92 protein-coding genes and 1 tRNA gene (1 of these 93 running past the window's edge) are annotated in these 115343 nt (G+C 36.5%); 33 read left to right on the plus strand and 60 right to left on the minus strand.

Translation table 11 applies throughout. The annotated features are described in order from the left end of the window. Together ABDJ41_RS05190 and ABDJ41_RS05195 are read right to left on the minus strand one after the other, a co-directional pair. Positions 1 to 1676: protein-disulfide reductase DsbD family protein (locus tag ABDJ41_RS05190; RefSeq protein ID WP_349784738.1), on the minus strand; the 1676-nt coding region annotated here is incomplete at its 3' end. A gap of 7 nt (positions 1677 to 1683) precedes the next feature. Next, the gene (locus ABDJ41_RS05195) at positions 1684 to 2130 is read right to left on the minus strand and encodes a protein-disulfide reductase DsbD N-terminal domain-containing protein (RefSeq protein ID WP_349784739.1); all 447 of its coding nucleotides are present in this window, start codon (positions 2128 to 2130) and stop codon (positions 1684 to 1686) included. A 213-nt stretch (positions 2131 to 2343) separates the two neighbouring features. Here ABDJ41_RS05195 and ABDJ41_RS05200 point away from each other — a divergent pair, with 213 nt between their 5' ends. Next, positions 2344 to 3384, plus strand: a complete 1041-nt coding sequence (locus ABDJ41_RS05200) for a LacI family DNA-binding transcriptional regulator (protein ID WP_349784740.1) — start codon at positions 2344 to 2346, stop codon at positions 3382 to 3384. A 55-nt stretch (positions 3385 to 3439) separates the two neighbouring features. Here ABDJ41_RS05200 and uxuA read toward each other — a convergent pair whose 3' ends face one another. Both uxuA and ABDJ41_RS05210 read right to left on the minus strand, forming a co-directional pair. After that, a complete protein-coding gene (uxuA, locus tag ABDJ41_RS05205) occupies positions 3440 to 4615 on the minus strand; it encodes a mannonate dehydratase (protein WP_349784741.1) in 1176 nt (391 codons plus the stop codon). Between the two features lie 26 nt (positions 4616 to 4641). Next, positions 4642 to 5463, minus strand: a complete 822-nt coding sequence (locus ABDJ41_RS05210; protein WP_349784742.1) for an SDR family oxidoreductase — start codon at positions 5461 to 5463, stop codon at positions 4642 to 4644. A gap of 175 nt (positions 5464 to 5638) precedes the next feature. On the opposite strand from ABDJ41_RS05210, the gene ABDJ41_RS05215 reads away from it, so the two are divergent. Further along, entirely contained in the window at positions 5639 to 6634 is a 996-nt protein-coding gene (locus ABDJ41_RS05215; RefSeq protein WP_349784743.1) for a PfkB family carbohydrate kinase, read from the plus strand. A 21-nt stretch (positions 6635 to 6655) separates the two neighbouring features. Then, entirely contained in the window at positions 6656 to 7306 is a 651-nt protein-coding gene (locus tag ABDJ41_RS05220; protein WP_349784744.1) for a beta/alpha barrel domain-containing protein, read from the plus strand. 74 nt (positions 7307 to 7380) lie between these two features. On the opposite strand, the gene ABDJ41_RS05225 is transcribed toward ABDJ41_RS05220, so the two are convergent. Next, positions 7381 to 7710: a helix-turn-helix domain-containing protein gene (locus ABDJ41_RS05225; protein WP_349784745.1), complete on the minus strand. Its 330-nt coding sequence runs from the start codon at positions 7708 to 7710 to the stop codon at positions 7381 to 7383. A gap of 491 nt (positions 7711 to 8201) precedes the next feature. Further along, a complete protein-coding gene (locus ABDJ41_RS05230; RefSeq protein ID WP_349784746.1) occupies positions 8202 to 9554 on the minus strand; it encodes a Gfo/Idh/MocA family protein in 1353 nt (450 codons plus the stop codon). A gap of 377 nt (positions 9555 to 9931) precedes the next feature. On the opposite strand from ABDJ41_RS05230, the gene ABDJ41_RS05235 reads away from it, so the two are divergent. Both ABDJ41_RS05235 and ABDJ41_RS05240 read left to right on the plus strand, forming a co-directional pair. Beyond that, positions 9932 to 10957 carry a LacI family DNA-binding transcriptional regulator gene (locus ABDJ41_RS05235; RefSeq protein WP_349784748.1) on the plus strand — a complete coding sequence of 342 codons (1026 nt, stop codon included), beginning with the start codon at positions 9932 to 9934 and terminating at the stop codon, positions 10955 to 10957. A 76-nt stretch (positions 10958 to 11033) separates the two neighbouring features. Next, entirely contained in the window at positions 11034 to 12071 is a 1038-nt protein-coding gene (locus tag ABDJ41_RS05240) for a phosphotransferase enzyme family protein (protein WP_349784749.1), read from the plus strand. Positions 12072 to 12148: 77 nt separating this feature from the next. On the opposite strand, the gene ABDJ41_RS05245 is transcribed toward ABDJ41_RS05240, so the two are convergent. From ABDJ41_RS05245 to ABDJ41_RS05260, 4 genes are all read right to left on the minus strand, one after another. Continuing rightward, positions 12149 to 13750 carry a SusD/RagB family nutrient-binding outer membrane lipoprotein gene (locus tag ABDJ41_RS05245; RefSeq protein WP_349784750.1) on the minus strand — a complete coding sequence of 534 codons (1602 nt, stop codon included), beginning with the start codon at positions 13748 to 13750 and terminating at the stop codon, positions 12149 to 12151. A gap of 19 nt (positions 13751 to 13769) precedes the next feature. After that, positions 13770 to 17048, minus strand: coding sequence for a SusC/RagA family TonB-linked outer membrane protein (locus ABDJ41_RS05250; protein WP_349784751.1), 3279 nt, complete (start codon positions 17046 to 17048; stop codon positions 13770 to 13772). Positions 17049 to 17225: 177 nt separating this feature from the next. Continuing rightward, positions 17226 to 18293 carry a FecR family protein gene (locus ABDJ41_RS05255; protein ID WP_349784752.1) on the minus strand — a complete coding sequence of 356 codons (1068 nt, stop codon included), beginning with the start codon at positions 18291 to 18293 and terminating at the stop codon, positions 17226 to 17228. An 86-nt stretch (positions 18294 to 18379) separates the two neighbouring features. After that, positions 18380 to 18934 (minus strand): RNA polymerase sigma factor, encoded by a 555-nt coding sequence (locus tag ABDJ41_RS05260; RefSeq protein WP_349784754.1) that lies wholly within the window; start codon positions 18932 to 18934, stop codon positions 18380 to 18382. 171 nt (positions 18935 to 19105) lie between these two features. Between ABDJ41_RS05260 and ABDJ41_RS05265 the strand changes: the two genes are divergently transcribed. Continuing rightward, positions 19106 to 19546 carry a hypothetical protein gene (locus ABDJ41_RS05265; RefSeq protein ID WP_349784756.1) on the plus strand — a complete coding sequence of 147 codons (441 nt, stop codon included), beginning with the start codon at positions 19106 to 19108 and terminating at the stop codon, positions 19544 to 19546. Between the two features lie 90 nt (positions 19547 to 19636). Here the strand turns inward: ABDJ41_RS05265 and ABDJ41_RS05270 are convergent, their stop codons facing one another. The 10 genes from ABDJ41_RS05270 to ABDJ41_RS05315 form a co-directional block, all read right to left on the minus strand. Next, positions 19637 to 21262, minus strand: coding sequence for an NADP-dependent glyceraldehyde-3-phosphate dehydrogenase (locus tag ABDJ41_RS05270; RefSeq protein ID WP_349784757.1), 1626 nt, complete (start codon positions 21260 to 21262; stop codon positions 19637 to 19639). Between the two features lie 35 nt (positions 21263 to 21297). Next, positions 21298 to 22737, minus strand: a complete 1440-nt coding sequence (locus tag ABDJ41_RS05275; RefSeq protein WP_349784758.1) for an MFS transporter — start codon at positions 22735 to 22737, stop codon at positions 21298 to 21300. Positions 22738 to 23008: 271 nt separating this feature from the next. After that, on the minus strand, positions 23009 to 26452 hold the full coding sequence (locus tag ABDJ41_RS05280; RefSeq protein WP_349784759.1) for a pyruvate carboxylase: 3444 nt from the start codon (positions 26450 to 26452) through the stop codon (positions 23009 to 23011). A 186-nt stretch (positions 26453 to 26638) separates the two neighbouring features. Next, positions 26639 to 26917 (minus strand): hypothetical protein, encoded by a 279-nt coding sequence (locus tag ABDJ41_RS05285; RefSeq protein WP_349784760.1) that lies wholly within the window; start codon positions 26915 to 26917, stop codon positions 26639 to 26641. Positions 26918 to 27092: 175 nt separating this feature from the next. After that, complete coding sequence (locus ABDJ41_RS05290) at positions 27093 to 27311, minus strand: hypothetical protein (protein ID WP_349784761.1); 219 nt, start codon at positions 27309 to 27311, stop codon at positions 27093 to 27095. A gap of 724 nt (positions 27312 to 28035) precedes the next feature. Continuing rightward, a complete protein-coding gene (gene fabV / locus ABDJ41_RS05295) occupies positions 28036 to 29229 on the minus strand; it encodes an enoyl-ACP reductase FabV (RefSeq protein ID WP_349784762.1) in 1194 nt (397 codons plus the stop codon). Positions 29230 to 29281: 52 nt separating this feature from the next. Further along, on the minus strand, positions 29282 to 29806 hold the full coding sequence (gene idi, locus ABDJ41_RS05300; protein ID WP_349784764.1) for an isopentenyl-diphosphate Delta-isomerase: 525 nt from the start codon (positions 29804 to 29806) through the stop codon (positions 29282 to 29284). 12 nt (positions 29807 to 29818) lie between these two features. Further along, complete coding sequence (locus ABDJ41_RS05305) at positions 29819 to 30202, minus strand: DUF3037 domain-containing protein (RefSeq protein ID WP_349784765.1); 384 nt, start codon at positions 30200 to 30202, stop codon at positions 29819 to 29821. Next, a complete protein-coding gene (locus ABDJ41_RS05310; RefSeq protein WP_349784766.1) occupies positions 30180 to 30977 on the minus strand; it encodes a HipA family kinase in 798 nt (265 codons plus the stop codon). Before ABDJ41_RS05310 ends, ABDJ41_RS05305 begins: the two co-directional genes overlap by 23 nt. Before the next feature lie 10 nt (positions 30978 to 30987). Further along, positions 30988 to 31851, minus strand: coding sequence for a 3-keto-disaccharide hydrolase (locus ABDJ41_RS05315; RefSeq protein WP_349784767.1), 864 nt, complete (start codon positions 31849 to 31851; stop codon positions 30988 to 30990). 91 nt (positions 31852 to 31942) lie between these two features. Between ABDJ41_RS05315 and efp the strand changes: the two genes are divergently transcribed. Further along, on the plus strand, positions 31943 to 32503 hold the full coding sequence (gene efp / locus ABDJ41_RS05320; protein WP_349784768.1) for an elongation factor P: 561 nt from the start codon (positions 31943 to 31945) through the stop codon (positions 32501 to 32503). A 1-nt stretch (position 32504) separates the two neighbouring features. On the opposite strand, the gene ABDJ41_RS05325 is transcribed toward efp, so the two are convergent. The 4 genes from ABDJ41_RS05325 to ABDJ41_RS05340 form a co-directional block, all read right to left on the minus strand. Further along, positions 32505 to 33449, minus strand: coding sequence for an NADP-dependent oxidoreductase (locus tag ABDJ41_RS05325; protein ID WP_349784769.1), 945 nt, complete (start codon positions 33447 to 33449; stop codon positions 32505 to 32507). A gap of 39 nt (positions 33450 to 33488) precedes the next feature. Further along, positions 33489 to 33695, minus strand: coding sequence for a ParB N-terminal domain-containing protein (locus tag ABDJ41_RS05330; protein ID WP_349784770.1), 207 nt, complete (start codon positions 33693 to 33695; stop codon positions 33489 to 33491). A 113-nt stretch (positions 33696 to 33808) separates the two neighbouring features. Next, a complete protein-coding gene (locus tag ABDJ41_RS05335; RefSeq protein ID WP_349784771.1) occupies positions 33809 to 34531 on the minus strand; it encodes a sterol desaturase family protein in 723 nt (240 codons plus the stop codon). 12 nt (positions 34532 to 34543) lie between these two features. Beyond that, complete coding sequence (locus ABDJ41_RS05340) at positions 34544 to 34996, minus strand: META domain-containing protein (protein ID WP_349784772.1); 453 nt, start codon at positions 34994 to 34996, stop codon at positions 34544 to 34546. Positions 34997 to 35155: 159 nt separating this feature from the next. Here ABDJ41_RS05340 and ABDJ41_RS05345 point away from each other — a divergent pair, with 159 nt between their 5' ends. Next, the gene (locus ABDJ41_RS05345; protein ID WP_349784774.1) at positions 35156 to 36175 is read left to right on the plus strand and encodes a LacI family DNA-binding transcriptional regulator; all 1020 of its coding nucleotides are present in this window, start codon (positions 35156 to 35158) and stop codon (positions 36173 to 36175) included. Here ABDJ41_RS05345 and nagA read toward each other — a convergent pair. From nagA to ABDJ41_RS05360, 3 genes are read right to left on the minus strand one after another with little or no spacing between them, the layout of a single operon-like run. Beyond that, positions 36172 to 37362, minus strand: a complete 1191-nt coding sequence (nagA, locus tag ABDJ41_RS05350) for an N-acetylglucosamine-6-phosphate deacetylase (RefSeq protein ID WP_349784775.1) — start codon at positions 37360 to 37362, stop codon at positions 36172 to 36174. The two genes, ABDJ41_RS05345 and nagA, sit on opposite strands and share 4 nt — an antisense overlap. A 7-nt stretch (positions 37363 to 37369) precedes the next feature. Further along, a complete protein-coding gene (locus ABDJ41_RS05355; RefSeq protein ID WP_349784776.1) occupies positions 37370 to 38587 on the minus strand; it encodes a Gfo/Idh/MocA family protein in 1218 nt (405 codons plus the stop codon). Positions 38588 to 38624: 37 nt separating this feature from the next. Continuing rightward, the gene (locus ABDJ41_RS05360) at positions 38625 to 39965 is read right to left on the minus strand and encodes a sugar MFS transporter (protein ID WP_349784778.1); all 1341 of its coding nucleotides are present in this window, start codon (positions 39963 to 39965) and stop codon (positions 38625 to 38627) included. Positions 39966 to 40151: 186 nt separating this feature from the next. Between ABDJ41_RS05360 and ABDJ41_RS05365 the strand changes: the two genes are divergently transcribed. Both ABDJ41_RS05365 and ABDJ41_RS05370 read left to right on the plus strand, forming a co-directional pair. Then, entirely contained in the window at positions 40152 to 41576 is a 1425-nt protein-coding gene (locus ABDJ41_RS05365) for a Gfo/Idh/MocA family protein (RefSeq protein WP_349784779.1), read from the plus strand. Between the two features lie 117 nt (positions 41577 to 41693). Beyond that, complete coding sequence (locus tag ABDJ41_RS05370) at positions 41694 to 42431, plus strand: glucosamine-6-phosphate deaminase (protein WP_349784780.1); 738 nt, start codon at positions 41694 to 41696, stop codon at positions 42429 to 42431. Between the two features lie 47 nt (positions 42432 to 42478). Here ABDJ41_RS05370 and ABDJ41_RS05375 read toward each other — a convergent pair whose 3' ends face one another. The 3 genes from ABDJ41_RS05375 to ABDJ41_RS05385 are packed head-to-tail and all read right to left on the minus strand — an operon-like array spanning position 42479 to position 49294. Then, positions 42479 to 44275, minus strand: a complete 1797-nt coding sequence (locus ABDJ41_RS05375; protein WP_349784781.1) for a pectate lyase family protein — start codon at positions 44273 to 44275, stop codon at positions 42479 to 42481. After that, the gene (locus ABDJ41_RS05380) at positions 44265 to 46034 is read right to left on the minus strand and encodes a RagB/SusD family nutrient uptake outer membrane protein (protein WP_349784782.1); all 1770 of its coding nucleotides are present in this window, start codon (positions 46032 to 46034) and stop codon (positions 44265 to 44267) included. The genes ABDJ41_RS05375 and ABDJ41_RS05380 overlap by 11 nt, the downstream gene beginning before the upstream one ends. 17 nt (positions 46035 to 46051) lie before the next feature. Then, entirely contained in the window at positions 46052 to 49294 is a 3243-nt protein-coding gene (locus tag ABDJ41_RS05385; RefSeq protein WP_349784783.1) for a SusC/RagA family TonB-linked outer membrane protein, read from the minus strand. 173 nt (positions 49295 to 49467) lie between these two features. Here ABDJ41_RS05385 and ABDJ41_RS05390 point away from each other — a divergent pair, with 173 nt between their 5' ends. Continuing rightward, positions 49468 to 50283: a rhamnogalacturonan acetylesterase gene (locus tag ABDJ41_RS05390; protein ID WP_349784784.1), complete on the plus strand. Its 816-nt coding sequence runs from the start codon at positions 49468 to 49470 to the stop codon at positions 50281 to 50283. Between the two features lie 17 nt (positions 50284 to 50300). On the opposite strand, the gene ABDJ41_RS05395 is transcribed toward ABDJ41_RS05390, so the two are convergent. The 11 genes from ABDJ41_RS05395 to ABDJ41_RS05445 form a co-directional block, all read right to left on the minus strand. Next, positions 50301 to 50741 carry an SRPBCC family protein gene (locus ABDJ41_RS05395; RefSeq protein ID WP_349784785.1) on the minus strand — a complete coding sequence of 147 codons (441 nt, stop codon included), beginning with the start codon at positions 50739 to 50741 and terminating at the stop codon, positions 50301 to 50303. 132 nt (positions 50742 to 50873) lie between these two features. Then, a complete protein-coding gene (locus ABDJ41_RS05400) occupies positions 50874 to 51782 on the minus strand; it encodes an NAD(P)/FAD-dependent oxidoreductase (RefSeq protein ID WP_349784786.1) in 909 nt (302 codons plus the stop codon). Positions 51783 to 51920: 138 nt separating this feature from the next. After that, the gene (locus ABDJ41_RS05405) at positions 51921 to 53012 is read right to left on the minus strand and encodes a hypothetical protein (protein ID WP_349784787.1); all 1092 of its coding nucleotides are present in this window, start codon (positions 53010 to 53012) and stop codon (positions 51921 to 51923) included. A 75-nt stretch (positions 53013 to 53087) separates the two neighbouring features. Next, a complete protein-coding gene (locus ABDJ41_RS05410) occupies positions 53088 to 55094 on the minus strand; it encodes an SUMF1/EgtB/PvdO family nonheme iron enzyme (protein WP_349784788.1) in 2007 nt (668 codons plus the stop codon). Between the two features lie 3 nt (positions 55095 to 55097). After that, positions 55098 to 56027, minus strand: coding sequence for a DUF5017 domain-containing protein (locus tag ABDJ41_RS05415; protein WP_349784789.1), 930 nt, complete (start codon positions 56025 to 56027; stop codon positions 55098 to 55100). A 17-nt stretch (positions 56028 to 56044) separates the two neighbouring features. After that, entirely contained in the window at positions 56045 to 57880 is a 1836-nt protein-coding gene (locus tag ABDJ41_RS05420) for a RagB/SusD family nutrient uptake outer membrane protein (RefSeq protein ID WP_349784791.1), read from the minus strand. Positions 57881 to 57930: 50 nt separating this feature from the next. Beyond that, positions 57931 to 61326 carry a TonB-dependent receptor gene (locus ABDJ41_RS05425; RefSeq protein WP_349784792.1) on the minus strand — a complete coding sequence of 1132 codons (3396 nt, stop codon included), beginning with the start codon at positions 61324 to 61326 and terminating at the stop codon, positions 57931 to 57933. A 182-nt stretch (positions 61327 to 61508) separates the two neighbouring features. Then, entirely contained in the window at positions 61509 to 62708 is a 1200-nt protein-coding gene (locus tag ABDJ41_RS05430; protein WP_349784793.1) for a FecR family protein, read from the minus strand. A 73-nt stretch (positions 62709 to 62781) separates the two neighbouring features. Next, positions 62782 to 64059: an acetylxylan esterase gene (locus ABDJ41_RS05435; protein WP_349784794.1), complete on the minus strand. Its 1278-nt coding sequence runs from the start codon at positions 64057 to 64059 to the stop codon at positions 62782 to 62784. Between the two features lie 49 nt (positions 64060 to 64108). Beyond that, complete coding sequence (locus ABDJ41_RS05440) at positions 64109 to 65359, minus strand: exo-alpha-sialidase (protein WP_349784795.1); 1251 nt, start codon at positions 65357 to 65359, stop codon at positions 64109 to 64111. A gap of 95 nt (positions 65360 to 65454) precedes the next feature. Beyond that, positions 65455 to 66033, minus strand: a complete 579-nt coding sequence (locus ABDJ41_RS05445) for an RNA polymerase sigma-70 factor (protein WP_349784796.1) — start codon at positions 66031 to 66033, stop codon at positions 65455 to 65457. A 253-nt stretch (positions 66034 to 66286) separates the two neighbouring features. On the opposite strand from ABDJ41_RS05445, the gene ABDJ41_RS05450 reads away from it, so the two are divergent. Further along, positions 66287 to 66493: a hypothetical protein gene (locus ABDJ41_RS05450; RefSeq protein WP_349784797.1), complete on the plus strand. Its 207-nt coding sequence runs from the start codon at positions 66287 to 66289 to the stop codon at positions 66491 to 66493. 9 nt (positions 66494 to 66502) lie between these two features. On the opposite strand, the gene ABDJ41_RS05455 is transcribed toward ABDJ41_RS05450, so the two are convergent. Beyond that, positions 66503 to 67672 carry a hypothetical protein gene (locus ABDJ41_RS05455; protein ID WP_349784798.1) on the minus strand — a complete coding sequence of 390 codons (1170 nt, stop codon included), beginning with the start codon at positions 67670 to 67672 and terminating at the stop codon, positions 66503 to 66505. Positions 67673 to 67944: 272 nt separating this feature from the next. Here ABDJ41_RS05455 and ABDJ41_RS05460 point away from each other — a divergent pair, with 272 nt between their 5' ends. The 4 genes from ABDJ41_RS05460 to ABDJ41_RS05475 all read left to right on the plus strand — a co-directional run bounded on the left by ABDJ41_RS05460 (position 67945) and on the right by ABDJ41_RS05475 (position 71850). Continuing rightward, positions 67945 to 68118, plus strand: a complete 174-nt coding sequence (locus tag ABDJ41_RS05460; protein WP_349784799.1) for a hypothetical protein — start codon at positions 67945 to 67947, stop codon at positions 68116 to 68118. 80 nt (positions 68119 to 68198) lie between these two features. Next, positions 68199 to 68621: an N-acetyltransferase gene (locus tag ABDJ41_RS05465; protein WP_349784800.1), complete on the plus strand. Its 423-nt coding sequence runs from the start codon at positions 68199 to 68201 to the stop codon at positions 68619 to 68621. A gap of 61 nt (positions 68622 to 68682) precedes the next feature. Next, the gene (locus tag ABDJ41_RS05470; protein ID WP_349784801.1) at positions 68683 to 69210 is read left to right on the plus strand and encodes a Crp/Fnr family transcriptional regulator; all 528 of its coding nucleotides are present in this window, start codon (positions 68683 to 68685) and stop codon (positions 69208 to 69210) included. A gap of 30 nt (positions 69211 to 69240) precedes the next feature. Beyond that, positions 69241 to 71850, plus strand: coding sequence for an ATP-binding protein (locus ABDJ41_RS05475; RefSeq protein WP_349784802.1), 2610 nt, complete (start codon positions 69241 to 69243; stop codon positions 71848 to 71850). On the opposite strand, the gene ABDJ41_RS05480 is transcribed toward ABDJ41_RS05475, so the two are convergent. From ABDJ41_RS05480 to ABDJ41_RS05500, 5 genes are all read right to left on the minus strand, one after another. Next, a complete protein-coding gene (locus ABDJ41_RS05480) occupies positions 71847 to 72335 on the minus strand; it encodes a hypothetical protein (RefSeq protein WP_349784803.1) in 489 nt (162 codons plus the stop codon). The two genes, ABDJ41_RS05475 and ABDJ41_RS05480, sit on opposite strands and share 4 nt — an antisense overlap. 12 nt (positions 72336 to 72347) lie before the next feature. Further along, complete coding sequence (locus ABDJ41_RS05485; protein WP_349784804.1) at positions 72348 to 72512, minus strand: hypothetical protein; 165 nt, start codon at positions 72510 to 72512, stop codon at positions 72348 to 72350. Between the two features lie 81 nt (positions 72513 to 72593). Next, the gene (gene map, locus ABDJ41_RS05490; protein ID WP_349784805.1) at positions 72594 to 73397 is read right to left on the minus strand and encodes a type I methionyl aminopeptidase; all 804 of its coding nucleotides are present in this window, start codon (positions 73395 to 73397) and stop codon (positions 72594 to 72596) included. Positions 73398 to 73475: 78 nt separating this feature from the next. After that, entirely contained in the window at positions 73476 to 74582 is a 1107-nt protein-coding gene (locus tag ABDJ41_RS05495; protein WP_349784806.1) for an NADH:flavin oxidoreductase, read from the minus strand. A gap of 17 nt (positions 74583 to 74599) precedes the next feature. After that, entirely contained in the window at positions 74600 to 74899 is a 300-nt protein-coding gene (locus ABDJ41_RS05500; protein WP_349784807.1) for an ArsR/SmtB family transcription factor, read from the minus strand. Positions 74900 to 75183: 284 nt separating this feature from the next. On the opposite strand from ABDJ41_RS05500, the gene hepB reads away from it, so the two are divergent. Beyond that, positions 75184 to 77493, plus strand: coding sequence for a heparin/heparin-sulfate lyase HepB (gene hepB / locus ABDJ41_RS05505; protein WP_349784808.1), 2310 nt, complete (start codon positions 75184 to 75186; stop codon positions 77491 to 77493). A gap of 81 nt (positions 77494 to 77574) precedes the next feature. On the opposite strand, the gene ABDJ41_RS05510 is transcribed toward hepB, so the two are convergent. Then, positions 77575 to 77961 (minus strand): DUF1801 domain-containing protein, encoded by a 387-nt coding sequence (locus ABDJ41_RS05510; protein ID WP_349784809.1) that lies wholly within the window; start codon positions 77959 to 77961, stop codon positions 77575 to 77577. 20 nt (positions 77962 to 77981) lie between these two features. After that, positions 77982 to 78974: a 2-hydroxyacid dehydrogenase gene (locus ABDJ41_RS05515; protein ID WP_349784810.1), complete on the minus strand. Its 993-nt coding sequence runs from the start codon at positions 78972 to 78974 to the stop codon at positions 77982 to 77984. Between the two features lie 269 nt (positions 78975 to 79243). Between ABDJ41_RS05515 and ABDJ41_RS05520 the strand changes: the two genes are divergently transcribed. From ABDJ41_RS05520 to ABDJ41_RS05555, 8 genes are all read left to right on the plus strand, one after another. Continuing rightward, positions 79244 to 82645: a cytochrome c biogenesis protein gene (locus ABDJ41_RS05520; RefSeq protein WP_349784811.1), complete on the plus strand. Its 3402-nt coding sequence runs from the start codon at positions 79244 to 79246 to the stop codon at positions 82643 to 82645. Between the two features lie 227 nt (positions 82646 to 82872). Continuing rightward, positions 82873 to 83430 (plus strand): NADPH-dependent FMN reductase, encoded by a 558-nt coding sequence (locus ABDJ41_RS05525; protein WP_349784812.1) that lies wholly within the window; start codon positions 82873 to 82875, stop codon positions 83428 to 83430. 38 nt (positions 83431 to 83468) lie between these two features. After that, a complete protein-coding gene (locus ABDJ41_RS05530; RefSeq protein ID WP_349784813.1) occupies positions 83469 to 83798 on the plus strand; it encodes a DMT family transporter in 330 nt (109 codons plus the stop codon). Positions 83799 to 83964: 166 nt separating this feature from the next. Then, positions 83965 to 84915, plus strand: coding sequence for a hypothetical protein (locus ABDJ41_RS05535; RefSeq protein ID WP_349784814.1), 951 nt, complete (start codon positions 83965 to 83967; stop codon positions 84913 to 84915). Positions 84916 to 85009: 94 nt separating this feature from the next. Continuing rightward, positions 85010 to 86374, plus strand: a complete 1365-nt coding sequence (locus ABDJ41_RS05540; RefSeq protein WP_349784815.1) for a PP2C family protein-serine/threonine phosphatase — start codon at positions 85010 to 85012, stop codon at positions 86372 to 86374. Positions 86375 to 86428: 54 nt separating this feature from the next. Continuing rightward, positions 86429 to 90412: an FtsW/RodA/SpoVE family cell cycle protein gene (locus ABDJ41_RS05545; RefSeq protein WP_349784816.1), complete on the plus strand. Its 3984-nt coding sequence runs from the start codon at positions 86429 to 86431 to the stop codon at positions 90410 to 90412. A gap of 10 nt (positions 90413 to 90422) precedes the next feature. Beyond that, positions 90423 to 91217, plus strand: coding sequence for an FHA domain-containing protein (locus tag ABDJ41_RS05550; protein ID WP_349784817.1), 795 nt, complete (start codon positions 90423 to 90425; stop codon positions 91215 to 91217). 9 nt (positions 91218 to 91226) lie between these two features. Next, positions 91227 to 92768, plus strand: coding sequence for a serine/threonine protein kinase (locus tag ABDJ41_RS05555; RefSeq protein WP_349784818.1), 1542 nt, complete (start codon positions 91227 to 91229; stop codon positions 92766 to 92768). 74 nt (positions 92769 to 92842) lie between these two features. On the opposite strand, the gene ABDJ41_RS05560 is transcribed toward ABDJ41_RS05555, so the two are convergent. After that, the gene (locus ABDJ41_RS05560; protein ID WP_349784819.1) at positions 92843 to 93277 is read right to left on the minus strand and encodes an Hsp20/alpha crystallin family protein; all 435 of its coding nucleotides are present in this window, start codon (positions 93275 to 93277) and stop codon (positions 92843 to 92845) included. Positions 93278 to 93375: 98 nt separating this feature from the next. Between ABDJ41_RS05560 and ABDJ41_RS05565 the strand changes: the two genes are divergently transcribed. Further along, complete coding sequence (locus tag ABDJ41_RS05565) at positions 93376 to 93864, plus strand: acyl-CoA thioesterase (protein WP_349784820.1); 489 nt, start codon at positions 93376 to 93378, stop codon at positions 93862 to 93864. On the opposite strand, the gene ABDJ41_RS05570 is transcribed toward ABDJ41_RS05565, so the two are convergent. Beyond that, positions 93861 to 94235 carry a dihydroneopterin aldolase gene (locus tag ABDJ41_RS05570; protein ID WP_349784821.1) on the minus strand — a complete coding sequence of 125 codons (375 nt, stop codon included), beginning with the start codon at positions 94233 to 94235 and terminating at the stop codon, positions 93861 to 93863. The genes ABDJ41_RS05565 and ABDJ41_RS05570 overlap by 4 nt on opposite strands. Before the next feature lie 97 nt (positions 94236 to 94332). Here ABDJ41_RS05570 and ABDJ41_RS05575 point away from each other — a divergent pair, with 97 nt between their 5' ends. The 4 genes from ABDJ41_RS05575 to ABDJ41_RS05590 are packed head-to-tail and all read left to right on the plus strand — an operon-like array spanning position 94333 to position 99471. Beyond that, complete coding sequence (locus tag ABDJ41_RS05575; RefSeq protein WP_349784822.1) at positions 94333 to 95523, plus strand: acyl-CoA dehydrogenase family protein; 1191 nt, start codon at positions 94333 to 94335, stop codon at positions 95521 to 95523. 38 nt (positions 95524 to 95561) lie between these two features. Beyond that, positions 95562 to 98237: a DUF3857 domain-containing protein gene (locus ABDJ41_RS05580; protein WP_349784823.1), complete on the plus strand. Its 2676-nt coding sequence runs from the start codon at positions 95562 to 95564 to the stop codon at positions 98235 to 98237. A gap of 4 nt (positions 98238 to 98241) precedes the next feature. Next, positions 98242 to 98625, plus strand: coding sequence for an SRPBCC domain-containing protein (locus ABDJ41_RS05585; protein ID WP_349784824.1), 384 nt, complete (start codon positions 98242 to 98244; stop codon positions 98623 to 98625). 45 nt (positions 98626 to 98670) lie between these two features. Beyond that, on the plus strand, positions 98671 to 99471 hold the full coding sequence (locus ABDJ41_RS05590; protein WP_349784825.1) for a hypothetical protein: 801 nt from the start codon (positions 98671 to 98673) through the stop codon (positions 99469 to 99471). A gap of 73 nt (positions 99472 to 99544) precedes the next feature. Here the strand turns inward: ABDJ41_RS05590 and lysA are convergent, their stop codons facing one another. Both lysA and ABDJ41_RS05600 read right to left on the minus strand, forming a co-directional pair. Further along, positions 99545 to 100699 carry a diaminopimelate decarboxylase gene (lysA, locus tag ABDJ41_RS05595; RefSeq protein WP_349784827.1) on the minus strand — a complete coding sequence of 385 codons (1155 nt, stop codon included), beginning with the start codon at positions 100697 to 100699 and terminating at the stop codon, positions 99545 to 99547. 191 nt (positions 100700 to 100890) lie between these two features. Next, positions 100891 to 102204 carry an aspartate kinase gene (locus tag ABDJ41_RS05600; protein ID WP_349784828.1) on the minus strand — a complete coding sequence of 438 codons (1314 nt, stop codon included), beginning with the start codon at positions 102202 to 102204 and terminating at the stop codon, positions 100891 to 100893. Between the two features lie 250 nt (positions 102205 to 102454). On the opposite strand from ABDJ41_RS05600, the gene ABDJ41_RS05605 reads away from it, so the two are divergent. After that, a complete protein-coding gene (locus tag ABDJ41_RS05605) occupies positions 102455 to 104188 on the plus strand; it encodes a phospho-sugar mutase (protein WP_349784829.1) in 1734 nt (577 codons plus the stop codon). 8 nt (positions 104189 to 104196) lie between these two features. Here the strand turns inward: ABDJ41_RS05605 and ABDJ41_RS05610 are convergent, their stop codons facing one another. From ABDJ41_RS05610 to ABDJ41_RS05635, 6 genes are all read right to left on the minus strand, one after another. Next, on the minus strand, positions 104197 to 104637 hold the full coding sequence (locus ABDJ41_RS05610) for a response regulator (RefSeq protein ID WP_349784830.1): 441 nt from the start codon (positions 104635 to 104637) through the stop codon (positions 104197 to 104199). A 20-nt stretch (positions 104638 to 104657) separates the two neighbouring features. After that, positions 104658 to 105734: a sensor histidine kinase gene (locus ABDJ41_RS05615; RefSeq protein ID WP_349784831.1), complete on the minus strand. Its 1077-nt coding sequence runs from the start codon at positions 105732 to 105734 to the stop codon at positions 104658 to 104660. Positions 105735 to 105915: 181 nt separating this feature from the next. Then, a complete protein-coding gene (locus ABDJ41_RS05620) occupies positions 105916 to 107163 on the minus strand; it encodes a glutamate-5-semialdehyde dehydrogenase (RefSeq protein ID WP_349784832.1) in 1248 nt (415 codons plus the stop codon). Between the two features lie 3 nt (positions 107164 to 107166). Further along, the gene (proB, locus tag ABDJ41_RS05625; RefSeq protein ID WP_349784833.1) at positions 107167 to 108201 is read right to left on the minus strand and encodes a glutamate 5-kinase; all 1035 of its coding nucleotides are present in this window, start codon (positions 108199 to 108201) and stop codon (positions 107167 to 107169) included. A 104-nt stretch (positions 108202 to 108305) separates the two neighbouring features. Continuing rightward, positions 108306 to 110744, minus strand: a complete 2439-nt coding sequence (locus tag ABDJ41_RS05630; protein WP_349784834.1) for an AsmA family protein — start codon at positions 110742 to 110744, stop codon at positions 108306 to 108308. Positions 110745 to 110920: 176 nt separating this feature from the next. Further along, positions 110921 to 112414 (minus strand): malate:quinone oxidoreductase, encoded by a 1494-nt coding sequence (locus ABDJ41_RS05635; RefSeq protein ID WP_349784835.1) that lies wholly within the window; start codon positions 112412 to 112414, stop codon positions 110921 to 110923. 416 nt (positions 112415 to 112830) lie between these two features. Between ABDJ41_RS05635 and ABDJ41_RS05640 the strand changes: the two genes are divergently transcribed. Continuing rightward, positions 112831 to 112903 (plus strand) — tRNA-Thr (locus tag ABDJ41_RS05640). A 16-nt stretch (positions 112904 to 112919) separates the two neighbouring features. Here ABDJ41_RS05640 and ABDJ41_RS05645 read toward each other — a convergent pair. Further along, a complete protein-coding gene (locus ABDJ41_RS05645) occupies positions 112920 to 113702 on the minus strand; it encodes a leucyl/phenylalanyl-tRNA--protein transferase (RefSeq protein ID WP_349784836.1) in 783 nt (260 codons plus the stop codon). A 255-nt stretch (positions 113703 to 113957) separates the two neighbouring features. Here ABDJ41_RS05645 and ABDJ41_RS05650 point away from each other — a divergent pair, with 255 nt between their 5' ends. Next, positions 113958 to 115343 carry the 5' portion of a S8 family serine peptidase gene (locus ABDJ41_RS05650; protein ID WP_349784837.1) on the plus strand. The gene runs 225 nt beyond the window's last position, so 1386 of the gene's 1611 nt are visible here — the first part of the coding sequence; the start codon lies at positions 113958 to 113960; the stop codon falls past the right edge of the window.

Here is a 115343-nt window from a genome sequence, read left to right on the forward strand (position 1 = left end):
ACACCGCTTCTTAAATAATCTGCGTATTCTTTTGCGTTAAAATTAGCACCCTGTGGGGCCACTAAAGGATTAAGATCTTGTCCGGCCAGTACGTATAAAGGTTGTGCATTGGAAGCATATCTTGTAGCCTGAAAGTCCAGGTTCCAATAACCCAGGTCATCGGTATTGCGTTTCAGGATCTTAGAATAATGAACTTTCTCTGCAGGCATCTTAATGTTACGGTCATCAACATATAATTGAATAAGTACATATTCCTCTTTAATCAGTCGTCCAACCTCCTGGTCAATCCATACCAGATCTTCCATTCTGCGACAATTTACACAGGTATGTCCGGTAAAGTCTAACAAAACAGGTTTGTTCACTTTCTTGGCATATTCAACTCCCTCATCCAGATCGAAGAATACATTGAAGCCTACAGGTGCTTTTAATGATTCGCTATGTTTCACCTTAGTTGGGAAATCTGCTGATCCAGCTGAAGCTGCAGATCCATGTGCATTTAAAATGAAGTCCTGAGTGTTCATTGGAGGTGCAAGTCCGCTTAGTACACTTACAGGAGCTCCCCATAATCCGGGAACCATGTATACAGCGAATGAGAACGACAGGATAGCGAAGAACAACCTCGGTACAGAAACATATTTCAGCTCGCTATCGTGTGCAAACTTGAGTTTGCCCAATAGGTAGATCCCCATCAGGATAAAGATCACAATCCACAGTACCAGGAAAATTTCTCTGTCGAACCATTCCCAATGCCAGGCCAGATCTGCCGATGAAAGGAATTTTAAAGCTAAAGCCAGTTCCAGGAAACCCAGACATACTTTTACACTGTTTAACCATCCACCTGATTTAGGCATGCTGCTTAAAAAGCCTGGAAAGATTGCAGATAAAGTAAATGGTAAAGCTAAAGCCAATGCAAATCCGAACATACCTATTGCCGGAGCTAACAACTCCCCTTTAGAGCTGGCCTGCACTAATAAAGTACCGATGATTGGACCTGTACAAGAGAAAGATACCAAAGCTAAAGAAGCGGCCATAAAGAAAATACCGCCTAAACCTTTACTGTTGTCGGCCTTACTATCTATCTTGTTAACAATAGAGCTTGGTAAAGTAATCTCAAAGGCACCAAAAAAGGAAACCGCAAATACCACCAGCAAGATAAAGAACAGGAAGTTAAATAATCCACTGGCACTTAAAGCGTTTAACCCTGCAGAACCAAAGATCACAGTGATCAGCAAGCCGAAAGCTACATAAATCACAATAATAGAAAGTCCATAAATTAAAGCCTGACCAACCCCCTTACTTTTGCTCCCGGCCCTGTTTGTAAAGTAACTAATGGTTAAAGGTACCATTGGGAATATACAAGGCATCAGGAAAGCCAGAAAGCCTCCGATAAGACCAGCTATAAAGGTTTCCCAAAGGGTTTTTTCTGCTTCAGAGTTACTTTGATTTACACCCGCAGTTGTTGCTGCTGCATTTTTTGCGCTATCAATATTTTTAAGGCTATCAGCATTTACAGCAGCAACGGCTGCTGTATCTGTTTCAGAACCCATCTCGGTAAACACTAGATCATCTATGGAAGTATCTGCTTCCTGAGCAAAAGTAAAAGTTGCAGAACCTAAGAATAGAAAGAGATAAATGACAAGCATTTTCATGCTTGTCAAATAGTTTTTTAAAATCATTATTGGCTTATTTTACAGAAATAGAAAAGTCAACAGTTTCTGGAGGAAGACATTGAGCGTCATCACATACCATGTATTCAAGTGTTCCTTTTACAATTGCATTTGCACCAGTAAGTTTTACTTTTTGTTGAAATACAGCAGTTTTTTCAAAATAACTAACGTTCATGTCAAATGATTTCTCAAATTTCACAATCGCTTTTGGTTCAGTAGTTTTACCTACGGGCTTATAGGCTTTAGATGGAGTAAATTTAAAGCTTGTTTTCACAGGACCACCATCAGCCATATTCTGAGAATAAATATGCCACCCTTCATCAATTGTAGCCTTAAAGTACAAAGTAGCTTCTGTTTTTGAAGTTTTCTTTGCAGCATAACTCCATTTTACTGGTTTTAAAATTTGACTACTCGCAGATAAGCTAAATAGTATTCCAACGGTTAACAAGATTAGGTTTTTCATTTTTAATTGTTTTTTTATGTGTTAGCAAACTTATGTATTTCCCGTAATATGAAAGTCATCTGAATTTAGAAATCAGAATTTATACTAAAAATATTACGTTAAAGGTACAAGTACGACTCTTTTTGAACAGCTAGGTTTAAAATTAATTGAATTAATTTGAGCTTATCATCTTATAAGTTGCAATTTAGCGTTTATATTTACAGCAGGATGAGAATGAATCACAGCGTCACATTAAAAGATATTGCCAAAGCGCTTAATTTATCTATTTCTACAATTTCGAAAGCCTTAAATGACAGTCATGAAATTGGTGCTGATACGAAGCAGAGAGTTTTAGATTATGCGAAGGAACATAACTATTTGCCTAATAGAATGGCTAAAGGCTTGAAAGAAGGTAAAAGCAGATCTATTGGTGTAGTAGTCTGCTCTTTGGATAATAACGTTATTGCACAAATGTTAGATGGTATACATAAGGTATGTACTGATAAGTCTTACCAGATTATTATCATGCAAAGTAAAGAATCCGAAAAGTTAGAGAGTGCCTGTATTGAACTTTTGTATGCTGGTGGTATTGATGGTATCCTTATTTCTCCGGCTTATGAAACAATAAATTTCAATTATCTGCTCTCTTTACAGGAATCAGGTTTGCCGGTAGTGCTTTTTGATCGCCTGATCGATAAGATTCATACGCATAAGGTTGGTGCTGATAACTTTAAAGGTGCATATGAGGCTACGAAACACCTGATTAATAATGGCTATCGTAATATAGCACATCTTAATACCAATACAATTCTGAGTATTGCCACTGAAAGGCTTAATGGTTATAAACAAGCTCTTGCTGATCATGGTATTCCTTGCAGAGAGGAATTAATGGTTTCTTGCAATTATACTGGTGCTACTTCATTAAATGAAAACCTGGAAGAAGCCATTAAGTCTTACATGAGTCTGGAAAATAAACCAGATGCTATTTTTACTGCAACAGATCAGATCAGTACCAGATGTTTGGTTATCCTTAACAAACTAGGGTACCGTATTCCTGAAGATATAGCTTTGATTGGATTTACAAATACAGAATTAGCTGATGCTATGAATCCTCCATTGAGTACTGTACACCAGCCTGCCTTTGAAATAGGTAAGCTTGCTGCAGAAAAACTCTTCTCATTAATAGAAAAAAAGAATATTGATGAGGATTTTGAAACGGTTTTATTGCCTATAGATGTTCAGGTTAGAGCTTCCTCACAACCTTCTAATAAATAAAGCCACCTGACTATTAATCAGATGGCTTCTATGATTATAGAAAATTAACTACTTACTAGTAGTTTCCTGTTATTCCAAGTTCTAATCCACGAAGTTCTGCAAGTCCGCGTAAACGTCCTATAGCTGAGTAACCAGGGTTTGTTACCTTGTTTAAGTCATCCAGCATTTGATGTCCGTGATCTGGTCTGAATGGAATTGGTGATTTTCTACGTGCATTTTCTGCTACAACAGCTTTCATTACTTCATACATATTTACATCACCACCTAAGTGATCTGCTTCGTAGAAGTTACCTTCTTCGTCTTTTGTTACATTACGCAGGTGTAGGAAATATACACGTTCTTTTACTGCATCAAATATATCGGTCAGGTTATTTGATATTCCTGCTCCTAAAGAACCGGTACAGAAACAAATTCCATTAAATGGTTTATCCACACTTCTCAATATATCTACAAGATCTTCTTTGGTGCTCGCAACACGTGGTAAACCAAGTATAGCATAAGGAGGATCGTCTGGGTGGATCGTCATATTGATTCCGGTTTCTTCGCATACCTCAGCAATTTCATTAAGGAAATAAGCGAGATTTTTCTTTAAACCATCTCTACCTATATGTTTGTATTCCTCTATACTGTTACGTAACGCTTCCAGCTCTATCTCTTTTTCATTTGGAATTCCCATAAGAACGTTGATCCTTAATTCGTTTAACTCATCAGCAGTTAAAGATTCAAAGCGCTCTTTAGCGCGGCTCAGTATACTATCAGAATAGTCCGCCTCTGCGCCTTCTCTTTTTAAAATAAAAAGATCAAAAGCTGCCAGGTCTATCCAATTGAAATATAATGCTTTTGCACCATTTGGCATGGTTTTGTCTAATTGAGTACGTGTCCAGTCTAACACTGGCATAAAGTTGTAGCATATCGTTTTTATTCCACATTCAGCAAGGTTTCTAAGGCTTGTTTTGTAGTTTTCAATGTACTTCCCTGCATCACTTCTACGTGTTTTAATAGCTTCATGTACAGGAACACTTTCAACTACAGACCATTTAAGCCCTGCTGCTTCAATAATTGATTTGCGCTCTATGATGTCTTCAATTGGCCAGATTTCGCCATGTGGAATATGATGTAAAGCCGTAACGATTCCGCTGGCGCCTGCTTGTTTTACATCTTGTAAAGTTACCGGGTCAGACGGTCCATACCAACGCCAGGTTTGTAATAATTTATGATTTGTGGTATTCATGATATCTAATGTTTTTATATTTAATTCTAAACGCCGCTATAAGCATTAAAACCTCCGTCAACAAGAATTGTTTCACCGTTTACAAAAGCTGATGCATCACTTAATAAATAGATCAATGTGCCATTTAATTCTTCCGGGCTGCCTAATCTGCCAAATGGAGTATGGTTTACGAAACGCTGTGCACGATCTGTATAGGTTCCATCTGGATTTGTTAATAATGAGCGGTTTTGTTCTGTTAAAAACACACCTGGTGCCAATGCGTTAACCCTTACTTTATCACCATAACGTTGAGCAAGTTCTATTGCCATCCATTTGGTATATCCTTCTATTGCATTTTTTCCCATTGTATAACCCAATACCCTGGTTAAAGGACGTTGAGCTGCTAATGAAGAAATGTTTACAATCGAACCTTTACCTTTTTCAGCAATAACACGACCAAATACATGTGTCGGATAAACGGTACCAAATAAATTAAGTTCAACTGCTTTTTGCGTATCTGCAATATCAATATCAAATAAATTCTTATCAGGTGCTATGGTCGCGCCAGGAATATTTCCTCCTGCAGCATTAACTAATCCATCTATGGTACCCCAGGTACTTAAAATTTGATTTTTTGCATCTATTAAGGAGGTTTCGTTCAAAACGTCTGTGATGACAGCGATGGCTTCACCACCGTTTGCTGTGATCGCTTTTACACGTTCATTTGCTTTTTGTTCGTTTCTACCTAAAATTGCTACTTTGGCACCTGCAGCAGCTACAGCCAATGCAAATGATTCTCCCAAAACGCCGGTAGCACCTGTAATTACGACTACCTTATTTTCAAGTGAAAACAGATTTTTGCTATTCATATTATATTATTAAAAGAGGTTCATTAATTATATCAATGTTAATGAAATTTAATTGCTGAAGTCACTATTGTGTCTTAAAAATTTACGAAATCGTTTGAAATTTATTAAATAAATTACTTTACTTCTATTTAATACTGATAACCTGTATTATTGCAATCTGAAATCATTAAAACTTATGCTAAATCAAGAAAACATATTGGTGTTTGGTGAATTATTACTACGGTTCAGTTCATCGGAAGATCAATTTATTTCTAAGAACCACACTGTATCTTTATTTCCAGGAGGCTCTGAGGCAAATGTCTCAGCTTCATTAGGGCAATGGAAAATACCATGCTCCTATGTAAGCTGTGTACCAGATAATGCTTTGGCCTCAAATGCACTTCAATCATTAGAAGAATTAGGAGTGAATACAAACAAGACTTTACGTCAAGGTAATCGATTAGGATTGTATTTTTTGCTATCTGCTAATGGACTAACAAGTGGAGAGGTTGTTTACGATCGTAAATTCTCTTCTTTCAGTGACCTTAGACCTGGCATTATTGATTGGGATAAGGTGCTTGACGGTCATACTTGGTTTCATTGGACGGCTCTTACTCCTGCATTGAATGAAAATATGGCTGCTGTATGTAAAGAGGCTTTGGTTGCTGCCAGAGCTAAAGGCTTAAAAATATCAGTAGATTTGAATTACAGAAGCAGATTATGGGATTATGGCAAACAGCCTATTGAGGTGATGCCGGAGTTGGTAGCTTATTGTGATGTGATTATGGGGAATATCTGGGCAGCAAATAAAATGCTTGGAATTCCAGTAGATGACAGCTTAAATCGTGAGACTTCTGTTGAGGATTATAAGCAACATGCTAATGCTTCTGCTAAAATTGTATTTGAGCAATTCCCTCAGTGTAAACATATTGCGAATACGTACAGATTTATGGATAATCCGAAACATAACTTGTTTTATGGAACTTATCATACACCAAATGGCAATTATATTTCTGAAGTTCAGGAAACCAATGATGTTATAGATAGGATTGGTAGTGGTGATGCATTCATGGCAGGTTTAATTTATGGGATACTAAGCAGTACAGATGGTACTGAGATTATAAGAATGGCTACCTCGTCTGGTTACAATAAGCTTTTTGTAAAGGGCGATTTCGGTAATGGTAATATTTAAGATAAAAACAAAAATATACAGATGACAAAAGAAAAAAATCCTTTAAAAGTGATTCAGGCATATCCAGTGATTCCTGTTTATTATAATGAAGATGCAGATACCTGTATAGAAGTATTGAAAGCTAGTTATGCTGGTGGGATTCGTGTGTTTGAATTTACAAATCGCGGTAGTAATGCAACTGAAAACTTTAAAGCATTATTGGCCTATAGAAATGAACATTTTGCGGATATGCAACTTGGTATTGGTACAATAAAGACTGTTGATCAGGCTGAAGCATACATCAAAATTGGTGCTGATTTCATTGTTAGTCCGATTGTAAGAGCTGATCTTGCAAAGGTATGTGCTGATCATGGAGTAATGTGGATTCCAGGTTGCATGACACCAACAGAGATTAATTTTGCTGAAGAACTTGGAGCTCCCCTTGTTAAGCTTTTTCCAGGTGATACTTTAGGTATTGGATTTTTAAAGGCGATTAAACCATTATTCCCTAATCTTAAGTTTATGCCAACTGGTGGTGTTGATGTAAACAAAGAGAATATTGATAATTGGTTGAATGCTGGTGTTACAGCTTTGGGCTTTGGTTCTAAATTGTTTCAGCAACCTGAGGGCGCAGTTAATTACAATTGGTTAACAGAACGTTGTCAATTATTAATAAAACTCGTTAACCAATAGTAGTTGAGAATATTTAAAACTATAAAAGGGTGTCTAAAATTTTTATCTTTTGGACACCCTTTGTTTTAATTTAACTATTTTCTTCTTTCTTCTTTGTCGTAAAGGTCAATCACCTTTCCTTGTAAGCGAATCACTGATGATTCTAGCTCGCGCACTTTTTCTTTTAATTCTGCAACCAATTGTTCTTGCTCACTACCACCCTCTTCACCAATATCAAGAAACTGTCGTAGCGTTAATTCATGTACTTCAGCAATTTGATTTATCCTGCTGAAATTCGGATCAGTAATTCCTGTTTCCAGTTTAGAATACGCCGGAATTGAAATACCTAATGATTCTGCCATCGTCTTTTGGTTTACCCCTTTTTTCTGACGTAGGATTTTAAATTTTTCACCTAAAGTTTTCATAATTTACAGATTAAAGTTTTGTGAACTTTATTACCAGTTAAAATTAAGAAATATTTAAACAATATTATATTATTCTTATTAGAAACTAGAAATAAATTAACGTTTACTTTATCTGTAATTAAAATTGTTATGTTAAAGATAATCAGACACCTTCTATTTCTTGTTCTGTCTGAAAATGAATGCTCCCAACATAATTGCTACTGATAATCCAGAAAGCCCCGGGAAGGAAATAAATAAATAAAATAGACCCGCAACAAGGCAAAGTACCACTATAAAAAGAAAACCTTGTAAAAATGAATCCATTTTAAGTGCGGCTATAAGCGCACAAACAAGGAATGAAATCGCAAGAATATTTATAAACATACACAAAGATGCGTATTCAATGTTAAGTTAATGTTAACACGAATATTTTTTTGTATTTTGTAGCTAAATGTTACAAAAAAGCCCTAACTGTTACCAGTCAGGGCTTTTTTTGATTATTCAACTTAATATTAATATTCGTCGTTTAATGCAAAAACAGGTTTTCTACTCATCCACTTTCCGCTTGTAAAGTCTGGGAAGTCAATTGTTTCATTTCCCATTTCTATAGATTGTTCACTAAGTGGTGTAATTACACTCCATGCTGCTGCATCATAAACATCCATTGGAGTTGGTTCATTTCTTTTTGTTGCCTCAATAAATGCATGGATTACAAAGAAGTCCATTCCACCATGTCCTGCTCCTTCTGCATCGTTGCCATATTTTTTCCATAGTGGGTGATCATATTTCTCAAACCATTTGTCCTGATTGTCCCATGCATGAGCCTTGGTAATTCCTTCAACATGAATCCCCTTATTAAGATCCATCCATAGCCCTTTTGTGCCTTGGACTCTAAAGCCTAATGAATATGGCCTTGGCAGGTTTGTATCGTGTTGCAGAATGATTGTCTCACCGTTAGCACAATCAATAGTTGTAGTAACAATATCGCCTAAACGGAAATTAACCTTTGCGTTTGGATGATTTTCGCCTCCATTTGCGACAATATAATTATGTAAGCCTCTTGATTTAGTGGCAAACGAGTTTAATTTCAAGAATTTATTCCCTCGATTGATATTTATACAATGTGCAACTGGTCCGATACCATGTGTTGGATAAAGATCTCCATTGCGATGTACAGAATGATTGGTTCTCCATCTGGCTTCAGAGAATGCCTTTTCACCAAATTCTACACCACCACCTATTGCTTTAACGCCATCATTAAATTTAACTGCTCTTAAATCATGCTGATATCCACCTTGTAAATGTAGTATTTCTCCAAACACACCTTGTCTGACCATATTTAAGGCGGCCATAACATCTCTGCGGTAACAAACATTTTCAAGCATCATTACATGAGCATTATGTTTTTCTGCTGCTTGTACAACATCCCAATGATCTTGTATAGTGGTGCCAATCATTACTTCAGAGGCAACGTATTTTAATCCGGATTCCATGGATTTAATGATCATTTCTTTATGCCATTCCCATGGAGTTGAGATTACAATAGCCTGAAGACCTTTTGTTTCCAGCATTTTTTTCCAGGCATAATCATCACCAGTATATATTTTAGGCATAGGCTTACCACTTTTGGTAATCATCGCTTTAGCAGAAGTAAGCATACGATTGTCTACGTCGCATATTGCAACCAGATCTACATCGTTTCTTTTAAGTAGCAAATTCAAATGATTCTGTCCACGTAGTCCTACCCCTATCATGGCTACCTTAACTTTATCTGCTTTGGTTGATGCGAATAAAGAACCTCCAGGTAAAACAGTAGCAGCCGCTGCAGTAATGCTTCCGTTTTTAACAAATTCTCGTCTGTTCATATTGTTTACTTCATTTTATGTGTTTAGTCTGGTTAATACATTATTCAATAAAAAATAATCTAACCAAGTTAGAGAACTATACAACTAACTCAGTTAATAAATATGCAAAAAAAACACGCAAACGTTTGATATTTCTAGAAATGGCTGGTTCTGTTGCTGTTGACAGATATTTGCGGATATTGTAACTGATCAGGAAACTCCATCTGCCAAGACAATAGGATAAAGGATTGTTTTTTTTATTAACACTTTAGTAATGTTATTCTTTACTGATCCGGCTGAAACAAACGTTTGCGTTGTTTTTGGTATTATTTAGGAGAAAAAATCAAATTGCAATTGAATTGTGATCAAAATGTTAAAGTTTATTTCAATATTTGAGGATGAAGCCTGATAAACCAACAACGATTAAGGAAATAGCAAAACTACTCAAGGTTTCAGTTTCTACCGTATCCAGAGCATTAAATGATCATCCGAGTATCGGTTTAACTACCAAAATGAGGGTCAAAAAGCTAGCTTCTGAAATGAATTACGAGCCCAATCAGAAAGCTATTCAATTTCTGCATGGTAAGTCCTTTATAATTGGAGTCGTTTTACCCGAACTATCAGAATCTTTTTTTTCAGCAGCGATTAGTGGTATTGAGGATGTTGCTTATAAACGGAACTATACTGTTTTGTTGGCGCAGTCTCATGATGATGCAGAAAAGGAAAAACTATTGGTTACCAAGATGAAATCCCAGCGTGTGGATGGCTTACTGGTCTCAGTATCAAAAACAACTAGTTCTTATGAGCATTTTGAAGTCTTCAGGAGATTAAACATTCCAGTAGTGTTTTTTGATCGCATCCCTCCTATTAAGGACATACATTATGTGCGATCTAACCTGGAAAGCGGAACTTTTGAAGCTGTTAATTATCTATTGAAAAAGGGGCATCGTACTATTGGTTTAGTAAATGGTCCTGACACTTTAGTAGCAAGTCATGAACGAAAAGAGGGATACATACGGGCAATGACTTCTAACAGGTTGAAGTTTGATCCTTCTCTAATGGTAGAATGTGACCTGTCTGAAGAAGGAACAGTTAAAGCAATGGATACCATGTTGAACCACCGTCGCAAACCAACTGCTATTGTTACTTTTAACGATTATGTAGCCCTATTTGCTATGCGGTATGCTAAGTCTCTTGGTTTAAAGGATATAGATTTTGTGAGTTATGCCAATCTTCCTATTATAAATTATATGGACCATACGCCTATTGCCTCTGTGGAACAGTTTCCTTATAAACAAGGTAAAAAGGCTGCTGATATCCTTATAGATCTAATTAATAAGCCCAGAAATGAGGTCGGCACTACAGAACAAGCTTATTTTAATGTTGTGGTAGAATCAGAATTGATTATTAGTGAACCGAAATAATATCGCGCAAACGTTTGCACGAGGTTTTAGCAGCTTAAATATTTAAGTTTGAGCTATCAACCACTATACTTTACACATGTTCGAAAATATATTACGTATCTACGGTCTTGATCCTGTAACAGCAAATGTTCAGCAATTTGGTGATGGCTTGATCAATCATACCTGGAAAGTTAATACGCCTGAGCAAAATTACATTTTACAAAAAGTAAATAGCGATGTATTTAAACGTCCTTCAGATATAGATCAGAATTTTTCATTACTAAGAACTTACTTAAATAAGGAATGTCCTGATTATCTATTTGTATCACCAGTAGTAGCAACAAATGGTGAATCTTTACTTCATATTGATAATGGATATTACCGATTGTTTCCATTTATTGAGGGTTCTGTTTCGGTAAATGTGTTAACTAAAAAAGAAGAAGCTTTTGAGGCTGCAAAGCAGTTTGGAAAATTTACAAAGCTTCTGAATGGTTTTAACGTTAAGGAATTGAATATTACTATACCTGATTTCCATAACCTGGCTTTGAGGTATGATCAATTTACGATCGCTTGTAATGAGGCATCTGCTGAAAGACTTGAAAAAGCCGCTGAAAGCATACAGTTTATTAAGGAACATCATGGGCTTGTGCAGACTTATAATGAGATTTTAAATAATACTGCTATTCCACTGCGTGTAATTCATCACGATACTAAAATTAGTAATGTACTTTTTGACGATCAATACAAAGGTTTATGTGTAATTGATCTGGACACAGTAATGCCTGGCTACTTTATCAGTGATGTTGGCGATATGATGAGAACGTATTTAAGTGCAGTGAGTGAGGAAGAAACTGATTTTAGTAAAATTGCTATCAGAAAGGAGTTCTTTAAAGCCATTTACGATGGTTATATGGGGGAAATGCAAGATGTATTAACAGATGCCGAAAAACCTTATTTTGTTTATGCTGGTAAATTTATTATCTATATGCAGGCCATTCGTTTTCTGGCTGATTACCTGCAGAATGATATTTATTATGGGGCGAAATACGAAAATCATAATTTTAACAGAGCCATTACTCAGATCACTTTGTTAAAGCAATATATTAAGCTTGAGCCTGAATTGTTAAGTTTATAGTATTGTCTTAAACAAAGAAAAAAGACTGATCATTTTGAATGACCAGTCTTTTTTTTTTGCAGCGTGTAAATAAAAAGCTATGGTTTGTCCCACCAAACTCTTCCTGTTAAATTATCTCCACCAGGAACTGCTGCTGATGCAGCTCTATAGTTAACTCCGTTTTCTGCGCCTTCCTGTAATGGGTAAGGGAACCTGCGTGGAATAGTGCCATTAGTTGCATTTCCGGGATATACTACAGGGACTAATACCGGGAATCCACTTCTGCGCCAGTTACACCAGGTCTCATAAAAATCAAGCATGGTACAGGTATGTAGCCAGTATTGTGTATTAATCATCTGTAATCCAGTTGCAGCATTGTAAGGATTGGCATTTGCAAATGCTTCAGCGGTGGGTTCTGATATAGCCAAAGATTCATCATATTGACTTAAATATGTGATGGCAGATTTCAGACCTGATTTATAATGTTCTGCCGCAGTGCCACCAATATTCCACCTTTGTGCTGCCTCAGCCAATAGAAACTCTGTTTCAGCATAAGTCAGAATAAAGGTAGCTCCATTTTGTTTGATCATTGCCGGACTAATAGACGAATAAGCCGGAAAGGTGGTAAATGTAGGGTCCTGTCTCACATCACGACCAGCAATACCACTAAGATCCTTTCCATTGGGCATTCCTTTTTGAACTGCCGGATTGGTAATAAAAGCATTGTTTTGGCTTTTATCTGTGTCGTCCAGATATAACTGTGTAACTGCAACCTTTCCTAAACGTGGGTCATTATTAACTTTTAAAAGGTCTATGAAGGTTTTAGACCATTTTGTATAATAATGCTCCTGACCACCATCGCCACGTAAAACCTGGCTATTTCTGTTTTGTGTAACTCTGGCTCCTGCTACATCATGAAGTATAAAGGCGTTATCTTTATTATCGATCATGGTTTTGCCAATCGTCTTTTGAGCATACTCTTTAGCTTTGGTCTCATCAATTTTTGTTAACCTCATGGCTATACGCAAGAGTAAGGAGCTTCCAAAACGTTTCCAGTTTCCAATATTTCCATTGTAAATGGCATCTCCAGTCACCTTATCTCCAGCAGACTCATTCAATGCATTAGTTGCTTCGTCTACTTCTTTTAACAGGTTGATGTAGATGTCTTGTTGTTTATCGTATTTAGGTGTTAGATTCCCTGTATAAACTCCTAATCCTGCTTCCGAATACGGGACATCTCCATAAAGATCTGTTATACGTTCAAATATCAGTGCTTTCCATAATCTCGCTACCTGATGTATGTTATTATATTTTGGGTCAGATTTGGTATACTCTACAACATCTACAATTGGTCTTACCTGTTCAATGTATGCACCAACTGCACCGGTTCCCCAGTATGCAGCAGTATAACCTGGATTTAAGAGATATTTATCGCCTGCCCAATAACTCACTACTGTAGATAAGCCCTGCATCATAGTGGCCGAGTAAATCAAGTTTCCTCTCCAGGTATCATAAGCAAAATCTATACTACCTGTATAACTAAGCTGAGCAGTCGTCAGGGTATAATTTGGATCAAAAGTACCTGGGCCATAAGCAACAGGGTTAGTATTGATATCTTTAAAATCCTTTGTGCAGCTTAGACTAAATAACATGCCAATCGTGATTAACAAGCTATATTTAATGGATATATTCGTTCTCATTGTTCTTCTCTTTAAATAGTTATAATTTAACACTTACATTCAAACCGAATGTTCTAACTGGCGGGACTCCTCCTAATTCTAAACCCGGAAAAGTGGCATTGTAACTAGATTCAGGATCTATATTATCCGTCTTCTTCATGAGGATGAATAAGTTGCGCCCTACCAGACTTACGTTTAACCCTTTGATTTTGTTGTTAAACATTTTCGCTGGGAAATTATAACCCAGTGTTAATTGTCTAAATTTGATAAAACTCGCATCCTGAACAAATTTATGAGAAGCATTATTTGCTGTGTTTTCATAAAACTTAGCAGCTGTAGTACCTAGCTCATCACGATTTTCAAGCGTAGCTTTATGTAATCCGAAAAAGTATCCATAATAATCAGTTGCAGAAAAGACTTTACCACCCCATTTACCATCAATTAGGAATGATAATGTTGCACCTTTATAATTAAACTCGTTGTTCCATCCGGCGAACCACTTGTTGTAAGCAGAGCCGTAAGATTCCAATTTTCCCTGATCAGGTGAACCATCTGCAAGTTTTACTATCTCACCGTTTGCATCATATTTAAAATCATATGCCATTACCTGAGCTGCTGCTACTCCTGGAAGATTTTGTAAAAAGCCTACTCCTGTACGTGAGGTTGCTAATAATTGAGATGGTAAGCCATCTGCTAGTGATAACACAGTGTTATCGTTATAAGTACCATTTAGTGATGAGGTCCATGTAAAGTTATCGCTTTTTAAAACTACACCGGAAATCAATGCTTCAACCCCTTTGTTCTCTATTTCGCCAGAGTTTAAGACTGCTCCTGAATATCCAGTAGTACTTGATGTGGTTACTATAGATATCTCATCTTTAGAGTGTTTTTTATAAAAAGTAAGATCTAAATTTAAGCGGTTATTTAGAAATCTTAGTTCTGTACCAATTTCAAGTTCTGTTGCTTTAGAAGCTCTTAACCCTGGATTAGGTATAGCAAGATTGTTAATTATTCCCAGGGGTTTACCATTTAAGGTTTCACTTTTAAAACCGTAAGTAAGTAATGTTTGATAAGGATCTGTTGCTTGCCCAACTACAGCATAACCGGCTCTTAATTTACCAAAACTAAGTATTGAGGGCTTCCAAAGTTCTGAGAATACAAATGATCCGCTAATGGAAGGATAAAAGACACTTAGTTTATTATCTTTTCCAGGTGTTGCAAGTGTCGAAAACCAGTCTGTACGGCCACTACCAGTTAGATATAAAATATCTCTGTAAGAAAATTCTAAAGTACCATATACGGATTGGGTCTCTGATTCTGTAACAACATGTCCAACAGATTTATTTTTAGCATTCAGAATATTGTATATACCAAATACTGCAAAATCATCTCCATTATTAGTTGTCTGATTGATTTTGGTATTTCTATAGCTGGCTCCTAGGTTTGGAGTAAGTGTAAAATCGTCAGATAAATCAAATGTTTTACCTAGCAAAAAGTCTGCATTTATATCAGAAAATTTGGTCTTTTGCTCTGCTATCTTACCTATTTCGTAATAGGCTGTCCCTGAAGGCACTACATTTTTATACGTATCAGCATATGCATCCATTCCTGCACGTCCCTGAAGAAACAATCCGTTATCAAAGGTGTAGCGGGCATTAAAAGAACTGATTAACCGATCGCGATTCGTATTATTTATGAATTCATTTGCAGCAAACCATGGATTGGTAGCGTAAGTATTACCTGTATTATATTGAATTTCCTTGCCATTTTCATTTTTCCATGGTTTAAGATCGTTCACGTTTATACTTGTTGGTAAAAAGACCACATTGTAATTGGCATTTCCTGCACCATCCGAAAGCATTGGTCTGTTCTTAGCTTGTTCTAAGATATAGTTTGCCCTGACATCTATAGTTAGACGTTTTAAAGGCTCAAATGTTCCAACCAGGTTAAAAGATTGTCTGTTTAGTCCGGAATTGGGAACCACCGATTTATTGGTTAAATCATTTGCAGAAAAACGAATAGCACCACCATCAAATGATTTATTTAAGGCAAGTGTATTTGACCAGGTTCTTCCATTGCGATAAAAGTTTTCAATATTATCCTTTTGCGCAGTGTATGGTCTGGAATTACCATCAAACTGAACTACATTACTCCCATCTAGTTTTGCACCCCAGCTGGAACCTCCGACTTGTGCTGCCGCTGCTCCATCTGCGGGTTTTGTACCATTTGCACCCTGACCGTAAACATATTGCCAGTCTGTACGATCCATCACCTGCTCTACGACAAAATTAGAGTTAAAGTCTATGCTATTACCCTTTCCACTCTTTGTGGTAATCAATATCACACCAGCTTTAGCCCTGGAGCCATATAAAGCTGATGCAGCTGCACCTTTAAGTACTGAGATACTTTCAATATCATCAGGATTTAAATTACCTACTGCGTCTCCAAGATCCGGAGCATTGTCCCACTGACTACCTTTGTTTCCATTTGGGTTTAAGTTATTAAGTCCGGTTGGTTTATTTTCCATTGGTACGCCATTAATGACATACAATGGCTGGTTACTTTGACTTAAGCTGGATACCCCCCTAATGGTTACACTAGTAGCGGAGCCTACACCACCGGCGGTAGAACTTATATCTAAACCGGCAACTTTACCTACCAGTGAATTGGCGACATTGTTTTCTCTTGCCTGGGTTAATGTTTCTCCATCTACCTGTGAAACAGAATAACCCAGTGCCCTGCGTTCCTTTTTAATACCAAGGGCAGTAACTACTACTTCACTTAACAGTTTGGCATCTTCAGTCAATACAATATCGAAGTTTGTTTTATTGGATACAGGAATTTCTACACTATGAAATCCAGCATAAGAGATAACAAGAACAGCATTTGGTTGTACTGAAAGGCTAAACCGCCCATTCAGATCTGTTGATGTACCGCTTGCACTTCCCTTTATTCGTACAGAGGCACCAGGTAAGGGTATTCCGTTGTTGTCTTTAACGATACCCCTGACAGTAATATCCTGAATACGACTGATGATAATTAAGCCATTTTCGGATATTACAAATTTGAGTTTAGTACTGCTAAAAATCGTTTCCAGAATTTCTGAAACATGAGTGTTTTTAACAGACATCGTTACGTCTTTATTTACAGGGACATTTGCTGAACTGTAAACAAAATGATAACCGCTCTGTTCTTCGATGATCTTTAACACCTTGCTTAACTTGGTTTTCTTGACATCCATAGAAATCTTGCCCTGCGAAAAGACAGACGCAGAAACGTTAAGACAGGTTATGAAAATGAAGAAACACGTTAATTTCATTATGACAATGAATTTTAAGAGCACTTTATAATTAAAGAACTCTTGCAGTAAGTAAGAATTAATCATATTTTTGTTTTTTTGGTTGCTTGAGTAATTGGCAGCGATTTGTTTGCGCATTAACTGCCATTGCTTATATCAAAAAAAATAAAGGGGATGGTGCGTCAACACCTCCCCTTATTATTTCGATATGATCACTTGATTTCCTTTTATTTCATATTTAAAATGTTCTGCACTTTGCAGTGCGTTTAAAACTTCTGATAATGTTTCGTTTTTAAATGTTGCTGTGAAATGATATTTCTCTATTTCGTTGTCGGTAAATTTAATTTCTACGTTATACCATCTTTCCAATGTCTTTTTCAGATCTGCAAAACTCTGATCTTGTATCTCAAGCTGATTTTGAATCCAGGCCATCTCTACAATGGTGCTATCACTTTTCTTTGTATAACTGTTGATAGTGATTTCGGGATACTTAGCAGGTGCTTTTTGCTGTCTTGTGGTCGTTAATGCTTCCTTTAATTTGTAAAAAGTTACTTTCTGACTTGGTTTAAGAGTGATTGAATTGCCTCTATTTTTATTTCCTTCCATTACAATAACACCTTTAATCAATACAGCCTCTGAAGTTGGCTCATCAGGATATGCTTTTACATTAAAGGTTGTACCCAATACATTAATGTCAAAATCAGTAGTCAGCACTTTAAAAGGTTTGTTTTTATCATGGGTAACGTCGAAAAAAGCTTCTCCAATAAGGGTGACTTCCCTGTTATCGATATTGAAGTCTTTGTTGATTTCCAGAGAGCTCCTCGCGTTTAACATAATCACAGTACCATCGGGAAGCTCAATTTTTTTACGTTCAGCTCCAATTGTTTTGTAACTGGTAACTAAATTCTGGATTTGCTTAGTTTGTCTCTCACTATTTTTATACCATACTATAGCACCTGAGATAAGGACAAAAATTGCTGCAATTTTTAACCAACTGTTATAACGTTTTATAGGAATAATTTGAGGTGGTTCCTGTTCCTGAAGCTCTTTTTTCAAGAGTTCCAGTTGACTGTTCAATGGCTTTTTATGTCCGCTCAAAATAGCATACAGGCGTTTGGCATCTTTTATTGTAGATTCTTGTTCCGGATGTGCCTTAATGTAATTTTCCCAGTAGGTAACACATAATTTATCTTTACCGGCACAATATTCCTGAAAGGTGTTGTCTACAAGAAAGTCTTCAATATGGAAAAGACTACGATCAATCATAATATCTGGCTTTTATAATACCAGTGCCTGAAAAGATGATCTTTTCCTAAAAATATTTTTATTTTTTTACTAAAAGAGCTTTATTGCTAGTCTTTTAGCTCCTTTCTAAGGATTTTTATAGCATCGTAAACTGTGTTGTAAGCCGTTTTGATGGTTTGTGTAGTCTGTTCTGCAATTTGCTCGTAACTCAATCCGTCAAAGAATTTAAGGTGAATCAATTGCTTCTGTCTGTAGGTTAGTTTTTGTAATGCTGCTTTTAGTTTAAACTTTACAAGTTCATCTGTTTGCACTTTTACAATAAACTCTTCATATGACATTTCCATCCATTCACCTTCAGCACCAGCATTAGTAAGTGCATCATTGATCTTGCGTTTACGTTCCAATATCCTCAGTACTTTTCTTTTTAAGAAGGTACGCAAGTAGGAATGCACATTGTCAACCCTGATAAGTTGCTCATGTTTTTCCCATATTGATATAAATACCTGATCAGCAGCTTCACTGGAAGTCTCCGCATCTCCGCATACGCGAATACCGAAATTTACAAGATCATAATAGAGCGCTTTATAAAGGTCAAAAAATGCGTTTTGATCGCCAACCCTTAAACGCTCCCATAACAGATGATGTACAAGTTTATTATCCATTTGGTTAGTTTAGATAATAACAATGTTATGTTATTTTTTCAATAATTTGATAATAATTATTGAAAATAAAATCGACGATTATTTAAACTCTAAATCTTAAGCAGGTTTTTCAAGTGATGTGTTTGCAAATCTGATTTCAAATGTTTAATTTTCAAACATATGTAATCCATTATGTATACATCTAAGTTAAAACTCACTCTTCATTGGCTACTTATTGTTGTAGCTTTTTACATTATCTGGGCGCTTGCTTATCTTATTTTTGTGAAATTTGCCATATCGGAGATTTCTAATTTCAGTAATGCTAACGGAAGCATCTGGTCTCAAATCACTGGAGCTGATGTCTTTTGGTTCCTTATGTTTATTTTTGGTATCGTTGTGACCTGTTTTCTTTTTAAAAAAGCAGTGCAGTATTCTCCCCATCCAAAAATTGCTGCAGCTATATATATACTATTAGTCGTCTTATCTGTAGGTACATTAGTAGTTAAATTATTGGAAACAAGTACTATGATAGGGATTTTGCCACATCTGATAATTAATGGTGTATTTTTGATCCCAATGTTCAACACAATCCTTAAAAATGATAAACCTAGTGATGGAGAAGATGAGGTGTAAGAAGATAATCACAACAAAAAAAGCGCTGTTTTAACTCATCTAAAGAAATAAGCTAAAACAACGCTGAAGTATATGTTATTACCTGTGCTATTAAAACAAGTATTTAGTACTTAAGAAGTTAGAACTATTGCTGTCAACAATTTCATTAATTAAGTGTTTGTTACTTTCGTTCAATTTTGTAGCTACTAATGATCTGATTGAGAATGATCTCAATGCATCTACTACTGATAAAGTACCCTCTGCGCTATCCTTTCTACCTGTAAAAGGGAAAACATCCGGTCCACGCTGACACTGACAGTTAATATTCACTCTGCTCACCTGGTTTACCAATGGATCAATTAAAGATGCTACCTCTTCATTATCATCACTAAAAATACTTACTTGTTGTCCGTGAGTAGAATCAATAAGATATTGAATAGGCTCCTCTAAATCATCAAATGGTACTACAGGTATAACAGGGCCGAATTGCTCTTCTGTATACAGTTTCATATCCCTTGTAACCGGATAGACAATGGCTGGATAAACGAAAGATTCAGCTGTATCACCACCGTTTTCATTGATAACATTAGCACCATTGGCTATTGCATCATCAATGCATTCTTTCAGATAAGCTGGTTTGTGAGGTTCAGGAAGTGGTGTTAAAGACACTCCCGGCTCCCATGGCATACCAAATTTTAATTTAGCTACGGCCTCCGAAAGTTCTTTTAAGAATGCGTCAGCAAGGCTACGGTGAATGAATATAATTTTAAGTGCTGTACACCTTTGTCCATTGAATGATAATGAACCCAGTACCGTTTCCTGTACCGCTAAACTAATATCAGCTTTTGCGGTTATGATGGCCGCATTTTTAGCATCAAGACCTAATATTGCACGCAACCTGTTAACTTTAGGATGCAGTTTTTTAAGCTCATTGGCTACTTTACTCGATCCGATTAAGGTTAGTACATTAATCTGACCCGACTTCATCAGATCAGGAATGATCTTGTTTCCACGACCATAAATGGTATTTACTACACCTTTAGGGAAACAATCTCTAAAGGCTTCCAATAATGGATAATGTAATAGTGTACCATGTTTAGGCGGTTTAAACAACATTGTATTCCCCATAATCAATGCAGGAATTAAAGTTGTAAAGGTTTCATTTAATGGGTAGTTAAATGGTCCCATACAAAGTACTACTCCAAGAGGAGAACGCCTGATCTGCGCTACAATACCTTGTTCAATGCTAAATCTGGAAGACTGTCTGTCTAAATCCTTTAAAGCATCAATAGTCGCATAGATATATTCTACAGTACGATCAAACTCTTTTACTGAATCACCGTAAGACTTTCCAATTTCCCACATCAGGAGTTTTACAACTTCTGTCTTCTTCTCAAGAATCTTATGTGTGAACTGTTCAACACACTTAATGCGGGTTTCCACACTCATGGTTGGCCATTCACCACGCCCATTGTCATAAGCAGCTACGGCAGCACCAAGCGCTTCCTTAGCCTCTTTTTCACTACATAAGGGGTAAGTGCCAATTACTTTACGATGAAGGCCCTTATCGCTTCTTATACATATCGGAGACAATACTTCGTGTACTTCTCCATTCCATGTGCGCATTTCACCATTGCTTAGGTATTCACGCTGGTGAAGCTCTTCTGAGAGTTTAAACTCTTCAGGGATCTGATTTTCTTCAATGAAAATCGAATCGAGCTGATTTTTTAGAAACATTTAGGTAATATTAGTTTTAGGTATTATTAAGGTTTTTATAAGGTTGTGATTGGTTTATATTGAGGCACAAGTGTCTTCATGATAATCCAGCCTATCAGATAACAAACTGCACAAACTGAGAATATGATGAAATATCCTGCTTCTTCTCCTTTAAAGCCCATGAAGACCATTTGGTTCTGACCTGCATAATCAAATAATACACCCGAACCTTTATTAATAATAGTAGCGCCTACTCCACCTGCCATACCTCCAATACCAGTAATGGTTGCGATAGCTTTTTTAGGGAACATATCACCCACGGTTGAGAAAATATTTGCTGACCAGGCCTGGTGAGCTGCTCCAGCAATACCAATAATGATAACAGGAATCCAATAAGTAATGTGTCCTAATGGTTGGGCCAATAATGCTAATAATGGGAAAAATGCAAAAATTAACATTGATTTCATTCGACCTGCATATGGGTTCATTCCTTTTTTATCTACAAAATATGTAGGTAACCATCCGCCAATAATTGATAGTAAGGTAATAGAATAAAGAACAAATAAAGGCAAGGCACTTTCTGTTGAATCCATACTATAAACAGAACTCAAGTAAGCTGGTGTCCAGAATAGGAAGAACCACCATACCCCGTCTGTCATAAATTTACCAAAAGCAAAAGCCCAGGTTTGTTTATATTTAAAACAATCTATAAAAGATACCTTGGTAGTTGTTTCTTCTACATAATCTACAAGTTTTCTATCAGCGATAATATCTTGTTGTATATATTCCAATTCCGCCTTGCTTACCTTGGGGTGTACTTCAGGTTTATGATACATAAAAATCCAGAATCCCATCCAGACGAAACCTAGTGCGCCAATGATGATGAACGACATTTCCCAGCCATAAGCTGCTGCTATAAAAGGGATCGATAGTGGTGCTGCAAGCGCTCCAACAGTCGCTCCTGCATTAAAGATACTTGTTGCAAAAGCCCTATCCTTTTTAGGGAAAAACTCGGCCGTAGCTTTAATTGCAGCAGGAAAGTTTCCAGCTTCACCAACGGCCAGTACAAAACGTGCAAAAATGAATAAGGTAACACTTGTTGAAATGATTAATGCTGTGTCTCCCACCGTAGAAATTACTTCTTTAGAACCCTCAAAACCTAAGAACCATTCGCCAGTAAGTAAACCTGCTGTAGCAATACCACAATATGCATGTATTATTGCACCTACAGACCATACACCTATAGCCCATAAAAAGCCTTTCTTAGTATCCATACGGTCAACAAATCGTCCTGCAAATAACATGGATGCAGAATAAAAAATAGAAAAAAGAGCGGTAATATTACCATAATCATTATTTGTCCAATGAAACTCAGGAGCAATAAAATCTTTCCAGGTTAAAGAAAGAACTTGACGGTCCATATAATTTATTGTAGTGGCAAAAAATAACATGGCGCATATCGTCCATCTGTACTTTCCAATTTTTTGTTGGCTCATTATATCTGGTTTTATTAATATTTATATAATTATTTTCTAGTAACTCTGCTCGTTTATTTCTCAAGATTTCATGTGAAGTCCCAAGATATGTAATTCCTTGTAATTACGTATTTCAAAAATGCTCGTAAATAGCAATTCTACGCAATATTAATAAGGAAAAGCAGTCTTGATTGGAAAATATTTACGCAATCGTTATCGTGTCCTATCTTAATTATGGAACTTTTAATAAGTCTGGTAACCTTGATATGCTGGATATCAAGGTTGAATGAGATTAATCTGTCAATTCAAGTACAAGGTCATCTGTGTTCACCATAGTACCAGCAGCAAGTGTAACTGATTTTACTACCCCATCAGCTATTGCCGAAATATTGGATTCCATTTTCATGGCTTCAATCATAAAAAGTGGCTGGTTCTTTTTCACCTTATCTCCTGGCTTAATAAATACTTTAGATAAGAGACCTTGTAATGGTGAGCCTATATGATTTGCATTGTCTTTGTCTACTTTACGATTCTCCAGTTTCACCACAGTTACTGACTTATCCTGAATTTCAATATTACGGGTTTGGCCGTTTAATTTAAAGAATACCGTACGCATTCCTTTATCATCTGGCGGGCCTATTGACAACAGTCGTACCAGTAGTGTTTTTCCTTTAGCTATTTCAATGGTAGTCTCCTCACCTGGTTTCATACCATAAAAGAAATACCTCGTTGGGATCACAGATACATCTCCATATAATCTGAATACTTTTATGGCTTCGGCAGTTACTTTTGGATAGAACTTATAAGCCAGGTACATGGTATAGTTTAGGTCATCCCCAAATTCCTTTTTAAATACTTCATACTCCTGTTCTAAATTCAGTGGTGCAAGATGCTTGTTTGGACGATCTGTAAATGGGGTTTTACCCTTTAAAAGAATACGTTGGAGTACTTCAGGGAAACCACCTTCAGGCTGTCCTATTTCGCCCATAAAGAACGAAACAACAGATTCGGGAAAAGCGAGCTGCTCACCTCTTGTAAATATATCTTCAGGAGTGATCTGATTGGCCACCATAAATTGAGCCATATCCCCCACTACCTTAGAGCTCGGTGTTACTTTTACAATATCACCAAAAAGTTCGTTTACATCTGCATAACGCTGTTTAATCAGTTCAAACTGATCACCAAGTCCTAATGCGATTGCCTGAGGCTTTAAGTTTGAATATTGTCCACCCGGTATCTCGTGTTCAAATACTTCAGCTGAACTTGCTTTTAAGCCTGCTTCAAAGGGGTAATAATACTCTCTTATGGTTTCCCAATAATTGGAATATGCATTTAGAGATTTCTGATCATAAGGATTCTCTCTCTCATGGAAACGCATCATTTCTACAATAGAATTGAAGTTTGGCTGAGCTGTAGTACCTGACAAGGCACCTAATGCACAATCTATCACATCTACTCCTGCTTCTATAGCCATTAAATAAGTTGCAGGCTGTAGCGATGAGGTATCATGTGTATGTAGGTGGATTGGGATTTTTACTGTGTCTTTAAGGGCTTCAATCAGTATTTTTGCTGCATAAGGTTTTAGTAGTCCTGACATATCCTTAACACCAAGGATATGGCTTCCTGCATCCTCAAGGTTTTTAGCAAGTTTTAAGTAATAATCGAGGCTATATTTTGTACGCTTAGGATCAAGAATGTCTCCGGTATAACATAAAGAACCTTCAGCTAATCCGCCTGTCTTTTTACGTACCATTTCAATACATGGCGCAATATTCTCCATCCAGTTCAAAGAATCAAATATTCTGAAAATATCAACTCCCTTTTCCCAGCTTTTCTCTACAAATGATTCGATCAGGTTATCCGGATACGCTGCATAACCTACACCATTACATCCTCTGATGAGCATTTGTATCAATATATTTGGCATTGCTGCTCTCAGTTTTTCCAGTCTTCTCCATGGATCTTCATGTAAAAACCTTAAACAAACGTCGAATGTTGCTCCACCCCAAGCTTCCATACTAAAGGTTTGCGGATGGTTTTTTGCAAAACCTTCTGCTACTTTCAGCATATCATAAGTACGCATCCTTGTTGCCAGTAATGACTGATGGGCATCCCTGAAAGTAGTATCTGTATAGTGTATTTTTTTCTCTGCTTTCAGCCACTTTGAAAAACCATCAGGCCCTAGTTCTGTTAACAGATCTTTTGTACCCTTAGCATATGGTCCATAATGATCGTAAGCCGGTATCTCTGGCTTTTCCAATCTTTTGTTTTCATCAACAATCCTGACGTCAGGATTGCCATTTACAGAAACCTCTCCCAGATAAGTCAGTATTCTTGTTCCTCTGTCCAGACGTTTCTTAGATTCGAATAATGCGGGGTTTTCCTGTATAAAATTAACTGTAGCTTTTCCCTGAATAAAAACCGGGTGGCTGATCAGATTCTCAAGGAACTGCACATTGTTTTTAACACCTCTGATTCTAAATTCACGTAAGGCGCGGTTCATTTTTCTGGAAGCATCCTCTAATGTAGCCCCGCTGGTACTCACTTTTACCAGCATAGAATCAAAGAATGGGCTGATTTTCATGCCAGGATAAGTACTTCCCTCATCCAGACGTATGCCAAATCCTGTAGCATTTCTATAGGTAATCAGCGTGCCATAATCTGGTTTAAAGTTGTTCCCCGGATCTTCAGTTGTGATGCGGCATTGCATGGCAAAACCATTGCACATAATATGTTCCTGATCCTTCAGGCCAATAACATCGTCAGACAGATGATAACCGTCTGCAATATACAGCTGAGTTTTGATCAGGTCTATACCGGTAATCATTTCCGTTACTGTATGTTCTACCTGTATACGTGGGTTTACTTCAATAAAGTAGATGTTTTCCTGCTGATCGATTAAGAACTCTACAGTTCCAACATTGTTATATTTAACAGCTTTTGCAATTGATGTTGCATAGTTGTAAAGCTGTTTACGTGTTTTTTCTGTTAAATTTAAAGAAGGAGCTACTTCAACTACTTTTTGGAAACGGCGCTGTACAGAACAATCACGTTCATAAAGGTGGACTACCTCTCCGTGGTTGTCTGCTACAATCTGTACCTCGATATGACGAGGCCTGTCAATAAATTTCTCCAGAAATACCGTGTCATCACCAAAAGCATTTTTAGCCTCACTCCTTGCTTCAAAAAATCCCTTTTCCAATTGCTCGTCATTTCTAACGATCCGCATGCCACGACCTCCACCTCCTGATGCTGCTTTGATCATTAATGGATAACCAATACGTTTTGCTTCTGTAAGGGCTATTTCAATTGTATTAAGCTCCTCTTCATTACTTTCAATAATAGGTAGTCCGGCAGCTTTAGCAACAGTTTTTGCAGTAACTTTATCACCCAATGCCAGCATTACATCTGGTCTGGGGCCTATAAAGATGATGCCATTTTCTGCACATTGCTTTGCAAACTCTTCATTTTCAGAAAGAAATCCGTATCCCGGATGGATGGCATCTGCCTCACTATGTTTGGCCATTTCAATAATTCCGGCAATGTCAAGATAAGGTTTGAGTGGTTCATGATCTTCTCCTATCTGATAAGCTTCGTCAGCTTTGTAACGATGTAAAGAATAACGGTCCTCATAAGTATATACGGCTACTGTCTGGATGTCGAGTTCACTACAGGCACGCTCTATACGAATGGCAATTTCGCCCCGGTTGGCAATTAGAACTTTCTTAATATTCATGGGTTTTAGTGTTATGCCGCAAAAATATCAGATTACTTCGAATCTGCAACATCTAAAATCATTTATTATCAAGTATTTACGGTGTAAAAAGTACACTTATTGATGCTGAAAGATCCTACCACATTCCACCTTGCCGTCACTGGATCTTAGAACTTAGCACCCATAATCCTACTGATGGTTTAAGCATTACTTTATCCAACCATGTTTTATCGCTACATTTAAATAGAATCTTATATTAACAGAGTCTGGTTTATATGTCGTTTTATTAGGAGGTAAAATCCCTGTCATCTCTTTCATTGCAGCCATTTTAATCTGATATACCGACATCCCTTTATGCGTTATTATATGAGTAATCCTTGGATCAAATGTATGTTCTAACATATCTCCAATCATACTCATATCTTTATTATAGGATATATAATCGGTAGCTTCAATTATTTGGTTTACATCACCACTTTTCAACATTTTTTTTAGTGTAGATTTGTCGTTTTGTTTTGAACAACCTACAATACACAAGCTAATAAAAAATGAAATTATACATCTTATTTTCATTTTGGGATATTAAAAGTTTTGATATTGCTAACGATATCTTTATTTACATAATTCTTCTATATAATTGCTAAACCCGCTGTACCAAATCTTATTCCATTCTTGTAATCATTAGGGTCGAATCTTTTAAGGTTAATTTAGGATTCTTTTTCGCAAATGGTAAAAACAATATAAATACAGAACCAGTTTCTGGCTTTTCATAATACAATATCCCATCAACATCTTTAAAACTATTTGACGTGATTTTATCTTCATTAATACATGAACTCAAAAAAAAGATACCTATTAGATAAATAAATAAGTTTTTCATGGATGTATATTAGTAAAACCCTTAAATGAACCGTTTGGATTGACATCAACCCGTTGACTATTGAGTCTAATTTACCATGTTAGAACCAAATATCCCACTTTTTATTCTTGCCATAATTGATATGATTTAATTATTTAATTGATTTTTTTAGTTCCGTTACGCAACGATTAGCCCATCATTAATAAGCCTATACATTGCTTATGTTTTCATTCATTTTTAATTGTATTTTTATCGAACAAACCCGAACGAGATACGAACGATGTTCCTCTTAATTTCGACTTTGTTATTAAGCTGAATACTGCGATCCTATAAGCCCGACATTCATCCAAAAAAATGTTAAAAAAAGTTTTTCTAATGTTATGTTTTTGATTCATAACCCCAAAGTAGATGGAATAAAAAACGGCTTGTCGCAGGATGTCAGGATATGACGGTTTATGTCGTAATTGTCGTTATAAAAGCAAATAACCATTGCTTTTATCTCATTTCTGTTTGCTTGTATATTTCCGTATCATTTAGACGTCCCAAAAACGAGCTAGGAAGGGCTATTCGACGATTCCCTAGTCGAACGCAAGTCATCTTACACTCAAAGGAGAGTCATGCCAATGTCCTTTGAGTCATAGACCAACCCTAAACAAAGATCGGACTTACTACCTCCAAATCAAATGCAAAAAGAAAAGGCAGCCTAATTGCTGCCTTTGTCAAAGAATATAATCTGAATTAATTATTAAACTAATCCTGGTATTTCAACTATTTCATTTACGTCCTCAGTATAATTAACACCCGGAACATCAAATCCAAATAAGTTTAAAAAGTCTTTCTTATAACCAGCAAGATCACCAATCTGAGGTAGGTTTTCTGCGGTTGCTTCAGGCCATAATTGAGCTACTTTATCCTGTACGTCTTCACGCATTTCCCAATCATCAATACGAATACGTCCTTTGTCATCTGTTGGGATTTCCTGACCATTATATAGTCTATTTGCAAATAAACGCTGGATTTGCTCAATACATCCTTCATGAATGCCATTCTCTTTCATTACTTTATACAGTAAAGAGATGTACAATGGAATAACCGGAATTGCTGAACTGGCTTGTGTAACTAAAGCTTTATTCACAGAAACGTAAGCATGTCCGCCAATTGATTTCAGTTTATCAGCGATAGTAAAGGCTGTTGCTTCTAAATGATCTTTTGCACGACCAATAGTACCTTTTCTGTATACAGCCTCTGTTAAAGATGGGCCGATATAAGAATAAGCAACTGTTGTTGCTCCAGGAGCAAGCAGGTTGGCCTGAGTCAATGCATCAATCCACATTTCCCAGTCTTCCCCTCCCATTACTGCTACAGTATTTTCAATTTCATCCTCATTTGCTGGTGATATAGAAATTTCCGAAACTACACCAGTATGGAAATCTACTGTTTTATTGGTAAAAGCCTGTTCGCCGATTGGTTTTAATACAGAACTATGTACTACTCCGGTTTTAGGGTGTACCCTTTTTGGTGAAGCTAAACTATAGATGACAAGATCAATTTGTCCAAGGTCTTGTTTGATCAGATCTAATGTTTTTTCCTTGATTTCATCTGAAAAAGCATCTCCATTGATACTTTTTGCATAAAGACCTGCTTTAATAGCTTGCTGTTCAAAAGCAGCACTGTTATACCATCCTGGTGAAGCTGGTTTTCCGGCAACCGGAGGTTTTTCAAAGAAAACGCCTATTGTAGCTGCATCAGATCCAAAAGCACTGGTAATTCTTGATGCCAGACCAAATCCTGTGGAAGCTCCAATAACCAATACTTTCTTTGGGCCGGAGATACTTCCTTTTGATTTTACATAGTTAATCTGATTGATTACATTTTGTTCACAACCAATTGGGTGTGCGGTAAGGCATATAAACCCGCGCATTTTAGGTTCAATAATCATATAATATTTTTCTTTAAGTTAGCACTTGCGTGATGGGTAACAGGGAACAAAGTTAATAAAGTCCTGAATATTGTTCCATTACCCGATCAAAACAGATTTTTAACCATTCTGTATAATGATCGGGATTTATTTTTATATCATGGGACAGGTCAGCCATTTTTACATATTTATATGCAGATACTTCAGCAGGATTAATTGCCGGTACCTGGTCTGATTCACCAAAGAAAACATGGTCATATTCATTTTCAATAAGCCCTTGTGCAGTAACTTCTGCCAGATATTGAAAACTGAAAACATGTTTAATATTGCAGTGGATCCCCATTTCTTCGATTAATCTTCTGTTCGCTGCTTTCAGGGTTTCCTCACCTGGCCGGGGGTGACTACAGCAGGTATTGGTCCATTTTCCAGCAGAATGGTATTTATCATCTGCCCTTTGCTGCAACAACAATTCACCTGTTGAATTGAAAATGAAAACAGAAAATGCACGATGAAGCTTTCCTTCCAGATGTGCTTCCATCTTTCCCATTTCCCCAATCTCACGATCATTCACATCTACAAGTATTACTTTTTCAATCATTCTATAATAAATTTAAAGTACCATTTCGGCGAATAATCGCTCCATAGTTTCTCTGGCATTGATACTAAGGCCAGCATGTGCTCTTGAAGTTTGTATCACCGTACTCCGCATAGCGGTTAACCAGCGAAATCTGGAGGCCATGTCTAATTGTCCAATTGTTCCGGACTGATCACCTCCTATACATATACGTTCAAAAGCACAAAGGTTGTCTTTCAAAATGGAAATATCAATTTCTTTGCAAAAAGCATTTAATTTACCGGTGTTCAGTTCGTACATCATACCTAGGAACTTCTGTTTCCTGCAATACACCACAATACCTGTATTTATAAATTCTTCACGTTCTACCCTGGGCACAACACGAATAACTGCATACTCAAATAAGTCCTTCTCTTGCATTTTCTGCTGCTTTTACAAAAGTATCTGAATGAGCTATCCTGGTTGTCAGGAAATGAACATAGGCTTGTCTGTGTTCTTCCGGACTTTCAAAAGAATCTTCATCTTTTAGCCATTCGTCTGGAATCAGTGCCGCAATAGCTTCTATAAGTTCATTAGTAAGTAGTGGTACAAATTCCTTGTTTACAACATCAAGTTCTGTCGCCAATGGAAGCAATACATGATCTTTTATTAATGCAAAAGGACGTTTTGCCTGCTCTTCCCAGTTTTGCCAGGAATGATGAAAGTATAATGAAGCACCATGGTCTATCAGCCAGAGCTCTTTATGCCACATCAACATATTGGTATTTCTTGCTGTACGATCCATATTCATCAGTAAAGAATCCAGCCATACAATTTGCGAAGCCAGTTTTGCATCTACAGTAGTAACTAAAGGATCAAAAGTAATGGCGCCTGATAAATAGTGTAAAGCAAGATTTAATCCTTCGCTACTACGTAGTAGGTCCTGTATCTCTTCATCAGGTTCAATTCTCCCAAAGGCCTCATCTAAGGTTGCGAATACAATTTCCGGAACCCGTAAACCCAGGGCACGTGCAATCTCACCTCCTATTATTTCGGCAATAAGGGCATTAGTACCTTGTCCGGCTCCTCTGAATTTAAGTACATACAAAAAATCATCGTCAGCCTCTGCTATAGCTGGCATAGATCCACCCTCCCTCAGGGGAGTTACATATCTGGTCACCTGAACAGATCGCAACGTCAATACGTTATTAATCATCTGTTGCATTTTACTGTTTTGCTACTCTTTTTTCTGACATCAGTTGTGCTATAACAGCCTTGAGTTTTACCGGGTCATTTGCGTATTTTTCTAAATCTATGATTTCTACTTTACGGAAATCTACAGGATGGCTTTCACTTTGAAGTGATATGGTTCCCCCCTTTAACAATTTACCTTCAGCTTCATCACCTATGGGATCAAGCTGTGGTCTTTGGTAACGTAAAACTTCCTCTCCGTTTACATAATGTACAACCAGAGAGTCGCCCAGTACCAATACTTCTACACGTACCCACTGATCGCCGTTAAAAGTTTTTGAACCAGATGTTATACAATGAGTCTTAATGACTTTACCATCTTTTACATATTGGGTGCCAGGGGTACAAAGATTAGCTGTAGGTCGCTCCCCCTTACCCGAACCTCCTAATAATTGCACTTCTATAGAGTTTGGAAAATCCTGATTTCTGGTCATAGTTTCAGGATCTTGTCCATGGATCATGATACCGCTATTTCGAAAAGCCCATCCTGGTCCATCTTTCACTTGTTCTCCTACAAAACGGTATTCCACTCCTATTAAATAGTACGAATATGGTTTATTGAAGAATAAATGGCCGAATTGTTCATCAAATTTATCTCCATATTGATCATATCTTACTTCAAGATTGCCATTTTCAACACGAAATGTATTTCCATAATTCTCCTTGAATTTGTGCTTTCTTATTTTCATGTCCCAACCCTTTAGATTTTTTCCATTAAATAGTTGCTTCCATTTAATATCAGATGGCGGTTCTGAGGCTTTAAAGCCAGAAAAGAGAACGACTAAAGACAGCATTATTGCTGTACCTGACAAGGTTAAAGAATTTACTTTGTGTTTCATTCTGCTAAGATAAAACTCCTATTGTCATTAAATCATAGAAATTTGCAAAAAGCGTATATCTTTGGGCACAAAATTTTACAATTATATTTTTATGGCAAAAGCATCTGAAATTAAAGTAGGAAACATTTTACGCTTTAACGGCGAATTGGTAACTGTTATCGAAATCATACATCGTACACCTGGTAAAGGTGGTGCTTTTTACTTAGGTAAATTCCGCAATATTAAAACAGGGAAAATTGTTGAAGCTCGCTTAGGGACTGACGAACAGGTTGAAATTTGTCGTGTGGAAACTAACGACTATCAATACTTATATGAAGAAGGTGATTATTTCGTGGTGATGGATAACAATACTTTTGAGCAGTTCAATATCGAGAAATCATTGTTTGGTCCGGCTGCTAAGTTTTTGAAAGAAGGTATGGATGTAATTGTTTCTATTGAAAGCGAAGAACCAATTATGGCTCAGGCACCTAATTTTGTGGAATTAGAGGTTACTTATGCCGAGCCTGCAGTAAAAGGTGATACTTCATCAGGTGCGATGAAAAATATTACTACAGAAAATGGTATTGAGATAAAAGTACCTTTGTTTGTGAATGAAGGTGATAAAATTAAAGTAGATACGCGTACAGGCGAATACGTGGAACGTGTAAAATAATTTATAAACGATCAGAAGATACTTGTATTATAATTTTCCCGCTGACTCCATGAGTTTCCATCACTTGATGTGCCTGGACAATTTCATTCAGCGGGAAAGTCTGATCTACCTTTACATCTAGCTTTCCTTCCTCAAATAAGGTTGCAAATAATTGCAGTTCTTTCTGATCAGGTTGCATCATAGACCAAATCAACTCTACATTTCTTTCTTTGGCTAATTCTAAGGCCTTAGGATCATTTTTTGTTGAAGACGGTAAACAAATCACTTTACCTCCTGGCTTAACGCAAGCTATAGAACGGTAAAGAATTTCTCCTCCCATTGTATCCATCACAGCATCAAGGTCCGTAGCTATTTCCTCAAATTTTTCAGATCTATAATTTATTGGATGATCTACACCTAGTTCTGTTAAGAAATCAATGTTCTTATCTGAAGCGGTTCCATATATATATGCACCATTAAGTTTAGCAAACTGAACTGCCAGATGACCAACACCTCCTGCAGCAGATTGTATTAAAATACGTTGTCCTTCTGATATTTTTAAATGCTCATTAATCGCCTGATAAGCAGTTAATCCGGCTAAAGAGACTCCTGCAGCCTTATTAAAAGAAATATGATCTGGCTTTTTTGCGATCAATTGAGGACTGGCAGCAACATATTCTGCATAAGTATTTGCAATACATCCAAAAACGGCATCTCCAGACTTAAAGTTTTTCACATTCTTACCCGTTTGCTCAATTATACCACTAACATCCTTTCCTAAAATGGCGGGTAACTTAAGATCTTTACACGATATGTGTGTCCCCATTCTGATTTTTGTATCAACTGGATTAACTGCAGCACAAACTACCTTTATTAAGACCTGATCATCGTTGATAATGGGTTTTGCTGTTTCAGTAAATTGTAAGGTTTCGGGTTCGCCAAATTGCTGTATCAGGATTGCTTTCATTATTAGCTTTATTGAGAACAGCGAATCTAAAGCTTATTTTTAATATTCGTGTGCATTAATTAATAAACCTATCTGTTCAGCTAATTGAAGAGATATCCGCTCGGCTACCCATGAAATGCCAGCTGCACTAATGTCAATCCATAAACTAGCTATCCGCTTTGCTCCATCTAATATACTATAGCTGCCATCATCCAGGGGAACTACGGTTAATTTTTTTCCAGAGATTATAATTTCGTACGGTTCCATGAGCATCAATAATTAAATTAAACACTTAAGTAACAGAAGTTACGAAATTTTGTTTACAAAACCGTCATTTTAAAGCATAAAAGAAAGGAAAACATCTATTGGATATTTTTAAATTATACATTTTCTGAATCAGCAGGACGATAAGTTCCAAAAATCTTATCCCATATGACGGTGTAAAATCCATAATTATAATGAGGATGCTTATGGTGATCATTATGAAATCTGGTGGTCCCTAAAAGACCTGGTTTCAATCCTGCGAAGTGCTTTGGTAGAATTTCTTTGTCTAAATGGCCAATTGTACCCCAGAGTAGATTAATAAACAGATATAGTGATATAGCCAGATAAGAGAAAGGATATACGAAAATCACCAATATGATTAAAAAACCAAAACCCAGGGCTTCTATAGGGTGTAGTACAAAGAGACTGATTACGTTGGTAGACTCATGTTTATGATGTATTAAATGAACTAGCCTGTAGAAAAATGAAAAATGTGCAATTCTGTGAAAAATGTACATTAACAAATCCATGATAAAAACAAGGAAAATGACTTCTAATCCTACTAAAAAGATATTTGTATGCTCAATGACAAGTACAATGTCCTTTTGCCAAAGCATAAAACCAATAATAAATATCAAAGCATTACATCCAATAACCAATATAGAGAGCATAATATCTTCCTTGGTCAGCGTTTGCGGACGGTTTTGTAGGTTTTGAGATTTACTTATTTTGCTAAAAAAAGAGAAGAGAGTGACTGATAATAGGAACAGGATCACATTAATTCCTAAAGCAAGTAGCAGTAATTCATTAAATGTAATCTGTTTAAATATTTCAATCACTCTCTTTCAGGACTATTTTACAGCTTTAAAACGTGCTAATGGTGCCATTCTGGCTTTGTTTAAAGATAGATTATCGCCACTTAGGCTATAGTTATCGGCAGTAACAAGTGCTTTGTTCAGGCCATTTTCAATCTCCATATTTTGGCAAGCCATCATAGTAGACATACCTTGAGAGAATTTTATTCTTCCATGTTCAAGCAGAGTAAAAGTACCACCTAATCCATTACATCCACCGGATGCTGAATAACGGTTATCACTTTTCTGAAGTAAAATGAATGGTTCTTTGCCATTTATTTTATCTGCTACAGGCTTACCTGCAAGCTCAACTAACTTCCATTTACGGTCTGTAATTACATTACTTTTCATGTTGTTGTCAGTTTGTGAGCTGGAAGATTTTTTAAAAACACTACATGATGCAAGAGATAAAAAGCAGAGCATGAGCGTAGGATATTTTAATGATTTCATAGAGGAAAGAGTTATGTTTTTAATAAATATATTCAAATTACGGCAAATTTTGACACATTTTTATATTTACTTACATCTCCTTCCCTCCTCTTACTTTTGTTTTTTTTACTACCTTAGGGATATAATAGGAACCAAGTATTATTTCCCCTTTACATTTTTATGGCCCGTCATTACGTTACAATAAAAGATATTGCAAGAATTTTAAATATTTCTGTTTCTACTGTTTCAAGGGCATTAAGGGATACCTATGATGTAAATCAGGAAACAAAGGAAAAAGTATTAGCGCTTGCAGCTGAATTGAATTACAAGCCAAATTTTAATGCTACAGGATTAGCAAAAGGGAGTACCCATAACTTAGGAGTTATTTTACCTTTTATAACCAATTACTATTTTTCAACCGTAATCACTGGTATTCAGGAAGTAGCTTATAACAATGGTTATAATATCATCTTGTTTGTAACCAATGACTCTCCTGAAAGAGAACTTGCCATTATAGAGAATCTCTCTGTATCAAGCCTTGATGGTTTATTGGTTTCCATTTCTTCTGATGCGGACTCTTGCAGCCATTTTCAGGAAATTGTTGATGAAGGTATACCTGTTGTATTCTTTGATCGGGTAGCTAATGAAATTGAAACCTCAAAAGTAATGCAGGATGATTACAACGGGGCGTTTGAAGCTGTAGAACATCTGATAGGAAATGGATATAAACGAATCGCACATATAGCAGGCCCTAAAGGGCTCAGCTTTACTGAAGCCAGATTAAAGGGATATTTAGATGCCTTAGAAAAGCATAATATCCAGCCGAATGAGGACTGGGTTATCTACTCAGGATTTTCGCAGGAACATGGCGAAAGCGATACTCTTCAACTCATGGAGATGAAAAATAAGCCTGATGCAATATTTGCCGTTAATGATAGAAAAGCCATTGGTGCTATGATTACATTAAAAAACAAAGGTGTAAAGGTCGGAGAAGATTTTGGTGTAATTGGTTTTACAAATGACCCAATGTCGACCATAATCTCCCCTTCTTTATCGACTATTGCTGAGCCCGCTTTCGAGATTGGCAAATTAAGCTGTGAACTTCTGATCAGACACATTACTAAAAAGCACTTCCATGCCGAAGAAATTGTACTGCCAGGAAAACTAATCATTCGGGAATCCAGCTGCAGAAAAAGCTAAATTCTACTATAAATAACGTTTCCGCCTACTATTGTATGCTGAATGTTTATATCCTGATCAAATACAAGTACATCTGCATCTTTACCCAAGGTTAGTGTCCCTTTTCTATCATCTATCCCCATAATTCGTGCAGGTGTTTTACTGATCATTCTTACGGCTTCTTCCAAAGAAACTCCGGCCATATTAATCATGTTCCTCACCAGCCTGTCTGTAGTAGCAACACTTCCGGCAAAAGAACTTCTGTCTGGTAATTTAGCTACTCCATCTTCAATAATTACTTTTAAGCCATTCTTTAAGCTACCTAGTATGCTATCGCCTTCTGGCATACCAGCACCGCGCATTGCATCTGTAATGAGTGCTGTTCTGCTTGCTCCCTTTATTTTATAAATCAGTTTTAATAATGGAGCTGGTAAATGAACACCATCAGCTATAATTTCCACATCCATTTCATCAATTAGGTATCCGCTTTCAATTACTCCGGCAAAGCGGAAGCAGTCGCGACGACTTACACCAGACATACTTGAATAGAAATGCGTAGCTAGAGTATAACCATTTTCAAAAGCTTCAAGCACTTCTTCATAAATGGCATCAGTATGGGCAATTGCGGCTAATACTCCTTTGGATTTTAAATATTTACCAAATTCAATAGCTCCTATTAATTCCGGAGCAGCACTCCATCTTCTGATCACATTGGTCGATGCAAGTATTTCTTTATACTCTACAGGATCAGGATCACGAATATAGCGTGGGTCTTGTGCTCCTCTTTGACTTAATGCAAAATAAGGACCTTCCAGATGCATGCCTATAAACTGTGCACCTTTTACATTCAGCTTATCCGCCTGCTTATAAATGCTTAAGGTTTTCAACAGGTCTTCTTTCTCGCTGGTCAGCGTTGTAGGGCACATAGCGGTGGTTCCATATCTGGCATGTGTTTCAGCAATACCTAGAAATGCTTCAACAGTATTGTCCATAAAGTCGTGCCCGCCACCACCATGGATGTGCAGGTCTATAAAACCCGGAGAGATATAATTTCCTTTCGCATCTATTTCATCAGCATCTGAAAAATCCAGATTTCCCTCCTGAAGAGCTATAATTTTTCCATCTTCAATTAATATTGTTCCTTGCTTAATGGTTTTGTATGGAGTAATGAGTTGTCCGTTATATATTTTTAGCCTTTGGCGCGTCATAATTGAATTAAATTGAATATTCTGGTTTCCAGATTTGTATAGTTTCTGTTTCTGCAGCTGTGTTCCCCATATGGATAGCAATAGAGGAATCTTTTGCTGTAGTTACGTTCGATACAGGTTTATTTTTTGTCAAAATACAATTTATAAAATCTTTTAATGCAGAAACGGTTGGTTCTAAAGATTTTTCGCCCGGTTTTTCAAAGATCAGTTCATTGCCATTACCTTGTGTAGTTACTGCAATAGTAGCTCCTGTTACCCCGTCTACTGTACCTTTTTTATTGTTTAGTGATTCCGGATAGATAAAAGCTTTATCCCGCTGTATTTCCATTGTAGCCTTATCACCTAAAATACGAATTCCATATCCATTGTAAGCATTGGAGAGTACAGATGTAACACTTACTTTGATGTCATTAGGATACTCATAGACAGCCCTGATGTTGTCATAAGTATCTCTGCCATCTTTCCAGTAATTTACACCTCCCATTGCATTCACTTTTAAAGGATGGCTGTCGGTCAGATAATGTACTGCATCAATTGCATGTGCACAAAGTTCAGATAAAGGACCTCCACAGTATTCCTTATACATTCTCCAGTTAACAGCTCTTTCCATTTTAGGATCGCTCACTGGAAAACGCCAATTAGAATTTCGGTTGTACTGACATTCAAAGTGTGTAATTTTTCCAAGCCAGTTCTGGTTTATTACCTCTTTCACTCTATGGTATAAGCCATAATAGCGATACTGGTAGCCTACCTGAAACACCAGATTTGATTGAAGCACCTTTTTCTCCAGATCAATTGCCTCCGCAATGTCATATGTCATGGATTTCTCCAGGTAAATATGCTTCCCAGCAGCCAGGGCATCTACAGCCATTGGATAATGTAAATAGAGCGGAGTGGCAATAATTACGGCATCAATATTTTGATCTTCCAATAGTTTACGATAGTCTGAATATGCTTTAGCCCCAATCGCATATTTCATCCCATTTTTAAGGTGTTCAGAAATTGGATCACAACAAGCTGTAACCTTCATCTCAGGCAACTTGCTGATCAGCTTTATTAATCCGGTTCCTCTTGATCCTGTGCCAATCATCCCCACTCTGATTACATCATTTTTAAAATTACCATTTGCCAATGCCGGCAATCCGGTGTAACTTAAAGCAAATCCTGATAAGGCAAGGGCATTTCTCGTTATAAATTGTCTTCTTGAAAGTTCTTCGGGTTTCATATTGTATTGATTTTAGAAAATCATCAATAGGTTAAATTTAACTAATAACTTTATTTGGCGACCAGTTTCTGATCTTGTATCCCTTAAATGCATAAAACACCAGATATAAATAACATGGGAATAATACCCAATAGGCTGTCCTGAGGTCATATACATCAGCAAAATAACCATAAAAAAGAGGCATGATGGCATTTCCGCAAAGTCCCATGATCATAATCGATGCACCTAATTTAGTATACCTGCCCAGGCCATCTAATGCAAGTGGCCATATTCCGGCCCATACCAATGAATTTGCCAGTCCAAGTAACACCACAAACCAAATAGAAATATCGGCTGTATGCCCAAGAATACTCACGGAACCATGTCCAAAAACAATGAGCAAGGTAAATATTGTACCTAATAAGGTGCAGATGCGTAGCATACTTACCTGACTAATAAATTTTGGAATCAGAAGAATACCAATTATATAGCCGCAAATGGTCGCAAATAAAGTATAAGAAGGAAAAATTTTAGCCTCCAGCAAATGGATATTCATAGAACCGGCGTAGCCAATAATAGTGTCAATGGCGATAACCTGTGTACCTACGTGCAGAAATATAGCTATTGCACCGAGTATAAGGTGTGGAAACTGAAAAATACTGCTTTTATCAGAATTTGCAGCAGCCAAATCTTCACTTTCATGTTCTGTATCTATCTCGGGAAGTGGTGAATAGCGAACCATCAGGCCAAGACCAATGAGTACGGACCCAACACAAGCATAGGGCACAATTACCCTACGGATCAATTCATCAAGAGCAGCATTTTTTTCGGCCACATTCATCATTGGCAGCTGTTTGAAAAGATCGCCATCTGTAGCTTTTAAGATAACAGCGGCAAACAGTAATGGTGCCAGGATGCCTGCTCCTTTATTGCAGATACCCATGATACTGATACGTTGGGCTGCCCTTTCCTTAGCTCCGAGAACTGTAATGTATGGATTGGCTGCGGTTTGCAATATGGCCAGACCTGCCCCCAAAGTAAATAGCCCCAATAAAAAAATCTCGTATGTACGTGTCATCGCTGCAGGAACAAATATAAAGGCCCCCACAGCCATGGTCCAGAAACCAATCATCATTCCCTTTTTAAAACCAACAGACTTTAATAAATAAGACGATGGTACTGACATGACAAAATAAGAGATATAAAAAGCAAAGGCTACCAGGTAAGATTCAAAATTTGTTAATTCACATGCTATCTTGAAATAAGGAATTAGAATTGCATTTATCCAGGAAACAAATCCGAATATAAAAAACAATAAGCCTATAATAAGAATAGAAATCAAGGTGTCCCGTTTACTGAGCGAGCTTACCGATACAGAATGGTTTAGAGGTTTGGTCATGGTTAATAATGCTATGATCTAAAAACGAAACTAAGGATATCAAGACAGAATAAACCACTATAGAACAGATAAATGAGCGGCAACGCTACCGATAACGTTCTCGCTATTTTATTCGGTTTTATAGTCCCTTTCTTAAAAGTCATTTAATAGATTTGGTAAAACTAATCACCATTTTAACCAAAATTAATGAAGAACAACAGAAGAGATTTTTTAAAACTTGGCGGCCTGGCTGGTCTTGGCATGGCTTCTTCGGGTATTTTATCGGCTTATGCTTCCGCTGAGACTTCAAAGCAGGATGAAATTCTTAAACTGGCAAAATACGTACATAAGCAGGAATTTAACATGAGTGGTTATGCAGCTCCAAAACTTGACACCGTTCGTGTCGGTTTTATTGGGTTGGGTAACCGTGGGACTGCAGCAGTAAAGCGTATGTCAAGAATTGCAAATACCAGTATCAATGCATTATGTGATATACGTCCTGAAAGAACTGCTATCTCTGTTAAGAACTTAATTAAAACAGCACATAAACCGGTTATATATACAGACAAAGAAGAAGCCTGGAAAAAACTCTGTGAAAGGGACGATATTGATCTTATTTATATCGCTACTCAATGGGAGTTACATACACCAATGGCTTTGTACGCTATGAACCATGGCAAGCATGTTTGTGTGGAGATTCCTGCAGCTACCAGTCTTGAAGAATGCTGGCAGTTGGTGAAAACTTCTGAGCGTACAAAAAAGCATTGTATGATGCTCGAAAACTGTTGTTATGACTTTTTTGAAATGCTTACGCTTAGTATGGCGAGACAGGGATTTTTTGGCGACATCATTCATTGTGAAGGTGCATATATACATGATATTCTGGAAGGGAATTTTTCAAAAACCAAGAATTATGATTTATGGAGATTGAAAGAGAACATTAAACATAAAGGAAATTTATATCCTACACATGGGCTTGGTCCGATTTGTCAGGTTATGAACATCAATCGAGGAGATCAAATGAACTATCTTGTGTCTGTTTCGTCGAACGATTTTATGATGAACAATATGGCTAAGGAATTGGCAGCTAAGGATTCATTTTACAAACCTTTTGTTGACAAAAACTACAGAGGTAACATGAATACCAGCACCATAAAGACACACATGGGGCGAACAATAATGCTTCAACATGATGTTACATCACCAAGACCATATTCACGACTGCACCTGATCAGTGGAACTAAAGGCACAGCACAGAAGTATCCTTTACCAGCACGTATTTCAACTGATCATAAAGGCTGGCTATCTGAAATAGAATTTAAAGCTATCGAAGAAAAATACACCCCTAACCTGGTTAAAAAGATTGGAGAAATGGCTAAAGCTGTGGGTGGACATGGAGGTATGGATTTTCTGATGGATTGGCGTACGATAGATTGTCTGAGAAACGGATTGCCATTTGACCAGGATGTTTATGATGCAGCACTCTGGAGCTCTATACTTCCGTTGAGTGAGTGGTCTGTAAATAACCGTTCGAACTCTATTGATATTCCTGATTTTACCGGAGGGTCCTGGAAGAAAAATTTACCAGTTGACATCTCTCTTTCAAAAGGCGGTACAACGGGAGTTATTTAAAGACAAGTTAGGAATAGATGGTAAGCTGCCTTTGCTGGCAAGGGAATTCTATTGCCCTTAAATCCAAAAAAACTAAATAAAAAAATATATAATCATTGAAAACACCAATACTATAAAATGGAAACAAGCGTAACAAACAGCCCTGAAGAACTGGGTATTGCAGCAGGAAAAGCTGCAGCAAATCTGATCAGGGAAACTATTGCCAAAAATGGCATAGCAAACATCATTCTTGCAACAGGAGCAAGCCAGTTTGAGACATTAAACCAGCTCATCAAAGAAGATATTGATTGGAGTAAAGTTGCGATGTTCCACCTGGATGAATACATTGGTTTGCCGGAGTCCTCTCCTGCCAGCTTCAGAAAATATCTTAAAGAGCGTTTCCTTGAAAAAGTGGCTCCTTTAAGAGCTGTATATCTGGTAAACGGAGAAACTAATCCGGAAGAAGAATGTAATCGTCTGGCCGAGATCATCCAGCAAAACCCTATTGATGTTGCACTTGTAGGTATTGGCGAGAATGGTCACCTTGCATTTAATGATCCTCCTGCAGATTTTGATACTCATATACCTTACCTGGTGGTTAATCTGGACGAGCAATGTCGTAAGCAGCAATTTGGTGAAGGTTGGTTTAAAAGCATTGATGATGTTCCTACTCAAGCCATCAGTATGTCGGTACAACAGATTTTAAAATCTAAACACATCATATGTTCAGTTCCTGATCGCAGAAAAGCTCAGGCAGTGAAGGATAGTTTAGAACAACCGGTTAGTAATAAATATCCTTCAAGTATTTTACAATTACATCCTGATTGCAGATTTTATTTCGATAAGGCTTCTGCGGAACTGCTTTCTGCAGTATAAGATAAAGGTTCTTAGTTATTGGCTTTAAAAACCAATAACTAAGAACCTTATTTATTGTCAATACTTACTGTATTGCTGTACACTACCTTTCCTGTATCATCAAGACGTTTACTTCCGATTTTATAATATACCAGCTGATGTGGTGCAGCAATATCTTTTATCAGGTAACTGGTTGTATTGATTGAGGTAGTTATTTTAGAAATTCTGGTAAATGTAATACCATCAGTCGATCTGTATAATCCTAAACTGAACTGATCCTTTGCCCAATCTATATTAAAACTAATATTGATGGTATTTCTCCCCTCTTTCTGAGCATTAATTCTCAGAAATGAAACCTGCTGATCTGGTGAAGGTATTCCATTCAGGTACTTTTCTAACATGGTATATCCATCGGTATCATAAGTGTTTCTATCAACTCCTGTTGAATCTGTTGCAGAGGCCAGAATCATCTTTTCCCACCAATCGGGTAATCCATCATTATCTGTGTCGACCGCATAAGTTGTGCTTTGCAAATCTGGCCAACCTCCAACTGTATGTTGACTATCAATAATTCCAGAAGGATTTCCCACACCGCTAGCGCTATAGCTCCCTCCATAAGTTGCTGTACCAGTACGCGTTTCTTTAATAATTCTTCTATCAACAGTATCTCTGCGAGGTAAGATAGCACCAGCATTATTCATTACCGAGTAAAAAGCATTTTCTGCAGTTTGTGTTGCGACGGGTGCATAAGGAAATGGTGTAGTGGACTTTCCTGCGGCTTTCAATGCTGCAGCTTTGTAATAACCATCCAACTGTACACCTTTTGTCCAATTATCCGCTGTCACGTCAGGATAGCCATGTACAAAGTTTCCATTCACATAGAACTTTCCTCCAGATATGGTATCCCCTCTTAATGTTGTACTATAGCTGGAATACAACAAAATCCTGTTCTTCCGATTAGAAGGAGAACTTGCGGTAGCACCTGTAGTTGCCGGACCTGCTTTATGATAATTGTTTACCATGTTATAATGCCCCCCAGCCCCGCCATAAGCTGAACCAACCCAATTATAAACAACATTGTTCCTAAAGTCTCCATATTCCAATTCCGGTTGCATAGTTGCAGTACTTCCTGAAAAACGAGGATTTCTATTAGAATTGCTTGCCAATAGGTTATGGTGAAAAGAAACATTCTGACCACCCCATATTCCTCCATAGCCATGAGGCGTACCTTTAGTATGCAATGAGCGATAAAGACTTTCACTCAGTATGCTCCATTGCAGTGTAAAGTTAGAAATGGCATAGAATGACCCCACTTCATCGGTAGACCAGCTCAGTGAGCAATGGTCTACAATAATGTTACTAAAAGGCTGAGTAATCGGAGTTCCATATGCGTTATACATAGCATCTACAACCTTAGAAGAATCGCCTGTCCTGGTGATCAGATCACCTGGTCTGGAACGGATATGTCTGATAATGATATTATTTGCTCTTATGGACAAACCATAGTTCTTTAAGCAAATACCATCGCCAGGAGCAGTTTGTCCGGCGATGGTAATGTTATCCTTTCTTATAGAAATAGTACTTCTTAGGTTAATGGTTCCTGATACTTTAAATATAATAGTTCGATTGGGCTTTGATACGGCGTCACGTAAACTTCCTGTGAGGCTATCTTTAAGGTTGGTTACGTAATAGATTTCGCCTCCCCGGCCTCCTGTTGCAAAGCGGCCGGCCCCCTCTGCTCCAGGGAAAGCCAGCTGCGGCAAATTTTTATTATTTCTAGTTTCCTTAGTTTGCGCCTGAAGTTTTCCTGTTATTACAAAAAAAAACAGGAAAACCCCAAAAAAGCACTTTAACTTAATAATCATAATCTTGTTTTAACTTAGGATTTGATTCAACTACAGACTGAGGCAAAGGCAACAGTTCGCTGTGGTTAGGTCTAAAATATTGTGCAAAATTGGTAACCCAAGCTGCAGTAATTGAACTTATCCAAGCAACTTTAGTATGGCCTACCGGAGTAGCGGTAGGTGCTGGTGCATATAGTGAATTGCTATAAATCACTTCTGTTGAGGCCGATTTGTAATACATGCTTAGCGGAAGGTTATTATAAGGTGCTACTTTATTCAGCATTTTAGTATAATTAGCTCTGGTTTCAGCAATCTTTGAGGCCAATAGGTTCCAGCGGATCAGATCGTACTTACGAATACCCTCTCCACCAAATTCAAAATACCTTTCATTCACAATGGCATTGAAAAAATCATTTTTGCCTGATGGAGTAATTCCAATAGCAGCTTCATTACCTTTAAAACCACGCTTCCTTACTTCTTCAAAAGCCGATATGGCATCAACAGTAGCTCCGCTATTTAGTTCATTTTCTGCTTCAGCAAACATCAGCAGTACATCTGAAAATCTTAGGATTGGCCAGTTGATTCCGGTTTGCTGACTGGCAGAAGTTGGTGCCGGATTCCACCAATCGGCCCTGTATTTTCCACTCACCATATTTACCAGGGTTTGTACTGCCTTGGTTTTATCGGCGTTATTATAATATGGTGCCAGAGTGACATCTCTCCTGGTATCTAAAGGATTAAAGGAATAAAAGTAAAGCGGAACAGCTCTTACAGAACTATTACCCAACTGTGCAGTACCAGAAGAAACATAAAAACGAGGTCCATCATAATAACCTATTCTTCCACTAATGTCTTTTCCTAAAGCAACTTCAAACATCACTTCACCATTAGGTTCAATTTTAAAAGCATCGATATTATTTCTGAATATATCTTCAAATGACGGGTTTAGTTTATGTTTATCACGACGTGCCATAATTTCAGCACATTCATCCCGGGCAATTTTATAGAAATTCAGGTAATCTGCTTTGCGTTCCATTTGCTTGGAGGCACTTCTGAGCGAGTATCCACCTCTATAAAGCGCCATTCTTGCTCTTAAGCCTTTAACGGCACCTTTGGTAATCCTTTCATCTAAGGCTACTCCAGGTTCATTACGCCATGGAACCAGTTCTGATGCCAATTTAAGATCCTCTATCAACTTATCATAAATCAGATCACGGTCGGTTTTTGGGGCAAAAAGATCTTCCTGATCAATTGCAGGTTTAAATAAAGCGGGAACATCTCCCCAGTTTCTAATTAGCTCCAGGTAAAACTGAGCACGTAAAGTTAGTGCTTCTCCATATAGACGCCTTAACTGTTGTTTTTCTGATTCAGTACCATTGTTGTACATTGCCATTGCAGGAATGTTCTTGATGCAAATATTTGCTCTTTCTATCCCTGAATATAATTGGTTAAAAGGTAAGGTAAGCTGTCCATTGGTAGGTTGCAGATTGTATCTGGATAAATCACGAGAATTATTATCAGGAGCCGAAGCATTGGTAACTCCAATAAATTCGTCAGTATCGTAAGGGTACATCATACTCAGTCGACTACCATAACCATTATCCCCTGTTAATTGTTCATAAACCCCCATTAGTGCACTGGTTGTATTGGCCACATTGCTAAACACAAATTGTTCATCAAAAGCAGATTGTGGTGATACATCGAGGTATTTCTTACATGAATTGAGACCAATCATACTGATGATTACGATGACTATTGGGAAAAATACTTTTACTTTCATCTTTGTTGCTTTTATGGTTAAAGGGAAAGGTTGATACCAAAAATATATGTGCGGCTACGTGGGTAAGCAGAAAAATCTACTCCAGGCGTTACCGGGTTTAAGCTCCTTACATTCACTTCGGGATCAAAGCCAGAATATCCTGTAATTACAGCTACATTATTAGCAGTAGCATATACTCTTAACTTATTAATTTTGGCCTTATTGATCAGTTTTACAGGAAATGTATAACCAAGAGTAATGTTGTTAAGTCTTAAAAAGGATCCATCTTCAATAGCCCATGAAGTCGGATAAAAGGCTCCAGAACCTGTAATTGGTTGCCATATATTGGCATCCTTGTTTAATGCTGCAAGCTGATCAGGTGGAATACCGGTTACTTGAGGGCTACCTCCTACTACCGTAACCTTTTGAACTACATTTCCACTGGCATCAACAGTTTTCCAACGATCTTTCATTACGGCCAGCATATTTGTATTTGGTGTATAACTGTTTGTAAATTCAATTTTGTTGGCATTGTATATATCATTTCCAACGACGAAGTTTACAAACATACTGAGGTCAAAGTTTTTATAGGTGAACTGCTGGTTAAAACCTCCTGTGAATTTAGGTGTGGCATCACCGATAATGCCTTTATCGCTTTCATTGATGATGTTATTTCCATCAAGGTCTTTCAGTTTCATCCAGCCTGGCTGAGGGGGTCCGAGAACGCCAGAGACATCTGCCACACCGGATTTAAGTGTATAGACTTGTGTTGAAGGATCATAATTAAAATCATTCACGCTGTAAAAGCCGTCCGATACAAAACCATACATTGTTCCAACAGGCTTACCCACTTGTACGATATAATCAGATGGCTGACCGGAAACAAAGGTTACGGCCGGGGCTGGTAGATAGCTTGAAGCGGTGGCCAATCTATCAATGTTATTCCTGTTAAAAGCTATGTTAAAATTAGTTGTCCAGGAGAAGTTTTTACGTTGAAAAGGAATAGCATTCAACTGAAACTCGAGACCTTTGTTAGTGGTTTGCCCTACATTCTGCAGCTGAGAAACATAACCTGATGTTGATGGAATACGGACATCTAATAATAAGTCTTTAACCTTATTCCTGTAAGCATCAATATTCAGTTGTAATCTATTATCCCATAGGGCAATATCAACACCAATGTTCTGTGATACAGTAGTCTCCCATTTTAGATTTTTATTAGCAAGGACGTCAGTGCTGTAACCTGGACTTACTGTCTCATTCAAAGCGTATTTGGCATTTGTTAAAAAGGTGGTTAAATATAGAAAATCAAGAATTCTGTTATTTCCTGAAGCACCATAACTGGCACGTAGCTTCAAATCCGAAATAAAGGAAACATCTTTCATAAAGTCCTCTTTTGATATCCTCCATCCAAGGGATCCTGATGGAAAATAACCCCAATTATTACCAGAAGTGAACTTTGTAGAGGCATCAGTTCTAAACGTAAATTTGGCCAGGTATTTATCATTATATGAATAATTTAAGCCAGAAAAATAGGAAAGCAGGCGGCTTTCAGTTATGAGGTTATTTGGAAATAACGGAGTACTCTGTCCAAGGCCAAGTTGTCCTAACGCCTTCTCTGGAGTAATACCTTTTGGAAATAATCTCAACTGGTCAAGTCTGACCTCATCTTTTGAACTATAAATTTCCTGTCCAAGTAAAGCACTAAAGTTATGTACCCCTTTCCTGAAATTATAAGTAAATACATTGGAGTTGTTTATACTAAAGCGTTTCCTGTTATTTATGTTTACTATAGGTAAGCTGCTTCCGTTATTCCTGGCATTTGAAGTAAAGTAATCATCAAATGCATTGATGGTATTATTGTTAAAATTAACACCGGCAGTAGACCTGAAAGACAGGCCTTTTAGAAGTGTATAATTGATATACCCATTAATATTCAGATTATCAGATGGCCTGCTTCTGTATTGGGCATTGCTGAGTTGAATAGGGTTTAAAACACCTAGTCCGTTACCGGTATTTGTATCATTAAAGTAATCTTCATCAAGTTCATCATCACTTATACCTGTGATGTTTAAAGGCCTGTATTTAATTGTATGCCGCAACAGACTATAAGTTGCAGTGGCTTCAGAGCTGGATACACCTGAGCCATTGATTTTCTGGTTATTATACCTGGTTCCAAAACCAACACGAAGTTTATCATTTGCTCTATGATCAAGTTTTAAATTGAATAGATGTCGATTAAATTTAGAATTAAGCATAATACCTTGTTGTGCATTATTGGTGTAACTAATGTTAAAAGTAGTTGCTTTATTGCCACCATTAATTGCTACAGAATGTGTTTGTGAAACCGCATCTCTGCCAAATGTTTTATCCTGCCAATCTATTGGTGCTATATTTTTGTAGCTATCAATGTTATCAAAAGTACCATACATCTGTTCAAAGGCAGACTCAGTATTTGTTAAACCTCTGGATCTTTCATATTGCCTCAATACAAAATCATATGGACTCATCACTTCGAGTTTATTTTGCAAACGCGCAAGCCCGAGGAAACCGTCGTAGCTTACTCTTGTTTTTGCCTCTTTGCCTCCTTTTGTGGTAATGACCACCACCCCATTTGCTCCTCTGGCTCCGTAAATAGCTGTTTCAGAAGCATCTTTAAGTACCTCTACAGATTCAATATCTGTTGGCGAAATATTTGATAAACCATCCTCAACCTGTACTCCGTCAATTACATATAGTGGTGCATTACTTTGAGTAATAGAGCCTCCACCTCTAATAAGTACCCGTACATCAGCACCTGGCATACCCTCGTTTGCTGTAATCTGAACACCTGCAAGTCTTCCTGCCAGGGCTTCAGCAGCAGAGTTGACTGGTATATCCTTCAATTGCCGTGCGTTAACAGAGGCTACAGCACCTGTGATATCCTTACGTTGCAGTGTTTTGTAGCCAATAGTAACTACTTCGTTAAGCATATAGGCTTCTGGTTGTAATCTTACAATGAGTTCTTTGTCATTTGTAACTTTTACCTCCCTGGCTTTATATCCCAGATACTTAAATACTAATGTAATTTCCCCTTTGCCTGGCACGGTTAGTTTAAATGCACCATTCACATCGGTGCTTGTTGCGGTGGTTAGTCCCTTAACAGCGACGGATACTCCTGGTAATAGTTCATCTTCTTCCAGGCTCATTACTTTACCTGAAATGGCACGGCTTTGCTGCTGTGCAAATGAAATGCTGACAAAATGCAGCAAAACAATAAATACCTGTAAAAATCTTTTCATAATATTCGGTTATAGCTGGTTTAGCACGACAGAGCAATCGCTTATAACAAGATTACATTATTCTGATGAAGATAACATCCATTTGACCCTAAAAATGTATGCAACCGTTACCGATAACGTTATCGAAACCGCTACCGATAATTTAAACAGTTTATTTAACCCCTGATAAACTTATGAAAAGTATATTCGTAATTGAGAACCAAAATAATTCCGATATGAATCAGACCTTAAAAACCTTAGTTGCATCAGTATTTGTGCTATTTCTGTTAATCAGTTTTAAAAGCGGACAAAAAAAGATCACAATATACTCTATTGGAGATTCTACGATGTGCGATTTTTCACCTTCTTATTTATCTCAATTTGGAGGAGAAAATTACCCTATCCGTGGCTGGATGCAAATGATGCCTGAGTTTTTTAATGAGCAGGTTGAAATTCAGAATGCCGCCCGCAGTGGCAGAAGTTCTAAAAGTTTCAGGACAGAAGGACATTGGAAACCAGTTATTGAAAAGATAAAAGCAGGTGATTATGTGTTTATTATGTTTGGTGCTAACGATCAGAAACCCGATACTGCAAGGCATACAGATCCGGAAAGCAGCTATAGAGAGAATCTACTAAATTATATAAATGAAACAAAAGCAAAAGGAGCACATCCTGTTCTGTTTACTTCTTTGGTGCGAAGAAGATTTGACAAAGCTGGAAAACTTGTAGATACCTATGGGGAATATGTAAATGCAGTACGCAAGTTAGGCAAAGAAACTAATGTTCCAGTAATCGACTTAAACCAAAAATCAGCTGACCTGGTAACCAAATATGGCCCTGAAGAATCTAAAAAGCTCTTTCTTTATATTGAGCCGGGCAAATTCAGCAAATTACCAGAAGGCAAAAAAGACGACAGTCATTTGTGCGTATTTGGAGCTACAGAAATAGCACGCCTTGCTGCCCAGGGACTAAAGGAAATCAAATCACCATTGGCTGCGTATCTTAAATAGCAGCCAATGGTGATTCATTAATTCTTTTCAGCCAATTCTTTCACTTTAGCTAAAGCCAGCGGCCAGGTATCTTCCATGTATTGCGCATATTCTTCATTCATATCCATCTCTACCAGCCAAACTGTTTTTCCATCAACTTCCTTTAGGGTATAATTTTCCAAAGCATTTCCCCATTCCTCACCTTCATATGTGGTTAGGTCTTCCACCCCATCTCTCACTTCACCCAGGTGATGAATAGAAAGGAATTTGCCAGGTATGCTCTCAGCTATCTCTGAAACCATACCGCTTCCCTTACCATCCAGAAATAAGGCTTTACTTCCTTTTTTCCAATCGGTTTCTACGGTCGAACCTTCCGCAAAGACTGCGGTCCATTGATTGTAAGTATCTTTACCAATGATGATATCCCAAACTTTCTGAGGACTCGCATTAATCTTAATGCTAAATTCTAATTTCTTCATAATGTCTCAATTATAGTTTATCCTAATTTGGCAACCAAGCCAATATAAAGTTACTCGTTAAGGAGGAAAGAATTACAGTATGAAAACGACATTAAACAGGGGCTATTGCGACATAGCATGGTAAAGTAACAATCAAAATTGAGCTTCGCAGAATTCCTTGTTGATTACCGCTCCTGCAAAATTTCCTGATGCAACAGCATTCGCCACTGAACGCATAGAAGATGAGTTATCGCCACAGGCAAAAACTCCAGATATATTAGTCTGCTGTAATTCATTTATACGAATAAAACCATTATCTGTTAGTTCGCAGCCTAATTTTTCAGGGATATCTGAATGTTGTACAAATGGTACTCTTGCATAAATTGCCTTTAAGCTAGTTTTAGAGCCATTTTTGAACAGAATATTTTCAATATGTCCGTTGTTATGTTCAAAGCTCGCAATTTCGGTTTCAATAACTTTTATACCGTTTTTATCTAAAGATTTTGCTTGTTCGGTTGTAAAGGAGGCTTTTCCGTTTGTAAAAATAGTTAAGTCATTAGTCAGATTACTTACTAAATGTGAATAGTGTATCGCTGCATCACCATCAGCCAGTATTCCTGTTACCTCATTTTTAACTTCATATCCATGACAATAAGGGCAATGTATTACAGAAATACCCCAACATTCGGAAAAACCTTTTATATCCGGCATGAGATCTTTAATCCCAGAAGCAAATATCAATTTTTTAGCATTGAACGATTCTCCAGATTCGGCTTCTATCTGGAAACCGCTTTCTGTTCTTACACCTTTAACCGCACGTCCTTCATAAAATTTCACGGTCTCGTATTTTTCGATCTGTTCTTTAGCTAAGGTTGAAATTTCTTTAGGCGTTTTGCCGTCTTGTGTGAGAAAATTATGTGAATGAGGTGTTTGCTTATTACAAGGTTGTCCAGTATCCATAATTAATACATTTCGTAATGAACGCCCTAGTGTCATACCAGCCGAAAGGCCCGAATAACTTCCCCCGATAATAATTACTTCGAAATTGTTGCTGTCTTTCATTGAGCTATAAATAAAATGAATGATTCCATTAACTATTGTAAAGTTAGAAATCATTCATTTTAATTGCAACATAGTTGCGTCATTTAATTGTGTTCTGTTTTCTTTCAGATAACTTTTGTAGAAAGTTAAGAAGTACAATTACTTTACTGATGGAGACCAGGATAAGCTCCTAAAAGTCTGATTTGGGCTTGAGCGCAACAAAACCTTAGATTCTGCACTAATCGTTTCGTTATAACCTGAATTATCTGAAATTTCGATTAAAGTTCCATCACCACCTCTGTCATTACCACTACTGATTACATAGAGCTTAATCTTACCATCAATTACTCTTGCTTCAATACCGGTGCCTTTTTCAGCACCTTTAAAAACACCATTGTTTATCCATTTATTTTTTACCAGTGAATATTTTACAATACCATTGTTATAGGTCAGGAAATAAGCAATTTGCTTAGGTTTTGTACCTGTCGCATCCAGATTGGTAATAACAAAGCTGGTACCATCTTTAATTGCCGATTCTCCTGTTAAATTGGTGAACTTTTTTCCTCCTTCTGCTATTTTACCTGTACCTATTTGGTAAATCCTTGTCGCTTCTGAGGCATATAGATCACCATTATAAAATTTAATTTGTCTGAAGCTCAGTCCACCCAGATTCACTCCTTTCTTTTCCCCTTTTTTAAGATAGAATATACCTCCATTATTAGCACCACCACCACCGGAAAGCCATACATCTGTACCATCAAATGATGCTGCAGAACGGAATGAATTATTATTAAAAGCATTTTCTATCACAGATGAGGTGTTTATTTTACCATCAGCTCCTATAAGTGCAACTACACGGTTTACCTCTCCGGCAGGTTTATTTAGAATATCGGTCCCTGGTGCAGCATCATAGCCGGGTACAACTAAATACTTTCCATCATTGGATCGACTTATAAACCCTGCTATTACATCTTTTCCCAAAGCTACAATTCTTCTGTTTTCTCCAGTTGTTTGTGTTGGCAAGCTAACAGATTGTACTAGAATTGGTTTATCACCAGAAATATTATATTCATCCAAATAAATCGGACAAGCATTATAGGTATTAATATCACTTCCTGAATTTGCATTACCAATCCGGTAAATCACAAGATTATCCTTTTTAAAAGGTTTAGCAGTCTGGGCAAAAGAATAGCTGCAGTTTATTCCGGCAATAACCAATAGGGTTAATAATTTCTTAGTAAATTGAATCATAATAAATATTATTATATGTATATAATGTTTTGTGTATAAATAGTTTATAAATATGGTTGTGTTTCCAGATTTACCTTACTGAATTAACCATTTCAAATTAAATCTGTAGTGGATAGCACTGCTAAATAGATGGATTATATTATCCGGGCTTTGTGTTAAAGCCAGGTAGCCTTTTGGTTCAGCATTATTCTGATCCATTTTAAAATAGCCTGTAAATGCTCCGCCATTCAGGTATCTTTCTTTACCATCGGTTATTAGCTTTCGGACTGGCCAGGTTTTACCTTCATCAAAAGATAATGCCGCATACATTCCATAACCGGTATAATTGCTTCCATTCTGATGTTTAAAAGTCATCCCTTTTTTTATGTCAATTGTAGCATCTGTAAATGAAACTAATAGTAATGCACCTTCATTAAGTCTTTTGAGTATCAATCGTTGTCCACTTGAAATTGGAGGGAAATCACTGGCTGAGTAAGTCCAGCTTTTGCCCATATTTGTCGAAATACTGATCGGCATATAAAAGCTATTGTCCTTTTTTATGTTATCATTTCTGCCAAAGGCAAAAAGATTTCCATTCTTCAATTGGACAACTCCCGTGTGAATACCCGCAATGATTCCTCCGGTATTCCCAACTTTAAAATCCGGAGTTACTTCAGGGCTTTCTGAAGGATTGTACCAACTTTTTCCTTCATCCTTAGAGATATGGATTATACTACCTCCTCTGACTTTAGGCGTAGCATCACAAGGCTGTATCAACCAGCCCTCTTTGGTTTTAAACATACCTGCTATGACCTGATTACCTCGTTCATGTTCAGCATTCGCAAAGACCGGAGCTGTCCATGTATGTCCATTATCTTTACTCTTTCTCATCACCATAGCCAGGTTTTGCCATGTTCCCGCGGCTTCAACACCATTCATATGATAAATAACATTATTTTGTTCATCATAAAAAAGAGATGAACCTGTCATGTTTCTATCAGGAACTTTAAAAAACAATGAAGGTGCTGTCCAGTCTTTACTTTTTGTGTTTAACCGACTAGATACAATAGTCATTTCCCGTCCTGTTTCTTCTTCTGTGGAAAACCAGATTGCCAGTAAATCGCCATTTGGGGTCCATGTTACAGCAGGGCAATGGTTATGATGATATAAAAAATCATTTTTACCTACATCCTCTGTTTTTACATAAACTAATGGTTCCATAAATACCGGATGGTTGTCTACTTTGACCCATCTATGTTTTGCAGACTTTATTTGCATTTCAGCTGTATTCTGCAGGAGGTTTTCCGGATTGATTTTTTGAGAAACTTCTACTATCCTAAAACCGGTAAAACAAGTTTTATCTTCAGGAATCAAAGCTGATCGGTTCGCTGATCTTAGATATTTAACAGGCGTATTATGGTTCCCCCCTCGTGAAACCCGATATAATCCATTTTCATAACCTGACGGATCTATCTGTTCTTTTGCATTGTACTTTCCATACCAATCTAAACACCATTCCTCAACATTTCCATGCATATCATAAACACCCCATTGATTAGGTTGTGTTTGTTTAACCTGTAATGAAACTGGTTTTGGCTCCCAGGCAATTTCCTGATTTTTAAGAAAATCCTTAGGCAAAACGCGATCTCCGATAGCATAAGGAGAAAATGTTCCTGCGCGACATACGTATTCCCATTCTGCTTCAGTTGGTAGTCTATAGATTTTATTTTCTCTTTTAGAAAGCCATTCACAAAACTTAACAGCATCATTATAGCTTACATAAATCACTGCCTCATCATCTTCTTTAGAGAATCCATTCTTTCCCCTAAAAGATTTATGTTTTGGATCAAAAAGCTCATACTGGGCATTTGTAATCTCTGTTGATGATATTTTAAACTGTTTAGAAATCTGAACCAGATGTGCAGGGCTTTCATCCTGATTTTCGCCAAATCCGGCACTTCCCATAAGGAATTTACCGGCTTTGATCTCGACCATCTCAATTCCAATAACATTTTTGCTTTGTGCAAAGGCTGTAGTATTTAATGCGATAGAAAAAGTAATTAAGAGCAATATGATGTATCCTTTTAAAAGATGGTTTAACATTTCTTATGGATTTACGGTGATTTTAATTGTTCTTATTTGTTCTTCCCGCTGGTTGATATTTTGTACTGTACCAATAAATTTCACTTCATAAGTTCCAGGTTTAGTAAACTTATACGTAAACACATCCGGCATAGGATTTTCACTTCCTTTTACAGCTATAGCTCTATCAGGCCCCATATTTATATTTTCTAAATAAAGAGGTTTACTGATTGCCCAATGATAACCTTCTGGCGACCAATTTTCGGTATATTCATTTCCCTGCATGGTAATTCTGGTAGAAGTAACAGCTGCTCTTGCGGGATAAGTTGTTGGATTTTCGTCGACAATTCTAAAACCTGATTCCGGTAAATTCAATATTTGCTGCTTTCCGAATTCCGTCTGCCCGTTAATTTTAAAATCCTGAATCATCCAGATCCTTGCATCACCAAAGGTTAACTGAGATCGGGTATGGTATTTATAGGCAATAAATAAAGGCTTACCTGATTCATATAAATCAGTAATATCCTTTTCGCCAGAAGCTACATATGTGTTAACTGTACCAAATGTAAAACGACTGGTGATATTAACCCATTCTGCCTCATTAATACTTTCTATACTATCATAATTACCATTGAAATCAGTACTGGCCCATACTGACAGTTGATTTGCCTGAGTTCCCTGGTTCACCGCGGAGGTAAACGACATCGTTTGACCACCTGAAACATTCAGACTTCTTCCCTCTTTAAAATTGTAATCATTTAAAAAATCCCCAGAGTAAAAACTAACTATTTCTGCGTCTCCACTAAAATGAAAATTTACATTATCATTAATAGAGATTTCTGTGGAGCTAGCTTTAACATCAAAATCTAGTTTATCTAATTTCAAACGGTTCTCTTTTTTACAGGCATAAATGCCCATTAGCATGACTATGAAAAAGAAATACTTTGCTTTCATTATATCTGTTTTAAGTTTTACCAGTTATTGTTTTGTCTTAATTTACTATTCAGGCTCAACTCTCTTGAAGGAATTGGCCATAGCAGATGTTTACCGTTTACATTTTTATATCTGTTGATATAATTGATGTAATTTGCAGCCGGTACTTGCTGACTTATCGTATTATAGACATCATCCATATTGTCTAAGAAAAGACTCCACCTGATCAGATCGCCTTTTCTCAAGCATTCAAATGCAAGTTCTCTTGATCTTTCTTCTCTGATTAATGTTCTAAGTGATTGCTGATCTGTAACGGAAGAAACTTTATGCTCATCCCCATTAAAGAGCACAGCAGTTGCTACACCTCCTGAACCGGCAGCTCCTGTCGGGGTTGTTATAGTAACTGTTGGAGCTGAGGTATATCCTTCACCAAAAACATTTCCAATAACACCATCTCTTTCCATCAGGATGCCAGAGATTTGTTTAGTTCCGTTTAGTACGGCGTAAGCTTTTGCACCAGTTCCTCCACCGCCCGTGATGGTAATAGTTGGAGCTACAGAATAATTACTTCCTTTATTGGTTAGCGTGATAGATTTAACGCCTCCTTTTTTAACATACGCCCTTTTTCTAACTATCTCTAAATATTGAACCGCTTCATCCTTATTGGCAAATGAGATCTCATTTAATGCCTCAGCATACATTAGCAGCACATCAGAATACCTTAAAATAGGAAAGTTTTGAGGAGTAGCATATGCCTTTTTTACTGGAGCCAGCTCATACTCTCTTCTAAATTTTGCTGCCGGACGTACAAATAATGAAGCGAAGGTTGTTGAATTAGAAAATGTTTTACCACCACTTGCATTGTAGCTGAAATTTGCAATGTTCCAGTCTCTCCTGACATCCCCCAGCAGGTACCTGTTGTACAAGTTTGCCGTAGCTGCTACAAATGATAAACTTTTGATATTATCCAGGTTTGATCCGGGAGAATTGACATAGCCATTCCAACCAGTCTCATCAAATCCATTTGCAATATTTCCATAAAACTCAACCTCCCAGATACTTTCTTTAGTATCATATTTATCAATGGCATAGTTGATAAACACCTGGGAATATGAGTCATTTAGTGCATGACCGGCCTTACCATCACTTATTACTTTCCAGGCCCATTTTTTAGCGTCTTCATATTTTGCTATATCATTTAAAGGATAGCCAGCCATAAACAAGCAGACTCTGGATAAAATTCCTCGTACCGCCGATTTGCTTACTCGTCCGCCTCCCACTAGTTCAGAAATATCCCTTACATGTGATTCAGCATATTCCATATCATGCAAAATTACATCGTATACTTCTTTTATAGAAGATTTAGCGATATCGGTATTTGCTGTAGATTTTGTTGAGCTCAGTACAATAGGTACTTCGCCATATGTCTGAACCAACAGAAAATAAAAGTAAGCCCTTAAAAAAGATGCTTCAGCTCTGACTCTATTCCTGATCTGTTCTTGAATATCTTTATTGTTGTCTATATTTTCCAATAATAGATTTGCTCTGTTTATACCAAGATAAAGAACGTTCCAATGTGAGGTAACAAAGGGGTCCGACGAAGTAAAATCATATAGCATAGGACCGGTAGTGGTTGATACACGACTGCAATAACCATCATCCCCGTCCAGACCGTAGTTAAATAGCATCATTCCGCCAAATAATGCGTTATTTCCTAAAACATCATATACTCCGGCCAGAGAATGTTCAAGATCACTCTCGGTATTGTAGTAAGCTTCCGGTGCAAGTATATCATTAGGTTTAACGTCTAGAAATTTTTTACAACCTGAAAAAATCGTTAAAAAGGCCAGTGCAATTAATACTTTCAATTTCATAATTTTCATTGAAATAAAACATGTGTGTAAACTCATAATGGCTCTAAATTTTAAAATGTTGCATTTATGCCAAAAACAACTGTTTTAGCCATAGGATAAGCTGAGTAATCAAATCCTGGTGTGGTTGGTGTATTACCGCGGACAGAAACTTCTGGATCCATACCAGAGTAATTTGTCCATGTAAATAGATTTTGTGCAGCTACATTAAGTCTCAAGTCACTTAAGTAGAGCGACTTAATCATCCTTTTGGGCAATGCATATGCTAAAGCAATGGTTTTCAGTCTTAAAAAAGAGCCATCTTCTAAAACTCTTGATGAATGAAGACCCTGTGGACCCTGTCCGCCAGTTCTGTAATTTGTATTGGATGGGTTTTCAGGTGTCCATCTGTCGTTATAGGAAGCATATTGGTTTAAATCAATTGCCTTAGTTCCGTTTCCATCAAAAATTAATCGGTTTGCATTATAAACCTGGTTTCCATAAGACCATTGAAAAAATACATTCAGATCAAAATTCTTATAGGTCAGGTTATTGTTAAAACCTCCTGTATGAATAGGTAAACCTCTGCCTATAACCGTCACATCATTTGAATTGATTACACCATCGCCATTCAGGTCTTTATATCTGATATCTCCGGGTTGAATATTTCCTCTATCTGTAGCACTTGCATTGCTGGGATAATCTTTTTTTAAGATGTATTGCCCCGGAGCAGGGTTGTCAAACTGATCTGTTTGATAAATTCCATCAAAAATATATCCATAAAACTGTCCCATGGGTTGTCCTACTCTGGATAAATACAAGGAACTCCCATTATATTGAGAAAAGAAACTAGCTGTACTGAAAAGGTTTTTATCACCATTGGCCAGTTCCAATACTTTATTGTCATTAAAGCTGATGTTAAAATTACTTGACCATGAAAAGTCTTTTTTCTTAATGTTGCTGGAGAATAAAGAAAATTCTAGTCCTCTGTTTCTAACTGAACCTACATTTTTATAGGCCTGTAAGTAACCAGTTGTAGCAGGGAAATTTGCATACAGCAGCAGATCTTTTGTTGTTTTGCTGTATAGATCTACTGTTAATTGTAATCTATCCTTAAATAGACCTAAATCCCAACCTATATCTGTCTGCGCAGTGCTTTCCCATTTAAGGTCGGTATCTCCAAGATTAGTAGAAATAGTACCTCTGATTGGAGCCATATCGTTAAATGAGTATGAATTACCTACCAGCATATTTAAGCTTGATAGGTACGCAAAATCTGAAATTCTGTTGTTACCAGTCACACCATAACTTACCCTCAGTTTAGAACTGGATACTGCAGATATTTTTTTGATAAAGTTCTCTTCATGCATATTCCATGCAAATGCAGCAGAGGGGAAATAGCCCCATTTATTTCCATCAGCAAATTTAGAAGAGCCATCAGCCCTGAAAGTAGCAGTCAGCAGGTACTTTGATTTGAATCCATAATTTAAACGGCCAAATGTAGAAGCTAAAGTATTTTTGGTAATATATGCGATGCCACTATACAAATCGCCCAATTCCAGACCCGACATACCCAATTCCTCATTAGAAATGTCAATCGTACCATAGCCATACTGATCAAATTTATTCTCCTGAACAGATGCTCCACCCATTATGGTAAGCTTATGATCTTTATTGAATGTTTTATTCCAGGTTAAAGTATTCTGATTAGACCAGTTGAATGTTTCTGAATAGCGTATACTTCCATTGACACCGAATTTATTTGATGGGTTTAATGAAGAGCCTTGCGTAGTTAGTGAATTATAAAAAAGACTCCTTTTTTGCGTATTCCCTTTTGCACTTCCTATAATTTTTAAGGTTAGTCCTTTAGCAAGGTCATACTTTACATATGCATTTGCTACTAAATCCACAATTCTATTTCGCGTAAAATTATTACTACTAGTTACGTAAGGGTTTAATCGAATGTCTGCTAATTGATTGTTATCCGGGTCTGCAAGATCATTTTCCAGATCGAAATCTGCATTTCCATTTACCGGTCTGTATCCCCAGGTTCTGTATAACAAATAAGTGCTTGTTGTTCCTTCTCCGGCAGCAACTACTTCTCCGTAGTTTAAGATACTTCCAAAGTTGGCATTCATCCCAACAGATAGTTTTTTACTAATAGTCTGGTCTATTGATGTGCGAAATTGTGATTTATTAGAACCTGTATTATTGATTACTCCGGGCTGTCTGAACAAAGATCCTGACAGGGAGTATTTTGTTTGTGGACTACCTCCTCTAATTGCCAGATTATGAGTCTGTACAACAGTATTATTCAAAATTTTCCCTTGCCAATCAACACCTTCTATACTTTTGTAATCTTCTAAAGTTCTATCAGTCAGATATCTATTGGTTGCTCTGGGTTCATTTAATTCCAATTGGTATTTAACAAAATCATAGGAAGACATCATATCCATTTGTTTGATGACTTTATGTAATCCTACCAAACTATTAAAAGTGATAACAGGTCTACCTATTTTGCCTTTTTTTGTTTCAATAACTACAACACCATTTGCCCCTCGAGATCCATATACTGCTGTTGAAGATGCGTCTTTAAGGATATTTAAAGTTTCTATATCATCCTGGTTGATGGCTGCACTGGTAATATCTTCAACGGGAAACCCGTCTATTACATATAATGGAGCATTACTTTGTGTCAATGAATTTGCACCTCTTATTGTGATGTTCAATTCTGAACCTGGCTGACCATCATTTGCACTTATACTTACACCTGCAACTCTACCAGCCAATGCTTCAATGAAAGAACCTACAGGTGCTTTGACCAGATCTGCTACTTTCACTTCACTTACTGATCCTGTAAGGTCCTTACGGGCAACTTCACCATAGCCAATGACTACGACCTGGTTCAATGAGGTAGATTCCTCTTTCATCACGATGTTGATCGTTTTGTTTCCTGACACTTTTTTCTCCAGTGTAGAAAAGCCTATTGAAGTATAAACCAATATGGTTTCCTCATTAGGAACTGTGATTTTATAATTGCCATTAGGATCGGATACAGCTGAACCTTGTCCATTTTTGATCTTCACTGATACACCAGGCAAAGGCCCTCCCTTTTCATCTGTAATTTTACCGGTAATCAGAATGACTTTTTGCTGAACCTGCTTTGGTTCTATATTTAGCTTTTTAGACACTACAATGTTTTTTTCTACAATCCTGTAGGTCAGGCCCAAGCCATTCAGGCACTTATTCATGGCTTCATCTATGGTAGCATTGCTAAGCTTTATGGTGACTGAAGGCTGATTTTTAACAAAATCTCTGGTAAATAAAATATTATAACCGCTTTGCTTTCTTATCTCTTTTAACACCTCAGCCAATGGGGCATTCCTTTTATTGAGGTTTATTTTTTGCGCAAACACATTCGCATTCACCTGCATGAAAGTCGTTAAAAGGATAATAAAAGCTAACTTCATAATAAGAAAAAACTTAAAAAAGATGGCACAATGCTTCTTGCAAGTGCACTTTGCATATTTTTTGTACATTTGGTTGTTAGGTTTTAGATTAGTTTGATTCAGGACTGATTTGCCAACTTTAACGTTATCAGGAACGGTTCGAACGTTCCTGATTTGTTTTTTTACCGTTAGCCTTATTATTTTTATGGCATAACGGTAACCCTCCTTTCACCTTTATTTCCTGCTTTCGGTTCAATTTTAAAATGTACACCTCCCGTCAGTTCAATAGTTTTCAAGAGCTTTTCAATATTATCAAACCTCGAAACGGTTCCAATAAATATTTCATTTTTAATTTCTCCTTCATAAACCACCTCAATATTATACCAGCGGGCTATTGTCTTCATTACTGTTCTGATATCTTCATCATTAAAGATAAAATACCCGCGTTTCCATGCTAATACCTCTTCTACATCTACTTCTTTCACTTTAATATCTTGTGAATCATTATAAACAAGCGATTGCTCCCCCGGTTTCAGTATTTTCTCTGTATCACTTTTTTTAATTGCTACACTTCCTTCGAGCAAGGTGGTTTTTATAACCTCATCATTAGTATAAGCTTTAATGTTGAAATGTGTACCTAACACACGGACATGCATATTTTTTGACTTTACTATAAAAGGGATGCTTTTTAATTTAGCAACTTCGAAATAAGCTTCCCCGTTTAGTTCAACCAAACGACTATACTTACCAAATACAACAGGATATTTTAAAGTAGACTCAGCATTTAACCATACTTTTGTACCATCAGGTAAATTTACCTGATACTTGTTACCATTGGGTGTTGAGACTGTATTGAACAAGTTACCTGTAGTCGGTACAGCATTAGTTTTATTTATAGTATATACTAATTTTCCATCCTCAGATTTGCTAATACTCACTCCAGCATCATTTGCTATTGTGCCTTTCTCCATCTGATCTAAAATCAATTGCTTTCCATTTGCCAGTGTTAGAATTGCACTATGTCCATCTGTAGGCTTTACATTTCCTGCAGAAATGATAACTTCTTCTTTAATAGCTTCTTTTAATTTCGGTTTCAAAAAGAAATAAGTACCAGCTCCAACAATAAATAATAGTGAAGCTGCTACAAAAGGTTTGTAAAAACGGATAATATTAAATCCTGGTTTTACATGCTGTTTATCTTTTATAATTTTCAGGATATTTGCTTCAATATCATCCTGCATCAATTTTCTTTCCTCTTCAGTGAGCATTGTTAGCATATCTTCTTCCTTATCAAAATAGCCATAATACGATTCCAGAAACTCTAGTTCCTTTGCAGATGCCTTTCCGGCCAGATACTTTCGTATCATCACTGCTAAATCTGATTTGGTATTATTCTTTTCCATTGCTAATTTTTCATCCTTTTATATTGATGTACCCAAAACTTACAGAAGTCCCAAAATAAAATGATTTTTTAAATTACTTGTTGAATTTGGTTAATATCCAATTCATAAATTTATCTCTTTGCTCCGGAATAGTTGAATGTCCTGTTTCTTTATAAATCATCAATTCCTTTGGTGCAGTGATAGAATTATAGGCAGCATACATAGAAGTTGGTGGACAGGTTTCATCATTAAATCCCCAACTATAAAATCCAGGAACTTTTAAGTTTTTAGCAAAATTAACAACATCATAATATTTACAAGTTTCTAACTTATCCTTTTTATTGTTGTAAGTCATATTGGCTGGACTAAACAAATGTGGCCACCCTCCTGCTCTGTTATGCAGGTAACCTGTAACATCACATAATGCTGGGTAATTGGCAGCAAGGTATTTTACTCTCGGATCCAAAGCAGCCGTTACAATAGACAAAGCTCCTCCCTGGCTACCACCATACACAATAATGTTTTTCCCATCATATTCAGTTTGAGCAGTTAAAAAATCTAAAGCTTTGATACATCCCAGATAAACTCTTTTGTAATAGTAGTTGTCCTTGTCGTCTAAATTTGTTGAGCTGTATGCATACAATGCACCTGACCTTAAACTCTCATAAACCTGAGCATCAAGATTTACCGGAATACCATGTATACCTATTTCTAAAACAATTACTCCATTTTTTGCCATATTAGGATCACCTTTATATGATCGTACACCTGCACCCGGAACTTTCAATGCTGCAGGATATTTACCTGGTTTTACAGGGACACTTAACATACCGTAAATCCTGGAGTTATTAATATTCCTAAAGCTTACATGATAAACATTCACCTCAGCTGTTGAATATTCTTTTATAAGCTCTGCTTTAGCATCCAGAGGAATTTTCTTTAAATCGGCGATTGATTTACTCCAGAATTGATTAAAGTCTGCTGGCATTTCAATAGTAGGCTTTATAGCCTCCGGAGAGAAAGCGACAGTTGCAATTTTCTTTATTGTCTTTCCATTTACAACTGATGTTACTTCACATCTTAAAAAGCCAGGAACTTTTAACGTTGGAGCTTTTATGTCAAAGCTATTATCATTAACTATTACTGAATCCGATTTTATTGGTGACAACTTCTCTGGAGCAATTCTATATTTTAATTTAACATTGCTTGCCTTTTTGCCATTCTGGAGTACAGAAACTTTAAATACTGGTTGTTCTCCAACAGTATATTTCCAGTCAGTATGATCTGCATCAATATGAATACTTAGTGATTCGGCTGAAGATTGAGCACTAGATGTTGAATAAAAAAATAAGCTACAAATTAGTGTCAGCATTATTTGTTTTAAAAATGAGTTTAGTTTTTTGGTCATTATTTTAAAATATTTAGTTGAGTGATTTAATTGGTATTCTGGTTATTTCTACATCTTCCTTATTGGTTGCATAAGCTACATAAAGATGCTCTTTCCAAACTAAGGATCCGGGATAACTATAGCCTTCAGTTTTACTGATTCCCTCGTATCTTCTTGGTTGTGGGATATCCCTTAAAAGATATGATTTATCAAATAGTTTCCCATCTTTACTTATAGTTAATGTTAATGGAACTCTTCTACGTGTAGGTACTGGGTTATTTACAAAGAAGATCGCTCCACTTGGTAAGCTACCTGCGCATTGCATAGAATCAGAATCTGTTATATTGGTTAAAACAGGAACTGACCAACTGCTTCCATTATCCTTACTTACAGCTGCAAGCAGCTTCCAGGTTCTTTTACTTTGCTCAAACCATAAATCTCTAAACAGCATGACCAATGTATTATCTTTACGTCTAAACCAACTTGCTTCCACAGCTCTTGCTACCTTTTCTTTATCATTTGCATTATATTCTGGTAAATCTGGTAAAAATCCCTGTTTCCAATCAGAAAGCCCGTCTTTTGCATCAGAATACATTATTCTTGTACCCCTTACAGCTTTAAAGTCTCCTGTACCCAGGCCATGACAAACCATAATAAATCTCCCGTTAGGTAACCTTCTGGCACTTTCACTAGGCCCTGCGTTCTGTATCAGTACTTTTGGAGCAGACCAATTTAAACCATCTAATGAATGACAATATTCTGTAATGGATGTTTTGTTTACCTTATCCCCGCTGATCAATAGACAACTTAAATGATTTCCATCAGTAAGCCAACCACCACTTGCCCTGTTTGGTGGTCCTATCTGTATCGGTTTCGACCATTTTTTTCCATCAGTTGAATAACTATAGTAAACATAAGATTCAGCACTAGGTTCATGTAATGGGTGGCCTACCCATGTAGCATAAAGCTTTCCTTTAAAATCAACTAACTGAGGATGGTTGTTAAATTTCATATGCAGTTCCTGCTCTGGTCTGAAAATGGTAATTTGTTCAGTATTTGTAGCATAGTTTAAACCTAAATTATTTTTTCGGCTTTGATCAAACAGGCTTTCTGATATCCTGACTTCAGGATCAATTTCAAGTACCGGGAATTTCAAAATACTGTCGTCCGGTAAATTGTGTTGCTTTGCACAAGCCTGAAAACTAATCCCCGATGTAATAGCTAAAGTTGAAATAGCTACTTTTTTGATAAAACTTCTTCTGTTATCTTTAGAAAAATCTGTCATTTCATTTTATTTTAAATGTGAACTGATAAATGATATACTTCTTTTACATGATGTATCAGAAATGACAATAAGTCCCAAATCAAAGTAATTTTATTTTAACGAGAAAAAAATGAAGACAGAATCAGTAATGAGAGAAGTTGAACTAATCTTAATCTTAACGCCTGAGATGCCGTATTCAATTGGTTTTGAACAGTTTTCCGAGAGATATTTAATCTTCCCGCAATTTCTGCCGTAGATAAATCATCGTTGTAATGCATTAAAAATATTTTCCTACGTTTTTCTGGAAGAGCATCAATCCATAATTTAATCATTAACAATATTTCTTTTTCAAGTATAGCATCATCTGTATTTACCGGTGAGGTAATGATGTGTTCAAAGGCTTCAAGAAATTCAGTAGCATTAGGGCTTCGTGCTGCCTGTTTAAAAACCTGGAATTTAACGGCAGTATGCAAATAGGCCGAGATATTATTTATGTTTACTTCTCCGCGTCTATCCCATAAAGAAGTAAATACAGATTGAACGATATCCTGACATTGTTCTTTATTTTTTACCCGCTTAAAGGCTGCATTATAAAGCCCTTGCCAATATTTTCTGTAAATATGAGTAAAAGCTTCCTGATTGCCAGATTTAAGACCTGCCAGTAATTCTACATCATATAAACACTCGTTCGTCATTTAGTTAAAGATAATTTTTTATCCAAATTAAGAAAATTAAAATAATACGGACAAACACATTATAGTTTTGTAGTCTTGGTCTCCAATATATTAATTCACTAAACTATAGATGCTGTTTAAATATATTATGATGATAATTAGCTATAATCTCCAATATATTATCATATAATAAAGATGTTGACTGATTAAATATCAGTTAATTGACAGAACTTTTTTAAGTCATAGCTGTTTTATTACTATCAAAAAAACAGTTATGGAAACGACAGCTTATATGATCGACGAATTAGTTCTGACATTCTACCAACAAGGTCCTCCAGAAGACCCTGAGGAAGATCAGAATGATGAAGAAGATGATTTCTTCCCTGAAAGAGACGATTTAGAGGATGACGATTATGATTTAAATCATGATGAGGATGATGACCGTAGTTTGAATATTGATGATGACGAAGAGTTAAATTGACAGCTTTGTCTATTCCAGTTCCCAGGTGTAAGGTATTGCATTTATATTTATTAATGCCTGTATATCTCCTTTACCTGTCCAGCCCTTAGATACAGCACCGAAGTTTACATAACTTCCTAAATAAACATTGCTTGCAACACCAGAATAGGTATTGTTGTAGATTCGTATTTTATCAGGAAATATACCAAAGTTAGTTTCCACTAATGCTTTCTTTTGTGCATTAGTTCCATTGTTTAGAATATTACCTTCTTCAGGAGTAAGTAAATAGTTAAACTGAGGGGCAGTGTAACCAGTATTGGAAAAGAAAAAGGTATAGACATTTGTGAAAGCACTTTTAAAGTTATTGTCTGTAAATGAATAATTTGTGCCAAAACTTTCATTACCAATAGTAGGAATCCCATCGTTATACAAGGGCATAGAGATGAATTTAACGGATGGAATATTCTGTGGATGGATAAACGTACAACCCTTCACAATAGCATAGTCGCACTTATCTCTAAACCTAACATAATCTCCAGGACTATCCTCAAAATGGCAATTAATAACCATAATGTGATTAGAGCCATAGGCATTATATATCATATGAGAACCCGCACTTAAACCAACACGTTTAAAAGTGCAGTTTTTAAAAGTAATATGGCTTGTTCCAACCTGAGTTGCTCCAGTAGCTCCATAAACAATACCCCTCATGTCCGACCAGGTACAATTCTCTACAGAAATATGACTAGTTTTTTTTCCAATATCAGTAGTAATATTTAATACATAATTTGTACTACCATTACCTTTAAAGTGCAAGTTCTTTACAGTTACATTCACTGAATTGATAATTTTCACTAGTTGAGATTTTTTTGTGTATCCAGTAGGAGCAATAAAAAGGGCACTATCTACCTCTCCTTCTAAAATTAGCTTGTTACTGGGATTTCCCATATTGCCAATTGTAAGTGATTTTTCAGTGTAAGCACGAGAGTAATTTCCTCCAATAAACTTAACCGTTACTGGTTGTGTTGCTAATAAAGTTTGAATGTCAGACCAAAAACCTGTGCTCAAAAAATCCGCGGCATTAACAGTAGATTGGCCACTTCCATTCCCAAGGGAGTTGGCCGAGACATATCTGATTGTTTGAGCATAACTACTTAAGGCTAAAAAAATGATCAAGGTAAAAAGTATTGATTTCTTCATATCATTTGTTGGTTCTAAAATACAATATAAAAAAATGTTTGGATGTAATTAGAACTACTATTTAAAAAGGGAAATACCATTTCTAAATATACTTATTTGAAAAGATTTTTTTTGTAGTAAAAGCTTTGAAATTTTGTAATACTTCTTGTATCAAATCCCGAAAATTACGGCTTGACATAACGACTTATTTTATTGTAAATGAATTGATTAAATGTTTTTATTGTATTGATTTTAATTATAATTTGATTAAATTGTATAAAAATGGCAAACCAATGAAAACCACGTCTGACTCTTTGAAAGCACACGATTACAAGAAAAAAATGCGACTCCTATCTCGCAAAAGTGCGGAGCTAAAAAGAAAATATGAGGAACTGAATGAGCAAATCAATAATACATTGAAAAAATGTAGTGAGTTACTCCACCCACAACAAAGTAAGAAGAATTAGCTTAATTTCATTACTTAACTTGTGTATAGTGTTGTCTAATCTTTAATGGATAGTTTTGCTGACAACAAATTAGAACAATTATGATAAGAGTTTTTGAAGAAACTGATTTGGACAAAATAGTTCAGATCTGGTTAGATGCGTCTATCATTGCCCATGATTTTATTCCGTCAACATACTGGAAAGAGAAAGCAGAGGATATGAAGAATTTATACTTACCCGCAAGTAAAACATTTGTTTACCAGAATGATACAGTTATTTTAGGTTTTATTTCTATGGTCGACAATTATATAGCTGCCATTTTTGTGAATCCTGAAAGCCAAGGTCAGGGTATTGGTAAACAATTAATAGAATATATAAAAAGGCAACATTCTCTAATTACCTTAGGTGTATATTCAAAAAATATAAGATCAATCGATTTTTATAAGAGACAGGGTTTCGTTATCACCGATGAAAAAATTGAAGAGAACACAGGAGAATTTGAAACCTTAATGGAATTACAATAGGTGTATGGAGGATTTACACCCAATTCAAATACCATTTAAAGAATTACTTTCAAAATAATCATTGGAGAAAATATACAATGTACTTTCTCCTGTGTATTTCAAGAAGGATACCTTATTGATTAAGGATTCAAAATTAGAAAAGAATGCATTTTTTATTCAGAAAGGTATAATAAGAGCATTTGTAAATGCTTCTGATAAAGAAATTACATTTTGGTTTCCAAAAGAAGGTGACATCATCAATTCAGCATATGGATATTATTATCAAAAGAAAGGATATGAAAATTATCATGTACTAGAAGATAGCGTACTTTTTAAAATCGATACTGCAGAAATAAAAAATCTGTATACAAAAGATTTAGAGATTTCCAATTGGGCCAGGGTGATCACGGAACGAGAAGCGATCAGATCAGAAGAGCGTCATCTGGATTATATTTTACTAAGTCCAGAAGATCGTTATTCAAAACTATTGGCAACTGAACCAGAGCTTTTCCAAAGAGTTCAGCTAAAAGAAATAGCCTCTTACATTGGAATCTCTCCTGTATCTCTTAGTCGAATCAGAGCAAGGATGATAAATTCCAGATGCAAATAATTTCGGCACAATAGTAGCTATGTGTTCCACATGCACAAACATCTATCCTTTTTGCAAGACAGTGGTGAGCTTGGCGAATTGATCCGTAATAAAGACTGGTCTGCAACCAGTCTGCAATCTCCTGATACCTGGCCTGAGAGCCTAAGGTCTGCTATTGCAATTGCATTGAGTTCCGGGTTTCCAATAGCTGTGTATTGGGGAGAAGATTTTACGCTACTATACAATGATGCCTGGAGTAATATACCCGGTCAAAAGCATCCATGGGCCCTGGGTAAGCCAGGTGCAATAGTTTGGCCTGAAATATGGAATGGTTTGAAGCAAGAATTTGAAAGTGTTCTGTCAAAGGGTGAATCTTACCGTAAGCCAGATGCACCTTTGTATATGCATCGATACGGTTATACTGAGGAATGCTATTTTGACTATACACTTTCACCGATTGTGGGTTCCGACGGAAAAGTAGGTGGTGTGTTTAATGCAGTAATTGAGACCTCCTACCGTGTAATTAATGAACGAAGGAACGATATTCGTAATGATTTTCTTGCTCAGGCATCTACTTCTAATAGTCTAACTGAGGCTTATGAAGTAGTTAATAAACTATTAGCCAATGCTAGTATGGATATCAGCTTCTTTGCGCTTTATAATTTAGATTTAAACAATAGGCTTGGTGGGCTGATATTGAGCGGAGGTCTGAGTGATGGCCAACTCGGAGATTTAGCCTTACTGCTTGAAGACAATAATATTAATGAAGTCACACATCTTAAAAATTTAGATACGAGTTTTGAAGAACCAATAAGGTGTCACTGGCCGGAACCAGTAGTGGAAGCACTTGCATTGAAAATTAACAGTGGTAATTCTGGTGTAAAGGGATATATTGTGCTTGGGGCTTCTTCTCGTAAACGAATTGATGAAGATTATCGTCAATTTCATAAAGCGATTGCTTCTAAAACAGGTACATTACTCAATAATGCATTTACTTCAGAGCTGAGTGTGGCCTACCAAAAAGAGCTTATGCTTAATGCAGAACTTTATAAAGCTCAACAACTGCTCAATCAAGAAATCACAGCAGCAAATGAAGAGCTTGCGGCTTCGAATGAAGAGCTTGCAGCTGCAAATGAGGAATTAGCTTCTATTAACGACGAACTAAATTTGACTCAGATTCAACTAAATGAAAGTTTGAAGTGGATGAGTGAAAGTAAACAGCGTTTCCAATTTTTGCTTAATGCTATACCCCAGCAAGTATGGACGGCAATGCCTGATGGTCAGCTAAATTATGTAAACCAGGTCGTATCCGTTGATTTCGGTTATCAAGGCGATGAGATTGTCGGAAAAGCCTGGCAAGATTTCATTCATCCTGATGACCTTCCAGCTACATTGATTGCCTGGAAACAAGCTCTTATCAGTGGAGAAGAATACCTAACAGAGTTTCGGCTTAAATTCGCTAATAATGAATATGTCTGGCACTTAGCAAGAGCTATACCACTAATTGAAAATAATAAAATTACACTATGGGTTGGAACCAACACTAATATTCACGCTCAAAAGCAGAATGAGCACCGTAAAGACGAATTTCTTTCGATTGCCAGTCACGAGCTGAAAACACCTTTAACAGGTATAAAGGCATTTACCCAATTGTTGCAACGGAGTACAGATGCAGAGCGTAACGCAACCTATCTTGAAAAATCAACTGAAAATATCCATAGGCTCGAAAAATTGATTAACGACCTTTTGGATGTAACTAAGATCAATGCTGGAAAGCTTAGTTATGATCTTCAGTCTTTTGATTTCTCTCAAATGCTTAAAGACAGCGTTTCAAGTATGCAATTAACTAGTGCTACTCACCAAATCATTCTTGAACAACCTAATCAGATAAATTTAACAGGAGATCGTTTGAGATTAGAACAAGTGATTAACAATTTCCTTAGTAATGCAATCAAATATTCGCCCAACGCAAATCAGGTCATAGTTAAAAGTTACACATCTGAAAACGGGCTAATTGTTTCTGTACAAGATTTTGGTATTGGTATTCATTCAGAGCATGTACAACGACTATTTGAGCGTTATTACCGGATTGATAATGATGGTATGCGCTTTGAAGGTCTTGGATTAGGGTTATTCATATCTTCAGAAATTCTTAAAAGACATATGGGAACTTTTTGGATTGAAAGCGAACCTGGTAAAGGTTCTACGTTCTTTTTCAGACTTCCTGTTACCGAGCCTATATTTGCAGAACCAATTGCCAATGAAGACGAGTTTTATGAAGATTCACATATTAGAATCATCAAGAATAATGAAGCTGACTGGCTGGAAGTTGACTGGAAAGGTTTCCAAACTGTAGAGGCTGTTAAAAATGGAGGTATGCGCATGCTTGCGATATTGAAGTCAAGCGGTTTGCATAAAGTATTGAATGACAACACTCATGTAACAGGAACCTGGTCGGAAGCTTCAGACTGGGCAGGACATGAATGGTTTCCAATGATGGAACAAGCAGGGTTAAGATATTTTGCATGGGTGTACTCACCAAGTGCCTTTAGTAGGTTGTCTGCAGAAAAGGCTGTAAATGTTAAGGTTGGAAATACTATTGTTCAGTTTTTTTCTGATACTGAATCTGCTAGAATCTGGCTAATGAATCTTTCAGACTAAATACGGATCGAATGCAAATGATGTTTATTGGAGGGAAACTTAAGGATCACTTCAATTTTTCGATTAAAGCGACTTTTAATCATGCTGTTAACCTGACCAATGATTCTGTTAAATTTATCAATGGCTTCCTGAAATAACTTCTTTTCTTCAAGTGTTTTTGGTGTGTGGAATACTGTTTCAAAGTAAATAGCATCAGCATCTCTATAAATCTGAATCTGTTCTTTAGCATAATGATCAATAAGATAGTGTGCAATTTGATTGATCAATTGATTACAATGATAGGTCTTGATACGATCTTTACTCATAGCATGTGGAACACTAAACTCCGAATAGTTGTTTAGTTTAAGTTCATCTTCATAAACTTCAGCATCTTCAAAATCAAGAATATATGAACTATTTTTACCATTAATATCCTTAATAAATGTAAAGATCTGATCTCCTTCTGGAGTGATATATATTACACTATTTGATCGCTCGAATTCCATAACATTAGATATTTAGTTTTGAACATGTTTATCATCATGCTTTTTAGGATCAATTTCCGACTTGGTAATTTCATCTTCCATTGTTTTCTGGTCCTTCCTATTCCTGCTAATCAAAAATACAATCAGCAATATGACCAGAACAATAACCAGTCCCTCAACTATGCTGTTTCTTTCCATTGACACTCTATTTAACTAATTTAAAACAAAGCTAATCTTGAATTGATTTAAATTCTTAATAAAATGACATAGGGAAATTATCTAATAATAGCTACTATTCAAATTGATGTTCTGCTTTTCTGCAATTTCAATTATTGTAAAATCCGACAGAATTAACGGAGCTCCTTTCTTGACACAAACATTATGTTCAAAATGAACAGCTGTTGACTTATCCTCGGAGACAACAGTCCACCCATCATCCAGAATATTAATTTTATGAGACCCCATAGTAATCATTGGTTCAATAGCAAGCACCATATTTTGAACCAGCTTTTTACCCTTACCTCGGAATCCATAATTTGGTATCTGAGGATCTTCATGCATTTCACGTCCTACTCCATGGCCTACAAAATCTCGCACCACTCCGTAGCCATGTTGCTTCGCTGTATAATTTTCTATGGCATAACCTATATCACCTGTTCTATTGCCAGTAACAGCTTTTTGAATGCCAATATATAATGATTCTTTAGTAATACGTACTAAATCCAAAATCTCTTTTGAGGTCTCACCAATGATAAAAGTATAAGCATGGTCACCATGAAAGCCATTTTTATAAATCACAGTATCAATAGTAACAATGTCTCCATCTTTCAAAATGCGCTTTCCGGGAAAACCATGTACTACTTCTTCATTTACAGAAATACATAAAGAATATGGAAATCCATGATATCCTTTACAAGAAGGTATTGCATTGTTGTCTCTGATAAATGCTTCGGCCATTTCATCCAGTGACAGTGTCGTAATACCAGGTTTTAACAGTTTTGCGACCTCAGTAATTGTAGCACTCACAAGCAAACAACTCTCTCTTTGTAATTCTACCTCTTCATCTGTTTTATATAAATCCATTACATTTTTTTTGCAAAAATACGAAAAAGGTGCTCATAACCATATGAGCACCTTTTTCTTGTTTTAATAAATATTTTTTTAATCTAAAACCAGCTGGCTAAGTGCAGCTTTAGTAAAGCCTTTTAAGGCTCCTGTTTGTCCTTCTCTGATTTTCTTTACCCAGTTTGGGTCTGCTAGTAATGGTCTTCCAACGGCTACCAGGTCAAAATCTCCCCTATCCATACGGCGCATTAACTCTTCTAATGAACTAGGTTCAGAACTTTCTCCGGCAAAAGCAGCCAGGAATTCACCATTTAATCCTACAGAACCTACAGTAATTGTTGCTTTTCCAGTTATTTTTTTTGCCCATCCAGCGAAGTTTAAGTCAGAACCTTCAAATTCGGGTTCCCAGAAACGACGTTGCGAACAATGGAAAATATCTACTCCGGCATCAGCCATTGGAGTTAACCAGGCTTCCAGTTCCTCTGGCGTTTTTGCAAGTTGATTGGTGTAATTCGCAGGCTTCCATTGCGATAAACGAAGAATGATTGCAAAATCTTCTCCTACTTGTCTGCGTACTTCTTTGATTACTTCAATCGCAAACCGACTGCGTTCAACCAAGGTTTTGCCACCATAAGCATCTGTGCGCAGATTTGTGCCTTCCCAGAAAAACTGATCAATTAAATAACCATGAGCACCATGAATTTCAACAGTATCAAACCCCAGACGTTTGGCATCAGCTGCTGCACGACCATAGGCTAATATTGCTTCGGTAATATCATTCTCAGACATTGTATTGCCATTATTTGACCCAGGTCTGTTCAAACCTGATGGACCTTCGAAAGGCTCAGAAGGAAGCCAGCCAGAATGATGGTTATCCATAATCCCCATATGCCAAATCTGAGGCCCCATTTTTCCTCCTGCTGAATGGACACTTTTAATTACATTTTCCCAGCCTAAAAGCGCTTCAGTACCATAAAAATGAGGAACATGAGCATCATTTGATGAAGCAATCCGATCGATCACTGTTCCTTCAGAAAGAATCAGGCCAACTTCACCTTCAGCTCTTTTCTGATAATATTTGGCTACATCAGCAGTTGGTATTCCATTTGGAGAAAATGACCTTGTCATTGGGGCCATTACAATCCTGTTTTTTATATTTAATGATTTCAGACTAAAGGGTCTGAATAAATTGGCAGTATTCATATATTATTTATTATTGTTTAAATATCAGATTGGATCATTTTACTCAATTCCTCAAAGGCTGCTTCATTACGTTTATAATAGGTCCATTGTCCTACCCTTGTGGATTCGACCAGACCTGCACGTTGAAGAATAGATAAGTATTCAGAAACTGTAGATTGGGTTAAGCCCGCTTTTTTTTGAATCTCTCCTACACACACGCCAACTTCAAAACCTGCATGAATTTGTTCTGGAAAACTTGCTTCAGGATCTTTTAACCAGGAAAGAATATCTAACCTCGTCTTATTGGAAAGTGCTTTAAATATATCTAGCTGTTTCATAGCACAAAGATATATCGACTTTTTCCGATATTCCAATTAATTGAGAATTGATGACAGCAAAATGATAATATCGAATCTTCCCGATATATCATTTAAGACAAAACGCAAGAACTTTAGCTTAAGCAGAACCATAAATTGGTCTTATAGGAGTTTAGAAAATCAATAAATTCATTTCAATTATGTTGAAAAGCGCAGATAAGCCATATTGATAAGCTATAATCTTTTTACCTTGAGTTTTATCAAGGTCGGATAATAATAAGCGGCCAAGCTATTAAACCAATTATATGAAAAAGCTTTACCTGTATGTTTTTGTTGTACAACTTTTTGTTTTTATAACAAAAGGCTATTCTCAGATCAAGACTGATGTGATCTGGAAAGAAGTGGATGGTGTGTCTATGCCTGTACCTCCTAAAGTTCATCCACGATTATACGTTCGTGAACAACATGTTCCTGATTTAAAAAATAGAAGGAATGATCCAGATTTGAAAAAGGTCTGGAACGACATGATTAAAATGCAGGAAGACTGGAAGCCTGAAGAAATTCCAGAAGTCAAGGACTTTCGTTTTTACTTCAATCAGAAAGGACTTACTGTAAGAGTAGAATTACAAGCTTTGGAATATCTGATGACCAAAAATCCTAAAGTAGGACGAGCAGCTATTACTTCTATTATAGACACGCTGGAAACAGCTACTTTTAAGAAGGCCGGTGATATTTCCAGAGGCATTGGTCTGTTTATGGTAACCGGAGCCATTGTGTACGATTGGTGTTACGACCAATTAAAACCTGAAGAGAAAACACGTTTTGTAAAAGCATTTGTGAGATTAGCTAAGATGCTGGAATGTGGTTATCCACCAGTAAAAGATAATTCTATTGTAGGACACGCTTCAGAGTGGATGATTATGAGAGACCTGCTTTCTGTTGGTATTGCAATTTATGATGAGTTTCCTGAAATGTATAACCTTGCTGCAGGTCGATTTTTTAAAGAACATCTAGTTGCCCGCAACTGGTTTTATCCTTCACAGAATTATCATCAGGGAATGTCATACCTAAATGTTAGGTTTTCTAATGATCTTTTTGCACTGTGGATATTAGACCGCATGGGGGCAGGTAATGTATTTCATCCCGGACAACAATTCGTTCTTTATGATATGATCTATAAGCGCCGTCCAGATGGTCAGATTATGCCAAGTGGCGATGTGGATTACACTAGAAAAAGACCTAAGTACTATTCATTGCCTACATTTCTTGCGGGTAGTTATTATAAAGATGAATATCTTAATTATGAATTCCTTAAAGATCCCAGAGTAGAACCGCATTGCAAGCTATTCGAATTTTTATGGCGTGATACCAAATTAGGTAGCAAAAAGCCTGATGACTTACCCTTGTCAAGATATTCCGGATCTCCTTTCGGATGGATGGTTGCTCGTACTGGATGGGGGCCGGAAAGCGTAATTGCGGAAATGAAGATCAATGAATATACATTCCTTAATCATCAGCACCATGATGCCGGCTCGTTTCAAATTTATTACAAAGGTCCTTTGGCAATTGATGCAGGATCGTATACTGGTTCTTCCGGAGGTTATAACAGTCCTCACAATAAAAACTTCTTTAAGCGGACTATCGCTCACAACAGCTTGTTGATTTACGATCCGAAAGAGGTATTTAGCATTCATGGATATGGTGGATCAGATAAAACAGACTTTGCAGCCAATGATGGTGGTCAACGTTTGCCTGGTAAAGGCTGGACTGCACCAAGAGAGCTTAAAGAAATGCTTGCGGGTGATTTTAAAACAGGAAAAATTCTTGCTCAGGGATTTGGACCAAATAACCAGACACCTGACTACACTTATCTGAAAGGTGATATTACCGAAGCTTATTCGGCAAAGGTAAAAGAAGTAAAACGTTCATTCATGTTCCTGAATCTTAAAGACAACAAGGTTCCTGCGGCAATGATTGTTTTTGATAAAGTGGTATCATCTAACCCTGATTTTAAGAAGTTTTGGTTGTTGCACAGTATCGAAGAACCAGAAATAAAAGGCAATCAGATTACTATAAAACGTACAAAAAATGGCGATAGTGGTATGTTAGTTAATACATCATTGTTACCAGATATTTCTAATTCAGATATTAAGCCTGTTGGTGGTAAGGATAAAGAGTTTTGGGTATTTGGCACCAATTACAAAAACGACCCTAAGCCAGGTACTGATGAAGCTTTGGAACGTGGTGCATGGCGCGTGGAGATTACACCAAAAAAGGCAGCAGCTGAAGATTATTACCTGAATGTAATGCAAGTTGCAGACAACACGCAACAAAAATTACATGATGTTAAACGCATAGACGGTGATAAGATAGTTGGTGTACAGATTGCAGATAGAATAACTACTTTCAGCAAAACTTCTGAAACTATTAACGGTTTATTTAACTTCTCTGTTGTTGGCAAAGGAACATTTAAATTTGTGATTACTGACCTTTTACCAGGTACCTGGAAGGTATTGAAAGATGGTAAGGTATTACACCCTGCTCTTACAGTAAAAAGTGAAGATGGTGCCCTTTACTTCGAAGGAACTGAAGGTTCATACCGTTTCCAGAAATAAGCAATAAAACAATCCTTCTATAATACATTGACAAACCCCTCTTGAATATAATTCAGAGGGGTTTATTATATGGAGGCATTTTTACTCAATACGAATTAATACACCCTTTCTCTTCACCACATTTTTATAATCCCATTGTATAACTTTAGATTTATCAATCCAACGAGCAAGATCTTCTAAATCAATCTGTTCAGGAGCTGTATAAGTAATAGATGCATCTTTAAATTTACCAGTGTTTATCTTTAGTTCTGCTTCTTCAAAATCAGCACCACTCCAAAACATCAAACGAATACCAGATTTGAGTTTGCTATAACCCACAATTGGATTTCCTTTTATAAACCAAACAGGATGCGCATGCCAGATTTTATTTTCGGTTTCAGGGAGATTGCGATTGATTTCTGTAGATAATATGTTACAGATTTCTCTGTCTGCTGCCGACTGGGAATCATTATAAGTCTCTATATCCATGTTTATTAAAATTATTCATTTTAAGCATTAATTTCAATACGGTTCAGGAGTGCTAAGCCATCGTTAAAAGCATCTATGTTATTAAAGGTCACATTTGCAATTTCTGTCATTGCTTCATGGGTTAAAAAGCCCTGATGACCGGTGATCAGCACATTTGGGAAAGAGATCAATTGACTAAGTTGTTCGTCCTGAATAATTGATTCAGAAAAATCCTGAAAAAAGAAATCAGATTCCTGTTCGTAAACATCAAGACCAAGAGCGCCAATCAGACCTGTCTTTAATGCTGCGATAATGGCTGATGTGTCGATTAACCCTCCTCTACCTGTATTGATAAGCATAGCACCAGGCTTAATATAGCTAAGGCGTTCTGCATTAATTAAATGTTGAGTATCAGCAGTAAGCGGACAGTGCAATGAAATGATATCAGCATCTTTCAAAGTTTCTTTAAGAGTTCCGTATTTAACTCCTGAGTTTTGAAGTTCCTTATTAGGGAAAGGATCATAAGCTTTGATATGACATCCGAATCCATTCAAAATTCTACAAAAGGCTTGTCCAATATGACCTGTGCCTATCACAGCAACCTTCCTTTGATTAAGATTGATCCCCATGAGTCTTTCTAATGAAAAATTACCTTCTCTCACTCGGTTATAGGCTTTATGGGTTTTACGATTAAGTGTTAAAATCAGAGCCATGGCATGTTCAGCAACAGCCTCCGGAGAGTATGCCGGCACCCGCATAACCGGAATCCCCAGTTGAGTAGCATGTCTGACATCAACATTATTAAAGCCTGCACAACGTAACACTACTACCTTAAGACCAGATTCTTTTAATTTATCTAATATTTTCTGGTTTAATACATCATTGACAAAAATGCAGATAGCCTCAAATCCCTCAGCCAGGGTCATTGTTTCTTCGGAAAGAGATACTTTAAAAAATTTGATTTCATGACCTGTATTGTGCTTACTTAAAAAAGCTTCATCATAATTACTTGTACTAAAAACTGCAACTTTCATATCTATTTAAGGATCTATTTTTATAAAGGATCTTTTTTTCTTATCCAAATTAATATAACGAATATAGGATAAATAACCCCCAACTGTAACAGAAACAGTGCAACTAGCCATTTTATTCTGTAAAAATCAGCGTGTATCGTCTTTTTTTTGCCATAAAATTATTATGACTAAGTTTTGTGATTCTGTCGGGGCATCTTTGCGGATATTGATAAGGAACAACTCCTTATGCCGGTTAAAAACTGGTACAAAAGAAAAAGAACAAAACACGAATGATTACAAGGTTAGGCAAAATTCTCTTTTCCACCCGAACTATGGGTGCTATGTTATTGTTATACGCTTTCTCTATGGCTATGGCCACATTTATTGAAAATGACTATGGAACGGCGGTGGCCAAAGCATTGATATACAATTGCTGGTGGTTTGAATTAATAATGGTTATTCTGGTGCTCAACTTTATTGGTAATATCAGTAGGTACCAGCTTACGCAACGTAAAAAATGGCCATTATTGGTATTTCATCTTGCTTTTGTAATCATTTTTATTGGTGGATACATTACCAGATATGTGAGTTTTGAAGGCTCTATGCACATCAGAGAAGGTGAATCTTCAGATGCAATCATTTCTGATGCAACCTTTTTCAAAATGCAGATAGGAAAAGATGAACAGGCTTTGGCTTATGATGATCAACAGGCAATTTTAATCTCGAACCGTATTCCAAGCTATTTAAAGCCTTTCAAAAAGACTTTTAAAGCTGAATATGATTACCATGGACAACGTGTTAAGGTAAAAGTAATTGACTTTTATGCAAGAGCACAAGACTCTTTGGTTCATAATCCTGCTGGAAAACCGACTTTACATTTAGTAGTTTCAGAGGCAGGACAACGCGTAAACAAATATGTTCCTGCTGGAACAGTACAGCTCATCGCAAATATGTTGGTGAGTTATAATAAAGAAACACCTGGTGCCATTAATATATCAGATGTAAATGGCGCTTTACAAATCGCATCACCTTTTGCCGGTGACTATATGATTATGGCCACTCAGGAAAAAAAGCCTGTCGTTGAAAATAGTCCGGCACAACCTTTTAATTTAAGAAGTCTGTATACTTTCGGGAGATTGGCATTCGTGATTCCAGAAGCACCTGTTACTGGCGATATCATTTATTTTGAAGGTGATAAAACAAAAAACGAACATGATCCAGATCTGGTTAAAGTGGAAGTAACCACTCCTAATAGCTTAGATACAGTTTCTTTCTATGGCGGAAAAGGAATCACTAATTTCCAGCATCAAAGTGAAATTGGAGGAATATTAATATCTATGGCTTATGGTTCTAAAATCTATAGAACTCCATTTTCAGTTAAATTAGTAGACTTTAAAATGGAAAAATACCCTGGTAGTAGTAGTCCCTCCTCTTACTCTTCGGATGTGTTAATTCAGGAAGGTGGACAAGACACACCTTACAAAATTTATATGAACAACGTATTGGATAAGGCCGGATATCGCTTATTCCAGGCCAGTTTTGATGATGATGAACAAGGAACAGTACTTTCTGTAAATCATGATGAACTTGGAACAAATGTTACTTATATCGGCTATACTTTATTGTTTCTTGGTATGTTCGTTACTTTATTCTGGAAAGGAACACATTTTTCAAAACTAAATGAGCAATTAAAAAGCATCTCTAAATCAGCGAAGTCAAAATCACTTTTACTCTTGTTTCTGTTCCTTCCTGCAGGTGCCGCATTTAGTCAGAAGATTGATATGCATGGTAAAAATGGATCATCCGATATTCCGGGGCTTGTAAAGCCACAAGCACAAATGCCTGCTGATGACGGTCATGATCATTCAGCACACGATGGGCATAACCATGCCCCTGGGGAAGGACACGATCATTCAGAACACGATGGACATAATCATGCTCCTGGAGAAGTACATGATCATTCCACACATGATGGTCATAATCATGTGCAACCGAGTAAAGCAGAGTTAGCGATGATGTTGTCTGCTAAAACAGTAGAACCCGTACAGTTTGCTGCTTCCATAAAAATTGATTTGGAACATGCAGATAAATTCGGCCATTTACCAGTTCAGAATATAGATGGAAGAGTTGAACCGATCAATACAATGGCCTTAGAGATTTTAAGGAAATTACACCGTAAAGACCGTTTTCATAGCTTAAATGCTAATCAATTCTTCCTTTCTGTTTCTACCACACCTTTTATATGGATGAATGTTCCAATTATTAAAATTGGTGCTAAAGGTGGGGCAGGCTTATTAAAAGTAGTCAAAGCGAATGAAGGTGGTTATACCTCCATGATTAACCTATTAAAGATAGGTGAAGATGGAGCCCTTCAGTTTATATTAAAAGATGATTATTCAAAAGCTTTTGCCAGAAAACCAGCGGAGCAAAATAACTATGATAAAGAGATTATTGAATTGAATGATAAGCTTCAGGCTATGCAGGCATTGATCAACGGACAGTATTTGCGAATCTTCCCTATTGCAGGTGATGAAAATAATACCTGGGTTGCTATGCCTTCAGCAGTGCGTGATTCTCCCCTTTCAGGTGAATTAAATCCTATTGACCGATATGCTAAAAACATTAAAGACGCACAACAGACAGGAGATTGGTCCGCTGCAAATGCTACATTAGATCAGTTCAAAGCCATTCAATTGAAATTTGGTAAGGACGTAATGCCTTCAGATACTAAAGTGTTTTGGGAGATAAGTTATAATTCATGGAATATTTTCCTTAACCTGATGATTACCTATGCCCTTTTGGGTGCAGTAATACTTGGGTTAGCATTTTTTAAGTTATTTAAGGATTCTAAAACGCTTGATAAAGTTGTAACCTTTGTATTGATCTTAATCAGTATTGCTGCATTCCTTCAAGGATTTGGATTGGCAACTAGATGGTATATTTCTGGTCATGAGCCATGGAGTAATGGTTACGAAGCGGTATTGTTTATCAGCTGGATTGGGGTACTTTCGGGACTTGGAATGTATAGAAACAGTAATGCTTTTATCCCTGCTGCAGGTTGTTTAATTGCCGTAATTCTAATGGGATTTGCACATGGTGGATCGCAGATGAACCCGCAGATTACACCGTTGGTTCCAGTACTTAAATCTTATTGGTTGATGATTCACGTAGCGATTATCACTTCTAGTTATGGTTTCTTTGGCTTAAGTGCCTTGATCGGTACGGTAGTTTTAGTTTTATACATTATTGACAACAATAAGATCAGCGCCAAGGTAAAATCCTCAATTACAGAATTAACGATTGTAAACGAAATGTCGTTAACAGTTGGTTTATTCTTGCTAACCGTAGGTACATTCTTAGGTGGTATCTGGGCTAACGAAAGTTGGGGGCGTTACTGGAGCTGGGATCCTAAGGAAACCTGGGCATTTATCTCTGTGATCATTTATGCGTTTGTTTTACATGTTCGTCTGATCCCTGGTTTAAGAACTAAATACCTGTTTAACTTATTGTCGTTGTTGAGTTTCTCAACGATTATTATGACATATTTCGGGGTGAATTATTACTTAACAGGATTACATTCTTATGCGCAAGGTGATCCTGTTCCGATCCCATCATGGGTTTATGTAACTGTTGGATGCATTTTTGTCTTGGCATTTATCTCCTACCGAAGATTTAAACTTCGGAATAAGTAATTATAAAAAGGAATATTTAAGGCTGACCGAATGGTTGGCCTTTTTTATTCCATTATACATAAATCAATTATCAAATTAGGCAGTCGATGTGCTGGTAGAATCTCTCATTTCTCTTGCTGCTTTTATCGCTTCATTTTCTAATGATACAACTAAGTAAACAAAAAATCTCTTGTAACAATCAAAAAATAATTAACTTCAATTGTACAGTATTAAATAAAAACAAGACAATGGAAAAGCACAAAATAGCAGTTATTGTAGGGAGCCTTCGTAAAGAATCATTCAATCTGAAAACTGCAAAAGCATTAATTGCTCTTGCACCCGAATCTCTATCTCTGCAAATAGTCAGTATCGCAAATCTTCCCATGTTTAATGAAGACCTGGAAGCTACGCCACCAAATGAATGGGTAGTATTTCGAGAACAAATTATTGCTGCAGATGGAGTTCTTTTTGTCACACCTGAATATAACCGTTCTGTCCCGGCTGTTTTGAAAAATGCTATTGATGTAGGCTCTCGTCCTTATGGACAAAATTCCTGGGATGAGAAACCTGGAGCTATAGTGAGTGTTTCTATTGGAAACATCTGTGGTTTTGGGGCTAATCATCACTTACGCCAATCCTTGGTTTTTGTTAATGTACCTACAATGGCCCAGCCAGAAGCATACATTGGTGGAGCTGCAGCTTTATTTGATGATAATGGAACGCTTATTAATGAATCCCGAAGAGAATCTTTGAAAAGTTTCATGTTAGCCTATGAAAAATGGATTAAAGCCAATTTAAAAAAATAGAAATGCTACTTTTGCGGTAACAAAAAGAGCATGTAACTATGAACTGGATAATACTAATCCTTGGAGGGTTTTTCGAAGTTGGATTTACTTTGTGTCTGGGAAAGGCAAAAGAGGCCGTAGGCATAACCATGTATTCCTGGTATGCCGGGTTTATTGCCTGTCTTTTCATTAGTATGTATCTTCTGCTAAAAGCAACACAAACTTTGCCACTAGGTACTGCATATGCAGTATGGACTGGTATTGGTGCTGTGGGTACTGTTCTGATAGGTATTTTTGTATTCAAGGAACCAGCTACTTTTTTAAGATTGTTTTTTATTGCCACCTTAATTGGCTCTATTATAGGTCTTAAAATGGTTTCATCTCACTAAAACCGTTATTCTTTGATAAGTTAAAGGATTATTTATGAACAGGAATCTGTGAATGATAAGCAATTCCAAGGATATTCTTAAGACAACGGTTATTTTTGCATCTTTAATAATGAATTAACTAGCTTTACCGTTATATAGAAATTTACACACCATTAAACCTTTATAGATGGAAGAAAAACCTTCTTTTTGGCAGAGAATAGGTATTCAGGATTGGTTTTTAAGTAGTAATAATACGGGGCCAGCAACTAAAACACAGCCGCTTACACCAGATACGATTTATAAATATATCATTGAGAAATTCAAAGAATCAATTGCGGATCTCTCTTTTGCGGAACGTGTAGTCTTTTACCATGAATACATCATTTGTTTAAATACTGAAGATTACCGATCCTTCATGGACAATAAAAATGGAATGTTCGGATTAATTGCTCAGGAATCAGTAAAAACATTCTACGACATACTGAATGACTATTCTCTTTCAGGAAAAAGTGTAGAGCCTTCCAGTAATAAATGGGTGTTTCGTTTTGTAGCACATCCGGATTATAAATCCGGAGATAAAGGCTTTATTGGTAAATTAATGCCCGATGCCGGACAGAAGCAGGAAAATCTCAGAGTGACTTTCATTCCTAGACATACCGGCCTTGCACAAACATTTGACATTAGCAATGACTTGCTTAAAGACTTTATATTTTACAGTGAGGGATATTATGAAATCCCATATATTGCCAATATAAAATCTCCGACAAAAAACAAAGTCGTACCAGAAAATATATTACTGGCCAGATTTGAAACGACTTTACCAGATCAGGCGTATACTGGCCAGAAGCTGGAATACCTGATGAAATTTAATGATATTACGATTTCTGGAAATGAGGAATCAAGAACAGATGACAATATATTTAAAATCCCGTCCGACTGGGTAAACTCCCCTCATCTTCAAATTCGTTACAACAAAACTGCTGAGAAATTCTTCCTTTCATCCTTTGGGGAGAAAACAATTCTAAATGAAAACCTTGTTGAAAGAAGTAATCCTGATGATCCTCAATGGGTAGAATTGCCTCTGAATTCGAGAATTATTCTAAATGGAATTATTGGAATTAATATTTTTAAAGCCTGATTTATGTCGCAAATACTCTCTATAGCGTTATTGATCTTGTGTGTGATGCTACTGATAGCACATTTTGTAGCTATAAAAAAATCGACCAGCAAGAATGGATAGAAACTATTTTGGAATAACAGATGCCGGAAAAGTGCGCAGCAATAATGAAGATACTTTTATTGCTCAAAGAATAGAGGGAACAGACTATATTCTTGCTTGTGTTATTGATGGCGTTGGTGGCTATACCGGTGGTGAAGTGGCAGCAGCTGTTGCCAGAAAAACTGTTCTTAGACTAATGGACAAACCTGCAGGTGATTTATCATTACTTATGCAAGCTATTTTTGCTGAAGCAAATGAACAGATTCTTGAAGCAAAGAAACTAAACAAAGAGCACGAGGACATGGCTTGTGTGATGACACTGGCACTTGCAGATCTGAAAAATAACCAGTTCTATTATGCTCACGTTGGCGATACCAGAATCTACTTATTACGTGATAGCTCATTGATAAAGATATCTAAAGACCAGTCTTTCGTTGGTTTTATGGAAGATTCAGGACGTTTAACAGAGGAACAGGCAATGCAACACCCTAAGCGTAATGAAATCAATAAAGCACTGGGGTTTGCTGGAAATATAGGTATACAGAAAGATTATGTCGAGACGGGACACTCCCCTTTTCTGCCTGGCGATCTGATTCTGCTTTGCAGTGATGGTTTATCCGACATGGTAAATAAGCAAGGTATAACTGACATTTTATTACAATATGAACAGTTAGAGCAAAAAGGAATACAATTAATTGATGCTGCCAATACCAATGGTGGCCGCGACAATATCACCGTGGTATTAGTTAAAAATGATAATGAAGCTTTTGTTCATGAAGTTACAAAGCCTATTTCAAGACCTAAAAAAAAGAAGGAAATAACCATTATTCCTGAAACCACATTAAAAGCTGATGAAAGTTCAAAGCCTAATAATTCATTAGCAAAGGACACTGTAAAAACTTCTTCCAAAGACTTTAGTCCTTTAATAAAGATTATCATCTTTATAATTCTTGCAGCTATCGCTTTTACTTTCTGGAAGCAATGGTATAATAATGAGCTTGAAAATAAACACCAATTGCCCGACGCTGTTGTGTTTAACAAATATGCTCAGGCATTGAAACTACAAGATACACTGGATAAATTAGAAGGCAATATATTGATACTGGATGATTCTGTATTTAAATCACCAATATTAATTGCAGAACCCATCAGGATAAAAAGGGACAGTTTGTATTTAAAAGCCAGCGGGAACATTACTATCAAAAGTGACAGTGGATACAAGGGGCAACCATTTTTAATTGCTCCTGCCAACAGAAGTGTTTTATTGGAAAACTTTACATTAGAAAACTTTGAGGATCTTAATTCATTGGAAAGAAAAGGCATTTTATTAAAGAATGTACAATTCATCACCACTGGGGCTAAAGTTAATAATAAATAATAATTAACTGTAAATCAGTAGTTAATTGTAAATAAAGTAAATTAAAAATTTAATATGTCAGAGCAGATAAGACAAAGCCCAAACAGGAAAGCTGAGCGTATATTTTTACTGCTTGCAACCCTTATACTGGGTGCCTTATTCGTGACATTATATTTTGCTCAACAAGAAAACTTTAAGGATGTATACAAGCGCCTTAATGAAGGTACGATGATGAACCTTAATGAGCCTGATCCAGGTAAGAAAATCAAAACACTGCTCACTAAAGGTTATTATTTTGAGGACAAAAATGATGTACTACTCATTGAAAATGTAGTCTCAAATAGTACTTTATTACATAAAGAACCTATTGATAACATAGGTGAACTGAATAAAAAGAACTTCTTTGTACCTGCAGATGTAGCTTTTTCCAATGGTGGAAAGAACTTTAAAGAGCGTGTGCTTGCTTCTCGTATGTTGCTCGGATTTTCAGGAAATGATTCATTAAAATATAAGCAGGAACTAAGAAATCCGGAGAAACTTCCGGCCGGCAGAGATTTCAAACAAGGTAGCTTTAGTATTAAAGGAAAGATTATAGATACAGCAAAAAATGCAGTGTCTGGGGTTTTGGTGAGAGTACAGATGATCCTGCCGCAAGACACTTCGTACAATGAAGATGAAGTGATGAATGATTTTATCTCTTACGTCCGTACCGATGCAAATGGTAATTATAGCTTCCGACATCTACCTGATGGTAAGGCTTATGGAGTACTCCCGCTAAAGCCTGGCTTTCAGTATGGAAGGTCACTGGGACTACAAGAACTTGATGAAGACGCAACGTTTAATTTCAGGCAATCACCACATAGTATTAAGCTATTCTCGACCAGAGATTTTAAAATTCTAAAAAAAGAGAAGTCTTTAATTGTACGAACACCTGAGTCGTACAACCAATGGTACTGGATTATTGTAGTTAGTTTTTTGGCAGGTTTCTTCCTGCTCCATATCTTCATGACAGTTAAACGTCCGCAGGCCGATCAGTTGATATTACCTGTTATAATGATCATGACGGGCTTATCATTTCTTACTTTACTTAGTCTGCAGGATCCACTAAGGGATAGGTTCTTAGCAAGAGATAGTCTTGTCTTTTATGGACTGGGGGTTTTAAGTATCCTCATTATGCTTTCTGTTAACTTGCGTAAATTCAATGTAGACTCTCGGGTATACAGAATGCTATTGGTAAAGGATGTCTTTAGTAAGGCTAAAGGATGGCAATGGGCTATTGCGGCCTTAGGTTTGCTCGCATTGACTATCGTATTTGGTACTGGTCCTGAAGGAAGTGGTGTGAAAGTGAACCTTTTTGGCGTACAGCCAAGTGAGATTGTTAAATATTCCATCATTCTATTTCTGGCTGGTTTTTTTGCTTCAAATGAACGGTTTATCACAGAATACAGCAGCTGGCATAAACGTTGGTTCTTTTTCTCCTTTGCATTAATAGCAATGGTGATCGCTATATTAATGTATTTATTGCTGGGCGATTTGGGCCCTGCAATGGTTGTTTGTTTTACTTTCATCATTCTTTTCTCTTTTTCAAGAGGCGATTTTATGATGATGCTTACGGCAATTATTATCTATGTGTTTAGCGCCTGGTTTTTAAATGTATGGATAGCCACCCTATCTACCATTACCCTGGTTTCTTTAATCATGATGATTAATAAGAAAACTAGTGAATCAGCCATGATGATCATTATAGTTATGGCTGCTTTCTTGCTGATTGACCAGGTTCCCTACTTAGGAGAATTAATTCCAGGACCTGTAAACAGGCTTTCAGAACGTAAGTCGATATGGCAGGACCCATGGAACAACGAAGTTTACGGGGGCGATCAGGTTGCTAATGGCATCTGGGCTATGGCAAGTGGTGGTATTAGTGGACAAGGTGTTGGAAAGGGTTTTGCTAAAACAATACCTGAAGCACATACCGATATGATCTTACCAGCAATTGGCGAAGAATTTGGCTGGGCAGGCATTATTGGCATTTTTATATTATTTCTGGTGTTTTTACATCGCTCTATTATTATTGGGCGACAAACTGGTATGCCCTTCCTCTTCTACTTGTCTGCTGGTGTCGGCATCAGTTTATTTGTACAATTTTTACTGATTGCGGGTGGATCCACAGGGGCGCTTCCATTATCGGGTGTTGCCTTGCCTTTTATCAGCTATGGAGGTTCTTCCTTAGTGGCAAATATGCTTGCGGCTGGTTTTCTGCTATCTATATCTCTGGTTAAAGGGTCGGAAGTCCAGATGGCTTATATCACTAAGCAGCAGGATAAAAATCTCGTTCCGGCATTACTTGCGGCAAGTATTGCTATACTATTACTTACAGTAACAGTGTCTAAGTACATTGTAAGCAATAATAAATGGGTTGTACAACCTGCGTTGGTTGCAGATAGAAGTGGGGCACGTATGTTTAGTTACAATCCACGAATAGCTATATTAATGAATAAACTTGCAGCTGGCGATTTGTTTGACCGAAATGGCCGTGTACTTGCAACGAGTAATCCTGAACACATTAAAAAACAAAGTAGCGAACTTAGTGCTGCTGGTATTAGTTACAATCTGGATTCAGCAGAACATAAACGGGTAGACAGATATTACCCTTTTGAGGAACAGATGTTCTTCTGGACTGGCGACAACAATACCGGAATATTTAATGGAAGTACAAATGGTTATTTCGCGGAGTATGAACATGCTGCAGAATTAAGAGGTTTTAAAACGCCTGTAATTTCGTTTAATACAAATGCGAACAAATACCAGAAAAACCGCTTTTTACCTCGTGGGGTAAAAGAAATGACAGTTAGCAAAAGAGATTATTCTGCACTTGCTCCTCTTTTATTATCAGGTTTAAATAGCGATGAAGTGCAAGCATTTAAAAAGCGCAACAGAGATGTGAAGCTTACCATTGATGCAGGCCTGCAGACTACCATTCAGAACACAATGGCTCAGGATACAAGTATCAGAAACAGTAGAGTTTCTGTAGTTATCATGGAAGACCATACTGGTGATGTACTTGCTTCAGCATTGTTTCCGCTGCCTCCTGTTAAAAATTGGGATTTGCTAAATATGACAAGCACAGAGCAGAATAAGTTATCTGGTTGGTACACTACTGCCGATTTAGGCTTTACCACAGCTACTCCGCCTGGTTCGACAGCTAAAGTGCTTACTGCTATGGCTGCCTTCAATAAGTTGGGACCTGATGCAGCAAAGAGGGTGTTTTCTGTTAGCGCAGCAGAAAGAATCAGAACAAAAGGGATTGAGCCTGATGAAACTGGTAATATTAACCTGGAACGTGCCTTGGTGAAATCGAATAATGTGTACTTTATAAAAATTGCTAACGAAGAACACCTGCAAGATGAAATGGCTACATTGTATTTAAAAACAGGCATGTTTCTGCGTGGTGTAGGTGGTTATTATTATGGGCGGGATACAAGTAATGTTAAACAGGAAGCTAAATGGAAGGCTTTCTGGGAAAAAACAGAATTTAATACTAAGCCAAAATACGATCCGGCGAGGATTCGTCGCACAAGGGCTAAAGGGATTTCCGGAATGGCCTGGGGACAAGGTGAACTGATCGCCACGCCTGCTGCTATAGCCAGACTTGTATCCGGTGTTGCCAATAAAGGAAATGTAGTAGCAAATCGATATGTGCTTAAAATAAGTGATTCTACTACATCAGTTAATGCTTCTGTTAAAATAGCAAATACACCCCAATATGCTGAACTGATCAGCAGCTATATGTTAAAGCAAAGTGAAAACAAGACGTATACTTTAGGTATAAAAGTAGCCGGTAAAACAGGTACTCCTGAACGAATATGGAAAGGCCAGCAGATCAACGATGGTTGGTATACCTTTTTTGCACCAAAAGCAGATGGAAAGGGTAATGTAGTAGTTTGTATCAGAATTGAATCTACACGTGGATCCAGCAAAGCAGTTAAACTAGCCGGACAACATGTAGTCCCGGCTTTGTTGAAATTGGGTTATTTAAAAAAAGAAGCGAAAAAATCTTAAACTAAATCATATGTTTAATTTATTTAATAAACGTCATCAGGAACAACCGCAGGATGTAAAAGCGATCAGGGAGCATCTGCTATCGGGGATCAAACAGGAATTACAGAAACTGGAAGGTGGTGAAGGTAAACATATAAAAGGCCTTGCTTTGTTCATTGCATGCTTACCTACAGAAAGACATATGTATGAATCGGCTATTTTTGCTGATGATGACATTAGGTTCAAAAACGAAATACAGCGTATTGCTGATGATTTTGCAATTGATCTGCCAGGAAACTGGACAATGCAAACTAACTTCATTGAAGAATTACCGGGAGATGCTATAAAATTAAATGGTTTAAACGCTGCGCTTTACATCAGGACTCCAGAACACGTAGTCGTAACCCGTTCTAAAACTGCTTATATTCGTCCTTTAAACGGAGAGTCTGAGAAAAAAGAATATAAAATAAGTGCTTCTGATGGCAAAATAAATATAGGAAGAGAGCATAAGGTTCAGGCAAGTGATGGTTTTTTCAGGATTAACCATATCGCTTTTCCTGATAACAGTTCTGATGAAGCGAATAAATTTATCAGCAGGCAACATGCACATATTGAATGGGATTCAGATACCGGATCTTTTCTTTTATTTGCAGATGAAGGTGGTATTCCTCCTCGCAATAAAGTAAAAATAAGATCATTGGGAGATCATAACCCTGTGAAATTAAATGTTACAGAGCTTGGGCATACATTGCAGGAAGGTGATCAGATTATCTTAGGTGAGCTTGCTGTTTTAGAATTTAGTTATATTGAAGTTGGTCATAATTAATATAGTACAATGAGTAAAGTTTTTACAATAACAGAAGGATTAGAAAATCTTGGTGCTTTAAGTACAGGTGGACAAGGGTCTGTGTATAAGGGTAAACGTACAGGAACTATTATCACAGCAGTGAAAATTATGCCTACTCCAATTCACACCGAAAGTGAGGATGATAAGAACTTCATTAAATTTAAAAATGAAGTAGAAAAACTCAAAAAGGTGAATGAAGTACCTAATCCGAATGTTGTAAAAATTCTCGGTTCAGGGCTCACTGAAAGCGGCTCCTTCCCTTTTATTGAAATGGAATATATTGAAGGACCAGATCTCGAAAAACTGCTGATGCCTCCTCATTCTCCAATATTTACTATTCATGAGGTGATTAAACTGGCTGAACAACTGGCAAATGCGCTTGCTCACTGCCATCGTGTAGGTATTAAGCATGGAGATATAAAAAGTAATAATGTAAAATTTAACAATGAAACAGGTAATTATGTATTACTTGATTTCGGACTAGCTATTATGTCTGATGAACAGCGTCGTACGAGTTTACGTCATGCTGGTGCTGTAGAATTCATGGCTCCCGAGCAGCATGATGGTGAGATGTTCTTTCAGACAGATGTTTATAGTTATGGCATTATACTATATGAATTACTTGCTGGAACAGTTCCTTTTCCTTTGATCAATAAAAACGAAAGCTCTCGTAATCAGGTTATGGTATCGCACATGGAAGCTCAGATCCCTGATCTTATGAATCTGCGCAGGAACCGATTACCTCAAAGTTGGGATGACGAGAAAAGAAAGAAAGAAATGCATGTTCCGCAATGGCTGCTTGAGGTAATTAAGAAATGTCTGGAGAAAAGTCCTGAAAAAAGATATTCCAATGGAGCTGCTTTGCAGGATGCTATTGTATATCGGGGTGGAGAATTTATAGCTCCCCTTGAGATAGTATCTACCCCAATTTCTACTTTAAAGAAGGAAGCTAAATTGCAGATTGAAGATTCTGATGGAATTAAATTATCTAAACCTGTATTTGCTATTATGATCCTTTCTATCATTATATTAGCTATGCTATCTGCTTACGGACTGCTATCACAAGTTGAGAGCATCCATAACCAAGCTGCAATAGATACAATGCAAACTGCAAAAGTAGATACAACTGAAAGTATTCCTATAACTCATATCGATACTACCACACAGGTACAACCTGTTACAATTGATACAGCTGCTCAAAAAGCTGAGATTGATAGCCTAAAAAAGGAGTATGAGGCGCAAATGGCTGCAGCAGCAAAAAGAGCGGAAGCTGAAGCTAAGGCTAAAGAAGCTGCAGGTACTTTTATTGTTAGTGAAGGAAAAAAATATCAACTCCCTAAAGGAACTGTTTATTTTTATGATGCAGCGAGTGCCAGTTCACAAAGAAATGGTGTGCTGGGTTTATGGAACAACGCTAAGTTCAACGTAATTGAGGAAGACAAGGGCTTTATTTATGTAACACATACGAATAAGGATGGACAGGTTACTAAAGGCTGGCTAAATAAGAGTGATCTTAAGGAAGTTAATTAGGAGAAGCATGGTGCAAAAAAAAACAGGCTGATCATATCGATACAGCCTGTAACTTAAAAACCAAATTAACCTTATTATGAAACTTTTATTTCTTTTGTTGCTGATTTAGACTCATCTTTTTTACCTATGGTAATGTTCAGAATGCCATTTGTATATTCAGCTGTAATTTTATCTCCGTCTACACTTTCAGGCAAGACAAATGATCTGGCGAAAGAATAATAGTCGAATTCTTTTCTTGTATAATCCTTTTCAGCTTCAACTTCTGTAGTTTTTTTCTCTGCCCAAACTGACAGTGTATCTTTTTTCAGGTTAATCTGAAAATCCTCTTTTGTTAAACCTGGTGCAGCTAACTCAATTTTGTAATCTGCTTCTGTTTCTAAGATGTTAACTCCGGGGATTTTATTAACCGTTAAATTTTTATTTAATGCTTCGCTAAACAATGAGTCGAATACATTGTTGAAATAGGGTGCAGTGTTTCTGGTTCTGTTGTTAAATTTTACTAGTGTCATGATTGTTCCTCCTGTTTTATGTTCTTTTATGATTTACTATTTTAATATTATAATTTATACTAACCGAATGTTCAACTCTTATACCAACCCATTTAATTATGATTTTTAAGACATTATGGCGTAATAAAAATAAAAAAACAGACAGAAAGTCAGTAATAGTTAATACTTCCGACAGTTTTAAGTATAAAGCCGAGATAGAAACACGTTTTGCAGATTTTGATATGATGGGTCATGTAAACAATGCTATATATTTCACATACCTCGAAATTGCAAGAGCTAAATACTGGAACTATGCAATAAAGTGGGATTGGAAAAAGACAGGTGTTGTGATTGCAAGTGCTTCTTTAGATTATGTTTTACCCATACTACTTGAAGACAAAATCAGTATAAATGTCCGCACATCAAGAATTGGTAAAAGTAGCTTTGACCTTGAATACCTGGTGGTGAAAATGGTTAATGGCAAGGAAGAAGTTTGCGCTACAGGTAAAACTACCTGCGTTGCATTTGATTATGAAAACAGATGTTCATTTCCAATACCAGAGGAAGAAAAAGCACGTATGATCTCATTTGAGCAATTGGACAGTTAAGCAGTTTTATAACTTAACTGCACGAAAGAATGTCCTATTTCGCCGGGCATTGGTGGGTTTAGCTTTTTAATGCCAACTGTGGTCGTTAATATAAATGGATAATTAGAAACAGTTCTATCAATGATGTTTTTAACGACGGTTTCCAACATTTTTTGAGTATTAGCCATTTCTTCCAATATGATGGTATTCAATACTTCATAGTTTACGGTATGTTGCAGATTCTCTGTTTCTCCAAAAGGAATAAATTCTACTACTATATCTACTAAAAAATAGATACCAGTTAACTGCTCTTCAGGATAATAGCCGTGTAAGGCAAAGCATTTAACATCTTTTAGGGCAACGGTTTGCACATATCCGGGATTTGATGACATCTTGAAATCTATTTTTCGTTAAGTATTAACCTGCCCTACCTTGAATTCATTACCTTTGATAAGACAGCTGATTGATCACCCAAATATAACGTAAACAATGAATAAATCTATCAAGAAAGACCTTTACGAAGCTCCAGACTATTATTTATTAGATGAATTATTGTCGGAAGAACATAAGCTGATCCGTTCTACTGCACGTGATTGGGTGAAAATGAACATTAGTCCTATTATTGAAGATTATGCTCAAAAAGCTGAATTTCCTAAACAAATTATTAAAGGATTAGGTGAAATAGGTGCTTTTGGCCCCACAATACCAGTTGAATATGGAGGTGCTGGCCTTGATTATATTTCTTACGGGATCTTAATGCAAGAGATTGAACGTGGTGATTCAGGCATTCGCTCTACTGCCTCTGTACAGGGTTCATTGGTGATGTATCCGATTTTCACCTATGGTACTGAAGAACAAAAAAGAAAGTATTTACCAAAACTGGCTACAGGTGAGTTAATGGGGTGCTTTGGGCTTACTGAGCCCGATCATGGTTCTGATCCGGGTGGTATGGTCACTAATATAAAAGATAAAGGAGATTATTACTTATTGAATGGGGCCAAGATGTGGATTTCTAATTCTCCTTTTGCTGATATTGCTGTCGTTTGGGCCAAAGAAGAATCTGGAAAAGTACGGGGGCTCATTGTAGAACGTGGTATGGAAGGATTTACTACACCAGAAACACATCATAAATGGAGCCTGAGAGCTTCGGCAACCGGCGAACTGGTTTTTGATAATGTAAAAGTGCCTAAAATTAATATTTTTCCGGATATAACTGGCTTAAAGGGGCCATTGGGTTGTTTAAACCAAGCTAGGTACGGCATTGCCTGGGGAGCTTTAGGGGCTGCGATGGACTGTTATGATACAGCACTACGATATTCAAAAGAAAGAATTCAGTTCGACAAACCTATTGGAAGTTTTCAATTGCAGCAGAAAAAACTGGCAGAAATGATCACTGAGATTACTAAAGCTCAATTGCTAGTATGGAGGCTGGGTGTACTTAAAAATGAAAACAGAGCGAGTCCAGAGCAGATATCAATGGCTAAAAGAAACAGTGTTGAGGTTGCATTAAATATAGCCAGGAATGCCAGGCAAATGCTTGGTGGCATGGGTATTACTGGCGAATATTCTATTATGCGACATATGATGAATCTGGAATCAGTTGTTACTTATGAGGGCACACACGATATTCATCTATTAATTACAGGTATGGATGTAACTGGAATAAATGCTTTTAAGTAAAAAATTATTAGATTAGCAGTTACCAATCTTTAACCACTATGCTTCTTAAAACGCTCTGGGTATCTCTTATCCTATGTCTTGCTATATCTTATTCAAGTCATGGGCAAAATAAAAACTTCAACATTAATAAAACCAATCCCTCCTGGCTGCAAAAAGTAGAACCAAAACATAAGAGGCCGGCCGATAAAGATATTTCTGATGGATATTTTATTGCATTTTATGGGAGTCAAACCCATGCAGAATTGGAGGAGGATTATACACATCTGATCAGAGAAATTGTTTCCGATGCAGGTGTTCAGAATGGCTCTCAAATCTCAGTAACTTATGACCCTGGCTTTCAGAAGCTCATCTTCCATAAGGTTCTGGTATGGCGTAATGGTAAATCATCCGATCGTTTAAATACAAAGGCATTTAAATTCCTCCAGTCAGAAAAAGACCTCTCCCGCTTTATTTACAGTGGTACTTTTGATGCATTAATGGTTCTTGATGATGTAAGAAAAGGAGATAGAATAGAATTTGCCTATACCTTAAAGGGCTCCAACCCTATTTATGGAAAAAATTATACCTCCACCTTGTACTCCGAAGGTTCAAGCAGTATAGGTCACATCTATATGAATGTCATACTCAGCAAAGCAAGAAAACTAAATATCAAAAGTTTCAATGCTGATCCAGCTCCTAAAATTACAGAAAAAGACAATTTAAGGCTGTACGAATGGGAAAATACACTTACTAAAACACATAGGATTACCGATTATGAACCTTCATGGTATAATCCATTAAAAAGAACACAATTAAGCGAATTTTCGAGCTGGTCTGAAGTAGTCGACTGGGGACTTTCTGTAAGTGACTATCCTAATCTTAAAACACCTTTACTAGACAAAAAAGTAAAGGAACTTAAAGCACAGTCAAGAAATATAAAGGATTATATTAAACTGGCGACGAGGTTTGTACAGGATGAAATTAGATATATGGGTATAGAAATTGGAATCTACTCGCACCGACCCAATTCTCCTGAAAAGATTTTACAACAAAGGTATGGCGACTGTAAAGATAAGTCCTTACTATTGGTAAAGATGCTTCAGGCAAATGGCATCAATGCTTATATGACTTATGCTGATAGCTACGGAAGTATATATAGAAATGATTATTTACCTAGTCCATTTATATTTAATCATGTAATTGTTGCAATTGATTATAATAATTACAGAACATGGGTAGATCCTACTATTGCTTATCAGCGCGGAGGTTTTGATGATTTTTATGCGCCAAACTATGGCAATGTATTGGTGCTCAAAAAAGGTGTAAATGCCTTGGAAATGATTGAGAGTAAACCTGTAGGGAAGTTAATCTCAGAGGTGTTGTTCAAAATGGCCGATACAGCTTCTGGGGCAAAAACAACACTACAGATTCATAGTGTTTATACCAGTAATTATGCGGATGATATGCGTTCCGAAATTGCAGGATCTGGCACTGATGACTTACAAAAAAGGTTTTTAGAGTATTTTACTAAAATGTATCCTGAGGTTGAAGTAAAAAACAACCTGGCAATCAAGGACGATGAGGATAGTAATACACTCGAAATTACAGAGTCTTACGAGATCACTGACATCTGGACAGAAGGTAGTAAGCCGGATATTAAACTTGCATATTTTTATGGTGATCTTGTCAGTACGGAACTAAGGACAATAAAAAGTAAGAAACGGATTCCTCCTATTGCTTTAAAACATGCTGTAAATATTGAACAAAACATTACTGTATTAATGCCTTATGCTGTGCCAATTGGGCAGGATAATTTTCATATAGATAGAGATGGTTATTTCTTTGATGTATACATGAATCAAGTTGATTCCACTATAAAATTCAACTATACTTATAGAAACGCAGCAGATCATATTCCGGAAAATAAAATTCAGGAATATATAACTGATGTTAAGAAAATTGATGAATACCTTACTTATACCGTCAATTATGGTGTAAATTCTTCATCAACTGCAGGTTTTAGTTTTTATATGACTTTTCCCTATCTCCTAACAATGGTTGTTGCTGGTTTTTTATTCGTTAGGTTATATTTTAAACAGAGTACATTCGACATTGTACAAATATCTGATGCAATTCCAATTGGAGGCTGGCTTGCTGTAATTGCAATAAGAATTGTTATACTTCCAATAACCTTACTGGCCAAACCTTTTTCATTTAATTTGTTTAGCAAACAACTTTGGGCTAACCTCGGTGATACCAGCCTTAATGCTATAGTATTAAAGGGCGGCTTCATACTTGAAATTATTTTTTATTCTGCTCTCTTTACTTATGGTGTTTTTTGTATGGTTTTGTTTTTCCAAAGAAGAAAGGAATTGCCTAAACATTATATTAAGTTCTGCATCTTGAGTTTAATATTTGTTGTATACGATGCATCCCTTATTGTTTATATGAAGAATTTTCACGACAAAGCTCCAATTAATATTTCTGATATCTACCAACTCGTTCTATCTGTGATTACTAACCTTATTATTATCGGATATTTTTTAAAATCTAAGCGAGTTAAGCAGACATTTGTATTTACTTATCCTAAATTTGAATGGAAATCTGCTTTGCATCGATATTTCGAAGAATTATCCTTTAAAAAGGATGTTCCCGTAGATACAGTACAATCGGAAATTAAAACTGAGTATGAAGAAACTGGGGAAATTAGCCCCATAAGTGAAAAGGAAAATTAACATTATGAAAACTTTTAAAAAATATTATCAGATCCCAGCCTCCCCTGAAGAGGTTTATCTGGCGTTAACGAAAGAACAAAGTATTCAGCTTTGGACAGGTGCCGAAGTGGAATTTACAGAGGAACCAGGTACAGAATTCTCATTGTGGGATGGTGATATTACAGGTAAAAACCTGGAATTTGAATACGGAAAAAGAATAGTGCAACAATGGTACTTTGGAGAAGATAATGAGCCTTCAATCGTAACCATTAAACTTCATGAAGATAAAAAAGGTACTTCATTAGAATTTGTACAAACCAATATACCAGAGGGAGACTTTGAAGATTTCACAGAAGGGCTTGATGAACATTTCATGGGAGGTTTACTCGATTTCTTTGAAGATCAATAACACATTAAATAATCCATTATATATCTAAGTAAGTTCCTAAAAAAAATGAAAAGACAGATTTTGTCATTATTGCTCTTCCCCGTATTAAGTTTATATTCCTGTAGCCGATCTTATCTATCACCTGCCATATCCGGAAATAACATTAGCTATATGGCTAAACCTATGGCCGACAGCGACAAACGGTCAAAAACCTATATTACAGGTACTTTTGCAGGCTCATCTTCTCCTGGAAATTCAGTAAGCTTTGGTACAGGTATATTAAATATACATCGCGCACATACTTATGAGTCATTCAACTTCGCATACGGTGCCTTCGGGTATCTGGGTCAGGCTCAACACAACATACACGAAGTGACTGATGAAAACAAAAATTACCTTCCTTCATTTGATAAAAATGTAAGTGGGTTAGGTTTAAAAACAAGTATTGGTTACCAGGTATTATCAAGTAACGGAAATGTGAATTTCAGAGTTATCAACTGGGAAAATGCATTTAGCAGGGAAATGGGCAGCTATGCCGATTTCAGAAAACTACAGCATGGAACTGGAAATTATACAGATTCTTATATTTCCGATAAAGTCAATGTATGGACTACAGGTCTATCCTCTGAGCTGATTTTTCATGGTAGAAAGAATAAAGAGATTCAACATGCCTTCCGCTTATTTCTGGGTACTACCCCTGGTCTCGCTAAAAGTTTTGACCGTGATCGTGATGCTTATGATTTTACAAACAAATCAACAGCCTGGTCTTTTAATTACCATTTGAACGTACATAACTTTTCTTTCGGTTATGAAGTATCAGAAAATATAAACGTTTCAAGTAAATTTTCATTAGGATATTCCTTCTGACAAAAGATTTGCTGAAACAAAAAATCCCGTAACATGATCATGTTACGGGATTTTTTATTCTTATAATATTAGTTTAAGCTTCTTCGCTATAAACCGATCTGATTTCATCACGAAGGTTATATTTTGAAGCCATCACTTCGCCGTAAGCTCCAGCACTTCTAATGGCATATAAATCTCCTCTGAAAGTTTCTGGTTGCTCTACCTCTTTTCCAAAGCAGTCTGTACTCTCACAGATAGGTCCAACAATATCATACTTTAATACAATATCATTTTCGCGACTTAAATTTTCTATCTTATGATATGCCTGATACAATGCCGGACGCATCAGCTCGGTCATACCTGCATCTAAAACAACAAAATTTTTCTTTTTGCCATTCTTAACATATAAGACTTTGCTAATCAATGAAGCTGATTGTCCTACCAAAGCTCGGCCTAATTCAAAATGAACTTCCTGACCAGCTTTTACATCTAAGAACTCAGAAAAGATTTTAAAATAACTGCTGAAGTCTGGAATCTGTCCATCTGGATTATGGTAATCAATCCCTAAACCTCCACCAACATTAAGCACTTTAACTGTAAATCCTCTTTCTTCAAACCATAAGGCAAATTCATTTACACGTACGCATAGGTTTTTATATACATCCAGATTAGTAATCTGTGAACCTATATGGAAATGAATACCAATAAATTCAATATTTGAAGAAGCTTTTAATGTTTCCGCACACTGTGGTAAATCCCATGAATTAACACCGAATTTGTTTTCATCTAAGCCTGTAGTAATATTATGATGTGTATGCGCATCAACGTTGGGATTAATACGAATTGCCACCCTTGCTTTTTTATTTTTCCCTGCAGCTAATTCATTAATTACTTCTAACTCCTGAACAGATTCAACATTGAAACAAAAAATGTCCTGATCAAGTGCAAGATTAATCTCTTTGTCAGATTTACCTACACCAGCAAAAACAATCTGTCCACTATCAAACCCAGCTTCAACAGCTCTGTTTACTTCACCACCACTTACACAGTCTGCACCAAACCCAACAGCTTTGATACAAGCCAAAACTTTTGGGTTAAAATTCGCTTTCATGGCATAGTGAACATGAAAATTGTATAACTTAGCAGCATCTGCGCAAGTGTTTAAAGTACTTTGCAACAGATTCAGATCGTAATAATAGAAAGGTGTTTCTAAGTTTGCGAAACGTGATATATCTTTATTAGAAAACATAATGTTTAAATATCTTGTTATATTTTTTGTAATTGTACTCGGCTTAATTTACGTAGGCAACAAAATAGATCTTCGAAATCAAAAGATCAGCAAAAAAGAGTATGATAGAAGACTAAGAATCTTTTTCATACTCATTTTTGTTTTTATTGGTATCCTTGTATGGATAAAAAGAAGGTGATAAAACCTAATTCTTATTCAAATAACCTATTGTGTAAACTTCTTAAAGCTTCAGTTTTATCTGCAGTATTGATTAACAATGAAATATTATAGTTACTTCCACCATAAGAAATCATTCTCACTGGTAAATGCTTCATCGCATCCAATACTCTTGATGCATAACCATGTTTTTCTGCGCTAAAATCACCCACTACACAAACAATAGATTGATCATTATCAATTTCTACAGTTCCAAAAGCATGTAACTCTTCAACAATCTTATCCAGGTTATCTGTATAATCAATAGTTAAAGAAACTGCAACTTCAGAAGTAGTGATCATATCAATTGGAGTTTTATACCTTTCAAATATTTCAAAAACTCTTCTCAAGAAACCGTAAGCCAATAACATGCGGCTAGACTGGATCTTAATTGCAGTAATACCATCTTTCGCAGCAATGGATTTAATCTTACCTTTTTCACTGGTTGAAGAAATTAAGGTTCCTGCTGCATTTGGCTCCATGGTATTTAGCAATCGAACTGGAATTTTATATTTCTGTGCAGGAAATACAGATTGTGGATGTAAGATTTTTGCACCGAAATAAGCCAATTCAGCAGCTTCATCAAACGATAAATGAGAAATTGGTTTGGTTCCTTTAACAATTCTGGGATCATTATTGTGCATACCATCAATATCAGTCCAGATCTGAACTTCATCTGCCGAAATTGCTGCACCTATCAATGATGCAGTATAATCACTTCCACCACGTCGCAGGTTATCTACTTCACCAAAACTGTTTCTACAAATAAAACCTTGTGTAATAAAGATTTTATTGTCTTTATGTTGATCCAGGATAGGTTGTAAATGCTTTGTAGTAAAAGGAACATCAGGTTCATTATCTTCATCCATTTTCATAAAGTCCAATGCAGGTAGTAATACTGACGGCACACCTATTGATCTCAGATAAATATGATACAATGTAGTAGATAACAATTCACCTTGAGCTAAAACAATTTTTTCCTCAACTGGGGTGAAAATGTCATTAGCTAAAGTATTTAAGAAGTTAAAATGATAATCAACCACTTCTTGTCCTTGTTCACGACAATCACCTTCAACTAAAAGCTCAATTACAAATTCATTATATTTTTGGTGCAATGCGTTAATTAAATCTAACGCAACCTGTTTATCTTCCTTTAAAAGTTTGGCTGAAATTTCTACTAAGCTATTGGTTGTACCAGACACGGCCGATAATACCACTATTTGTTTTTCTGCAGGATCTATGATATCCAACAATTTTTTCATACGCTCAGGGCTTCCTACCGAAGTGCCTCCAAACTTTAATATTTTCATAATTCTTTAATTGTTTTTAATGGTCATGAAGTTTATTTGTACCCATCATAATTGATATGATGGGTACAAAACAGTTTCATGCGGTTTATTTAATTTTTAATGGTTCAAAGCTGTATAAATAGCTATATTTATTTGCTACAAGTATTTTATTTTTAACCAAAATGGTTATATACTTGTAATCGGGCGTGAATTTAAAGAAATCATGCTTAATAACAGCAAAATAGACAAAATAAAATTTGGAAGGACATATATGCAATTAGAACAGGCTACCTTAAACACCATCAACGAATGGCTAAATGGCAATTACGATGATACAACTAAGAATGAGATACAAAGTCTTTTAAATCAGGAGGCTTACACTGAACTTACAGACTCTTTTTATAGAGATCTGGAGTTTGGGACTGGAGGTTTACGCGGAATAATGGGGCCTGGATCTAACAGAATAAATAAATATACAATCGGTACAGCTACACAAGGATTGGCTAATTATTTAAATAAAAAATATCCTGGTGAAAAGATCAAAGTTGCAATTGCGCACGACAGTCGTAACAATTCTGATTATTTTGCAAAAATTACTGCCGATGTATTTTCAGCAAATGGTATACATGTTTATTTCTTTTCCGCTTTAAGACCAACACCGGAACTGTCTTTCGCTATACGGAACCTTGGCTGTAAAAGTGGTGTTATGCTTACTGCTTCTCATAATCCAAAAGAATATAACGGATACAAAGCTTATGGTGCTGATGGCGGCCAGTTTACTGCTCCGGATGATAAGCTGGTAATGGATGAAGTGGCCAGAATTAAAACTATCGATGAAGTTAAATTTGAAAGTGTAGCAGCCAATATTGAACAAATTGCTGAAGATATTGATCAACTGTACCTTGATAAAATTACAGCTTTATCTGTTTCTCCGGAAGCTATTGCCCGTCAGAAAGACCTTAAAATAGTATTCTCTCCTATTCATGGAACTGGAATTACACTTGTACCTAAAGCTTTAGAACAATTCGGTTTTACCAATTTAACGGTTGTTGAAGAACAAAGTAAGCCAGATGGTAATTTCCCAACAGTTGTTTATCCTAATCCGGAAGAAAAAGAAGCATTAACACTTGCCCTAAAAAAAGCACGTGAAATTGATGCTGACCTGGTAATGGCTACAGATCCTGATGCTGACCGTGTAGGAATTGCAGTTAAAAATCACGATGGAGAGTTTGTATTATTAAATGGTAACCAAACAGGTTCACTCCTTATTAATTATGTACTAACAGCATGGCAGGAAAAAGGCAAGCTAACCGGTAATGAGTATATCGTTAAAACCATTGTTACTTCAAACCTAATTGAAGCAATTGCCAAAGCTAAAAATGTAACCTATTATAATACCTTAACTGGTTTTAAATGGATTGGTCAGATTATGACTCAATTAGAAGGTAAAAGTACTTTTATAGTAGGTGGTGAAGAAAGCTATGGTTACCTGGTAGGTGATTTAGTAAGAGATAAAGATGCGATCGTTTCTTGTGCATTTATTGCAGAGATGACAGCTTTTTATAAAGATAAAGGAAGCAGCCTTTACGATGCTTTATTAAATATGTATGTAGAGTACGGCTTGTATAAAGAAGAGTTGGTTTCTATCACTAAAAAAGGAAAAACAGGTGCAGAGGATATCAAAGCGATGATGGAGAAATTCAGAAACAACCCTCCTGCTACTTTGGGCGGTTCGAAGATTGATACGCTAAAGGATTATGAGCTTGGCGTACAAACAGATTTAAAAACTGGGGTAAAAACCAAATTAGAATTACCTAAGTCTGATGTATTACAATTTATTACTGCAGATGGTAGTATTGTATCTGCGCGCCCATCCGGAACGGAACCTAAGATTAAGTTCTACTGCAGTGTAAATGCACCATTAAGTAATAAGGCTGATTTTAAAGAAGTTGACGCCAGACTTGGCGATAAGATTAAAGCTGTAATGAATGATCTTGAGGTTTAATCTCAAGATCATTCATCGACCAATACTTCAAAATATTGATCTGCGATTTTTGCAAAAGCCTCCTTGTTCAGGGGCTTATGCAAATACGTAGCAATCTCTTCTACATTTGCGGCATGTTGTGCATCATCGGGATTCAAAGATGTGGTTAACATTACAACAATGATTCTTGCCTTATATCTTTCATCAAGATTTTTGTACTCGGCAATAAAATCCCATCCATTCATTCCCGGCATATTGATATCTAAAAAAATAATCCCCGCCTTGGGTGCAGGTTCAATATCTTCATATTTACCAGACTGAGTTAAATAATCCAACGCATCCTTTGCAGATGTTATTTCCTTTACATCTACTATTATTTTTGCATTTTCTACAATTCTACGATGTATAAAATTCGTAGAAATATCATCATCAACTAATAAAACACAATCAAGATCTTTATACTTCTTCATTGATATAATTGTTTTTAATACTAAACTCTAAGTGTAAACTTAAAAGTACTCCCCTCATCAATAACAGATTCAACAGTAATTTTACCGCCATGTAATTCCACAATTTTCTTACAGTGTGAAAGACCGATTCCATAGCCTTCATAATCCGTTACATTATGCAAACGTTGAAACATTACAAAAACTTTTTCCTGATAGCGTTCTTCTATACCAATGCCATTGTCTTTAAACTCAAAATGCCAATAGCTCTCACTATTGGTTACCGAAATTTCAATCTTGGGTATTACACCAGGTTTTTTAAATTTCAATGAATTACTCAACAAATTCTGAAAAAGCTGTCGCAAAGCAGTTTCAAAACCATACACTATGGGTAGATTCTGATAATAAATTTCAGCTCCTGAAGCATTGATACTGCTAAACAAATCATTCTGTAAACTATCCATTAATGTATTGCAATTCACTAATGTCTTAGACTGTTGTCCGCCTAACCTGGCATAATCCAACAAACCTTTAATCAGATTTCTCATCCGCTCAGTCGATCTGTCAATAAACTCAAGATATAATTTGGCATTATCGTCAAAAACATCTTTATATTCATCTTTAAACAGCTCAATAAAATTCTTTACAGTCAGCAAAGGCTCTTGCAAATCATGAGAAGCAATATAGACAAATTGCTCAAGCTCTCTATTCTTGATCTCCAATTCCCGGGCATACTCTTCAGCTGTTTTTTCCAGGTTTCTTTTTGCGGTAAGATCTCTTACAAATTTTGAAAAACCAATAACATTATTGTTATCGTCATATATAGCTGAAAGCGTAACAAAGGCCCAAAAAAGCTCTCCACCCTTTCTTATGCGCCATCCTTCATGCTGAGATCGGCCTTTAAGCGTAGCTTCTTGAACCAGCAATTCAGGCAGTTTGTTTCGGCGTGCTTCTTCATTATAAAAGATGCTGATATTATGACCTATAATTTCCTCAGCTTTATATCCTTTTATTTTTTCTGCCTCCTTATTCCAGTTCTCAATATTTCCTTGCTTGTCTAATAAGAAAATAGCATAGTCGTCTATTACCTCAAGCATTCTAAGTAAGCTATCTGATCTCAAGTACTTCTGTTTAATTAAATTTGATGGAGTTCAAACACAAGTAAATTCAAAATTCAAGCCAAAGAAAGGAAGCTTAAATCAATGGAAATAATGAGTTTCCATGTTGTAACATCAATTTATTGTGTGCTTTATTCCCCCATTTGGGAAAATAAAGCACACAAGGCTAAATTAAAAAAAAGGATTATCTGATCTGCCCCTTGCCTCTTACAACCCATTTTTCAGTTACCAGTTTTTCTAGTGCAAATGGACCCCGAGCATGAAGTTTCTGTGTAGAAATACCTATTTCTGCTCCAAGACCAAATACTTGACCATCGGTAAATCTGGTAGATGCATTCAGGTAAACAACAGCAGCATCTATTTCATTCAGAAATCTTTCGGCTTTACTATCATGCTCTGTAACGATAGCTTCAGAATGCTTTGAAGAAAAATTAAGAATATGAGCTATAGCCTCATCCACACCTTCAACAACTTTAACCGAACATTTTAAATCTAAAAACTCTCTCCCAAAATCTTCTGTTGAAGCTTGTTTTAACTGGGGATATTTTAAGTCATTTAAAATTGAGTATGATGTCTCATCGGCAAATATTTCAACCTCATATTTACTTAACAGAGGAGCTAATATTTTTAAAAAAGGTTCTGCAACAGCCTTATCTACCACCACTGTATCCAATGCATTACATACTGATGGTCTGGAGACCTTGGCATTTACAACTATGGCAGCCGCTTCTTCCAGTTTAGCAGTAGCTTCCACATAAGTATGGCAAACCCCTGCTCCTGTTTCAATAACCGGAACTAAGGCGTTTTTACGTACAAACTCTATCAATTGATTTGAACCACGCGGAATGATTACATCAATATATCCCTCTGCCTGTAATATGTCTAATATATATTTACGATCAGCCGGAAGTTGTTGTACTACATTTTTATCCAGGCCATGAGATTCCAGTACTTGTTGAATTAACGAAACTACATATAGATTGGTATGATAAGCATCTTGTCCACCACGTAATAAGCATACATTTCCAGATCTGATGCACAGTGCTGCAACATCGATGGTTACATTCGGTCTCGATTCATATATTACCCCTACTACACCAAGTGGAACAGTTTTCTTTTGGATAAACAATCCATTATCAAGAGTGCTTTCAGAAAGTAATGTATTGGTAGGGTCTTTTAAAGCAGCAACATCATTTAAACTTGCAGCAAGATCTGATATTCTAGCTTCATTTAACAACAGACGATCTTTTTTGGGATCGGTATCGGGCATCTTGTTCAGATCTTTTAAATTTTCCGAAATGATCTGTTCTGATTGAGCCTTAATAAGTACAGCCAGGCTATTAATCACATCTTTTTTTCCCTGATCACTTAAGGAAGAAATAGAAGTCTGTGCCTTTTTTGCTTTAATTAACTGTTGTTGAATATTCTCCATTATCTAAAGTATTACAATGTCACTGGCATTTGCAATTTCTACGTTATGTTGTTTTGTATTTTTTAGTATTGCCTCTGATGATGTTTTAGCACGGGCAACTGCTACAATTTGTTGTTGCTCATCAGTGATTTCAAAAATCTCGCCATCACTAAATTGTTCTATTACTGATAAAACACCTACTGCAAGTAAGCTTTTACGATTTCTAATGGCATTACATGCACCTTCATCAACCACAATGCGACCTGTAACAAGGCTTCCACTAGCTAGCCATTTATTTCTTGCAGATATATTTGATGCTTTAGGAATACATACTGTTCCGGTCTTTTCCTGAACAGCATTAAGAATTCCATCTGAACTGCGTACGCCAAAGATGACTACTTTAATCCCCATTACTGATGCCAGGTGAGCAAATGTCAATTTAGAAATCATTCCTCCTAAACCAAGATCTGATTTATTCTTATCTGCCAATGAAAAGATATCGTTATTGATACTTTCAATTCTATCTATTACCTTTCCATCTCTATCCAACACACCTGGAACAGAAGTGCCCAATAAAATTACTGATGCACCAAAGCCTACGCCCAACAGCGTTGCCAGTTCATCGTTATCAGAAAACTTAAGCTCCAAACTACTCACTACATCATTTTCGTTTGCAATAGGTATCACATCATTTTTCCAAAGCTCTTCGTAAGTTTCTTTTAACTGCAAGAATTGCTTCCTATTTGAAAAATGCTGACGCTCGCACAAGCTTTGTGCTATTGAGATTCCATAAGGCTGAAAATGTTTAGAATATGTATTTAACAATAAGGGGTTTCCAATTGATGCTGCAGCTTTTCGCTCTGAAATCTTCCCTTTGTAGTTCTTAATATATTTTTTACCAGCGCCTACAGCGCCTGAAGAAACAAGTATTAAACGGTATTCTTTTGCAATTTCTGCTACCTGTTTGGCAACATCAGCAATAACCAGCTCATCAAGTTCTCCATTTCCAGTGGTTATTGAGGCAGTGCCTAATTTCAAAACAAGTATTGGCTTGTCCATTGTAGTTCGGGTTCTTAATCTGTATTGAAAGCCCGAAAATACTCAAAAATCCGCCTTTATAAAAGAAACAGAGGATAATTGATAGATTTTATAGAAAAAATGTATTACTTGGTCTGGTTTCTATTTTTGTTAAGCTTTATTTTAATCTTTCCATCTTCCCCATCCGTAGCCAATAAATGCAAAACGATCCCTTTCATACGTCTTGCCTTAAGCTCTTCTTTATCAGTTACATCAGCATCTTTTTTAGGATTTCTTAAGGGAACATCTACTGCAATATTGGTTCCTGTGGTTAAAGAATAAACACCTGCAACATCCATATTTAACAAACTTGAATTTATCTGCATAGGATTAATATTTATCTTTTGTCCACGTATATCAAACCTACCATTTAGATTATCGAAGGTAATATTATTCAGATCTCTGAATGGAAAGGCAAATTTCCCAACACTAATAATGGGCTCAAAATTTAAAAGGGCCCCTCTTTTAAGGTTAAAGGTTAAGTTTCCATTTAAGGAATTCTTTACCAATGCTCCCTGATCTGTTATACCTCCCGATATATTGGTATTAGAAAAGAGAAAACCTTTCAGGTTTTTGGAAGTCAGACTTTTCATGCCGAAGTTATCAAAAGCATAAAAGAAGTTCTTGATGTCAACATTATTCAATACTGCGTTGATATTGAACCTGTTTAAGGTTCCCCGTTGAATAACTTTACCGTTCATTTTAAGAGAGCCTCCTGAATGTTTAACACTTACATTTCTAATCGTAATACCAGATTCTGACAACAACAAATCTGCAGTAGCATTGGTAGCAAGAAACTTGTTATAATAAACCTTATCAACCTTTAAATTCATTTTCACATTACTCCTTTCAAACACCTGATTCAGATCTTCAGAAAATGTACTTTTACTGCTATTATGTTTTTTACGCTTGGGTGCGGGCTTTCGACTTCCTAAAAAGCCAATAAACTCAGCAAGATGTATCTGTGGACTGCGGATTTTCCAGTTCAATAATATCTTTTCAGGAGCAGTGTAATATAGGTTTAAGAAATTATGTACTTCTCCATCCATCATTACGACACTCTTTCCACTTTGGAAGTGTATATTCTTAATAAATAAGTCGTTATTTGTAAAATTTAATAAAATAGCGGTATTAGTAAAATTCAGTTTTCTCGGAATATAACTCACATCAGCATTTTTCAAATCAATATCTCCTGATACCAGGGGCTTATTTAATTTAAAATCTACAATGTCGGCTGTATAAGCTAAATTAACCATAGCAGTCCCCTTTCCAAACTTCAATACATCTTCACCTACTACTTTATTCAACTTTGCTACTTCAAATTCCGATTTAAAAATACCTGTAGCAATAGGCTTATCCAGATTGTTAATAGAAGCAGTATCAATTGAAAATTGAATATCCTTATAACTGCCCTTAAATTGATACAACTTAATTGCTGAGTTTTCGTCTGTAAAACCTTTTCCATTGATATAGTTATTTGTAAATACACCATTAAAATTACAGTTGTCAATTACCCCCCCAGGAATGGTCAGTTGATTATCTTTAATAATTGCATCAACCTTAATTTCGGGATCCCCCCCTGGCCCCATATCTCCTTGTAATTTACATTTAGCATGAATGGGCTGACTCAAATTAAACATATTCAGTTTCTCTGATATATTGGGTGCAAGCAAAGCAGATGCACTGCGCCACAAAATTTTGGGTGCATCAATGTTGATTGTAAACTCAGTGCTTTCCTTAGAGATATCAAACCTTGCTCCGATAATAAAAGGATCTCCTCCAATTTTCAGTTCGTTAGGAGCAACATCAATAATACCTTTTTCCTCATCATAGTTTGCTTTAAAAGGCCCTTCCAATAACTTATCTTTTATAAAACTCCCTCTTCTTGTATTAAAAGCCATACTTTTAGCTAAAGTTTTTAGACGAATATCTGCTTCCCACCCACCAAGCAGTCCATAATCAAACTTTCCTCTTAATTCATCAACCACAAAATGAAATAGTTTATGTCCCTTTTGGTTATCTACCACAAAATCTACATTATTTAAGATAATTCTATTGATCCGTGCCGGTGCTGAGCCTCCTTCTGTAGCTTTTTTCTTTTGTTCTTTTTTCTTAAAGAGAGAAGTATTGCTATACCCATTCGTATCCGTATATAGATATATTGACGCATTGTTAATACCTATTTTTCCAATTTCAATATTGCCTCTTAAAAACCATAACATATTCACGTAGACATCTATATCACTAGCTTCAAGCAGATTGTGTTTATGATTATTCCATAAACTATCCTTCGCAATAACGTTTTTCAAACTCAGTGAAAATGCAGGGAAACCTTTAAGAAATGCGGGGTCCATACTGCCAATAATCACACTGCCATCTAAGTTCTTATTTAGTTCCTTGTTAATTTTAGTGAGAATACTTTTGTTATTTGCATTAACATAAACGGCAAGACCTATATATAAAAGAAGAATCAATACAATAAGGGCTCCGAATATTTTAAGTACTATTTTAGACCAACGAGGCATATAATTTATGTTTAGGTAAGTTAGGTATTGATGTTCTAATTTGAACCCATCGAAAATGTTCAATTATTATACCAAATAGCTAAACAAGTAATTACACCTGAACTACATGTAATTCCGAGAAATAAAAAAACGCCTTACAGACTAGCTATAAGGCGCTTCAATAAGGGATTTTAATATTATAAACCTAAAGCATGAGAGGTTTGTGTTCTGATATTTTCAGTTAACTGCGGATTTCCATTCAATGATTCACCATAAGAAGGGATCATCTGCTTTAATTTTTTCTGCCAGTCATCTGTTTTAATCTGATCAGAGAAACAACGTTCCATTAATGTAATCATAATAGAAACAGCTGTTGAAGCACCAGGAGAAGCTCCCAATAGAGCAGCAATAGAACCATCGGCAGCAGTAACCACTTCAGTACCAAATTCAAGTATACCTCCATGTTTTTCATCCTTTTTAATTACCTGTACACGCTGACCAGCTGTTTCAAGCTCCCAATCCTCCATTTTTGCTCCAGGAAAATACTCTCTTAGAGCCACCATTCTGTCTTCTGGCGACTGGCGAACCTGGTCTATTAAATATTTTGTTAATGGTAAATTATCTAGTCCTGCAGAGATCATTGGACGTATATTATTCACTTTAATCGACAATGGTAAATCAAGCAATGAACCATGCTTAAGGAATCGCGTTGAAAACCCTGCATATGGACCGAAAAGCAATGCTCTTTTTCCATCTATCATCCTTGTATCCAAATGGGGAACAGACATAGGTGGTGCGCCAACAGATGCTTTACCATATACTTTTGCATTATGCTGTTCAATAATCTCAGGGTTCACACATTTTAGCCATTGACCGCTAACAGGGAAACCTCCAAAACCATTTCCTTCAGGTATATCAGCTTTTTCAAGTAAAGGCAAAGAACCTCCACCTGCTCCAATGAATACGAATTTGGCTTTTACAACTCGTTTCTGACCTGTGGTTTCATCTTTAACTTTTACTTCCCAGAGTCCATTTTTTTGCTTCAGCTTTTTTACATCATGATGGAAATGAAGCTGAACATCGGATTTACTTTGTAATTTACTGAACATCATTCTGGTCAGTGCACCAAAGTTAACATCAGTACCTAAATCCATTCTTGTTGCTGCAACTTTTTCATCCGGATTACGGTCTTTCATTACTAAAGGCATCCACTCTGCAAGTTGTTTTGTATCTTCAGAATAAACCATTCCTTTAAACAGATCACTTTCCTGAAGTTTTGAATAACGTTTTTTCAAAAAATCCACGTTATTCTTTCCCCAAACAAAACTCATATGTGGAATTTTTCTGATAAAATGCTCAGGACTGTCAACCAATTTGCTCTTTACAAGAAACGACCAGAACTGCTTAGACACTTCAAATGATTCAGCAATGGAGACTGCCTTTTTAGTATCTACAGATCCATCTTCTAGTTGAGGTGTATAATTTAATTCACAAAAAGCAGAGTGTCCTGTACCAGCATTGTTCCAGGCATCCGAGCTCTCGGCCGCTGCTACATCTAATCTTTCAAAAATATCTATGGTGATATCCGGTTGCAATTCTTTTAGCATCATCCCTAGGGTAGCGCTCATTATGCCTGCTCCAATTAGCACAACATCAACAGTTTTGTCCGGATTACTCTTCTTACTAGCCATTTAATTGAAATTTTCCGCAAAAGTACAACACAAAATTATATTTTGCATGTATTCTTTGAATATAATCTATGTTTTTTACAGTTTAATTGAGATCAACTCCCTTATTTTAAAATAAGTAGATAAAAACAATTAGTTTTATTACATAAATATGATTTTTCTGCGATAAGAGTCTTTTCAAGTTATTAATTACAATTATATTCTTCTTTTAATTTACAAACTTCAATTTTTGTTGATAGTTAGCTGATAATTAATGAAATATATTCTTTCGATAGCCAAAAGACTAATAATTTAACCTATTAATTGTTAAAAACAATAAAATAATTTCAAAAAAGATTTGCGAATAACTTATAAAGTTCTAATTTTGCGCCTCTAATCCGACACAAAGTGTGTCAACATGGATATTTGAAATGTTAAAAGCCTCCTTAGCTCAGCTGGTAGAGCAACTGACTTGTAATCAGTAGGTCATTGGTTCGATTCCGATAGGAGGCTCTAATAATAACCCAAGCTATATCACAAGTTTGGGTAGCGATGAGGTAAAAGCAACAGGTGTTGTAATCGCTGGTATTAATTGTTCCCTAAATTCTTTTTTGGTAACATTAATTGCTCCAAACTGTGTAAACCAACTATCAGCAGCTCCACTTATATGCAATTTGAATTTATCTTCTTTAAGTTTTGCTAATAAATAACAGAAAGCAACTTTACTGGCATTATCTACAGTTCTAAACAAACTTAAAGTTATAAAATAGCCATTTAAAGCAACCCCTAAAACTCCGCCAACTAATACTCCATTCTGGTAGGTTTCAATACTATGAGCCATACCCATTTTATGAAGCTCTAATATAACCTTAATGTATTCAGGACTTATCCATGTAGTATTTTTAGTACCTCTTGGTTTAGCACAGTTTATTATTGTTTGTTCAAAATTGGTGTCTAATTTTATCTCAAATCTTTTTTCAAGATCCTGTAATTTATCTTTTTTCAAACAACGTAATAGATCATTTCTTATTTTAAAATCAGCAATAGGTATAATACCTCTTGGCTCTGGATCATACCAGATAAAGATTTTATTATTGTCTACTTGAGGCATAGGAAAAGTACCTTGTAAAAAACCTTGTATCAACGTATATGTAGATAACCCAGATTGAGCATTTACCCATAACAAAGCATTCTCCTGTCCTCCTGATATCTTAACTAAACCTGAATGAAATAACCTTTGGAGTAATCTCTTTGCAGGCCCCTTTAATTTTGTGGGAGCAATAGAAGATATAATTTTCGGTAAAATTCCCATTAAAATGACATTTTAACAAAATGTAACAAACAGCTTTTCTTAAATTTAATAATTTTATTTCTTAACTACTTTATTTTCGCTTAATCTTCTCACAATAGTCTTTATGACCTGAGGTCTATAATATACCCGAATTTCCCCCTCTTAGTGTAATAATGACAATAAGATGGTCAAACTCCTTTACCTATAAATTTATTATTTATAATTTTGAGTATTCTAGCTATTACCCAGTACCAACCAACTTATTATTCAAACTGAATGTACTTTAAGAACCTTACTAGTTTCGCATTTTTATGCGCCACATGTGCCTTTTCAACTGTTCAGGCACAACAAAAAAATCAGACACAACAGAACCTGCCTGTCAACTGGCACAACCTTTCTAGTTATAATTCAGGGCTTTATGGTATTGAAACAGATAGAGCTTATAAACTTCTTGACAGCTTAAACAAGAAAGCATCAAAAAGAGTCATTGTAGCCGTAATAGATGCAGACCTGAATGTAAAACATGAAGACTTACAGGGCCGGATTTGGAGAAATCCAAAGCCTGGAGCAAAAGGTTATGCTAATGATGTTAATGGATGGAATTTTCTGGGAAATAAAAGCGGTCAGAACCTGGTAAAAGTGGGAACTGAATCATTTCGGGAGTACAAGCGCTTAAAACCTCGGTACGATAAAGTTAAAGCTGATCAATTGAAAACTGATGAACAAAGAAAAGAATATACTTACTTCAAGGCAGCCCGAACAGATGCTAAAATCAATTCTTATGTTAGTTTCGGGAATTATACAGCTTTGATCACCAATGCTTTCAGTATAACAGATTCAGTCATTAAGACGATGAAATTTAGCAAGGAACCAAAAGTTTCTGACATACTTAAACTAAAGATTCAGGATTCCTTATTAAATGAACAATACGGAGTGGTAGCAAGAAGTATGTACAAATACAGCGAAAGTACTACATGGAAAGAAGTATATGCAGCACAACTAGCTGAAAATGAAACCATACAAAAAAGAATTAAAAGTCTTGATGATAAAGCATCCCCTCGTGACCTGATCGGTGATACAGAAAGCTTGAATGATAAATACTATGGTAATGCAAATCTATTTATAGCTGATTCATACCATGGCACATTTGTGGCAGGCTTAGTTGCAGCAGTTAGAAATAATGGAATAGGTATAAACGGCGTTGCAGATTCAGTAGCTATAATGGGTATAAGGGCTGTTCCAGATGGTGACGAGTATGATAAAGATATTGCCCTGGCCATTCGCTATGCTGTAGACAATGGTGCAAAATTAATCAATATGAGCTTTGGGAAATATTTTTCGCCGCATAGCGAATGGGTAAATGATGCCATCAGGTATGCAGGTAAAAAAGGTGTGTTATTATTTCATGCAGCGGGAAATGAAGGAAAGAACATAGATAGTATAGCCTTTTATCCATCTGCTATAATTAAAGGTAAACGTGCAGACAACCTGATTCGTGTAGGTGCCTCTACCCCATCTGGTGAAGCTGCAAGTATCAGTAATTACGGAGCTTCTAATGTCGATGTTTTTGCTCCTGGTGTAAAAATACGCTCGACAGGACTAGACAATGGATATCAAACTGCTGATGGTACCAGTCTTGCCACTCCAATTTCCACTGGCGTT

This window comes from Pedobacter sp. ASV1-7 (assembly GCF_040203335.1).
In the GTDB taxonomy this organism is placed as follows: domain Bacteria; phylum Bacteroidota; class Bacteroidia; order Sphingobacteriales; family Sphingobacteriaceae; genus Pedobacter.

What these genes read in the sequence shown, in the direction of transcription:
- ABDJ41_RS05240 (WP_349784749.1), top strand. Translation starts at nt 11,034, where the DNA reads ATGTTCGAAAATATATTACGTATCTACGGTCTTGATCCTGTAACAGCA.
- ABDJ41_RS05275 (WP_349784758.1), bottom strand. Translation starts at nt 22,737, where the DNA reads ATGAGCCAACAAAAAATTGGAAAGTACAGATGGACGATATGCGCCATG.
- ABDJ41_RS05410 (WP_349784788.1), bottom strand. Translation starts at nt 55,094, where the DNA reads ATGTTAAACCATCTTTTAAAAGGATACATCATATTGCTCTTAATTACT.
- ABDJ41_RS05380 (WP_349784782.1), bottom strand. Translation starts at nt 46,034, where the DNA reads ATGAAAGTAAAAGTATTTTTCCCAATAGTCATCGTAATCATCAGTATG.
- ABDJ41_RS05645 (WP_349784836.1), bottom strand. Translation starts at nt 113,702, where the DNA reads ATGGGAATTTTACCGAAAATTATATCTTCTATTGCTCCCACAAAATTA.
- ABDJ41_RS05260 (WP_349784754.1), bottom strand. Translation starts at nt 18,934, where the DNA reads ATGGATAATAAACTTGTACATCATCTGTTATGGGAGCGTTTAAGGGTT.
- ABDJ41_RS05500 (WP_349784807.1), bottom strand. Translation starts at nt 74,899, where the DNA reads ATGAAACAGCTAGATATATTTAAAGCACTTTCCAATAAGACGAGGTTA.
- ABDJ41_RS05515 (WP_349784810.1), bottom strand. Translation starts at nt 78,974, where the DNA reads ATGAAAGTTGCAGTTTTTAGTACAAGTAATTATGATGAAGCTTTTTTA.
- ABDJ41_RS05365 (WP_349784779.1), top strand. Translation starts at nt 40,152, where the DNA reads ATGAAGAACAACAGAAGAGATTTTTTAAAACTTGGCGGCCTGGCTGGT.
- ABDJ41_RS05465 (WP_349784800.1), top strand. Translation starts at nt 68,199, where the DNA reads ATGATAAGAGTTTTTGAAGAAACTGATTTGGACAAAATAGTTCAGATC.
- ABDJ41_RS05230 (WP_349784746.1), bottom strand. Translation starts at nt 9,554, where the DNA reads ATGAACAGACGAGAATTTGTTAAAAACGGAAGCATTACTGCAGCGGCT.
- ABDJ41_RS05425 (WP_349784792.1), bottom strand. Translation starts at nt 61,326, where the DNA reads ATGAAGTTAGCTTTTATTATCCTTTTAACGACTTTCATGCAGGTGAAT.
- ABDJ41_RS05395 (WP_349784785.1), bottom strand. Translation starts at nt 50,741, where the DNA reads ATGAAGAAATTAGAATTTAGCATTAAGATTAATGCGAGTCCTCAGAAA.
- ABDJ41_RS05360 (WP_349784778.1), bottom strand. Translation starts at nt 39,965, where the DNA reads ATGACCAAACCTCTAAACCATTCTGTATCGGTAAGCTCGCTCAGTAAA.
- ABDJ41_RS05635 (WP_349784835.1), bottom strand. Translation starts at nt 112,414, where the DNA reads ATGGCTAGTAAGAAGAGTAATCCGGACAAAACTGTTGATGTTGTGCTA.
- ABDJ41_RS05580 (WP_349784823.1), top strand. Translation starts at nt 95,562, where the DNA reads ATGCTTCTTAAAACGCTCTGGGTATCTCTTATCCTATGTCTTGCTATA.
- ABDJ41_RS05215 (WP_349784743.1), top strand. Translation starts at nt 5,639, where the DNA reads ATGCTAAATCAAGAAAACATATTGGTGTTTGGTGAATTATTACTACGG.
- ABDJ41_RS05340 (WP_349784772.1), bottom strand. Translation starts at nt 34,996, where the DNA reads ATGAAATCATTAAAATATCCTACGCTCATGCTCTGCTTTTTATCTCTT.
- ABDJ41_RS05450 (WP_349784797.1), top strand. Translation starts at nt 66,287, where the DNA reads ATGGAAACGACAGCTTATATGATCGACGAATTAGTTCTGACATTCTAC.
- ABDJ41_RS05210 (WP_349784742.1), bottom strand. Translation starts at nt 5,463, where the DNA reads ATGAATAGCAAAAATCTGTTTTCACTTGAAAATAAGGTAGTCGTAATT.
- ABDJ41_RS05545 (WP_349784816.1), top strand. Translation starts at nt 86,429, where the DNA reads ATGTCAGAGCAGATAAGACAAAGCCCAAACAGGAAAGCTGAGCGTATA.
- ABDJ41_RS05455 (WP_349784798.1), bottom strand. Translation starts at nt 67,672, where the DNA reads ATGAAGAAATCAATACTTTTTACCTTGATCATTTTTTTAGCCTTAAGT.
- ABDJ41_RS05590 (WP_349784825.1), top strand. Translation starts at nt 98,671, where the DNA reads ATGAAAAGACAGATTTTGTCATTATTGCTCTTCCCCGTATTAAGTTTA.
- ABDJ41_RS05565 (WP_349784820.1), top strand. Translation starts at nt 93,376, where the DNA reads ATGATTTTTAAGACATTATGGCGTAATAAAAATAAAAAAACAGACAGA.
- ABDJ41_RS05435 (WP_349784794.1), bottom strand. Translation starts at nt 64,059, where the DNA reads ATGCTGACACTAATTTGTAGCTTATTTTTTTATTCAACATCTAGTGCT.
- ABDJ41_RS05605 (WP_349784829.1), top strand. Translation starts at nt 102,455, where the DNA reads ATGCAATTAGAACAGGCTACCTTAAACACCATCAACGAATGGCTAAAT.
- ABDJ41_RS05280 (WP_349784759.1), bottom strand. Translation starts at nt 26,452, where the DNA reads ATGAATATTAAGAAAGTTCTAATTGCCAACCGGGGCGAAATTGCCATT.
- ABDJ41_RS05355 (WP_349784776.1), bottom strand. Translation starts at nt 38,587, where the DNA reads ATGAAACCCGAAGAACTTTCAAGAAGACAATTTATAACGAGAAATGCC.
- ABDJ41_RS05525 (WP_349784812.1), top strand. Translation starts at nt 82,873, where the DNA reads ATGGAAAAGCACAAAATAGCAGTTATTGTAGGGAGCCTTCGTAAAGAA.
- ABDJ41_RS05200 (WP_349784740.1), top strand. Translation starts at nt 2,344, where the DNA reads ATGAATCACAGCGTCACATTAAAAGATATTGCCAAAGCGCTTAATTTA.
- ABDJ41_RS05255 (WP_349784752.1), bottom strand. Translation starts at nt 18,293, where the DNA reads ATGATTGATCGTAGTCTTTTCCATATTGAAGACTTTCTTGTAGACAAC.
- uxuA (WP_349784741.1), bottom strand. Translation starts at nt 4,615, where the DNA reads ATGAATACCACAAATCATAAATTATTACAAACCTGGCGTTGGTATGGA.
- ABDJ41_RS05270 (WP_349784757.1), bottom strand. Translation starts at nt 21,262, where the DNA reads ATGTTTCTAAAAAATCAGCTCGATTCGATTTTCATTGAAGAAAATCAG.
- ABDJ41_RS05400 (WP_349784786.1), bottom strand. Translation starts at nt 51,782, where the DNA reads ATGAAAGACAGCAACAATTTCGAAGTAATTATTATCGGGGGAAGTTAT.
- ABDJ41_RS05405 (WP_349784787.1), bottom strand. Translation starts at nt 53,012, where the DNA reads ATGATTCAATTTACTAAGAAATTATTAACCCTATTGGTTATTGCCGGA.
- ABDJ41_RS05460 (WP_349784799.1), top strand. Translation starts at nt 67,945, where the DNA reads ATGAAAACCACGTCTGACTCTTTGAAAGCACACGATTACAAGAAAAAA.
- ABDJ41_RS05325 (WP_349784769.1), bottom strand. Translation starts at nt 33,449, where the DNA reads ATGAAAGCAATCCTGATACAGCAATTTGGCGAACCCGAAACCTTACAA.
- lysA (WP_349784827.1), bottom strand. Translation starts at nt 100,699, where the DNA reads ATGTTTTCTAATAAAGATATATCACGTTTCGCAAACTTAGAAACACCT.
- ABDJ41_RS05430 (WP_349784793.1), bottom strand. Translation starts at nt 62,708, where the DNA reads ATGGAAAAGAATAATACCAAATCAGATTTAGCAGTGATGATACGAAAG.
- idi (WP_349784764.1), bottom strand. Translation starts at nt 29,806, where the DNA reads ATGATTGAAAAAGTAATACTTGTAGATGTGAATGATCGTGAGATTGGG.
- ABDJ41_RS05480 (WP_349784803.1), bottom strand. Translation starts at nt 72,335, where the DNA reads ATGGAATTCGAGCGATCAAATAGTGTAATATATATCACTCCAGAAGGA.
- ABDJ41_RS05445 (WP_349784796.1), bottom strand. Translation starts at nt 66,033, where the DNA reads ATGACGAACGAGTGTTTATATGATGTAGAATTACTGGCAGGTCTTAAA.
- ABDJ41_RS05475 (WP_349784802.1), top strand. Translation starts at nt 69,241, where the DNA reads ATGCACAAACATCTATCCTTTTTGCAAGACAGTGGTGAGCTTGGCGAA.
- ABDJ41_RS05370 (WP_349784780.1), top strand. Translation starts at nt 41,694, where the DNA reads ATGGAAACAAGCGTAACAAACAGCCCTGAAGAACTGGGTATTGCAGCA.
- ABDJ41_RS05535 (WP_349784814.1), top strand. Translation starts at nt 83,965, where the DNA reads ATGGAAGAAAAACCTTCTTTTTGGCAGAGAATAGGTATTCAGGATTGG.
- ABDJ41_RS05265 (WP_349784756.1), top strand. Translation starts at nt 19,106, where the DNA reads ATGTATACATCTAAGTTAAAACTCACTCTTCATTGGCTACTTATTGTT.
- ABDJ41_RS05600 (WP_349784828.1), bottom strand. Translation starts at nt 102,204, where the DNA reads ATGAAAATATTAAAGTTTGGAGGCACTTCGGTAGGAAGCCCTGAGCGT.
- nagA (WP_349784775.1), bottom strand. Translation starts at nt 37,362, where the DNA reads ATGACGCGCCAAAGGCTAAAAATATATAACGGACAACTCATTACTCCA.
- ABDJ41_RS05375 (WP_349784781.1), bottom strand. Translation starts at nt 44,275, where the DNA reads ATGATTATTAAGTTAAAGTGCTTTTTTGGGGTTTTCCTGTTTTTTTTT.
- ABDJ41_RS05555 (WP_349784818.1), top strand. Translation starts at nt 91,227, where the DNA reads ATGAGTAAAGTTTTTACAATAACAGAAGGATTAGAAAATCTTGGTGCT.
- ABDJ41_RS05345 (WP_349784774.1), top strand. Translation starts at nt 35,156, where the DNA reads ATGGCCCGTCATTACGTTACAATAAAAGATATTGCAAGAATTTTAAAT.
- efp (WP_349784768.1), top strand. Translation starts at nt 31,943, where the DNA reads ATGGCAAAAGCATCTGAAATTAAAGTAGGAAACATTTTACGCTTTAAC.
- ABDJ41_RS05630 (WP_349784834.1), bottom strand. Translation starts at nt 110,744, where the DNA reads ATGCCTCGTTGGTCTAAAATAGTACTTAAAATATTCGGAGCCCTTATT.
- ABDJ41_RS05250 (WP_349784751.1), bottom strand. Translation starts at nt 17,048, where the DNA reads ATGAAATTAACGTGTTTCTTCATTTTCATAACCTGTCTTAACGTTTCT.
- ABDJ41_RS05530 (WP_349784813.1), top strand. Translation starts at nt 83,469, where the DNA reads ATGAACTGGATAATACTAATCCTTGGAGGGTTTTTCGAAGTTGGATTT.
- fabV (WP_349784762.1), bottom strand. Translation starts at nt 29,229, where the DNA reads ATGATTATTGAACCTAAAATGCGCGGGTTTATATGCCTTACCGCACAC.
- map (WP_349784805.1), bottom strand. Translation starts at nt 73,397, where the DNA reads ATGGATTTATATAAAACAGATGAAGAGGTAGAATTACAAAGAGAGAGT.
- ABDJ41_RS05290 (WP_349784761.1), bottom strand. Translation starts at nt 27,311, where the DNA reads ATGAAAAACTTATTTATTTATCTAATAGGTATCTTTTTTTTGAGTTCA.
- ABDJ41_RS05390 (WP_349784784.1), top strand. Translation starts at nt 49,468, where the DNA reads ATGAAAAGTATATTCGTAATTGAGAACCAAAATAATTCCGATATGAAT.
- ABDJ41_RS05415 (WP_349784789.1), bottom strand. Translation starts at nt 56,027, where the DNA reads ATGAAAGCAAAGTATTTCTTTTTCATAGTCATGCTAATGGGCATTTAT.
- ABDJ41_RS05330 (WP_349784770.1), bottom strand. Translation starts at nt 33,695, where the DNA reads ATGGAACCGTACGAAATTATAATCTCTGGAAAAAAATTAACCGTAGTT.
- ABDJ41_RS05610 (WP_349784830.1), bottom strand. Translation starts at nt 104,637, where the DNA reads ATGAAGAAGTATAAAGATCTTGATTGTGTTTTATTAGTTGATGATGAT.
- ABDJ41_RS05550 (WP_349784817.1), top strand. Translation starts at nt 90,423, where the DNA reads ATGTTTAATTTATTTAATAAACGTCATCAGGAACAACCGCAGGATGTA.
- ABDJ41_RS05220 (WP_349784744.1), top strand. Translation starts at nt 6,656, where the DNA reads ATGACAAAAGAAAAAAATCCTTTAAAAGTGATTCAGGCATATCCAGTG.
- ABDJ41_RS05585 (WP_349784824.1), top strand. Translation starts at nt 98,242, where the DNA reads ATGAAAACTTTTAAAAAATATTATCAGATCCCAGCCTCCCCTGAAGAG.
- ABDJ41_RS05570 (WP_349784821.1), bottom strand. Translation starts at nt 94,235, where the DNA reads ATGTCATCAAATCCCGGATATGTGCAAACCGTTGCCCTAAAAGATGTT.
- ABDJ41_RS05510 (WP_349784809.1), bottom strand. Translation starts at nt 77,961, where the DNA reads ATGGATATAGAGACTTATAATGATTCCCAGTCGGCAGCAGACAGAGAA.
- ABDJ41_RS05485 (WP_349784804.1), bottom strand. Translation starts at nt 72,512, where the DNA reads ATGGAAAGAAACAGCATAGTTGAGGGACTGGTTATTGTTCTGGTCATA.
- ABDJ41_RS05285 (WP_349784760.1), bottom strand. Translation starts at nt 26,917, where the DNA reads ATGTTGAAAAGTGGTGATGTAAACCAAATAATTGAAGCTACCGATTAT.
- ABDJ41_RS05225 (WP_349784745.1), bottom strand. Translation starts at nt 7,710, where the DNA reads ATGAAAACTTTAGGTGAAAAATTTAAAATCCTACGTCAGAAAAAAGGG.
- ABDJ41_RS05305 (WP_349784765.1), bottom strand. Translation starts at nt 30,202, where the DNA reads ATGCAAGAGAAGGACTTATTTGAGTATGCAGTTATTCGTGTTGTGCCC.
- ABDJ41_RS05620 (WP_349784832.1), bottom strand. Translation starts at nt 107,163, where the DNA reads ATGGAGAATATTCAACAACAGTTAATTAAAGCAAAAAAGGCACAGACT.
- ABDJ41_RS05575 (WP_349784822.1), top strand. Translation starts at nt 94,333, where the DNA reads ATGAATAAATCTATCAAGAAAGACCTTTACGAAGCTCCAGACTATTAT.
- proB (WP_349784833.1), bottom strand. Translation starts at nt 108,201, where the DNA reads ATGGACAAGCCAATACTTGTTTTGAAATTAGGCACTGCCTCAATAACC.
- ABDJ41_RS05540 (WP_349784815.1), top strand. Translation starts at nt 85,010, where the DNA reads ATGGATAGAAACTATTTTGGAATAACAGATGCCGGAAAAGTGCGCAGC.
- ABDJ41_RS05385 (WP_349784783.1), bottom strand. Translation starts at nt 49,294, where the DNA reads ATGAAAAGATTTTTACAGGTATTTATTGTTTTGCTGCATTTTGTCAGC.
- ABDJ41_RS05560 (WP_349784819.1), bottom strand. Translation starts at nt 93,277, where the DNA reads ATGACACTAGTAAAATTTAACAACAGAACCAGAAACACTGCACCCTAT.
- ABDJ41_RS05245 (WP_349784750.1), bottom strand. Translation starts at nt 13,750, where the DNA reads ATGAGAACGAATATATCCATTAAATATAGCTTGTTAATCACGATTGGC.
- ABDJ41_RS05235 (WP_349784748.1), top strand. Translation starts at nt 9,932, where the DNA reads ATGAAGCCTGATAAACCAACAACGATTAAGGAAATAGCAAAACTACTC.
- ABDJ41_RS05315 (WP_349784767.1), bottom strand. Translation starts at nt 31,851, where the DNA reads ATGAAACACAAAGTAAATTCTTTAACCTTGTCAGGTACAGCAATAATG.
- ABDJ41_RS05440 (WP_349784795.1), bottom strand. Translation starts at nt 65,359, where the DNA reads ATGACAGATTTTTCTAAAGATAACAGAAGAAGTTTTATCAAAAAAGTA.
- ABDJ41_RS05420 (WP_349784791.1), bottom strand. Translation starts at nt 57,880, where the DNA reads ATGAAATTGAAAGTATTAATTGCACTGGCCTTTTTAACGATTTTTTCA.
- ABDJ41_RS05495 (WP_349784806.1), bottom strand. Translation starts at nt 74,582, where the DNA reads ATGAATACTGCCAATTTATTCAGACCCTTTAGTCTGAAATCATTAAAT.
- ABDJ41_RS05195 (WP_349784739.1), bottom strand. Translation starts at nt 2,130, where the DNA reads ATGAAAAACCTAATCTTGTTAACCGTTGGAATACTATTTAGCTTATCT.
- ABDJ41_RS05310 (WP_349784766.1), bottom strand. Translation starts at nt 30,977, where the DNA reads ATGATTAATAACGTATTGACGTTGCGATCTGTTCAGGTGACCAGATAT.
- ABDJ41_RS05520 (WP_349784811.1), top strand. Translation starts at nt 79,244, where the DNA reads ATGATTACAAGGTTAGGCAAAATTCTCTTTTCCACCCGAACTATGGGT.
- hepB (WP_349784808.1), top strand. Translation starts at nt 75,184, where the DNA reads ATGAAAAAGCTTTACCTGTATGTTTTTGTTGTACAACTTTTTGTTTTT.